The organism is Fuscovulum sp. (assembly GCA_035192965.1).
Taxonomy (GTDB): Bacteria; Pseudomonadota; Alphaproteobacteria; order Rhodobacterales; family Rhodobacteraceae; genus Paragemmobacter.
Genome location: CP136571.1, coordinates 1,101,542 through 1,215,584, shown reverse-complemented (window position 1 = coordinate 1,215,584; position 114,043 = coordinate 1,101,542). Strand labels below are relative to the sequence as shown.

Sequence of the window (114,043 nt, the reverse complement as noted above, 5' to 3'; positions counted from 1 at the left end):
GTGGCGGCAGGCGGATATAATCCCACCCTCATCGCGGGCGAAGAGCCGGAGCTTTGCGTGCGCCTGCGCGCCGCCGGATGGGAGATTTGGCGCATCGATGCTGAAATGACCCTGCATGATGCTGCCATGACCCGGTTCAGCCAATGGTGGAAACGGACGCGCCGCGCAGGCCACGCCTTTGCCGAAGGGGCCGCTTTACACGGTGCCCCCCCTGAACGCCATTTCGTGTCGGAAACCCGCCGCGCGCTGATCTGGGGGGCTTTCTTTCCGCTTGCGGGCCTTCTTGGCGCGGTCGTCACGCCTTGGGCACTGCTGCTCTGGCTTGCCCTGCCGCTTCAGATGCTGCGCCTTGCACCGCGCATGGGCCTGACCCGCGCAACCTTTCTGACACTGGGCAAGATCCCCGAAGCGATGGGAGTAGCGGAATACTGGATTCGCCGCCTGTCAGGCCGCCGCGCCGGGTTGATCGAATACAAATAGACCCTCACCCCCGGCCCTGACGGCGCGCCGCCAGCGCCAGCCCCGGCAGAACCACCGCACAGTCGAAATAGCGCTTCGCCAACCGGCGCGGATTGCTCAGCATCCGCCACAGCCATTCCATCGCGATCCGCCGCACCCACAGTGGCGCCCGCGTCTGGTGCCCGACGATGAAATCCAGCCCCGCCCCGATCGACAGGAAGCCCACCCCCGGATGCCGCGCAACACCGCGCGCTGCCAGAACCTCCTGCTTGGGCGCGCCCAGCGCCAACAGGCAAATGCGCGCGCCCGACGCCGCCACCTGGTCCAACAGCGCATCCGCCGCCGCGCTTTCCGGGTCAAACCCCATCGGCGGCGCGATGCAGGCCGCAACCTTCAACCCCGGATGATCCGCTTCCAGCCGCGCCGCCGCCGCGCGCAGCACCGGTTCAGTCGATCCGAACAGGGCGATGGTCACACCCTTCGCCGCCGCCAACGCCACCACCGGCGTGATCAATTCCGATCCCGGCACCAGTTGGACATCGCCCCGCCCCGCCAGATGCGACAGCCAGACCACCGGATTGCCATCCGCCACCACATGCGTTTGCGCCGCATAGGCGCGGCGGAACAGCGGCTCGCGCCGCAGCTTCACGATGTGATCAAGGTTCAGCGTCGCCACAGCAAAACCCTGCCCGCGATCCAGCCTTTCGCCCATGTCGGCCAGCAAGGCGGCTGCCGTCGGCACGTCCACCAACCTCAGCACACCCGCCCCCGCCAGTTCATCTGCCCGGGGTCGCCCTGACGGCGCATTGCTTGCCATGATGTCCTGCGTGATATTTACACTCGTTACCTAATTGCTTGGCCGACTCCGCGCTGCTTGTCCAGACAGCAGCGCTTGTCGCGCCCGGCCTGATACCTCTGCTGTGCCCCCAGCCTTGATCCGTGGAATGCCGATGACCGAAACCGCTGCCGAACCCGCCCTCAGCGTTGTCATCGCTGCCCGCAACGAAGAGGCCTATATCGACACCTGCCTTCGCGGCCTTCTGGCACAGCAGGACGTGGCCACCGGCCCGGTCGAGGTGATCGTCGCGGCCAATGCCTGCACCGATGCGACTGTCGCCCGCGCCCGGGCCCATGCCACCGCCTTTGCCGCCCGTGGCTGGCGGCTTGAGGTGCTGGATTTGGCGCAGGGAGGCAAACTCGGCGCGCTTGCGGCGGGCGAAGGCGTGGCACGGGGCCGCGCGCTTGCCTATCTGGATGCCGATGTTGTCTGTGACCCGCCGCTGCTCGCCCAACTTGCCGCCGCACTCGACACCCCCGCCCCCCGCTATGCTACCGGAACCCTCTCAGTTGCGCGGGCCGCCTCACCGATCACCCGCGCCTATGCCCGCATCTGGACCCGCCTGCCCTTTGTTAAAAGCGGGGCGGTTGGCGCAGGTCTGTTCGCGATGAACCGCGCCGGGCGCGCCCGCTGGGGAAATTGGCCCGCGATCATCTCGGACGATACCTTCGCCCGCCTGCACTTCACCCCAGCCGAACGGATCGAGGTGCCTGCACACTATCACTGGCCCATGGTCGAAGGGTTCGCCAATCTGGTCCGCGTCCGCCGCCGCCAAGATGCCGGCGTGGCCGAGATTGCGCGCCTCTATCCCGCCCTCCTGAAGAATGAGGCAAAGGCCCCCCTCACCCGGTCCGATCTCCTGCGCCTCGCGCTGACTGATCCGCCGGGCCTTGCGGTTTATCTTGCCGTCCATATCGCCGTGCGCCTGCGCCCTGCGTCGACAAACTGGACTCGCGGGCGTTAACCGCGCGTCACCTTCCGCGCACGAAAGATGGTTTCCCCGGCCCGCCGTTCCGGTGGCCCCACCATCGTCAGACCCGCCTCGCGCAGCAGGCCCACAATGGCCCAGCGGGCCGGATAGATGGGATAGGCGGTGGTCCATTTGCTCGGCCGCACCAGAATCTTGCGCCGCATCGCCATGTAACTCGCCGTGTTCACGACCGTGACGACATAGTTCTTCGCCGCCGACAGCCCGGTCAGCACCTGATGGGCCGACCCCAGCAGATAGCGGCTCCATGTACCGCTGATCAGCACGACTTCACCGCCGGGCCGCAAGACGCGGGCAATTTCGCGAAAGGCGGGTACCATGTCGAAATACTGATGCGCCGATACGCACAGCACCGTGTCAAATTGCTCTGCTTCAAACGGCAGCGCCTCGGCACGCCCATCTCGCGCCACAACATGGCTCAGGCCTTCCACCTCGGCCAGAACGCCGCCAATCTGGCGATAGATGGGAACCGGCTCCAGCCCGGTGACCGATTTGGTGACATGCGCAAGCGACATCAGATTCATCCCGCTGCCGCTGCCGATCTCCAGAACATGCCGCCCGGCCAATGTTTCGTGGATCACTTCGGGAATGGCATCGGCAAAGGGCAACTTTCGCGCCCGTTCACGCCAGAAAAAGTATTCGCGCAACGAATCCGCCGCAAACCAGCCTATCGGAGTCAGCGCCGCGCGATCTGCATAGACCCAGCCCAGACGCTCTGCTTTCTGCCGCGTTTGCGCCGCCACCGAAACATCGGCTTGTCCTTCCTGAAGCGCCTTCAAATACACCGCCATCGTCAGCGGATCACTTTCGTGCAAAAGCGTACGCACCTGCATCAGGTCGGTACGAGCTAACTCCATCTGACCCCCAAAAACACAATCATTAAGGTTGTAAGGTCGCTTGGGGTCTGCACAAAGCAAAATGTTGCACCCAAAAATGCGCGGCAGGGTATTGAACTTCGCGCCCCCAACGCAAACCTTTGTTAACGAAACAAAGGTCGCTTCTTGAGCGTTCGCATCGACACGGCTCGCCACCATTCCATTGGAACGCGCGGGCATGCAGAGGCAGCAAGCGCTGGGCAAAGTTGGATGGGGATTCGAACGTGTTGACGGGTATTCAGGGGCGGATTGGCTGCGGCATCGCAGCGGTTGTAATGGCGGTGTTCACCTCCTCGACATTATTCGCTCAGGAACGGATGCCGCCGCGCGAAGCAAGCCCTGTCACCGTCCGGCAAATCCACAGCGGCCACAGCCTTTCGGATATCTACGGCTCCAACCCTTGGCCCGGTCGTCTTATTCTGGCGACTGAAAAGGTGCGTGGTTCGCGCCCCTATGACACGATCATGCGGTCAAACATTCCCGGATCGCCCTTGCACTGGCGCTGGAACAACCCGACCGAATACCCCGATGCCCGCCAGAACATCGACGATTTCGAACTTCTGGTCATCACCGAAGGTGTCCCCTTCACCAACAACGATGCCTATTTTCAAAAGGACACGCTCGACGTCCTTGATCAATGGGTCGCCAACACTTGGGAAAAAGGCAACGGCGGCAAGGGTGCCGAACTGATGCTCTATTCCACCTGGACCTTCTGGCAGCATTCCGGCACGCCGCCCGAATATGACCCCGAACCCGATGTCCCTTTCCGTGAACGGCTGGAGATTGACGGCGCGCGCTGGGAACGGATGCAGGACCACGCCAACGCGAACCGCCCCGAAGGCATGCCGCCGATCTACATGATCCCCGGCCACCGCATGATGATGCGGATCTATGATGACATACAGGCCGGTGTCGCGCCCGGTTTAGAGTCCATCGGTGATATCTTCGCCGACGACATCCACCCCAACGAAATCGGCCAATATGCCATTACCACGCTGGTCTATGCCGTGATCTACCAGCGCAACCCGCGTGAAATTCCGGATCGTCTGGTCGTTCCCGGCGACACGCTGTCGTCAGAACAGGCCCGCTATTTCAAGCAGATCGCCTGGGAAGTCGCCACCGGCTACGATCGCTCCGGCGTCCCTGCAAACTGATCCGGCACGCCGTTGCGGCGGCCTCTTGCGCGGCGCGGCCTGATCAAAAGGCCGCGCCGCCGCAAGCTAACGCCACCGGAGGCGGTGCGATATCAGACGCCAGCGATCAGCCGCGCCAACCCGTCTTCCAGCCGCATATCGGCCGTCACGCCCAGCACATCCCGCGCCCGCGCCGGATTGCCCAGCGATTCCCGGATATCCCCGACCCGCGGCTCGGCATGTTGCACCACCGCCTGCACGCCATGCAGCCGCGCCAGCGTCTCGATCAACCCCATCAGCGTGGTCGTCCGCCCGGTGCAGATGTTGAACACCTGTCCCGCCGCCCCTCCTGCCGCCTCTGGCGCCCGCGCCATCCCGGCCAGCAGGAACCGCACCACATCGGCGACGAACACGAAATCCCGTGTCTGCATCCCGTCGCCAAACACCGTCACCGGCAGCCCTTGCGCCAACCGGTTGTTGAAGATCGAGATCACACCCGAATAGGCCGATGACGGGTCTTGCCGCGGCCCATAGATGTTGAAAGGTCGCAGCCCCACGGTCGGCACGCCATGCACGCTCATGGCAATCCGGCCATGCAGTTCCGATCCCAGCTTGTCCACGCCATAGGCCGTTTGCGGGCGCGGGGCGCGCGTCTCATCCACCGCCCCCGACCCGGCATCGCCATAGATCGCCGCGGATGAGGTGTACACAACCGGCACCCGCCCCGCCCGCGCCGCCGCCTCGAACACAGTCACCGTTCCGGTCTGGTTGGTCAGATGCCCTTCGCGCCAATGCTCATTGCAATAGGCAACCGACGCGATGCCTGCCAGATGAAACACCCCCGCACAGCCCGCTATTGCCCGCGCTACCGCTTCGCGATCGGAAACGTCCCCCTCGATCACCCGCACCTCGGGCGAAAGATTGGCCCGCTTGCCGGTGGACAGGTTGTCCAGCACCACCACCCCGTCGCCCCGCGCCAGCAGGGCATCCGCCAGATGCGATCCGATGAACCCGCATCCCCCTGTGATCAGAAAATCCGCCATGCCCCTGCGCCCCGCTTTCAAATCCCGATCATCCGCAGGCGCAACCGCGCTGCGTCATCATGCCGTCCTACCGCCACGCGCGGCAGCGCAAACAGATCCGCCCCCTGCCGCCACAACCCACCATCCAGCGCCGTCGCCGTTACAAAACCCAGCGCCGTCGCCTGCGCCCGCAAGGCCGCCGTGTGGTTGCCGTTGGGCCATGCGAAATGCGCCACCGCTTGCCCCGTCCAGTCGCGCAGTAGATCGCGCGACCGCGCCATGCTGGCCGCCGCTTCCGCCACGGCCAACTGATCCAGCAGGTTGTGGCAATGACTGTGCGCCCCGATCGTCACCCAGGGGCTTGCTGCCAGGGCATCCAGTTCCGCCCGCGTCAGCGGCGCCAACGGTGCGCGCCCGGCAGGCAGCGGATGCGCGGCCACAATCCCATCCGTCAGGGCCTCGCGCCGCGCCGGATCGACCGTCTTCATCGCTTCTAGCAACCCGCCCAGCACCGCCCAGCGCGCATTGCCCGGCGCCGCAGGCAGGTCCCATTCCCCAAGCCCCGGCACCGTCACGTGATGCGCGGCAATCCCCAGCGCGCCCATCACCCGGTCAAACCAATAGGGCTGCCCGCTTTCGATCTGCGCCGTGGCCACATAAACCAGCACCGGCACACGCAGCTCATCCAGCATCGGCAACAAATGGCGAAACAGCCCCGCCTCGCCATCGTCAAATGTCAGCACCGCGCGCGGTCGCCCACCGCCAGCCCGCCCCGGCCCATCGGCCAGCGCCTGATCCAGCGAGATGATCTCATACCCTTCGGCCAGCATCGCCAGATGTGCCCGGAAATCCGCCGCCCGCAGCACGGTCCAGGCATCCGGCCCGCCCTGATCCGGCCCCAGCGTGTGATAGCACAGCACCGTCACCGGATCGTCCGACAGGGCCCTTGCCCGAAGCACACCGCGCAGCGGCGGCGATCCCAGCGCCCCCCGCGCCAACCGCTTCAGCACCGCCGTCACGCCTTCTGTCCCTCGGCAAACAACGCGGCCAGCTTCGCAGCCTCGGTGTCGATGTGATGCCGCGCCCGCGCCCGGGCCATGCCCGCCCGTCCCATCTCATCCAGCCGCGCATGCGGCATGGACAGCGCGCTGTCCATCGCGGCGGCCAGACTCTCGATCTCGCCCGCCGGCACCAGCCAGCCGGTCCGCCCCGCCTCGACCAGTTCCGGGATCCCGGCGATATAGGTGGATATCACCGCCCGCCCCTGCGCCATCGCCTCCATCAGCACGACAGGCAGGCCCTCCATCAGGCTGGGCTGCACCACGATCGTGGCCTGCGTGATCAGGCGGCGCACTTCGTCGCTGCCGATCCAGCCGGTGATCTGCACCCGGCCTTCCAGCCGCAGGTCACGGATGCGCGCCTCGATCAACGCGCGAAACTCGCCATCCCCAGCAAAGACCAGCTTCACGCCGGGACGGTCCAGCTTGGCAAAGGCTTCAAGCAGGGTCAGATGCCCCTTTTCCGCACAAAGCCGCCCGATGCACAGCAGCACCGGCTCGGCGGGCAATTCCGCCGGGGTCTCGGCAAAGAACCCTTCATCCAGCCCGCAATGCACCACCTTCAGCTTCGGCCAGTCCACCGCCGGAAGAACCCGCATCAATTGCGCGCGGGTATAGCTGCTGACCGTCACCACGAACCGCGCCGCCGCCGTCTTGCGCGGGAAAGACAGCACGCGCGCATTGTCGGATTCGTCCGCCCCATGCACCGTGAAACTGTAGCTTGGCCCCCCCAACAGGCAGAGCAGATGCGCCACATCCGCCGAATTGGTGCCGAAATGGGCGTGCAGGTGGCTGACATTTTCGCCCTCCAACCACAGCCGCAACCGGCAGGCATGGGCCAGCCAGATCAGGTGATAAGGCCAGGACCGGACCGACCGGCGCGACATCGCCAGCGCCGCCTTCAGAGCCGTCCACACCGCCCCCGGTCGGCGCAGCACATTCGTCACCACCGCCGCCGCCAACGGGCCAAGCCCATCCTTCAGCACATAACGCGTCTGCGCCTTTTCGGCATGATCCAGCGGGTCAACCACTTCGGCATCCCAGCCCCGGATCGAAAACCGCAGGACCGTCACCCCCTGCCGCTCCAGCGCCAATATCTCACGCCGGATAAAGGTATGGCTCACCTTGGGGTACTGGTTGACCAGATAAGCCACGCGAAGCGCGCCATCCGGACCCTTGCTCGGGGCTTGGGGGCGAGGATCAATTGTCAAAATACTCTCCCGTCAATCCCGCCGCAGCATCCGTTGACCCAAAGAAAAACCCCACAAATTGGCCATGTTCAGTCGCCCCGCGCCCGCGTCAGATGCGTGCGGATCAGCTCGGCCCGATGGTGGAACACCGTTTCATCATCAAACTGTTCGCCGTCGCGTGCCGCGCGCCGGACAAGATCGGCCAGATCTCCGCGATTGCCTGCAAGGGCTGCCATCGCTTCTGTCAGGGCAGGCACATCATTTCGTGCAACCAGACGCCCGCCGCCGTTTTCGGCGATCAGATCCTTTGGAAAGGCGCTTTCGTACCCCACGATCGGCGTGCCGCTCATCAATGCCTCGATCAGGCAGCGCGGCGATTCCGGGGTCTTGTGGCAGAACAGCATGACATGCGCGTCACGCAACGCTTCCAGGATCGCCCCGCGATCCCGCACAAATCCGGGCAGGCTCACCCGTCCGGCCAGCGGCCCTTTTTCGATCCGGGCGCGCATCGCCTCAAGCTCGCTGCCTTCGCCCAGCCAAGATGCCTCGAATGCGATGCCTTTGCGTGCCAGACCTTCCAGCACGGCCAGCCAATCCTGCGGCCCCTTCATCGCATCGGCCCGGCCCATATAGCAGATCTTCAGGGGCCCCGCCGTCGCCGCATCCACCTTTGCGTTCAACCGCTCTGGCGAAATATGGTCGGACTTGCGGATATGGATGTCATGCACCACCTGCGGATTGCGGCTCCACGGCGCATAGGTTTCAAACGTCTCGCGCCCGTGAAACAGGCCAAGCTCTGCACGGCGGATCAGATAGCGCTCCAGCCAGACCATCGGCCAGTAATACAGACGCGCCTGCAACCAGCGCTTCCACGGCCCGGACCGCGTGCTTTGCAGCACGACTTGGGATTCAACACGGTCAGTCCAGACGTAAAAGGGCAGCCCCATACGATGCGCCAGATACGCGCTCACCGAACCCCAATCCCCGAACAGCCCGCCAATGGCAAACCCCAGATAATCCGCGCGCTGGATCGCATCGCGCAGCTTGGGCACATTGCCCGGCAAGGCGCGCAGGAAACGGTCAGGCCGATAGGCTTCGGGAACGGTGACGATCTCGATCCGCTCCATCGCCGCGCCCACTTCGGCATAAAGCGGAACCCAGGCTGCCGGTGGCGGGCCATCGGCAACCGGGATCACGACGATCAGCCGCCGGAAATTGTCCGCCCAAAGGCGCAGGCCGTTGCAGGCCTGATTTTCAAGAAAGAACTCGCCGTCAACCTGATGCAGTGGAACCGACACATAGATCAGCAGCGTATCCGACCTTGCGCCATCTCCGACAGCTTGCGCAGCCCGGTGGACGTGCACGGCTTCATCGTGCTGCGCAGGGACGAACGCATCAATACCCGGCATAGCTATAGCCATCCTGATCGCCCATGAACCGGCACTTGTTCAGAACAACGCCCAGCACCGTCGTGTGATCCGCCAATTCCTTGCCGGCGCGGTCAATCTCAGACACCGTGGTCTTCTCGCTCGCCGCCACCATCAGCGCGCAGTCGATCTGGTCCAGAAAGGCCATCGTGTCGTCGATCACCAGCAAGGGCGGCATGTCGAACAGGATCACATCCGGCTTGTAGCGTTCCTCGATCGCATCGACCGCCGCCGCCGCCTGCGTTGATGACAGCAGCTCTGCCGGGTTGGCCACCGGCGCAGAACTCACCCCAAAGGCCAGGTTCGTTCCGAACCGCACCAACCCACGCTCGGGCGGTTCGGTTCCGGCCAGCACCGCAGCCATCCGCGCCCCGCCTTCCAGCCCCAGCGTCTTCATCATTGCAGGGCGGCGCAGGTCCATCTCCAGCACCAGCACCCGCAATTCCGATTGCCGCGCCAGGCTGAAGGCCAGGTTGACGCAGGTCGTCGTCTTGCCACAGGCCCCCCCGGGCGAGGTGACGGCCACCCGCGTCCAGTTCTGTTCGCGCAGATGCCGCATCAGATTGGTCCGCATCAAATCATAGGCCGTGGCCTGATTGCCGGGCTGATGCGCCACGATCCGGACCATCTCGAAATGCCGCTGATCAATTACGGCCGCCGGCAGCGCCGACCATGCCGCGATCACGCCCGTGTCCTGTGTGGCCGGCGGTTGCGACAGTGGCACCGTCAGCGACGTTCCCTGCTGGCGTGCGGCGCGGCCCTTGGCGATTGCAGACTGGATACGCTCCATGATGGATTACCTCAATTCTCGGGCTGCCCGGCCTGCGTCAGGCCCGGGGTTGCAACGGCAGAGGCGACGGGATCCGCGCCGGATGTCAGAAACAGGCTGAACAGATACAGCATCACCGGCAGGCAGATCACCGCGACCACCGTTCCCGCGATCAACCGCATCCGCTGGCTGCGATGCTCGTCTTCCGTCTCGATATAGGGGATCGTCCCGAACGGCGTGATGCCCAGCGCACCGACGAGTTCCGCCGGGCGGCGCACCGTGCGGTTCAGCAGGTCCATCAGGAACAGCATCACTAGCGTCAGCACACCCCCAGCACCAAAGCCCGCCGCCACGATCAGGTTACGGTTTGGCGCGGCCGGTTCCGACGGCTGCACTGCCGGATCCACCACGATGATCCGCTGCCCGCGCGATGTCACCTCGATCCGGTCCCCCATCCGCGCATCGGCAAGGCTCTGGACCGCCTGATCATACTGCACGCGCAGGTTCTCGAAATCGCTCCGCAGTTCGCCCAGTACGATGGCATTCTCCGGCGTCGCTTCGATGGATTGCTGGATCTCGACCAGTTCCTCTTCCAGCAACCGCTTCTGTTCTGCCATAAAAGCGATCTGCCCGTCGATATCGGTCACTTGCAAATCAAAGGTGGTCAGCGCCCCTTCACCGGTGCCGCCGCCCAGTTGCTGACGCACTGCTTCCTCCAGCGCGGCCACCTGCGTCTGCAACGCCCGCACACGCGGGTTCTGCGGCGCATAAAGCACCAGCGCCGAAGCCAGTTCCTGCCGCAACTCCTCCAGCCGGGCCTGTTCCGGCGACATGTCCTCCAGCGACGACCCGACCCGACCGGTTCGGTCATAAAGGTCTTCCAGCCGCTGGCGGCGGTCGCGCAGACCGGCCAATTCACGATCCACCTGCAACAGCCGCTCCTGTTGCGCAGATTGCCGCGTCCGGCGATATTCAAGGCTCTCAGGCAACGAGTCGCGATTGTCCTGTTCGAATTCCAGAATGCGCGCATTCTGAAACGCAATCTCACTGCTCAGCCGCTCGACCTCTTGCTGAAAGAAATCCAGCGTCCCGCCCGAAGCGCCGGTCCGCAGTTCCACGTTCTGCCGCAGGATCTGATCGACAAGCGCATTCGTCACCGCCGCCGATTTCACCGGATCGGGCGCATCGAACGACACCGTGACCACGCCCGTCCGCAATTCCATCGGCGGCATTGCCATGGCGATCCGGTCGCGCATGTCGGCCACCCGTGCGTCATCGGGCATCTCAGGCGCCTCGGCATAGATGTCGAACGTCCGCGACAGTTCCAGAAGGTTGGCGCTGGTCATGATGCGCTGCTGAATGGCGATCAGCACCTCTGTCGGGGTGGATCGCACCGTTGATGCCGCCAGTTCGTCGGGGATCTGCGGGCTTTCCACCAGCAACCGCGCCTCGGCCCGATAAACCGGCGGCAGCGTATAGGCCAGAAACACCCCCACCATCGTTGTCACGACAAAGATCGCCACAACATAGGGCAACCGCCGCACCAACAGCGAAAGGTAGAACCTCAGATCGAACGTCTTCGTCATTGCGCACCCTTGGGGTCGTCTGTGTCGACGGGGAAAAAGGCCCCGTCCTGCAACACGTCATTGATGATGGCCGGGTCCACAGATTTGCGGCCGGCGGTAAAGGCATAGACCAGCGCAAGATCACACAGCCGGTTCACCATGCGGGGAACGCCGCCCGTCTTTTCGTGGATCAGGGTCACCGCATCCGCGGTGAACAACCGGCGCGTCCGTCCCGCCACTTTCAGGCGGTGCTGGATGTAATCGCGCATCGTGGGCAGATCCATCGCCGGCAGATGGAACAGGGCCGCCACCCGCTGGGCGAACTGGCGCATGTCCTTGCGGCCCACGATATCGCGCAACTCTGGCTGCCCCACCAGCACCAGTTGCAACAGAACGTCGCGCCCGGTGTTGATGTTGGTGAACATCCGCAGCTCTTCCAGCGCGGCCCGGTCCAGGTTCTGCGCCTCGTCAAAGATCAGGATGACCCGGTGACCGGCGGCATACTCGCTGATCACGAAAGTCTGGAACCGCGAAAACAGGTCGACATAGGTATCTTCGGGCACCGCTGGCAGATCCAGCGACATCAGCACCCAACGCAGCAATTCCTCGCGCGATCCGATGGGGTTCGATACCAGCCCGACCCGCACTTCCGGCACCAGCGACCGCAGCAGATGCTGCAAAAGCGTGGTCTTTCCCGCACCTACCTCACCCGTGATCAACGTGATGGGCGCATGGGTCATCACCCCGTATTCCAGCATGGCATAGGCCCGCTTGTGCGCAGGCGACCAGAACAGGAAATCGGGGTCAGGTGTCAGGGAAAAGGGCTGCGCGGTCAGCCCGAAATGCTCTGTATAGATGTCCAGCGACGCAAGTACGTTCTTGCCTGTGGCCATCGGCGCAGGTTCCACCCGCGGGGTCGCCGCCTGCCCGCGCGGCTTGCGGCGGGTGCCGACCGTCGGCAGTTGCGGGATTTCTTCCGCTGTGGGCGTGCGGGGCATGGGCGGTTCGGCCCGCGCGGCCTTGCGCTCGTCTTCTTCCACGGCGGCATCGGTCCAGCCACGGCCGACAAAGCGGCTCAGGCCCGGGATCACACTCCACATACGCGCTTTTCTCATGGCCTGCCCCGATCCCGCCGGATCGCGGCATTGTCCCGGCAAGGAGCCGTGCAGAACGCCCCCCGTTCCGACGAACCGTCCACGGGGCAACACAGCACGATGTAAGTCAGCGGCAGCACGATGCGCATTCAATCCAGTTCACCACGCGCAGGGCGTGATCCGTTCAAGTCATGACGGGCCCGCGCGATCAGGCCCCTAAGGACCGAATCGCCAAGACCCAAGCAAATTTAAACACTGGTTAACACTACTTTCGGCTCGTATTCACCCTGTCAGGGCGAACTGGCCGCACTCAAACGGAAGAATGCGGCGTCACATCGTCAATCCCATGTCCGCCTCGCGGCCTTACAAAGACCGGGCCGGGCCTTCTGGGGGGTGGCGAGTTCCCACCGCGCACCGCCCAACAGCATCCCGGCGCGGATCGTCACCGCCGAATTTCCCAGCCTTTGCAGGCCCCTGCACGGCTTTGGCTGAAACCCGCCGGTTAATGCCCACATGACGCCCTATTTTTGCCACGAATCGACGCAAAGGTTACGGTGTTGACATACGGATCACGTGGCGCAGGGGGAAACACTGCATGATGGCCGGACTGCTGATCATCTCGATGGTTTCGGGCGCTGCGGCCTCGGTCGCGGCCTTGGCCATGTCGCAGCCCTTCTGGGTTGCACTTCTGGCCTACCCGGTCACGGGTATGATCACGCTGCTCGCCGTCGCCATCCTGCTGGGCCTTCGTGCATCAAATGGTCAGCGCCACTCAGGCTTCGGTCCGCTCTCCGCCGCTCAGGCACGCGCGCCGCACTGATCAACACATACCCCAGCGACCCGCCACCGGCATGCGCAGATCACTGCCCCGTGCCGCGCAGCACAACCCCAACCGTCGCAAAGATCACCCGCACATCCGTCAGGAACGTCACCTTCTGCTCATAGGCGGCGTCAAATTCCGCGCGCTGGGCAAAGGTGGATTCGTTGCGGTCAGACACTTGCCACAGGCCGGTCAGACCGGGGCGCAGGCTGAAATACGCGCTGCCGGAATAAAGCGACCGCTGCTCGGTCATCATCGGGCGCGGACCAACCAGGCTCATGTCGCCTTTCAGCACGTTCCACAGTTGCGGCAACTCATCCAGCGACGACTTGCGCAGCAGATGCCCGACCACCGTGATCCGCGGATCGCAGGTCAGCTTCTGATAGGCGTCCCATTCCTGACGGGCCTCGGCATTCTCGGCCAGGTACTGCTCCAGATGCGCCTTAGCATCGGGCACCATCGTGCGCAGCTTCCACAGCTTGAACACCTTCCCGCCACGCCCGACCCGCTCCTGCAGGTAGAACGGCGAATGGCCGTCCCGTGCGATCATCAGCGCCAGCATTGCGACCACCGGCAGAACGATGGGCAGGGCCAGCACGACAAGCACAAGATCAAGGATCCGCTTGAAGCCGTTCCTGTAAATCCCACCGCGGCGCGGGGCCGTCCGGGCCACTTGCTTGGCGGTCCCGGGACGTTCGAAATCTGTCAGACCATCGTGAATTCGTGTGCTCATCGTCAGAGCCTCCTGCAGCGGATCTTTTGGCGTAACGCGACCAGCCAGCTCAAAAGCCGTCAGGCAGGTCGCGTTGGAAAACCGGCTTCAGCGCGACCGCGCCGCAAACCGGGTCAGCGTTGACCCTTAACCGGTGTTCGCAATCCGTTGCTGCGCGGGAAGGCGCAGACCACCAGGCAGACCGGGCAGCTCGGTCATCTGGTCTTGAAAAAGAACCTTGTGCAGCATGTCATTCCTACTTGCAGTGTCGGGTCGTTTGGTTCGACCGCGTTCCATTGCCCCCACTTGTTAACCTATCTTAATTTCGACCTTGGTCTAAACGAAAGTTTGGGTTTTGCCGCCTTTGGGTCATAGTTTTGCCTCGATTGCCCCCTGCAATCGCTGATAATTCAAAGGTTTTCGGGCTATTCGTTGCCAAATTGGGAACAGACCCGATTTTTCCCTGCGTCAACTTGGCCGAAATTCTGGCGAAACCAAGGCGCGGCATCCGATGGATTTCTCTCTCTGGTTGATCAATTGCGCAAGATGATAACCAACGGTTATTGGGCCACTGCCGAATGATTCGGTTTTCCGTGCTGCCAGTCGCTGTCGTTTTGCCCCTGCCAACAAGATATGCCCCGGCGGCTTGGCCGTCGGCGGCAGGCCGCCGAAAGTCAGAAAACTGCAAGCCATCGGCGCGGATCACCTTTGGGTTGCATTCCCGCCTGCCCTTTTCACCCGTGAAACGCCCCGCCATCTCCAGCAGGGACTGGCCCGCCGTTCAAATGAATTGGGCCTGCCCGGCCAATATCGGGCCAATGTCCGAAAAGGACAAACAGCGCCAAAAACTCTGAATCGACCCTTCCCGGTGAAATCGGCTACAAGAGATATAGAATTAACTAAAGTTACGAAGGACAGGTCATGTCGCGCGTTCTCCCGCTCCACGCCTCGCTTGCGGTTCTGCTCTGCGCCGGCCTCCTTCCCGCACCCGCCCCCGCACAAGAAGCGACAGGCGTGGCCGATCCGACCGTCTCATGGGGCCTTGCAACCCTGTCGGACTGGGATACCGCGATGCCCTTTCTGGACATCGCCCGCACCATGCGCCCGTTCTTCGCCTATTCCGGCGACACATGGGAAGCACTGGATCACAAGACGCTGGTCGAGGGCGGCTATATTGATGAAGACGGCTATCCGATCCGTATCCCTGACGGGGTCGAAGGGCTCCGCACCACCTGGGCCTGGAATGACAGTCTGGGAACGCAACAACGCAAAGGCCTCTATATCCTGACGTATGAGGGCCGCGGGAACATCACCATCGGCGGCTCGGCCAAGGTCGTCCGGAACGCACCCAACCGGATCATCTTTGAAAATCCCACCGGTTCCGGCTTCTGGCTCAACATCACCGGCATCGATCCGGGCGACCATATCCGCGCCATCTCTGTCCTACGCGCCGATCACGTCGCATTGGCCGAGGCAGGTGCCGTCTTTCATCCTGATTGGCTGGCCCTCGTTCAGGATGCCCGCGAATTGCGCTTCATGGATTGGATGAACACCAACCACGCTACAGCTGTAAGCTGGGCCGACAGGCCCCGCCCGCAAAACGCCACCTGGACGGAAATCGGTGCCCCGGTCGAACTCATGGTCCGTCTTGCCAACGAAACCGGAACCGACCCGTGGTTCACCATGCCACACACCGTCGACGCCGACTATGTCCGCCAATTCGCCACCTATGTGCGCGACAATCTCGACCCGCGCCTGAAAGCCCATGTCGAAAATTCGAACGAAACCTGGAACGCCGCGTTCGAGCAGTTCAACTGGCTGCGCGCGCAGGCCATTGCCGAATGGGGCGACGAGGTTTCCGAAGATTGGGAAACCATCTTCAGCTATCACACCAAACGCGCCACCGAGGTTGCGCTGATCTGGGAAGAGGTTTTCGGAGACGAGGCATCCGCGCGGCTGGTCAACGTTCTAGGCACACAGGCCGGCCATGTCTGGCTGGCCGAACGGCAGCTCATCGCGCCGGGCTGGCAGGAATATGATCCCGAAACCTATGTCGATCCCGCCACCGTCTTCGAAGAACTGGCCGCCACCACCTATTTCGGCGTGTCCTTCGTCGGCAACCCCGATCTGCGCGCCGAACTGGACCAGCGCATGCGCGATACGGGCGACCGGGCCTATTCCTGGATCTTCGAACTGCTCTCGCAAGAAGGGCAGGTCGATGACTCCATCCCCGCCGTGATGCGCGCTCTGACCGAACAGAAGGCGATGGCCAACAGCTATGGCCTGCGCTTCACCGCCTATGAAGGTGGTCAGCACCTTCACCACAGTTTCGCCGTCGGCGATCTGTCCGAAACGCAGGCCGAAGAACTCGGCGTCTTCCTTGCCGATTTCGTCCGCAGCCCGGAAATGGGCGCGCTCTATGCCCAGCTTTGGGATGGCTGGCGCGAAATCGGCGAAGGCCCGTTCATGCAATTCACCGAAACCAGCTCTCCGTCGCGCTGGGGCTCATGGGGCATCCTGTCCCACTCGCGCGACAAGACCCCCCGCTCTGATTTCGTGCGCAAACGTCAGGCCGAGGGCGGGTCATGGTGGGGCGAAGGCGGCGGTCCGCAATACCTGCAAGGCCGCACCGAAAGCGGCAGCGAAAGCCCCGATCAGATGACAGGCACGGATGAAGAAGATTTCTTCGCCGGTATGGGGGGGGATGACACCTTCATCGCCAGCCCAGGGCAGGATGGCATCAACGGCGGCGAAGGCAACGACACCTATACCCTGTCCGAGGCGGCAGATCGCTACACCGTCACGCCCGAAGGGGCCGGCTACCGGGTCACCGGCCCGCAGGGCAGCGCCTATCTTGTTCAGGTCGAAAACATCGCTTTCGGCGACGGCACCATCCGCGCCCTCGACTGACACATCCGCCGCGTCGGCCGCGTGTCGATGCGGCGGGGGACGCCGGTTCTTGCTCCCATGCCGTCAAGGCGGCACGGGTCGGGACAGTCCCGTTACGCCAAACCGGAAACGGCCCCGCGTCCAGCCTTCACAACCCGGCCCAGACCCGCTTTCTGCGCCCCGAAACCCGGCGCGGCAAGGCCGTCACGCAGTCAGAAAGGGTTAACCTTAACCACTGCCACCGTGCGCTGCGTGCATACGCTGTGCTGCACCGCCTGCTGCACCGGGCGCTGCACAGCCATTTTCGGACAAACCCCTGAAATCGCGCCGGATTACCGCGCCGCACGCACGGGCGCAAAGACAAACCCGCAAACCGTTCCGCGCGCTGCCATGTGTGAAAAAGGGGGCCAGCGGCCCCCTTCCCTCAATCTTCCGCCGTGCCAATCTGCGACAGCGTATCCCCACGCCCCCGCGCCCGCAGGATCATCGGCACGATCAACGCCACCGCCGCCAACACCAGCAATCCCGCCGCGATGGGCGATTGCACAAGCGTCGTCCAATCCCCCTGCGCAATTGCCAGCGCCCGCCGCAACTGCTGTTCCGCCATCGGCCCCAGGATCAGACCAACCACAACAGGTGCGATGGGATAGTTGAACACCCGCATCAGATAGCCCATCGTCCCGAACAGCACGAGCATCATCAACTCGACCGGAGACGGGTTCACCCCCAGCGTGCCCAGCGTCGCAAAGACCAGAATGCCGCCATAAAGCCATGGCTGCGGGATCTTCAGCAGCAGGATCCAGAACCGGATCAACGGCAGGTTCAGCACCAGCAACATCACATTGGCCACCAGAAGGCTGGCAATCAGGCCCCACACCAATTGCGGCGCCGTGACAAACAGCAAAGGCCCCGGCTGCAACCCGAATTGCTGAAACCCAGCCAGCATGATCGCGGCCGTCGCCGTCGTCGGCAAGCCCAGCGTCAGCAACGGCACCAGCGTCCCCGCCGCCGCCGCATTGTTCGCGGCCTCCGGTCCGGCCACCCCTTCAATCGCGCCTTTTCCGAATTCTTCCGGGTACTTGGTCATGTTCCGCTCGGTCGCGTAAGACAGGAAAGACGCGATATCCGCCCCGCCTGCTGGCATGGATCCGATCGGAAACCCGATTGCCGTGCCGCGCAGCCAGGCCTTCCATGACCGCGCCCAATCCTGCGCCGTCATCCGCACCCGGCCCTTGATCGCCAGCACCCCGGTCCCGGTATCCGGCCCCTGCGCCGCCACGAACAGCGCCTCACCCAGCGCGAACATCGCCACAGCCAGCGTCGTTACCTCGATCCCGTCCAGCAGTTGCGGCACCCCAAAAGCAAGCCGCGTCTGCCCGGTCAACTGATCGATCCCCACCATCGCCAGCGCCAAGCCGATGAAAAGAGACACCAATCCCTTCAACGCGCTTTCGCCGAACGCGGCCGAAACGGTCACAAAGGCCAGCACCATCAGCGCGAAATACTCGCGCGGGCCAAAGATCAGCGCCAGCTTCACCACATGCGGCGCCAGAAAGGCCAGCATCAGCGTGGCCAGCAACCCCGCCACGAAAGACCCGATCGCCGCCGTCGCCAGCGCAGGCCCGCCGCGCCCGGCACGGGCCATCTTGTTGCCCTCCAACGCGGTGATGACCGATGCGCTTTCGCCCGGCGTGTTCAGCAGAATGGAAGTGGTCGATCCCCCATACATCCCGCCATAATAGATGCCCGCAAACATGATCAGCGACCCTGCCGCGTCCAACCCATAGGTCACCGGCAAAAGCAGTGCCACCGTCAGCGCAGGCCCGATCCCGGGCAGCACCCCCACGGCAGTGCCCAGCGTCACCCCGATCAGCGCGTAAAGCAGCATCATCGGTTCAAAGGCTGTGCTCAGCCCCTGCAAAAGAAAGCCGAATGTATCCATCTCAGCGCCCGAAGATCAGCATTTCAATCGGCCCCGCCGGCAGGTTCAACTGCAGCAGAACATCGAAGACCAGATAGATGAACAGGCCCAGCACCACACCCGACACGATCGCCCGCAGGAACCGCCGTTCCCCAAAGGCCGCGGCGGCAGAGGTGAACAGGATCGTCGCGCCCAGCACGAAACCGATGGTGTGGATCGTGGCGACCATCACCACCATGCCACCCAGCAACCACAACAGCGGAACAGGTTGCTGCTTTGGCCGCGGCGGGCCGGGATTGCGCCAGCCCTGATAGGCCGTTCCGAACCCAAGAAAGACCAGAACGCTCCCGATCAGGCGCGGTACATCCCCCGCCCCCACACCGGAATACCCAGCTTTCGAGGTGATGCGCGATCCGTCCCACAGCATCAGGATGCCGATGGCGATCAGAAAGACCGCGATGGCAAACGCCGCCCCATCGGGGCGGCGTCCGGTTTCACCTTGCGGTGTCATTGCACCAGACCAATGTCCTTGAGGATCGCGGTCGTGGCCTCGATCTCGGTGGCCAGCTGCGCCTGGAAATCGGCCCCGGCAAGGTAGGTGTCAGCCCAGCCCTTGTCGGCCAGCGCCTTCTGCCAGCCTGCCGATTTCGCCAGCTTTTCGATATCTGCCGAAACCTGCGCCTTCTGTTCGTCGCTCAGGCCCGGAGCCGCGGCAACCATGCGCCAGTTCTGCACCACAACATCATAGCCCGCCTCGGTCAGCGTCGGCGCGTCAACGCCTTCCAGCCGCTCACCCGACGATACGGCCAGCAGGCGCATCGTGCCCGCTTCAACCTGCGGCAGGAACTCGCCCAGGCCGGAAATCCCCGCCGTCACCTGATTGCCCAGGATGGCCGCCGTCGCCTCACCACCGCCCGAGAAGGCGACATAGTTGATCTTGGTCGGGTCCACACCCGCCGCCTTGGCCAGCAGGCCCACGGTGATGTGGTCCACGCCGCCCGCCGAACCACCGGCCCAGCTGACTGCACCCGGATCGGCGGCCATCGCATCGACCAGACCCTTGATATCCTGAATGGGCGATGCCGCAGGCACCACGATGGCCACCGCTTCGCCGGTCAGGCGCGCAATCGGCGTCACGTCGGCCAGCGATACGGGCGAAGCGTTGGTCAGGATCGCGCCGACCATAACATAGCCACCGACGATCAGTTGCGACGGATCACCGGAAGCCGAGGCTACGAACTGCGCCAGCCCGACCGTGCCGCCCGCGCCGGGAACGTTGGTCACCTGAACAGAGCCGGAAATGCCTTCGGCCTGCATCACCTCTTGCATCGTGCGGGCGGTCGAATCCCAGCCGCCGCCGGGGCTTGCCGGGGCCATGATCGCATAGTCATTCGCAAAAGACGGTGCTGCCAGCGCAGCGGCGAACATCGCGCCGATAAGGGCGTGTTTCATCTTGGTCTCTCCTCCCAAAGTCCCGGCTTGTGCCGGGCAAACTGTCACGGACGGCACCTCCTCGTGCCTCCCATGCGCTACACAAGCACATCAACCTGTCATCTACCTGACATGTTCCCTAGTCGCCGGGTTGCGTCTCGTCGGCCCAGCGACGCAACAGCCGCTTGCGCTTGGATTGGTCCAGATAAACCAGCAGGCCGGGGCTGACGCCCACCGGCTGCAACTGGGGGCCAAGGATGGCCTGCATCATCCGCGCGCTATTCGCATCAGACACCTCAAGCGAAATCGCCGGCAGGCGCAGCTTGCGCGCCAGAATCTCCTGCCCTTCCCGGCTCATCAGAAAGGCCAGAAAGGCCTCACCCAGATCGGGGTTGCGCGCCGCGCGCGGCACAAGCGCCACCCGCGACACGACCACCGTGTAATCCTTCAGCAAAACCAGCCCGATCTCGGGCCTTTGCCGCGCCTGATCAGCGGCATAAGAGCCAAGGATGTTATAGCCCAGCTTCAACCGGCCATCCGCCACCCTGTCGATGATGTCCTGACTGGTGGGAAAAACCTCCAGCCCTGCCCGGGCCATCGCGCGGATCAAGGCCCAGATATCGCCGAACAATTCCTCATCCCGCGCCAGGAACAGATAACCCAGAGCCGACCGCGTGATATCATAGGTTCCCACCGCGCCTCCGTCACCGGGGGGCTTCGCGCGCAACCAATCCATCAGCGCCAGCCGCGATGTCGGCGGCCCGTCGGGAAAGCTGGGACGGTGATAAACCAGCACGGCAGGCTCATAGGTCAGCGCATAGGCCATGTCCTGCCATTGCGCCCAATCTGGCCAATCCCGCGCCGCAGGCGGTGAAACAGCCCGGGCATAGCCATCATTGGCAAGGCTCATCTGCAAATCCATGCCCGACGAGAACACGAAATCCGCCGTCGCCCCGATGCCATCCGTCTCTTGCCGCACCCGGTCGCGAATCGCGCCAGTCAGCAGATCCTCGTATCGCACGGCAACATCGGGGTTCTGCGCCTGAAACGCCGTGATCATCGGCGCTGCAAGCCCTTTATCCAGCGTGGAATAGATCGTCAGTTCCTGCGCCGCCTGCCCGGCGGGTGCATCGAACAGAAACACCTCGGCCATCGCTGGCCAAGCCGCGCCGATCAAACCCGCAAGAAACAGCCCCCTCACCCTCATGGATCACAGCTTGCCCCATGGCAGCCCCGTTCACAACGCCGCCGTTCCGCCCTAGTCTTCCGGGCGGAGGCCCCATGCGCATCATGCTCGTCGAAGATGACCGACCACTGGCCGAGGCGTTGACCACGCTTCTGGTGCAGTCGGGCTATGCCGTCGATACCGTCCATGACGGCCTGTCGGCCGAAGCCCTCGGCGCATCGGAACGCTTTGATCTGGTCATCCTTGATCTGAACCTGCCGGAAATGGATGGGCTGGCGGTACTGCGCGCCATGCGCGCCCGGTCGGATGATGCCGCCGTGATGATCCTGACGGCCCGTGGCGCACCCGAGGATCGCGTGCGTGGGCTGAACCTTGGGGCGGATGATTATCTGACCAAACCCTTCGACATCGCCGAATTCGAGGCGCGGGTCCGGTCGCTCCTGCGCCGTCAGGCAGGTCTGCGCGCCTCGACCTTGACTGTGGGCGCGGTGACGCTGGATCTGATCTCGCGCCGCCTGTCCACCGCCTCTGGCCCCATTGACCTGCCCGCCCGCGAACTTGCGCTGGTGGAGTTGCTGTTCACCCGCGCGGGCAAGGTCGTCAGTAAGGAAACCATCGTCCAGTCGCTGACATCGCTCGATGACAGCCTGTCCGACAATGCCATCGAACAATATGTCTCGCGCCTGCGCCGCCGACTTGCCGTGCATGGCGTGGCGCTGCGCACCGCGCGCGGTATCGGCTATTACATCGACAAGGCCCCCGGCGCATGACGGCATCCGCTGCCATCGGTCGCTGGTCGCTGCGGCGCAGGTTGCTTGGCTGGTTGTTCCTGTCGACGGCCCTGCTGGGCCTTGCCGCCCTTCTGGATACTTGGGGCGAGGCGCGGCGCACCGCTCAGGGCGTATCAGACCGCGTTTTGGCCGGGTCTGCGCTGGCCATCGCTGAACGGATCAGCGTCGATCTGTCCGGCACGATCGAGGTGGACATCCCCTATTCCGCGCTCGACATGCTGGCCTCGGCGGCCGAGGATCAGGTCTTCTACCGGGTCGATGGCCCTGACGGTTTCCTTACCGGGTATGAAGCGCTGGCCACCGTGCCGCGCGGGCAGGATGACGATACGGCCTTCACCGATGGCCTCTTCGGCGCCACACCCATCCGCATCGCCACCCTTTACGGGCAGGTCTCCACCGGCGAGGATTTTCTGCCCTATTCGGTCACCGTCGCCGAATCCACCCGCGCCCGCGATGCACTGGCGCGCACCATCCTGATCCGCTCTGCTTTGCGCCTGACCGGGCTGGCCATCGGGGCAGCGCTGATCGTGTGGTTCACCGTGACCAGCGCCCTGCGCCCGTTGGACCGGTTGGCACAAACCCTGTCGACGCGCGCACCCGATGACCTTAGCCCGCTGCGCGCGGATATTCCCTCTGAAGTGGCAAGCCCGATCGAGGCAATGAACAGCTTCATGGAACGCCTCGATGCGGCGGTGGCGGCCTTGCGCAACTTTACCGGCAATGCCGGGCATCAGTTGCGCACGCCGCTGGCCACTGTCCGCGCCCAGCTTGCACTGATTGCCCGCACCACACCCGACGCAGGGCAGGACAGCATCGCCAAAGCCGAGGCTGCGCTTGTCCGCGCCGAACGTGTGCTGGCGCAGCTTCTGATGCTGGCGCGGATCGACGCCGCCGCCGCCCGCCGCGCCCTGCCCGCCACCGATCTGGCCGCCATCGCGCGCAGCACCACCGCCGACGCTATCCCCGAGGCCAACCGCTTCGGCCACGACCTTGGGTATGAGGGGGCAGACACCCTGATCGCCCGCGCCGATCCGGTGCTTTGCGCCGAACTGCTGACGAACCTTGTCGACAACGCCATCCGCTATGCCGGCCCGCAGGCTACCATAACCGTCCGCGCCCTCGCCACGCCCGATGGGCCCGTGCTGGAGGTCGAAGATGATGGCCCCGGCCTGCCGCCCGATGCCCTGCCCCGCCTGCTCGCGCGGCAGGATCTGCGCGCCGATGCCGTGCAAGGCACCCATGGCCTTGGTCTTGCTGTCGTGGGCGAAATCGCCCGCCTGTTTGAGGCCCGGTTGGAGTTTGCCGCCGCACAAGGCAAGCCCGGGCACGTCATCCGCTGCCGTTTTCCCGATCCCGGCCCCGTTCCCGGTGCCGTCTGATCAGAACGCGTTGACGATCAGGAAAATCGTGGCCTTGGCCAGCGCCCAGACCACGCCGGATACGATCACCATCGACAACGCGCCGACAATCGCACCGATCACCACCCATAACCCGTCACGTTCCAGCACACCCAGCGCCATCAACGAAATGGCAAGTGCCGGCAGCATGTTGCCCAACGGGATAGGCATGGCCAGCACGATGGCCAGGGCAAGGCAAATGCCGCCAATGATCCGCTCACCTGTAACAGAGGTCACGAACAGAAACCGTGGCTTCAGGAGCCGTTCCAGCCGCGCAATCAACGGCGTCACCCGTCCGACAAACGAGTTGAAATCGCTGCGAGTCATCGAACGATCCGCGATGATGGCGGGCAACCACGGCAGTTTCCCCAGCATCATCTGCGCGGTCAGATAAAGCAGTGGCAGACCCAGAATCGACGATGTCCCCGGCGGCGTCGGCACCACATTCGGAAGGGCAAAAAGCAGGATCAGCGCCGCCACGGCACGCGCATCCATCGCCTGCATCAGATCGGATACAGACACGCGCTCACGCCGCTCATCAGCCCCGATCGCGTCCAGGATCTGCGAAAACCGCTTCTTCCCCTCGGGCTGTGCCCCTTCGATCTTGCCAAAACGCCGTGCGATCTTTCGTCCCCTGCCCATCGGGCCCTTGTCCCCTCATGCCACCCTTACAAACTTCGTCACTTGAAGGGCCAAGCGCAACCCCGTGGGTGCCTTGCTATCACATTAACCCGCTGTCACGGGATCACTTCAAAGCGGTCTACATCCACCATGCCGTGATCCGTGATCTTCAGATGCGGGATCACGGGAAGCGCCAAAAACGCCAGCTGCAGGAACGGCTCCTCCAGCACCACCCCCAACCCCGCCGCCGCAGCGCGCAGGGCCACAAGACGTTCGCGGACAAATTCGAACGGTTCAAGGCTCATCAGCCCGGCCACCGGCAAGGGCAGTTCCGCCAGCACCCGCCCCCCCTCGACCACCACGAAACCTCCTTCGATCTCGCCCAGCCTGTTGGCGGCCAGCGCCATGTCGTCATAGTCCGCCCCGACCACGGCAATGTTGTGATGATCGTGACAGACGGTCGATGCGATCGCCCCCCGTTTCAGCCCGAACCCCTTTACAAATCCCGTGGCACGATTGCCGTTCCTGCCATGGCGTTCAATCACCGCGATGCGGATCAGGTCACGGTCCAGATCAGGCCGCTTGTCGCCATCGGTGGGCGCGATGTCATAGGTCAGGTACTCGGTGATGATCTTGCCGGGCAGGATGCCGATGACTGGGGTCTCTACCCGGTTGCCCCCACAGCGGAAATGATGCGCTTCCACCTTCGGCGCCTTGACCGAATGCCGCGCCACGGGCGGGATAATCTGCCGCGCGGCAAAGGCTTCCTCCGTCACCTCAACGCCGCCTGCGAAAACCCGCGATGCGTGGCAGCCGTTAAGACTGTCGATCACCACGATATCGGCCCGCTTTCCGGGCGCGATCAGACCGCGATCCTTCAATCCAAAGGCCTCAGCCGCCGAAAGGCTGGCCGCGCGATAGACAGCCAAAGGTTCCGCCCCAAGCGCGATGGCCGTGCGGATCATGTGGTCCAGATGCCCATGCTCGGCGATGTCCAAAGGGTTGCGGTCATCGGTGCACAGGCACAGATAAGGGGCATAGCGTTCGATCAGCAGCGAGGCCAGCGAAGCCAAGTCCTTCGAAACCGATCCTTCGCGGATCAGCACCCGCATCCCCTTGCGCAGCTTTTCCAGCGCCTCCTCGGCGGTCGTCGCCTCATGCTCCGTCCGTATCCCCGCGGCGATATATCCGTTCAGGTCATTGCCGCGCAAAAGCGGGGCGTGGCCGTCGATATGCCGGCCCTGCCACGCCTCCAGCTTGGCCATACAGCCCGCGTCTTGCATCAGAACACCGGGGAAATTCATGAACTCCGCCAGCCCGATCCCGCGCGGATGGTCCATCAGCGGGATCAGGTCCGCCGCTTCCAACTGTGCGCCGGCCGTTTCCATATGGGTTGACGGCACGCAGGACGACAACTGAACCCGAATGTCCATCAATGTGCGGCTTGATGCGTCCAGAAAGTAACCGATCCCCTCCAGCCCGCAGACATTCGCAATCTCATGCGGATCGCAGATCGCCGTCGTCACTCCACGCGGCGTCACGCAACGGTCAAACTCGAACGGCGTCACCAGCGAGGATTCGATATGCAGATGCGTGTCGATGAACCCCGGCACCAGCACCTGCCCTGACACGTCGATGACGCGCTTGCCCTCATAGCTGCCAAATACACCGACAATCGTATCGCCACAGATTGCCACATCCGTTTCCACCAGATCCCCGGTGATCAGGTCAAACACACGCCCGCCCCGCAGCACCAGATCGGCAGGCACAGTGCCACGCCCTTGGGCGATGCGGTCGGAAAGAGGGGCCTTGGGGGCGATCTGCGGCATGGACAACACTCCTTTGTTCCAGCAAACCCCAAGCCTTCGTGATGGTCCACCCCCCTTGCACCCGGAGCGGAAGGATGGTCCACCTGAGCCAACGCCAGAGGTGAACATGCGCCCGCTCCGCGGCATTGCCCTGAAACTCGGCTCCGTCCTTGTGTTCATCGTCATGGTTTCGATGATCAAGGCCACCGCCGACCATGTCCCGGCCGGGCAATCGGTGTTCTTCCGGTCCGCTTTCGCGATCCCTGTCATCGTGATCTGGCTTGTGATGCGGCGGGAACTGTCTACCGGCCTGCGCGCCGCAAGCCCGATGGGCCATGTCTGGCGCGGTTTTGCAGGCACCTGCGCGATGGGGCTGGGCTTTGCCGGGCTTGGCTATCTGCCTTTGCCCGAAGTCACGGCCATCGGCTACGCCGCCCCCCTGCTGACCGTGATCTTTGCGGCGATGTTTCTGGGCGAAGATGTCCGACTGTTCCGACTGTCCTGTGTTGCGCTGGGTCTGGTGGGGGTGTTGATCGTCCTGTCACCGCGCCTGACCCTGCTGGAAGGCGGAGCCAGCCATGCCGAGGCCTTCGGTGCCCTGCTGGTTCTGGGCGGCGCAGTCTTTGCCGCTCTGGCGCAGGTCTTCGTGCGCAAGCTGGTGCAGACGGAAAAGACACCGGCCATCGTGTTCTACTTTTCACTGACAGCCACGGTTCTGTCTCTGGCCACTCTTCCCTTTGGCTGGGTCTGGCCAAGCCCAACGGAATTGGCCTTGCTGATCGGTGCAGGGCTTCTGGGCGGTGTCGGTCAGATTCTGCTGACATCCAGTTACCGCGAGGCCGACGCCTCGCTCGTGGCGCCCTTTGACTATGCCTCGATGCTGTTCGCACTGGCTATTGGCTGGTTTGTCTTTGCCGAAATGCCCAGCCGGACCGTGCTTGCCGGCGCGGCCCTGATCATTCTGGCAGGCATTCTGATTATCCTGCGCGAACGCAAGCTGGGAAAGAACCGGGCGCAGCAGCGCAAGGTCACCACGCCGCAGGGATAGATCCGGCCCGGACGTAAAGACAATAAAGCGGGGCGGGTCTTACCCCGCCCCCTTCAGATCAGCGCGAGAACTTCTTGTACTTCACGCGCTTCGGTTCAATCGAATCCGGGCCAAGACGACGCACCTTGTCATCCTCATAGGCCTGGAAGTTGCCCTCGAACCATTCGACATGCGCATCGCCTTCAAACGCAAGGATATGGGTGCAAAGCCGGTCAAGGAAGAACCTGTCGTGGCTGATGATCACCGCACAACCGGCAAACTCTTCGATCGCCGATTCCAGCGCCTGCAGCGTTTCCACGTCCAGATCGTTGGTCGGTTCGTCCAGCAGCAGCACGTTGCCCCCGGACTTCAGCAGTTTTGCCATGTGAACGCGGTTGCGCTCCCCGCCCGACAGGATGCCCACCTTCTTTTGCTGGTCCGATCCCTTGAAGTTGAATGACGAACAATAGGCGCGGCTGTTCACCTCGGCATCGCCCAGAACAACGATATCCAGCGCGTCAGTGATCTCTTCCCAGACGTTCTTGTTGGGATCCAGCGAATCGCGCGACTGGTCGACATAGGAAAGTTGAACCGTATCGCCCAGCGTGATGGTCCCGCTGTCGGGCTGCTCTGTGCCGATGATCATTTTCATCAGCGTGGATTTCCCGGCCCCGTTCGGACCGATCACACCAACAATCCCGCCCGGCGGCAGCGCGAAGGACAGGTTTTCGATCAACTGCTTGTCGCCCAGCGATTTCGAGACATTCTCAAATTCGATGACCTTGGACCCCAACCGCGGACCATGCGGAATGATGATCTGCGCCTTGCCAACCAGATCCTTGACCGACTCATCCGCCATCTTTTCATAGGCCGAGATACGCGCCTTGGATTTGGCCTGCCGGGCCTTGGCACCGGCACGGATCCATTCCAGTTCCTTTTCCAGAACCTTCTGCTTGGCCTTGTCCTCGCGCGCTTCCTGCGCAAGCCGCTTGGCCTTGGCATCCAGCCATGAGGAATAGTTGCCCTCATGCGGCAGCCCCTTGCCGCGTTCCAGTTCCAGAATCCAGGTCGTGATATCGTCAAGGAAATAGCGGTCGTGGGTCACGGTCAGGATCGTGCCCTTGTATTCGATCAGGTGCTTTTGCAGCCAGGCGATCGTTTCGGCATCAAGGTGGTTGGTCGGTTCGTCCAAGAGCAGCATGTCGGGTGCTTCCAACAGCAGCTTGCACAGCGCAACGCGGCGCTTTTCACCACCCGACAGCGTTTCGACATTGGCATCATCCGGCGGGCAGCGCAGGGCCTCCATCGCCACGTCGATCTGGCTGTCCAGATCCCACAGGTTTTCCGCGTCGATCTGATCCTGCAACTGCGACATCTCTTCGGCGGTTTCATCCGAATAGTTCATCGCCAACTCGTTGTAGCGGTCCAGCTTGCCCTGCTTTTCCGCCACGCCCAGCTTGACGTTCTCGCGCACGGTCAGGTTCGGGTCCAGCTGCGGTTCCTGCGGCAGGTAGCCCACCTTGGCCCCCTTGGCGGCCCAGGCTTCGCCCTGAAAATCCTTGTCCCATCCGGCCATGACGCGCAGCAGGGTGGATTTCCCCGCCCCGTTCACACCGACAACGCCGATCTTTACCCCGGGCAGAAAGTTCAGGCGGATGTTTTCAAACACCTTCTTGCCGCCGGGATAGGTCTTTGACACGCCATCCATGTGATAGACGTATTGATACGAGGCCATCTTGCCGCTCCTGCGTGAATCCTTTGGGATGTTGGGGGGACATGTAGCGATAATGCTGGACAGTGGCAACGTGAGGTGTTTGGGGCAGAGTGGATGGGCATCTGCCCAGAATTGCAGCGGAGGGCGGCGTGCGGGCAGGATTCCCCGTTGCGCGAAAGGGAATGGTGATCGGGCTTCTGGGAGGAAGCTTCGATCCGGCACATGGCGGCCATGTCCACATCACGCGCGAAGCGCTCAAGCGCATGGGCCTGGACCGGGTCTGGTGGCTGGTCAGCCCCGGCAATCCGCTGAAACAGCGCGGCCCCGCCCCGCTTGCCGACCGGATGACGCGCGCCCGTGCGGTGATGCGCGATCCCCGTGTCGTGGTCAGCGATATCGAGGCGCGCCTTGGCACCCGTTACACCGCCGAAACGCTCCGGGCGCTGCGGGCGCATTATCCCGGTGTACGTTTCGTCTGGCTGATGGGGGCGGACAATCTGGTGCAGTTTCACCGCTGGGAACGGTGGGAGGATATTTTGCGCATGGTCCCCGTCGGCGTTCTTGCCCGGCCCGGTTGGGGCGTACGCGCGCGCATGTCCAAGGCCGCCCGCATCTACGGCGGCGATCTTGTGGATCGTGGCGAGGTGCTGCGTAACAAACCCGCCCCGGCCTGGTGTTTCGTGAACCTGCCGATGGACGGGTCCTCTTCCACCGCGATCCGGGCGCGGGGGGAATGGCGGCGCTGACGCCGTGACGCGGCATTTCTTCCGCTTGCTGGATGCCATCGGCTTTGGCTAGGCTCTGCGGGTTCGCTCTGGGGGGAAATGATGGTTTCGCGGCGGTTTGTTCTGGGTGGGATGCTGGCCGGTCTTGCGGCCCCTGCCCTGGCCGAAGGGCTGACGGTCAGCCCGCGCCCCTTGGCGCGGCCCTCCGGTCAAACCACCAAGGCCAGATCGGCTGCCGATCCCAGTGCGTTGATCGAAGCGGCAGGTCTCGGCGGTGTGGTGGGCTATGCCGTGGCCGATGCGCGCAGCGGACAACTGCTCGAGGCCATGGGCGAAAGGCAGGCGCTTCCCCCGGCCAGCACAGCCAAAGCAGTAACCGCGCTTTATGCGCTGGAAAAGCTTGGCGGCGGACATCGCTTTGTCACCCGTATCCTTGCAACCGGCCCCATTCAGGGCGGGCGTGTGAATGGCGATCTGATCCTGTCCGGTTCGGGCGATCCGGAACTCGACACGGATCGGATGGGCGATCTTGCCGCGCAGCTTGCTGCAACCGGTATCCGCAGCATCAGCGGGGCCTTCCTGTTCCACGACGAAGCCCTGCCCGCAATCGCAGAAATCTCGAGCGATCAGCCCGATCACGTCGGCTACAACCCCGCCATTTCCGGCCTGAACCTGAACTACAACCGTGTGCATTTCGAATGGAAGCGTGCGCAGGGCGGCTGGGGCGTGGCGATGGATGCGCGCGGTGAACGCTTTGCGCCGCCGGTCCGGATGGCGCGGATGGAAGTTGTCCGCCGCAACGCGCCCCTGTTCACATGGCGCGAACGCGGCGGGTCCGAGGAATGGACCGTCGCCAGCGAAGCACTGGGCAAAGGCGGCAGCCGCTGGTTGCCCGTGCGCAACCCCGGCGCCTATACTGCCGAGGTGTTCCAGACGCTTGCCCGTGCGCAGGGGATTGATCTGCCCGAACCCAAACGCGCCGCGCGCCTGCCGCAAGGCGCGCAGGTGGTGGCCCAATTCACCGGCGACCCCTTGCCCGATGTCCTGCGCCGGATGCTGCGCTGGTCAACCAACCTGACAGCAGAAGTGATGGGCCTGTCTTCTTCCGGTGCGGGCGGGCTCAAAGCCTCTGGCGCGGCCATGTCAGACTGGGTTCAGGCACGGCTGGGGGCAGAGGGGCGCTTTGTCGATCATTCCGGGCTGGGCAGCGACAGCCGGATCAGCCCGGCTGAAATGGTCAAGGCGCTGGTCACTGCACAGGCCACACCGTCGGGCAGCGGATTGAAACCGATCCTGCGCAATCTCGGCATGCGCAACGGCGACGGGGAGGAAATCGACAGCCCGGTCTCGGTCATCGGCAAGACCGGCACGCTGAACTTCGTCTCTTCGCTTGTCGGTTATGTCCAACCACCCTCGGGGCGCGAAATGGCCTTCGCCATCTTTTGCGCCGATGCGGCCCGGCGTGACAGGCTGTCCGTCGCCGAACGCGAAGAACCCGCAGGCGGCAAGGCCTGGACCCGCCGCGCGCGGCGATTGCAGGGGCAACTGATCGCGCGCTGGGCTGGGTTGTATGCGTGAGGGGTGTGGGGGCGGGGTAAATCCCTCCCCACCTCGGAAGTGCTGCGGCCTTATTCCGGTGCCTTGCCTGTCGTCAGGCCGAAGACGTCGCCCCTCGAGAGGTAGTCGGCCATGCCAATGAAGCTTGCTGCGATGATGCAGTTGTCCACGGGTGCCATGCCCGTCATGTCGGAGGGCAGTCCTCCCTTGGCCCAGCATACAAGGTCGGTTCCGAGCGTGGCAGGCAGGACCGTCCAGGTGCCGGTCGTCGTCTTGCGGTCGCGGGTGTCCCAAAAAAGTGCCTGACCAGAGGGGGCGAAGTGGACGTATTGCCGTCCCCAAACCATGCGGACGAGGAAGGAACTGTTGGCGAGTTCGGCGCGGAGCGCCTCGGTCTGGTCCTTCGAAACGGCGCGGATGTCGCGATAGTCGATCAAGGTTGCCGCATCTGGGACATGCGTCATCGGCCTTCCGTCCGTGGTTGGTGCGCAGGCCGAAAGGATAAGGCCGAAGCAGAGGGCGGCGGGCGAAACTGCGCTTCTGGTTGAACTCGTCACGGGAACATCCTTCACTGATTACTTAACTGTTTCACGTGTGATCGTGTCTGTGCTTCGCACGATGCCCGCCGCTTTGCGGAAGGAAGACGCGGTTCTCACGGCTTCAAATGCCGCACCCGCGCACCCCATTCGATGGCCGCCGCATGGAGGCGGTCCACGCGCAACTCCTCGCGCACCTCCTCCAGCATCCGCAACTCCACCTCATTATGGTTGCCATCCGCCGTCACCACATCGCAGGCCAGCGCATAGGCCGTCTCGTTCAACCGCTCGGGCAGGGCTTCGCGGATCAGCCCGAACAGCGCATCCAGCCCATCCTCTTCTTCGAACAGGTCAAACACGATCTGGCTGATGCGGCGAATGCGGTCGGTGTCGTAATCGGCAAATACCGGCATGTGATTGACCATGCGCTGTATGGCCACCAGTTCGGCCGTCCGCATGTTCTGGTCTGATGCCGAACAGGCCACCATCACGGCGATCAGCGCATCCTGGGGTGACATGGCAGATGTGTCGGACATGGCGCTTTTCCTTACCGTACCGGGCCGCTCCGCGACCGTTTCTCGCGGCGACATTATTGACGTGATGCAGGGGCGGCAATAGAGGACGGGGGTTTCCGGGGGCATGGGGCCCCTTGGCGGATGCCAAAGGATGTGAAGCAATGTCTTCCCTGCGCGATGCTGCGATGAAATCGAAAGCCTGGCCCTTTGAAGAGGCCCGCGCCATCCTGAAACGCTATGAGAAGAAAGACCCCGAAAAAGGCCATATCCTGTTTGAAACCGGCTATGGCCCCTCGGGCCTGCCGCATATCGGCACCTTTGGCGAGGTTGCGCGCACCACGATGATCCGCCGCGCGTTTGAGGTGATCTCGGATATCCCCACCCGGCTGATCTGTTTTTCGGATGACGTGGACGGAATGCGCAAGGTGCCCGAAAACGTGCCGCAACAGGACATGCTCCGCCAGCACATGCAAAAGCCGCTGACCAGCGTGCCGGACCCTTACGGAGAATATGAATCCTTCGGGCATCACAACAACGCCATGCTGCGGCGGTTTCTAGACACCTTCGGCTTCGAGTATGAATTCATCAGCGCGACAGAATTCTACAAATCGGGCCGCTTTGACGACACGCTGCTGCTGGCCGCGGAACGCTATGACGCGATCATGGCGATTATGCTGGCGTCGCTTCGGGACGAGCGGCAGAAGACCTATTCGGCGTTCCTGCCGATCCATCCCGAAACCGGACGGGTGCTTTATGTGCCGATGAAAGAGGTGAACGCCAAGGATGGCACCATCACCTTCGACGACGAGGATGGCCGCGAATGGACGCTGCCGGTGACGGGCGGCAATGTGAAACTGCAATGGAAGCCCGATTTCGGCGCCCGCTGGGCGGCGCTGGACGTGGACTTTGAGATGTACGGCAAGGACCACAGCACCAACACGCCGATCTATGACGGGATCTGCGAAGTGCTGGGTGGCCGCAAGCCCAATCACATGACCTATGAGCTGTTCCTCGATGATCAGGGTCAGAAAATTTCGAAGTCCAAAGGCAACGGCCTGACGATCGACGAATGGCTGTCCTACGCGGCCACGGAAAGCCTGTCCTATTTCATGTATCAAAAGCCCAAGACGGCCAAGCGGATGCATTTTGACGTGATCCCGCGCGCGGTGGATGAATACCACCAGCAACTCCGCGCCTATCCCACGCAGGATGTCGACACGCAGGTGAACAACCCGGTCTGGCACATCCACGGCGGCACCCCGCCGGAATCGCACATGATCGTGCCCTTCTCCATGCTGCTCAATCTGGCCAGCGTGGCAGGGGCCAAGGATGCTAAGGGTCTTTGGGGTTATATCCGCGCCTATGCACCCGAAGCCTCGCCCGAAACACATCCCGATCTGGATGCGGCGGCGGGCTTTGCAGTGCGCTACTTCACCGACCGTATCGCCCCCACGCGGGTGTTCCGCGCCCCCGATGCCAAGGAACGCGCCGCGATCGAGGATCTGCGCGCCCGCCTCGCGGCATGGGACGGCGGGCTGGATGCCGATGCCCTGCAAAGCATGGTCTTTGCCGTGGGCAAGGACCATGGGTTCGAACCCCTGCGCGACTGGTTCAAGGCGCTGTACGAAGTGCTTCTCGGTGCCAGCGACGGGCCCCGCTTCGGCGGCTTTGTCGCGCTTTATGGCGTGGCCGAGACCATCGCGCTGATCGACAAAGGATTGTCGGGCGAATTGCTGGCCTGAAAAGGCGATCCTCGCCGCAAATCCAGTCAATTCCGGTCTCCGGGATTGACCCTTTGGCGCATCGGTCTAGCCTTCCTGACGGGGACGTATATCAGGGAGGCCGCGATGCGCCGCATTGCCTTTGGACTTTTGACTGCCCTCTGCCTTGCCTTGCCGGTCTCGGCCCAGGAAGACCCGGTTCAGCAAACCATCCTGAACCAGATCGAGGCCTTCAAGGCCGATGATTACGACACCGCCTTCACCTTCGCCTCGCCCTCCATCAAGTCGATCTTCATGTCGCCCGAAAACTTCGGGATGATGGTCAAGAACGGCTATCCCATGGTCCACCGCCCCGGCGCGATCCAGATGCTGGAACAGCGCGAAATCGCCGGGAGGCTGTGGCAAAAGGTGATGATCACCGATCAGTCCGGGCGCACCCATGTGCTGGATTACCAGATGATCCAGGCTGATGGCGGCTGGCAGATCAATGCCGTTCAGCTTCTGCCCGAACCCGGCGTCGGGGCCTGATCCAGCCCGCCGCCACCGCGCGGCGGGCTGACATCTCGTTAACCCTGCCTTGCTACCCGTTTGCCCGGTGTTAACCGGCGAGGGAAAATATGAACAAGGCAGTTACAGACGGGCTGGTGCTTATGCCTCCGGCCTTTGAGGCAGGGCTGAACCTCTGGTCGCGCGAAGACGGGCTTCCCGGGCAGGGGTCATGGGCGAACCAGCCCAACGCAGCCTTTGTCCCGGCGGATCAGGATTTTGGCGGCTGCCTTGAGGTGCAAAAGACCAATGCCACCCTGAAACTGCGCAGCTTTCAGCAGATCCCCTTTCGCCCCGGCATGTATCTGCGCGTGACAGCCCGCGTGAAATGCCTGTCCGGGGCCTTTCCCGCCGTCCGCATTGCGGCCTTTGCCGCCGCGTCGAACGGATCGAACGTCGCCTCTGCCGTGCAGATCGGGCCGTCCGTGGCGCTGGCCCAGTATGGGCGGGTCGTCACGATCAGTGCGATCATCGGGTCGGGCAACCGGAGTGGGGTCAACATGGTCTGGGGAACCAGCCCCGCCTATGGCCATATCGGGATCGACCTGACGGGTGCGACCGGCGGCATCGTCCGCATCGACGACATCCAGATCGAAGATGCGACCGAAGTCTTTCATCGCGACATGATGACATGGGTCGACGTCCGTGATTATGGCGCACGCGGTGACGGCGTCACCGATGACACCGCCGCGTTCGAGGCTGCCGATGCCGCCGCAGGCCAAAGGTCCGTGCTTGTATCGGCGGGCACCTATCGGCTGGCGGGCAATGTCACCTTTGAAAGCGATGTCCGCTTTGAAGGGACCGTCCTCATGGCCCCCAATGTGCGCCTCGCCTGCACCCGCAACTTTGATCTGAACACCTATTCCGCCGCTTTCGGGAATGAGGAAGCCGGTTTTCGCAAGGCCGTTCAGGCGCTGTTCTTCTTCACCGACCATGCTGAGCTGGACCTGTCGGGTCGTCGCGTCGCCTTGACCGCACCGGTCGATATCGCCGCCTTGACCGGCCTCGACAGCTTCAATCAGCGCCGGGTGATCCGCAATGGACTGCTGGAGGCTGTCGCCAATTCGGCCTGGTCCACGGCGACGGTCACCTCTGTCGCCACCTATGCCGTGTCACAACCCGAAACCCTGACCGGCGTCGCCAACATCGCCAATATCCCCGTCGGGGCGCGGGTCTCCGGCACTGGTGTCGGGCGCGAGGTTTATGTGCGGTCAGTCAATGTCGCGGCCGGAACGCTGACATTGTCGATGCCCCTTTTCGCGGCCGCAGGCACCCGCACCTTCACCTTCCAACGCTACCGCTACCTGATCGACCTGAGCGGTTTTGAAAACCTCAGCCGCTTCGAATTGCGCGAGATCGGCTTCGATTGCGGTGGCCTTGCCAGTGGCTTGATGCTGTCCAAGGTCGGGCTGGCCCTCAGGGTGGACAATTGCGTCTTCAACCGCCCGCGTGACCGGGGGATCACCTCGATCGGCAGCGGGTGCCAGGGCCTGATGGTGGATCTGTGCCAGTTTCTTTCCAATGAACTGGATGTTCCCGCGCAAGACCGCACAACTATCGCCCTGAACGTGAATGCCAATGATGCGAAACTGCGCGAGAACCGGGTGGTGCGCTTTGCCCATTTCGCCGTGTTGGGCGGATCGGGCCATCTGGTGGTGGCCAACCACTTCTTTCAAGGCGATGATCAGGTGGCAGGCCCGCGTCGCGCCGGGATCATCTTCACCTCGACCCATGCCCGCAGCGTGCTGACGGGGAACTACATCGACAATTGCTTTGTCGAATGGTCCAACGAACATGATCCGGAACCGGGTTTCAGCAACGAACTGTCCTTTGGCGGGCTGACGATCACCGGAAACATCTTCATGGCAATCGATGTCAGCGCCGCTTTCCGCTGGCTGGTCGTCACACCGCGGGGACCGGGGCATTTCATCAACGGGCTGGTGGTAACGGATAACGCCTTCCGCGTGGTAAACGGGAGCATTGACCGTGTTGAGATGGTCGATGACAGCTTCGCCACACTGGATTTCGGGCGGATGCGCAACATCACCTTCGATGGCAACGCCTTCCACGCCGTCAGCCAGTTTACAGTAAGCCCGCTGGTCATCGAACACAGCCAGACCACCCCATCTGATACCTGGGTGGTCTCGCCCGGCGCGTTCATGCCCTTCGGGGGGCGGGCACGGGTCGTGTCGAGCCTCGTCCCCGAAGGCCCGGTGCAAAGCGGATCAAACGTCACCCAATTCGTACAGCCCCATGTGCTGGTCGAACAGGGAACCGCGCGCAATCAGGTGCATGTCAAATGGCCAACCGCCGTGCGCGGGCGCGTTGTCGTAACCGTACGGACCGATAACCCGACCTGAGGCGCAAGATGGCCTCCGGCACCCCGAAGATCACAGATCTTCGGGGGTCAACCGAAAGGCACGCGCAAAGCCGCCGTTCAACAGCGCCGATTTCGGCGTAAACCGAACAAAGCTGAAATCGGCGAAATCGACATAGAGCTTTGCCTTGGGATGCCGGGCCAGCCAATCTGCCCGCAATGCACTGCGCTCCCCGGCATCCGGCGCAACAAAGGCGGCACGGGCCTTGATCATCAAACGGGGATGGGTCAGCGGATCCCCCTTTTCCCCCACCTCCCCCACCATCAGCGCGCAATCGGGGTTGCGCAGCAACGCCTCGTGATGCGGGGCCAGCGCCGAGATCAGCGTCAAAAACCCACCCCCCGCTGCCGGACCAAAGGCGATCCGGCTGATCCCCGGCAATCCATCCGCCGGATCGGTCACCGCCAGCGCCGCAAACCGCGCCACGGCAATCAGATCACGCGCCAGCGCGCGCGCCGCATCATCGGCAGAGGCAACAGGATCAGGTCGGTTCGTCATGGCGGCGATGTCCACGTGATTGACAGACGGGGGGCAAGGGGCGTTTGCTGCGCGCACGGCCACTTGGCTAGCACCCGGAACATGAACAGCACAACCCACCCCGCCCCCGAGCCCGAATTCCTGCCCAAGATCCTGACGGTGCTGCGAGAAGGCTACACCCTGCGCGACCTGCGCGCCGATGCCTTGGCTGGGTTGACGGTGGCCATCGTGGCGCTGCCCTTGTCCATGGCCATCGCCATCGCCAGCGGCGTGGGGCCGGAGCGTGGGCTTTACACCACCATCGTGGGTGGTTTCCTCGTCTCTGCCTTGGGTGGTTCGCGCTATCAGATTGGCGGGCCGGCGGGGGCCTTCATCGTGCTGGTCGCCGCCTGCGTCATGGCCATCGGGATTGACGGGCTGATCCTCGCCACCTTCCTGTCGGGTTTTCTTCTGATGGCCGCCGGTGGGCTGCGGCTGGGCACCTATATCCGCTTCATCCCCTATCCCGTGACTGTGGGCTTTACCGCCGGGATTGCGGTGATCATCTTCGCCAGCCAGATCCGCGATCTGTTCGGCCTCTCCCTCAGCGCGCCGGAACCCGGCGAGATCATCGCCAAGGTCGAGGCGCTCTGGGCCGCCCGCGCGACCATCACACCCGCGGCCCTTGCCGTCGCCGCAGCAGTCATCGCCGTGATCCAAGGCATCAAGCTCTGGCGTCCCGCCGCCCCGGGTATGTTGCTGGCCGTCGTCCTCGCCTCGTTGATCGTGGCCGCCCTCGACCTGCCCATCGAAACCATCGGCACCAAATTCGGGGAACTGCCGCGGGTTCCCCCGGCCCCGTCCTTGCCCTCTTTCTCGCTCGACGCGGTTCTCGCGGCCTTGCCTTGGGCCATCAGCTTCACCTTGCTGGGGGCCATCGAATCCCTGCTCTCTGCCGTCGTCGCCGATGGGATGAGCGGCGCGCGCCACCGCAGCAATGCCGAACTGGTGGCGCAGGGAGCCGCCAATATCGGATCGGCACTTGTCGGCGGGTTCTGCGTGACCGGAACGATCGCGCGCACCGCAACCAATGTCCGTGCCGGATCGCGCGGGCCGGTGTCGGGCATGCTGCACGCCTTGTTCGTGCTGGCCTTCATGCTCATCGCCGCACCGCTGGCCGCCTATATCCCGCTTGCCGCACTGGCGGGCGTTCTGGCCGTCGTGGCCTGGAACATGGCCGAGAAAGAGGAGTTCTGGCACCTCCTCCGCTCCTCGCGCGCAGATGCGATGGTGCTCTTGGTCACCTTCCTGCTGGTCGTCTTCCGCGACCTGACCGAAGGCATCGTGGTGGGCTTTGCGCTGGGCGGCCTTGTCTTCATCGCCCGCATGTCCGACGCGGCCGAGGTCGCAGGACAAGACGACACGGCCATTTCAACCGAAAACGGGGACCGCGTGGTGATCCGCCTGCGCGGGCCGTGGTTCTTTGGCGCGGCCGCGCGGCTGGGGTCGGTTCTGGAACGCATCGCCGACCGTCCGCGCGAATTCGTCATCGACCTGACCGATGTGCCGATGATCGATTCCTCGGGTGCCCGGTCCTTCCTGCTGCTTGCGCGCAGGATGGCACGCCGGGATGGCGTGCTAATCGTCGTCGGCGCCCGTGCCCCGGTACGCCAGACGCTGGAACATCATGGGCTGGACAAGCTGCCCGTGCGCTTCCTGCCAGATCTGGCCGCCCTTGACCAAAGCTGATCCAAAGGCGCGCTGACGCGCATTTTGTTTATCTCGCCTGCGCGCATGCGCGCTTCGGCTCGGCTGATGGGGGCCTTGCCCCCAAACCCCAAGGGTATTTGGGCCAAGATGAAAGGGCTGCTTCTGGCTCAGTCCGCAAACGGGTCGGCCGGATAGGAAACGCCCGTCAGATACAAGCCCTGCGACGGGCAGACCGGGCCGCAGGCCGCGCGATCCCGCGCCGCAAGCGCATCACGCACCTCATCGGGCCGCCAACTTCCCGCGCCCACCCGTTCCAGCGTGCCGACAATGGAGCGCACCTGATTGTGCAGGAAACTGCGCGCCCGCAGGGCAAAGCGATATTCCACCCCGCCCGGAAGAAGGCGTTGAGAGATAGTTATCTCATCCAAGGTCTTCACCGGGCTTTTCGACTGGCACATCGTTGACCGGAAGGTGGTGAAATCATGCAGCCCGATCAGATGCGCCGCCCCTTGCTGCATGGCGAGCAGATCCAGCGGGTTCTGCACTTGCCAGACCAGCCCCCGGTCATGCGTCACGGGGGCGCGCCGGGCAACCAGCCGGAACAAATAGCGCCGCTCGGTCGCGCTGAACCGGGCATGGAAATCCTCTCTCACCCGCGCCACCCGCAGGACCGCGACAGGGGCAGGTTTCAGATGATGGTTCAACGCCTCGGACAGGCGGAAGGGATCCCAGTCGCGGGTCAGGTCGCAATGCGCCACCTGCCCCGTCGCATGCACCCCGGTATCGGTGCGCCCCGCCGCTGCAATCGTATGCGGTCCCGGTTCCAGCTTGCCCAGCGCTGCCTCGATCGCGGCCTGCACCGACGGCTGCCCCGCCGCCTGCCTTTGCCACCCGTTGAAGGGTGACCCGTCATAATCAATGAGAAGCGCATAGCGTGGCATGGGGCGGGCCTAGCCCAAGGCGGGCAGGCTTGTCCACCATCGGCTGCGCCAAGGCTACACATCCGCCGCTGCGATCCCTATGTTAAGATGTCAGACAGGGGAAAAGATTGGTCCTTTCATCCATCACCGACGGCATTTCTCGTGGGATCGAAGGGGCAACGGCCAGCTTGTCCGAGGCCCTGTTCGAACCTGTGATCCGCCTTGGCGTGACTGGCCTCAGCCGCGCAGGCAAGACCGTGTTCATCACCGGTCTGGTCGCCAACCTGCTGGACCGGGGGCGGATGCCGCAGCTGTCCGCGCAAGCCTCAGGGCGGATCGAGTCGGTCTGGCTGCAGCCGCAGCCCGATGTGACCCTGCCCCGCTTTGACTATGAAGGGCATCTCGCCGCGTTGACAGGCGACGCCCCGCGCTGGCCCGACAGCACCCGCGCCGTATCTGAACTGCGCCTGTCCTTCCGCGTGCGGCCTGATGGGTGGCTGTCCGGCCTCACTGGCCCGCGAATCGTGCATCTCGACATCGTCGATTACCCCGGTGAATGGCTGATGGACCTTGGCCTCTTGGACAAGAGCTATGCCGACTGGTCGGATGAGGTGCTGACGCGCCTGTCCAAACGCCCCGAAGCGGCGGAGTTCATGGCCACCGCGCGTGCCGAAGACGGCTCCCTTCCCCTGGCAGAGCCGCGCGCGCAAGCGCTTGCCGCGCTGTTCACCACCTATCTGTCCGGAGCGCGGACCGCAGGCTGGGCCGATTGCACGCCCGGCCGCTTCCTGCTGCCCGGTGATCTTGCCGGTTCGCCCGTGCTGACCTTTGCGCCCCTGCCCCGCCCCGCCAGCACCCCGCGCGGCAGCCTTTGGCATGAGATGGAACGCCGGTTTGAGGGCTATAAGGCAAAGGTCGTGCGCCCCTTCTTCCGCGATCATTTCGCCCGCGTCGATCGTCAGATCGTGCTGGCCGATGTGCTGGGCGCCATCCATCAGGGCCCGCAGGCGCTGGAAGACCTGCGCCGTGTCATGGCCGATGTTCTTGCGGCCTTTCGCCCGGGCCGCAACGGCTGGCTCACCGCGCTTTTGGGCGGCAAGCGGGTGGAACGCATCCTGCTGGCCGCGACCAAGGCCGATTACCTGCACCACAGCCAGCACCCTGCGCTGACCAACATCATGCAGGCCATGCTGCGCGAGGCGCGCGACCGCGCCGAGTTTGCAGGCGCCTTGACCGGGGCCATGTCGCTGTCCGGTTTCCGCGCGACGGTTGAGGAGACGGTTACCCGCGATGGCATGGCGCTGGATTGCGTGCGTGGGCGGCTTCAGGATGGCCGCGTCGTCGCCATGTATCCCGGCCGCCTACCCGACGATCCGTCGCGCCTGCTGTCGCCCGCCCGGCAGGGGGCGGATCGCTGGCTGGATGCCGAGTTTGGCCTGATGGCCTTTGAACCGCCCCTGCGCATGGCGCGCAAACCGGGGGACGGGCCGCCGCATATCCGGCTGGACCGCGCCATGGAATTCTTGATCGGAGACAGGCTGTGACCGCCGACAAGCCCTTCATCATCGAAATGGAAGACAGCGCCAATCCCGGGGCTGATCCGTCGCTTGCCCCGCCCGTGCCGGATCTTCTGCCCGACGGGCGGGTGATGCAGGCCGCGATGCGCATCGGGGCCAAACGGCCGCGCTCTGCCCTTGGGCGCTTTGCGATCTGGGCCTTTGGCGCGCTGTTCTCTTTCGTGCTGTCCGTGGCGGCCTGGGATTTCGTGACCGGCCTTCTGACCACCAACACCGCGCTGGGTACCATAGCGCTGATCCTTGTCGGCCTGGCCGTTCTGGCCGCCACCCTGCTTGCTCTGCGCGAGGCCGCCACCTTCGCGCGCTTGGCCCAGCTTGACGGTCTGCGCCTGCGCGCAGCAGGGGCGGCCACTCTCGCCGATGCCAAGCGCGTGACGGGCGAATTGACCGGGCTTTACACCCGCCGCGGCGATATGGCCTGGGCGGTGTCACGGCTCAAGGAACGTCAGGGCGATGTGCTAGATGCCGATGCCCTGCTTCGGCTGGCCGAGGTGGAACTGATGTCCCCCCTCGACACCGCCGCCCGGGCCGAGGTTGAGGCTGCCGCGCGTCAGGTCGCCACTGTCACGGCGCTGGTGCCGCTGGCACTGGCCGATGTGGCAATGGCGCTGTTCGCCAATCTGCGCATGATCCGCCGCATCGCGGAAATCTATGGCGGTCGGGCGGGAACGCTCGGCTCCATGCGCCTGCTGCGTCGGGTGTTCGGGCATCTGATCGCCACTGGGGCGGTTGCCCTGACCGATGATCTGATCGGCTCCGTTGCGGGCGGGGGCGTGCTGTCCAAACTGTCACGCCGCTTTGGCGAAGGCGTGGTCAACGGCGCGCTGACAGCCCGCGTCGGCATCGCCGCGATGGAGATTTGCCGCCCCCTGCCCTTTGCCGCCCTCCCGCGCCCCAGCGTCAGCCAGACGGTCAGCCGCGCCTTGGCAGGGCTGTTTAACCGTGGCGACGACGCGCAGAAGGTCTGACCTTACAACGCATCCGCAATCCGGCGGAACATCGCGATATTGCCCTCGGCCACGCCCGCATCTTCAAACCCGCGATCAGCGGCGTTGACCGCAATCACGATGTTCCGTGCCCGGTCGATCCAGATGTATTGGCCATAAATGCCCTGCGCGTTCACCTCGCCCGGCGCTGCACCATCGGCAATCCACCACTGATAACCGTATCCCGCCCCGCCGGGGGCCGAAGGGACGGTCGATGCCTCAACCCAATCGCGCGGCACGATCTGGCGTCCCTGCCACATCCCGCCCTGCGCGATCATCTGCCCGAACCGCGCATAATCCCGCGTCGTCATGTTCAACCCGCCCAGCACAAAACTGACACCGTACCCATCCGTCAGGTAATAGGGCGCAACCTCCACCCCCAACGGGGCCAGGATATGCCGCTCCAGCAGTTCGGGAATATCCTCCCCCGTCGCACCCCGGATGATCATCCCCAGAACATGCGTGTCGATGGACACATATCGCCAGTCGCTGCCCGGTTCCGCCGCGCGGTCCTTCAGGCTTGCCGCAAAGCCATCCATGGATTGGCCCAACGCCAGCACCCGCCCCATGCGGTTAATGTCCGACCAGAAATCAAGGTAGTCCTCGTTGAACGCCACGCCCGAAGACATGGTCAGGATGTGCCGAACGGTCGCCCCGTCATAGGCTGTGCCCGCCAGTTCCGGCACATATTTCGTCACCGGGTCATCAAGGCTGTCGATATGCCCCTCGGCCAGCACGATCCCGAACAGGGCCGACAGAAAGCTCTTCGCCACGCTCCAGGAAATCCGCAGGTCTTCCGGCCCGGTACCAAGGTAATAGCTTTCATGCACCACTTGCCCGTCCTTCAGCACCACCAGCGCCGTCACATCCCGCGCGGTGATCCACTCCGCCACTTCGGGTGGCAGCACCGCCTCCGGCCCCATTGGCAAGGGGCTGACCGGCCCGTCCCCACGCGACAGCGGGCGTGTCAGGAACAGGCGGTCCATGTGGCTGAAATTCTGCACAATGCGATCTTCGGCAAACAGACTGTTCACCGCCATCAGACGCGCAATCTCTTCCCGTTTCCACAGCGCCAGCGCCGCGACCAGCAGCAACACGATCCCCAGGATCCGGCCAAATTTGCGCATCACACCCTCCCCCACCGCTTCCCAAGCCTTGCCATGCGCCACAAGCCCTGCCAAGCGCGCCGTTCCGTCAACCCTGCGCGCCCTCATCGCCCCAACGCACCCAGCGGCCGTGGAAACAGGCCCGGCCCAGCGTCATTTCGCCCGCCCCCGGCCAAAGCTGCAGCCGCAGCGCCGCCCCATCCGCGCGACCGTCCGCCTCCATCGACAGATGCGCAAGCGGGGCATCCTCACTGGCCCGCGCCCCTGCGGCTTCCAGCGCGGCCCTGCATCGAAGCTGCGTCTCAGGCGGAAAGTACTGCCACGCCACCGTGTGAAACACGACATGCACCTTTCCCGGCATCTGGACCGCCAATCGCCGTTCCAGCCACTCAGCCGCATCACCCCGCACCAGAGACAGGCGCAGACGCGCAGCCTCATCCAGCGCGGCCCGCGTACGGTTCAGGCGGTCAGGCTGGTCCGGCCACAGATAGGCCAGCAGGCGTAATCTGTCCTTGACCGGATCAAGCGGGTTCAGGTCCACCCCAGCCCGCCCCGCAATCACAAATGGGGCTGCCGGGGGCAAGCCCCTCTGCCAATCCGGCTGCAACCGGATCGGCCCTTCACCGCGTGGCCCATCCGGCAAATCCAGACGGCAGCGGTCCCACATCAGGTTCAACCCACCCGAACACCCCAGTTCCGAAAGCACCAGCGGCCGCCCGAACCGCGCCGCGATCACATGCGCGGCAGCCATCAGGGGCGCAGACCGGCGCACCTCATTCGTCTGCGGCGGCTGGTCAAGCCAGCGCAGCAGATGCGCCTCATGCCGCACCAATGCCTCCATCACCGCAGGCACAGGATCATCCGTCGCATAAGCCGCGGCCAACCCGGCATCCTCACCCGTCAGGATCAGCGCATGCAGCCCCCCGGCCAGACGCAGCGCCACCGCATCCCCCGCAGGCCCCGGCTCGCCCTGCCAAGCCAGCACCCGGTCTGCCACTGCCGTCCCCGGCGACAAGGATTCTGCCAAACCGTTCAGCAGCCGCTCCATCAGGGGCGAGCCCAATCGCCCACAGGCCCGTGCCTGCGACCGGAAGGCTGCCCTGACCGCCGCCTCTGTCACCGAAACTTGTCCATCAGTTTCTGCATCGGGCTGCGCGTGTCTTGCGGCGCCTCTGCAGGGGTCTCCGGCGCGTCGGTATGCACATTTGTATGCACGCCCATCTGCACCGGGCGCTGCACCGCGCGCTGCACGTCATTTTTGGCCCCCGCCGGGCCACGCGGCCCCGCCTCAGTCTTGTCCGAAGACCGCGGCGGCGCGGTGCGCAACGCCACTGCATTCATGAACCGCGCCCCATCCCCATCCGCCAAAGCCGCGGCGCCGTCGGAAATCCCGCGCAAAAGATCATCCAGCCAATCCTGATCCGCCTTGGCGAAATCGTTCAGGACATAGGCCGCTACGGCATCCTTGTGCCCCGGATGCCCGATCCCCAGCCGCACCCGTGCATAGGCATCGGTGCCCAGATGCTGATGGATCGACCGCAGCCCGTTATGCCCCGCATGACCACCCCCCGGCTTGACCCGCGCCTTGCCGGGCGCAAGGTCCAGCTCATCGTGGAAAATGGTTATATCTGAAGGGTTTAGCTTGTAGAACACCATCGCCGCGCGCACACTTTCGCCCGACAGGTTCATGAAGGTTTGCGGCTTTACCAGCAGCACCTTCTCATCCCTCAGCCGCCCCTCGGCAACACTGGCCTTGAACGCGGCCTTCCACGGGCCAAACCCGTGATCCGCCGCGATCCGGTCCAGCGCCATGAACCCGATATTGTGCCGGTTGCCCGCATATTTCGCGCCCGGATTGCCAAGCCCCACGAAAATCTTCACGCCACCGCCCCCTCAAAGCCCACACCCGACCATTGCCGCAGCAGGGAGCCCCGCGCAAGCCCGCAGCAGGACTTGACGCGGCCAAGCCCCTGCCCGACCTTGGCCCCCATGTCCAAAGGGGGATGGCGTGCGGTACACGGTGGTCTGTTCGGTAAAGGATGAAGGGCCGTTTCTGGTGGAGTGGATCTGCTGGCAACGGCTGCTCGGTTTCACCGACATCGTCATCGTCACCAACGCCTGCACTGATCATTCGCCCCACCTTCTCGATGCCCTCGCCGCAGCTGGATGGATCACGCATCTGGTGCATGAAGTCCTTGATGGCAAACACATAACAGGCCGAAAACTGGCCGCCGCAAAGGCCCTGCCTCAGGTCAATGATGCCGATTGGGTCATGGTGGCCGATGTCGACGAATTCCTGGTCATCCATCCCGGCGCAGGCCGCCTTCCTGATCTTCTGGCACATCCTGGGCGTCCCTTCCTCGGGATGTCGATCCCCTGGCGCATCTTCGGAACCGCCGGGCGCAAGCTGTGGGAGGATGGTCTTACCCACCGCCAATGCCTGCGCGCGGGCGTCGAAGGTGGGCGCCTTTCGGGTTGGGTAAAATCCATCCACGGCCATCCCGACTGGTTCGCCCGGCTCGGCGAACATTCCCCCAAACGCCTGCGCCCCCGCCGCCTTGCGCGTTGGGGCAGCGACGGGATGATCTGGGTAAACCCGGCGGGGGCCGAGGTTGCGGGCTGGACCCCACAGGATGACAGCCTTCGCATCCTGCCCGATGATCTGCGCGGCTGGGATGTGGCGCAGATCAACCATTACATGCTGCGTTCGGCGGAAAGCTTCTCGCTCAAGCGCGGCACGCTGTCGCCCGTTGCAGGCAAGGACCGCTATACCGACGCCTACTATGACCGGGCCGAGCAGAACGCCGTCGAAGACCGCAGCGCCCTGCGCTTTGCAGCGGAGTTCGACGCCCTACACAACGCCGCCATGTCTCTACCCGATGTTCAACGCCTACATCACCTGTGCTGCGCCGACTATGTCAAAAGGCTTGCCTCAAAAGCCGGGCGCGATGCCGCCAGCGACCCACGCTTTGCGCACCATCTGGCCCTTGCGGCAGCCTAGCAAGGAACGAAAAAGGGCGCGTCAGGTTCCCCCGACGCGCCCGATTTTCCGCAATCCCGAAGGATCACTCTTCCGCAGCAACCAGCCCCGACGGAGCCGCGATGTTCGCAATCACGAAGTTCCGTGCAATCGTCGGCTTCGCGCCTTTCGGCAGAGCCACATCCTCGATGTGGATCACGTCGCCGATCACCTTGCCCGTCAGGTCAACCGTGATGTGATCCGGGATGTCCCCGGCGGTCACTTCCAGTTCAACTTCCGAACGGACCACAGTCAGCGTGCCGCCGCGCTTCAGGCCGGGGCTTGCTTCGTGGTTGATGAATTCCACGTGGATGAACAGGTTGATCCGCGATTCATCGCCAACCCGCATGAAATCCACATGGGTCGGCAGATCCTTCACCACGTCACGCTGGACGCCGCGGCAGATCACATGCACTTCTTCGCCGCCCTCAACCTTCAGGTTGAACAGCGTCTGCAAAAACCGGCCCTGACGCAGGCGCTTGAGCAGATAGTTGTAGTTCAGGTTGACCGGCGAAGGCTCTTTGCCGTCGCCATACACGATACCGGGTACGTAGCCCTCACGACGAGCTTGACGAGCGGCCCCCTTGCCTGTCCCCGTCCGTACCGCGGCCAAAAGATCAGGGATCTCACGAGCCATTGGTTCTCTCCATAGAATGAATCCGCCGCCCTCCAAGGGTGTGCGACGCGACCGGGGGGCTATAGCCGCGATTCGCCATGAAGGGAAGCATGAATCCGGTCGCCACCGATGCCCCGCTTGTCGCGGGCGGGCTTGCCGCAAAAACAGGCGCGGGCTACCTCCGTCAGGCAGGAGATTTCCACATGTCCATTTCCACCACCCTTGTCGCGGCCCGCGCACCCGTCGCCGCCTTTGCTGCCATGGGTGTTCTATGGGGTACATTCGCCGCCGTCCTGCCGGACCTGAAGGTACAGTTGGATGCGACGGAATCCGAGCTTGGCCTCTTGATCCTTCCCACACCGTTGGCGGCGGTGACTGCCATGCTGCTTGCGCCCCTGATCGGCGCGTCCCTCGGCCGGATCGCGCTACCCGTCGCCACTCTGCTGATGGCGGCGGCCTTTGCCCTGCCGGGACAGGCGGCGCAGGTCTGGCTCTTTCCACTGGCAATGATGGCCTGCGGCGGGGCCACGGGTCTGACGGATGTGCTGATGAATGCCCGTGTCGCCGCGCTCGAGAATGACCGAGGCCTGCATCTCATGAACCTCTGCCACGCCGCTTACAGCTTTGGCTATGCGGGCGGGGCCATTGGCACCGGATTGATGCGCGGTGAAGGCTGGCCGCCCGGCTGGGTCATGGGGACCATGGCTCTGACCGCAGGCATCCTTGCCCTGATGACGTGGGAGCGGGACGGTACCATCCATGGTTTGCGCAAGCCAAAGGATGGCACGGCAGGCCATCTTGGCCTGATCCCGGTGATTGGTGGCGGCATCGTCCTGATCGCCTTCCTGACCGAGAACGCCGCCGAAAACTGGTCCGCCCTGCATATCGAAAAGACCCTGGGCGGCAGCCCGGAAGAGGGGGCGATGGGCCCTGCCGCCCTTGCGCTGACCATGGGTTTTGCCCGCCTCGCCGGGCAGGGCATCGTCACCCGCGTCAATCCCTTTCGCCTGCTGATGGGGGGTGCGGTGTTGTCGGCCTTCGGCGCACTTGGCGCGGCGCTCGCCACAACGCCGATGATGGCCTATGCGGGGTTCATCGTCATGGGCATCGGCTCATCCGTGATCGCGCCCACCGCGTTTTCGCTGGTAGGTCGCCTCGCCGATCCTCAGGCCCGCGCGCGTGCCGTGGCCCGGGCAACACTGTTTGGCTATTTCGGCTATTTCTTCGGCCCGCCGTCGCTCGGCTTCATCGCAGGCGCCTTCGGCCTGCGCTTCGCCTTCGTCTTCGCCTCGGTCATGCTGCTTGCGGTGCTGATCCTCGCCCCGTTGATGGCGCGGCAAAACCGGCTTCAGGCTGCCTGAGCCAGCCAATTCTTCTCTGCAAAAATATCCTGGGGGTCCGGGGGCAAAGCCCCCGGCGCGCTCCGCCCAAGAAATGGCTACAGAAAATCTCCCTCGAAATCCTTCGGGATCAGCAAGTTATGCCGCCCCAGCTTGCCCACATCCTTTTCTCCACACAGCGCCATGGTGATATCCAGCTCCTTGCGGATCACCTCCAGCGCCGCCGTCACCCCAGCCTCGCCCATGGCCCCCAGCCCGTGGATATAAGCCCGTCCGATGAACGTCCCCTTCGCGCCCAGCGCTAAGGCCTTCAGCACGTCCTGACCGGACCGGATACCGCTGTCCATGAACACTTCCGTCCGGTCGCCTACCGCCCGCACGATGCGCGGCAGCATCCGGATCGCCGAAAGCGCCCCGTCCAGCTGCCGCCCGCCATGGTTGGATACGATGATCGCATCCGCCCCAAAGTCCGCCGCGCGCAGCGCGTCTTCCTCATCCAGAATTCCCTTCAGGATCAGCTTGCCACCCCATTTGTCGCGGATGCGGGCAATCTTGGCCCAGTCAAGCTGCGGGTCGAACTGCTCATTCGTCCAGCTCATCAGGCTGGACAGATCTCCCACGCCTTTCGCATGGCCCACAATGTTGCGGAACGTTCGCCGCTTGGTCCCCAGCATCTCAAGCGACCATTGCGGCCGGATCGTCATGTCCAGAATGTTGCGCAGCGTCAGGCGCGGCGGGGCTGACAACCCGTTCTTCAGATCCTTGTGCCGCTGCCCCAAAATCTGCAAATCCAGCGTCAGCACCAGCGCCGAACAGCCCGCCTTTCGCGCCCGCTCGATGGCACTATCGACGAATTCCTCGTCCTTCATCACATAAAGCTGAAACCAGAACGGCGCCTTGGTGTGTTCGGCAATATCCTCGATCGAACAGATCGACATGGTCGACAGCGTGAAGGGCACCCCTGCCTTTTCCGCCGCCCGTGCTGCCTTGATCTCTCCATCCGCGCGTTGCATCCCGGTCATTCCGACCGGGGCCAGAGCCACCGGCATGGAAACCTTGGTTCCGATCATCGTGCTGTCAGTGCGCCGCCCCAGCATATCGACCGCCACCTTCTGGCGTAGGCGCAGCTTCTGGAAATCCGTCGTGTTCTCGCGGAATGTCTGCTCGGTGTAGCTGCCACTTTCGCAATAGTCGAAGAACATTTTCGGCGTGCGCCGCTTGTGCAGGCGTTTCAGGTCGTCGATGCAGGTGATCACGGGCATGGCGGCACGTCCTGTTTGGATTGGTTACCTTTGCTTACCAATTCCACCGCTTCGCGGCAAGGTGCACAACCGCCCGCCTGAACTGCGCGGCCAGTCCGGCATGGAACTTGCAACCCTTTGCCGCCACGTCGCAAAGGCCCGTCTCCGCATGTCCGATCCGCTGCTTCCCACATTGTCCCTGTTTGCCGCGCTGTCTGCTGCGCATCACGCCGCGCAGCGGCTGATTGAGGCGCGGCTGCCCAAGGGATTGAACGCCCCACAGTTCACGGTGCTGGAACGGCTGGCCTGGCAAAGCGAAGGGCAGACCCCTGCCAGCATCGCCGAAAGCTTCGGCTGGCCCAAGACCACCATGTCGCACACGGTCACGGTGCTGGAAAAGCGTGCCCTTGTTCGGCTGGAACCCAACCCGCGCGATGGCCGGTCGAAATGCCTTTGGCTCACCCCCAAAGGCCGCAGTCTGGCACTGTCAGGCCGCGCCGCCGTAGAGGCGGACCTTGCCGCCATTGCCGCCTTGACCCGCGGCACTTCGCTTGAGGCGCTGACGACCGACCTGCATTCCATCGCTACCCGCCTGTCAGACCTGCGGCGATTTCCCGACGCCGCCTGACACCGCCCTCAGGCGGAATGCGCCCCCGCCGCAAGCGCGGCAACATTGGCCAGAACCTCGGCCACAGGCTTGCCTGCGCCGATATCCTTCACGATGGCCGACCCCACGACGCAGCCATCCGCCACGCCCGCAATCGCCCGGGCGGTATCCGGCGTGGTGATGCCGAACCCCACAATTATCGGCAGATCGGTCGCCGCCTTGATCCGCGCCACCTCGGGTGCCACATCAACTGCCTGCGCAGCCGCCGCCCCGGTGATCCCGGTGATCGACACATAATAGACAAAGCCCGACGTGTTCTGCAGGACCTTGGGCAACCGCTTGGCATCGGTTGTCGGCGTGGCCAGGCGGATGAAGTTGATCCCTGCCTTTTGCGCCGGGATGCACAATTCATCATCCTCTTCCGGCGGCAGGTCGACCACGATCAACCCGTCAATCCCGGCAGCCACGGCCTCGGTCAGGAACTGGTCCACCCCGCGGGAATAGATCGGGTTGTAATACCCCATTAGAACGATGGGCGTCACCGCATCGCCCTTGCGGAAGGTCCGTACCATGTCCAGCACGGCATCCATCGTCATGCCCGCCTCCAGCGCCCGCTGCCCGGCCAATTGGATCGTTGGGCCATCCGCCATCGGATCAGTGAAGGGCATCCCCAATTCGATGATGTCCACCCCCGCCGCGGGCAGCCCCTGCATCACGGCCATGGACGTGGCGGCATCGGGATCGCCGCCCATGATGTAGCTGACAAAGGCCTTTTTGCCCTCACGCTTCAACCGCGCGAACGTGTCGTCGATTCTGGTCATTGGCTGGCCCTGTCCCCGAAATGCTCCGCCCCGCGTTTTGCCGGACAGGGGGGCAAAGATCAATGGCCCCACAGCACTGGCATACACCGCCTGTATCGCACTTTTTCCCGGCGGAACGCCCCGCTCGCTTGCGAAGCCGCGCCGCGCGCCCTAGAAGCCCTGCGACAGTCAGGAAAGGGTTTGAACCATGGGTTTCAAGATGGGGATCGTGGGTCTGCCGAATGTCGGCAAGTCGACCCTGTTCAACGCGCTCACGCGCACTGCCGCCGCGCAGGCCGCCAACTTCCCCTTCTGCACCATCGAACCGAACGTGGGCGAGGTTGCGGTCCCCGACACGCGGCTTGAAAAACTGGCCGCCATCGCCGGATCGAAACAAATCATCCCCACCCGCATGACCTTTGTCGATATCGCAGGCCTCGTGCGCGGCGCATCAAAGGGCGAAGGTCTGGGTAACCAGTTCCTTGCCAATATCCGCGAATGCGATGCCATCGCCCATGTCCTGCGCTGCTTTGAAGATGGCGACATCACCCATGTCGAAGGCCGGATCGACCCGGTGGCCGATGCCGAAACGATCGAGACCGAGCTGATGCTGGCCGATCTCGAATCCGTCGAACGCCGTCGCGCCAACCTTGCGCGCAAGATCAAGGGCGGCGACAAGGACAGCGCCGATCAGGACCGCCTGCTTGCGCTTGCGCAAAAGGCGCTGGAAGATGGCAAACCTGCCCGCACCCTTCAGATCGCCGCAGACGACCAGCGCGCCTGGCGCTTGCTGCAACTGCTGACCGCCAAGCCAGTTCTTTATGTCTGTAACGTCGAAGAAGCCAAGGCCGCCACGGGTAACAGCCAGTCCGACCGAGTAGCAGCAATGGCCAAGGCGCAGGGGGCCGGCACGGTGGTCATCTCGGCCCGCATCGAAGAGGAACTGGCCCAGCTCCCCGAAGATGAAGCCGCGATGTTCCTCGAAGAAATGGGCCTGCACGAGGCGGGCTTGGATCGCCTGATCCGCGCGGGCTACGAACTCTTGGACCTGCAAACCTATTTCACCGTCGGCCCGAAAGAGGCCCGCGCCTGGACGATTCTGAAAGGCACCCTCGCCCCGCAGGCCGCAGGCGTGATCCATGGCGATTTCGAAAAGGGTTTCATCCGCGCCGAAACCATCGCCTATGACGACTATATCGCCGGAAACGGCGAGTCCGGCGCCAAGGAAGCCGGCAAGTTCCGCATCGAGGGCAAGACCTATGAGGTCAAGGATGGCGACGTCCTGCACTTCCTGTTCAGCGGCTGACCCGAGTTAGGACACTCCACCAATCCCCACCGCTTTCCCCCTTGCCCCCACCAACGACCATCGCTAAACGGATCGGCGGAGCTGTGGCCGAGTGGTCGAAGGCACACCCCTGCTAAGGGTGCAGGCGGGGAACCGTCTCGAGGGTTCGAATCCCTTCGGCTCCGCCACTTGCACATTGCAAACCCGAGATGAGGTCCCTTGTGGGGCCTTTTTTCTTTTTGTTTCAAAGGGGTTTAGAGATGCCATCCGACTTCCGGAGATTGGCATTTCCGCTGAAATCGGTCTCTGAACGCCCCGCGTCTCTTTCCATCCGCCCTTCACCAAGATCGAGACGGATTCAAAAGATCACGAGATTTCAGTATGTTGGCGAAATCGAACTGCGCGGCAGTTGAAGCGGGTTCGTCTGCTCTCGATGCGAACAGAGATACCCGAAGGCGGCGTTTCACAGCGCAAAACCTCGTATAGCTGCGCGAAGCTCTTGGTGACAAACTGTGTCGAGGCACCTAGCCTGGCGCCATGTCGAACGGAGCTTGGACGGATAAAGAAAACGATCTGATCGTCGCGGATTACTTCGCGATGCTGGCCGACGACATCGCAGGGCGTCCTTACAACAAGGCTGAGCACCGTCGCGCGCTGCTGCCGCAGCTGAACGACCGCTCCGAGGGCTCCATTGAGTTCAAGCACCAGAATATCAGCGCGGTTCTGAAGGGTCTCGGCGAGGACTGGATCCCCGGTTACAAGCCCGCGTTCAACTTCCAGATGACGTTGGTGGATGCCGTGGCGCGCTGGCTGGCCCTGAACCCGGCTTGGCTTGGTCGCCGGCTAGGTCTGCAACGCACCACTGACGCGCGGGAGGCGGGGCAGATCTTTGTCGGACCGCCGCCCACGCTTTCGAACCAGCCGCCGCCGCAGGAATTGGAGCAGATGTTGCACATCGCCCGTAAATTCGACGTGGCGGGCCGCGACGAGCGTAACCGAGCCCTCGGTCGCGCGGGCGAGGAGCGGGTCTTGGTGCATGAGCTTACCGTTCTGCGATCCGCAGGCCGAGATGACCTAGCCAGCAAGGTCCGCTGGGTGTCAGAAGAGGACGGAGACGGCGCGGGCTATGACATCGCCAGTTTTGCACCGGACGGTCGCGCGCGCCTGATCGAGGTGAAAACGACGAACGGTTGGGAGCGCACACCTTTCCACATCAGCCGCAACGAACTGGCTGTGGCCGAGGAGCGGCACACGGAATGGCGCCTTTTCCGGCTCTGGAACTTTGGGCGTGAGCCGAAGGCTTTCGAACTGCACCCACCACTGGACGCGCATGTCTCGCTGACCGCGACGTCCTTTCAGGCGAGTTTTCATTAGGACAAGACCTGCCTTGACCGTCTTCCCCATCGTATAATCTGTAGCATCGCCCCAAGCGAAAAGGGCTAGCAACTTCGGTGTCGTTTCATACACTTCCTGTGAAGCCCACATGCCAGAGGTCTGGACGAACTTTGTGCGCCCACCTTTGCTGGGGTGCCGCAACCTACTGAGTGGATAAGGAAGACTATGTCGCGAAAGGGTGCTTACCTTGGAGGGTCGACGGTAGTTCAACTAGGCAGTGTTGGAGGCCCCGAACGGCCAAAACACGTGGAAGAGCCCGCGAGCGCAGCCTTCCCTCGAGATGGTGGGGCCAAAGTTGATCTGCCTAAAACAAAGCCGCCGATTAAGCCGCGTATGGCTCATCCAACATTCAAGAAGTTTCGGCGGCGAGCCAACGACGTGGTTGGTTTGCTGCAATACGTTGAAGATAGGCATAAGCCAACAGCGAGGGCGCTAGCCCGCATTCAAAGGCGTGTGGAGGAAATGGCGGCTTCAGAATATGATGACGACGTGGCTGCAGAGGCTGCGGACCTCGCTAAGAGGTTTTATGACCTGAAGGCCAGATTGGGAGATGCGGCAATCGCGAAGGCGAAATTCGCAGAACGGGAAGCGAAACGTTCAACATCAAAAGACGATTGTATTTGATCTCTGCCTGGTAGTGCAGTTCAAAGCCTCCCAAAGCATTCGACAGAACCTCAGTCAAACATCCGCTTGGTTTGTTCCTCCCAAGCCTCCCCGGCCAGAAAGCATAGATCGTACAGGCTGACCGCTGAGGTCTCGCGCCCGCAGGTCAGCCGCTTCAGCACCTCCGGCGCCAGATAGGCCAATCGCAGCTGCCTGCTGACATGGCGCTCCGCCAGTCCCACGGCCTCGGCCAGTTCCTGAATGGTGGCGAACTCACCGGCATCCATTCGCCGCCGCCAGCCCCATGCGCGGCCGATTGCCCGCAGGATGTGCGGATCCTGCGCCTGATCCTCGCTCGGTCGATAGTCGGCGGGCGGCATGATCTTCGGCCTTCCATTCTTCTTGCGCACCTTCAGCGGGATCAGCACCCGGATTGTGTCGTCTGGCTTGGTCATTCAGCGGCCTCCATCCGGCGGGGTGCGACCATCTCGCGGACAACGCCCGCGACGCCTTCGCGCCGGATGTCCACCTCGAGACCTGCGGCGGTGACCGTGACGCGCCGCACCAGCAATTGGATGATGCGGGCCTGTTCGGCGGGGAAGAGTTGCGACCAGAGCGCGTTGAACTGGTGCAGGGCCGCGATGGCATCCGCCTCAGATGCCCCACCACCGTCGCGTTTCAGGGCAGCCAGCACCTGTGTGACGACCTCCGGTGTTTGCAGGATACGCCGAACTTCGGTCACGACGGCGTCCTCGACCATGCCGGCGGCCAGCCGCATCGGCGCTGTTTCCTCGCCGGTCTCGCGGTTCCGGATCACGTCCATGGACACGTAGTACCGGTAGAGCTTGGCCCCCTTCTTCGTGCTGGTGGGCGTCATTGCCGTGCCGTTTTCGCTGAAGATCAGCCCCTTCAAAAGCGCAGGAGTCTGCGCACGGCTATTATTTGCCCGTTTGCGTGGGCTTTCTTGCAGGATGGCATGCACACGTTCCCAGAGGTCCGCGTCGATGATGGCGTCATGCTCTCCGGGGTAGGACTTCCCCTTGTGCAGGGCCTCGCCACGATACACCCGGTTGTTCAGCAGCCGGTAAAGGTAACCCTTGTCGATCAGCGTGCCCTGCTTGCTGCGGAATCCTTCGCCACGCAGTTCCCGCGCCAGCATCGTGGCGGAGCCCAGATCAATGAATCGCTTGAAGATCCGCCGCACTTTGGCGGCCTCATCCTCGTTCACGACCAGCTTGCGATCCTGCACATCATAGCCCAGCGGCACATAACCCCCCATCCAGATGCCGCGCTTGCGCGATGCTGCCACCTTGTCGCGGATGCGTTCGCCGATCACCTCCCGTTCGAACTGGGCAAATGACAACAGGATGTTCAGTGTCAGCCGCCCCATCGAGGTGGTCGTGTTGAAGGACTGCGTCACAGAGACGAAGGTCACACCATTGCGGTCGAAGACTTCGACCAGCTTGGAAAAATCCATCAGCGAGCGCGACAGGCGGTCGATCTTGTAAACCACCACGACGTCCATCAGCCCATCGTCGATGTCTGTCAGCAACTGCTTAAGGCCGGGGCGGTCTAGATTGCCTCCCGAGAAGCCGCCGTCGTCATAGCGTTCGCGCGTTGCGACCCAGCCCTCTGACTTCTGGCTGGCGATGTAGGCTTCGCAAGCCTCCCGCTGGGCGTCGAGGCTGTTGAATTCCATGTCGAGGCCTTCCTCGCTCGACTTGCGGGTGTAGATGGCGCAGCGCAGGCGGCGGTTTTGTCTGGGATCCATTTGCATCATGCCTCCTCCCGTTTCCGCTCGCGCAGTCCAAAGAACCGGTATCCGTTCCAGCGGGTGCCAGTGATTTCGCGGGCGACGGCGGACAGAGATTTGAATTTGCGGCCCTGCCAGTCGAAGCCGTCCTTCAGGACGGTGACCGTGTGCTCCTTGCCGTCCCATTCGCGCAGCAGCTTCGTGCCCGCCACAGGATTGCGGGGATCGGCGATCTGATGTTTGCGCCGGGCATGACCTTCGACCTCGTCGGCCAGAAGATCCAGCATGCGAAGCGTCTCCCGGTCGGGGCCGCCGTAGGTCAGTTCCTGTAACCGGTGCGCGATCCGCAGCTCAAGAAACGCCCGGCTGTTGTTCGGCGCTGAGGTGCCGATGAGTTTTTCCCATTCGGCTTTCAGTTCCTTGACCGACATCGCCTTCAGCGCGGCCAGGCGCGATAGCACCGTTTGGTCCAGGCCTGGATCATGCCCTGGCTGCGCAGGGGTTATCTTATTGTGATGCTTCATGAATTTCTCCGATGCGGATGCGTTTTCCACGACGACCACCGCTCTTTCGGGGCGAGAAGTCCACGAAACTGTCTCCGCTCTCGGCAGATAAACCACTGGACTGTGCAGCGTTCAGCCGCATGACCCCAGCGGCCAGGATGCGGCCGATCTCTGCGAGGCGCGCATCGGATGACATGCGTTCAGGGCATAGGGGGTTGGGCCCCGAAACCGGGCCTTCTGGAATGGGTGACATGGCGACTTTTCGCGACTGGGATGATGTCCAAAAGCTATCGAGAAATCACGAAAACACAAGTATTTCAATATTTTGAGGACAGTGCCGACCTATTCGAACCGTCGCGCAAATCTGCGCACTCACTCTATCGCCTCCATGGCCACCGCAGCCTCTTCCAGGCGCGAATCAGCGCGCGTCGCCGCCCATGAACTTGTCGAATGTGTCGAGTGTCGGCTCTTCCTCCAGTTCGGCCATCTCCCGCTGCGACGGCGCGCGGTCGGGGTAGAGCAGCAGTGAAATCGACATCTCGTTGCCAGGTGAGAACACGGTCATTTCACGCACCGGCTCGGATCCAGGCCAGACACCTGCCGGGTGGTGATGGCCGTGGCGCCCGGTATCCCAGTCCACTTCCTGCGCGGCCAATGACGCTGGCGGCAACTCGGTCACTTCCTGCCGTGCACGATAGAAGACGCCTGATCTAAACAACGGCTCGCTGGACCAGGCCCAATCGATGAAGCCTTCCTTGCCGACCACGATCATCGCGCGCTTGTCGGTGATGGTCATCCATTTCAGGATCGCGGCGGTCAGTGACACGGCATAGCGATCCGCGAGTTCGGTCATAACGTCGATGTCGACGATCCTGCCTTTGATCTGCGCGCGGAAGTCATCAAGCGGCATCAGCAGGTATGAGGCAAAGGTGTTGGCCTCGCCCTCGATCCTATTTCTGGCTTCATCCCAGTCAGCCATGTTGCGATTGGTGCATTGTAGGCCGCGCGGGTTGGCCTGCCGATGCAGGAGGTAGTGCCCCAGCTCATGCGCCAGAGTGAAATTGCGGCGCCCCTGAGATCGAATGCTCTCGTTATAGACGATGCCCCACTCCCCGGAGCCGCTGGGGTGTGGCATCAACATGCCTTCGACGCCTTTGGAGAGTGGCAGTCCTTTCACGATTGTGATCGGTGCGTCCGGAAAAACCTGACGCGAAAAATCCTGCGCCAACGCCGCCACATCGATGGGGAAACGCGGGAGGTCGTGCGCTGCCTGATGGAAGGACAGGATGTGCGTCAGGCGGATGGCCCAACCCTGCGGCGTCGTCGGCAGGCTCAATCCTTCTTCCCCCACATGTCGATCATCTGGTTGATCTTCTGCTGGTCCTCCGGAGCAAGCTTGCTGAATTTGCGGAAGAAGGCTTCCTTCAGGACCTGGTCGCTGGGCTCCTCGCTGTCGTCCAACAGGTAATCTGTGGTGACCTCGAGGGCTTGGGCGATGCGGGTCAGTTTTTCACCTGACGGCTTGCGGGTGTCGCGGTTTTCTAACTCCCAGATGTAGCTCTTGCTCGAGTCGGTCAGCTCGGCGAGCTTGTCGAGGGAGTATCCCTTTTCCTGGCGGTGGCGCTTTATCTTCGCGCCGAGGGACGTGGTCATCGTTTCATCCTTGGTTTCCTTGGGTTCAGGACGCGCGTTCGATATGCCGAACAAAAATGTGCCGCGCAAGTAGACTGGGCGATTTGTTCGGTCTATATCGAACGCCAGCGTATCGCGCCGCGCTGATTCTTCCCCTTCTCCCGGTCAAGAAAGGTCCCCCATGACTGCCATCGCCGCCTTCCTTCGCAAAACCCCCGTGATCCGTCTGCAAGATTACTTCACTGCTGGCAGGTTCACTTCGCTTGCGCCCATCGACTGGACGAAGCCCGAGCCCGAGGTGGTGGAGCCGCTGGTCAAGGCCGTCGACGCCATGTCCGACGACGAAAAGCAGCAGGTCATCATTAATGCTGGCCAAGTTGCCGCTCTGGCCGACGAACCTGGCCAGAATGCCCTGCAGAACGTTGTGATCAACAGGGCCGTCTTCGACACGTTGGAAGGGGCGAACAACCGGTCGCTTTGGGTTTTCCTGAATGAACCGGACCAGTTTCGTAAAGCAGAGGAGGTCCGTTACAACGACGAACGGCGCCGGGGGCGGTCCTGGAGCGGCTTTGAAGTCGAAAAGGACTGCACGGTTCGCCGTGACCCTGTCTCTGTCGCCGCCTTTACCAAGGCGATCCGTGACCGCTTTGAGACCCCGCATGTCCATGTCGATGTTTTTGACCGGCACCGAGTGATTCTTGATGATCAGGAATGCGATCTCGTGCAGGTCGCCGTCTACCGTGAGGGGCGCCCGGAGGACATGCTGGGATTCGACGCGAACAGCACCTTGTCGCGGCGTATCGTGAAGCCCGTGTTTGAGGCGGCGCTGACCTATGAGGCTGCGACCGGCGTCATCGAGGTCGTGGCGAACACTCTGGAGGACCGGCGGGATCTGACGGCCTATATGGCCCGGGATCTGCTCGGCATCGATTTCGAGGAAAAGCACATCCCCTTCCGCGAATACGACCTCAGCATGTTGCTGAAGCCTTTCGACTTCCCGACTGACGTGGAGGACGGGATCAAGGAGGTGACCGTCAAGGAACTGCGCTTCATGGACGTAGGCGAGCGCAACGAGCGGATCACGCTCGAATCCATGTCGGGGGCTGAACGGTCTATCTGGGAAATGGCGGAAAAGCGTATCGGCCTGGACATCAGCGGCACGGGGCATGTTCTGCCGATCGCATCGGCTGTGCCGGAATGGATCATCACGCGCGCCCGGTTCACGATCAAATTCCACCCCGGCCCGGGCGGCGGGCGGGGTAAATCCCTGACGCTGACCGTGACGATGCCGCATGGATGCAACTTGAAGGACATGACGCCGCACGAGCGTCTGATCGGCGAGAAGTATCTTCGCCGCTGGGGCATCCTGACGGACACCGCCGACCTTGGTGACCTCATTGACTAAGCAGGCGGTAGATTTGCTGCTGCGGGTGATTGAAACCCGCGCCGTGAAGGTGCAGGCAGCGACCTTGCGGCAGGTGGCGCCTCGAGCAACAGATGAGCTGCTCGGGGCCAAGCTTCTGGTGGCGTCCGGGAATATCCCGGTCGTCACCGCCATGGACGCCTTTGAGGACGAGCCTATTCCGGCGGAGTGGTGTTCTGAGCGCAGGCAGTTCGGCTACCATAACAGCGTCGGTCGCTGGATCCCCGTCGATGCAGGCGAACTCGCAGCGTTGGCTGTCGATTACCAGCTGATCTTTGCGAGAATGCTGGTCAATTTCGACCGTACCGCGCCCGAGCGTCCTGTCCCGCTGATTGATGGCATCGCGTGGGACATTGGCACCTTACGGCTCAAGGGGGCGAAATCGCCGGTGCCGGTCTGGTTTGCGCGGCGCCTTATAGATCCAGCGGTCTGGGATAGTGTTGCTGCCCTCCTTGAGCGCAGGCCACCTGACCAGGTGCGTGTGATCCTGACCTCCACCCCTGGCCATTGCATCCCGATCACGATCCCCAAGCCAAATGTGGTCATCAGCATAGCCGATGTCGCCAGCGCCTCCGGCAAGCTGGCGCTGTCGCCGCAGGCCGTTGGTAAGCGCGTGTTCCCAGGACAAGCGCAACGGCGGTTTCCCATAGACCACTCGGAGGACTACGGGGTCGTCTATGTCCACGACGAGGAGTTCAAGTTTCGCGGCCTGCGCCATCGAGACTTCCTGGCGATCCTGTTCGAGGCTTATTGGTCTGGCCGTCCTGCTCGCAGAACCATAACCGCGCTGTCCGATGCCGGCTTCTCGGAAAAGACCAACTGCCTTTCGAAGGCGTTCAGCGGGCGAACCGACTGGCAGACCTTCATCAAATATGACGAGGGCAACTGCTGGATCGAAGCGCCAGCCGGATAAGGCATTGAAAACATTTGCGACGGCCGCTCAATCGAGCGGCCGTTTTGCGTTTCTTCTTCCCCTACCAATTCCCCTACCGTTCCCCTTCAGAAACCCTACCAGCCCCTCCGCCATGTTGATCCCGCAAGTGTTCGCGGAAATCCCAAGGAGGTTCACATGGCGACCAGGCACCTTTCCCAGATCGAGCTGGCGGCTCGCTGGAACATTTCACACCGCACGCTGGAGCGCTGGCGGTGGACGGGTGAAGGCCCGAAATTCATCAAGCTCGGCGGCCGGGTGATCTATCGGCTGGAGGATGTCGAGGCCTTCGAGGCCGAACAGATCCGCGGCGCGGATCATGAACCCCATCGTCCGATGTCGGCGTGAGGGGGGATGACATGACGATCTCCAATCACATCACGCTCGCCGATATCCACCGCATGCCGGTGGGCCAGATCGCTGCGCTGCCCGCCGACCAGCTCGCCCTGCTGAAAGGGATGGCGGACGAGCAGCTGACGCAGGCGAAGTCGATCTCGGATTGGCTCGATGGGGCTATCTCCCTGAAGTATGCCGATCACGCCGGTGAGTTCCGCCACGAGGCTGGCAAGGACACCGGCACGATCCGGTTCGACGACAACGGCGTCACTGTCATCGCCGAATTGCCCAAGCGCATCGATTGGGACCAGGCCAAGCTCGCCCAGATCGCTGCAAACATCGCATCCGCTGGCGAAGACCCGGCCGAATTCATCGACACGAAGCTGTCGGTCTCCGAGCGCAAGTACGGTGCCCTTCCGGAAAGCTGGCGCAAGGGGTTCGAGCCCGCCCGGACCGTCCGGACTGGCAAGCCCAAGTTCCGGCTGGTCTTGAACGAGGGGGCGAACTGATGGCCATTTCTCTCGCATCTTTGCGCACGACGTCCGTGCTGACGCCGCCGCGCATCCTGATCCACGGCGTGGCCGGGGTCGGCAAATCCACCTTCGCGGCCGATGCAGACCGGCCGGTGTTCATCATGACCGAGGACGGGCTCGGCAAACTCCAGGTGCCGCATTTTCCGCTGGCGACGAGCTACACGGAAGTGGCCGGAGCCCTGGATGCGCTCCTGACCGAGGACCACGACTTCGGCACGGTGGTCATCGATAGCGTCGACTGGCTGGAGCCGCTGATTTGGGCGGAGGCTTGCCAGCGCAACGGCTGGGCGTCGATCGAAACCCCCGGCTTCGGAAAGGGCTATGCCGAGGCACTGACCGTCTGGCGGGAGTATCTCGACAAGCTGAATGCACTGCGTGACCAGAAGGGTATGGCGGTCATCCAGATCGCCCATACCGACATCAAGCGCTTCGATAGCCCCGAGCACGAGCCCTACGACCGCTATGTGATCAAGTTGCAGGCCCGCTCCTCAGCGCTGCTGCAAGAGCATTCCGATGTGGTGCTGTTCGCCAACTATCAAATCTCGGTCGCCAAATCCGATGTCGGCTTCAACAAGAAGGTGACCCGGGCACTCGGGTCCGGCGCGCGGGTCATGCACACGGAAGAGCGCCCCGCCTTCCTCGCCAAGAACCGTTACGGCCTGCCGGACACGCTGCCCCTTAGCTGGGCAGAGTTCATGGCGGCCATGCCCCAATCCGAATGATCGCCCTGAAAGGACAAGACCATGGCACGTTTCGACACGTCCTTTGACGCCACCAGCGTCGAGCCCACCACTGCCCACGAGCTTTTGCCCGCTGGAAAATACCGCGCCCAGATCGTCGAAAGCGAGATGCGCGTAACCAAGAACGGGATGGGCCAGTTTCTCTGGCTGATGCTCGACATCCTCGAGGGCGAGCACAAGGGTCGCAAGATCTTCGACCAGCTGAACCTGGTGAACCCGAACCCGACCACGGTGGAAATCGCTCAACGCACGCTGTCGGCCATCTGCCACGCGACGGGCAAGATGCATGTCAGCGATAGCGAGGAACTGCACCTGATCCCGATGATGATCCAGGTGAAGATCAAGCCGCCGAAGAACGGCTACGGCGAAAGCAACGCCATCGCCTATCTGCCGCCCGACCGCGGGGCGGCGTCCCGGGCGGCCAAACCTGCACCCGCTGCACCCGCGACACCGGCGGCCCCGCCCAAGATGGCATCTGCTCCCTGGAACAAGAAGGGCTGAGACCCCGCGCCGCCCTAATCTGGTGACAGCCGGGGCGGTGCCTCCCGCAATCTGAGGACATTCCCATGACTGACATGAACAACGCGGCCCCTGTGGCTGTGATCAGCCCCGGCTTGCCTGATGACCAGCGCCGGTTGATCGAACTCGACGACGCCATCGCCAAGATTCGTACCCAGATCGCAACGGCCGATCTGGCCCGACAGCGGGGCCAAAAACCCATCGACCCGGACTGGTTTCACCGGGCGCGGACGGCCCTGCGGCATCTGAGCCGCGAACGGTCAGAACTTCTGGCCCGGGGAACCGGCCGTCGTCGCCGCGAAAAGCTGAAGGACGCCCTGATAAGCGTGCTGCGCGAACGCCATGATCCGGAGACTTGGAGCGGCATTCTGGCCGAGGCCCAGTCTCGTGCTGAACGGGAGGGGCTGTGATGGCTGAACTTCCCGAAGCCCCCACGCCGACGCTGACGGCGATCTATGCCGACTACGAGGCCCGTCAGGGCGATGGTTTCCGCGACCACCTTGGCGCCTCGATCATCGGTAAGTCCTGTGCCCGGGCGCTCTGGTACGACTTCCGCTGGGTCACGCCCGCGCGCCACGCCGGCCGCTTGCTGCGCCTCTTCGAGACAGGCCAGTTGGAAGAGGAGCGCCTCGTGCGCAATCTGCGCGCCACCGGCGCGACGGTGCTAGAGGTTGATCCCGAAACCGGTCGCCAGTTCCGCGTCGAGGCCCATGGCGGCCATTTCGGCGGGTCGCTGGATGGCGTGGCCATCGGCATCCTCGAGGCCGCGAAAACCTGGCATGTACTCGAGTTCAAGACCCATGGGGTCAAGAGCTTCAATGAGTTGACCGCCAAGGGCGTTGTGCTGGCCAAGCCCCAGCACGCCGCGCAGATGCAGATCTACATGCATCTGACGGGGATCACCCGCGCCCTGTACGTCGCTGTCTGCAAGGACACCGATGCGCTGCACATCGAGCGCGTCGAGGCTGACAGCGCCATGGCAGAGCGCTTGCTGGAAAAAGCCGGGCGGATCATCTTCGCTCAGCATCCGCCCGAGAGGATCAGTGAGGACCCGGCCTGGTTCGAATGCCGGTTCTGCGATCACCATGCTGCCTGTCACGGCGGTGTCGGTGCGGCTGTGACCTGCCGGTCCTGCCTGCACGCGACGCCGGTGGATGGTGGTTGGCACTGCGCTCGCCACGACCGGATGTTGGCACCCGCCGCGCAGCGTGCCGCCTGCGCCCGTCATCTCTTCATCCCCGATCTCGTCCCGGGTGAGGTCATCTATGCGGATGACGATGTCGTCACCTACCGCATGGCCGATGGCTCCATCTGGGCAAACGACGCCCGCTCCATGGAGGCCGCGCCATGCTGACCCTGCGCCCCTATCAACATGCCGCGATCACCTCGATCTACGGCTACTTCCAATCACACAAGGGCAATCCGCTGGTGGTGATCCCGACCGCCGGAGGCAAGTCCCTCGTCATGGCCGCCTTCATCGAGGGCGTGCTGAAGGCTTGGCCTGAACAGCGCATCCTGATCGTGACGCATGTTCGCGAGCTGATCGCCCAGAATCATGCCGAGATGATCGGCCTTTGGCCCGAGGCCCCGGCAGGCATCTATTCGGCGGGCTTGGGCAAACGCGAGGCACAGGCCCGCATTCTGTTCGCGGGCATCCAGTCGATCCACCGCCGCGCACACGAGGTCGGCCACACCGACCTCGTGCTGATCGACGAAGCGCACCTCATTCCCGGCGACACCAGCACCATGTATCGCCGGTTTCTGGACGGGCTGGCCCGGATCAACCCGGCGCTCAAGGTGATCGGGCTGACCGCCACGCCGTTCCGCTTGGACTGCGGCATGCTGCATGAGGGCAAGAACGCGCTCTTTACCGACATTGCCTATGAGGCGCCGGTGCGTGATCTGATTGATGCGGGCTATCTGAGCCCGCTCGTGTCGAAACAGCCTGCCACGCGTCTGGACGTTTCCAAGGTCGGCACACGCGCGGGCGATTTCATCCAGCGCGATCTGGTGGCGGCGGTCGATAAAGAAGCCATCACACAGGCCGCGGTTACCGAGATCATAGAACATGGGCGCGACCGGAAGTCCTGGCTGGCCTTCTGCTCGGGTGTCGAGCACGCGCGCCATGTGGCCGAGGAATTCGGCCGCCAAGGCATCAACTGCCGCACAATCTTCGGGGATACGCCGAAGGACGAGAGGGATGCGATCATTGCTGCCTTCAAGCGCGGCGAAATCCGCGCGCTGGCTTCGATGGGGGTGCTGACCACTGGCTTCAACGCCCCGGGCGTCGATTTGATCGCGCTCCTGCGCCCCACCAAGTCCGCAGGTCTCTATGTGCAGATGGTCGGCCGTGGCACGCGCCTCGCGCCAGGCAAGGAAAACTGCCTCGTGCTCGACTTCGCCGGCAATGTCCGTCGCCATGGGCCGATCGATCTGGTGCGGCCCCGACGGCCCGGCGAGGCCAGTGGCGGCGAGGCCCCGACCAAGGTCTGCCCCGAATGCGACAGCATCATCGCGCTGTCGGCGACGGAATGCACCGACTGCGGCTACGTCTTTCCGGCCCGAGAGGTAAAGATCGCTCCCACAGCGGCCACGCTTCCGGTCCTGTCGCCGAAACTGCAGTGGCTGCCGGTCCATAGCGTGTCCTATAGCCGCCATGACAAGCTGGGCGGGCTGCCCTCGCTGAAGGTGACTTACAACTGCGGCCTCAAGTCCTACAGCGAATGGGTCTGCATTGAGCATCAGGGCTATGCGCGTCAGAAGGCCGCCGAGTGGTGGCGCAAGCGCGCCCCGGGCTGCCCGGTGCCGCTCAGCGTCGATGAGGCAATCGCTCAGTCCAAGCACCTTGCTCGCCCCACAGAAATCTCGGTCCGTCCCTCGGGCCGCTATGTCGAAGTCTCCGGCCACAGGTTCGACCCATGCCCCAAGCCCGCCCCGGCCTCTGCGCCGTCTGCCACCGGCAACCTCGTGGGCTTGGTTGGTTCGACCGGGATTTCCGCGTCTTCGACCCGCGCCGCGATGCAAGCCGCAAGCACCTCTGCAGCCGGGCCTGTCAGGACATCTGCCATAGGAGGAAGGGCATGATCGATCCGACCCCGAACGAGGCCGGGGCGATGACCGTCGGCGGCCAGATGGGCGGCGAGTATCTAGAAAGCATCGGAAAATCCGATCTCGCCACCCTGACAGAGACCGAATGGGACCGTTTCATCGATGCGGTCGTCACCGGATATTGCGACCACCTGCGTGAGCTTGCGGCCAAGGACCGCAAACGCCTCGACGCCATGACCCCCGAGGTGCCCTTCTGATGGCTGACACATCCTTCATGGCGCGCTTCGGCGCGCGGCTCGTCACCAATGGCTATGCCATCCTGCCCATCGGCCCGGGCACGAAGAAGCCCGGCCGTTTCCAGCGCGGGTCATGGGCGGACTACCCAGAGTGGAACCGCCATGCGGAACGCGGTACGACGGAGGTCGAGGTGTCCACATGGTCGTCGTGGCCCAATTGCGGTGTTGGCATTGCCGGTGGCGCGGTTGCAGCCGTCGATATCGACATTACCGAGGACGCGGAACTGGCGTTGCAGATCGAGCGCCTGGCCCGCGCACGACTCGGCGACACGCCCGCCCTGCGCATCGGTCGGGCCCCGAAGCGGATGCTGGTGTACCGGACGTCGGAACCGTTCCGCGGGATCAAGCGCCATCCGCTGGAGATACTCTGCCTCGGGCAGCAGTTTCTGGCCTATGCGATCCACCCTGACACGGGCGCGCCTTATGCCTGGCCCGAGGAGGGGCTGGCAGACATAGATATCACTGACTTGCCGGAAATCTCCGCCGAAGCCGCAGTGGCCTTTCTTGAAGAGGCCTATGCGCGTCTGCCGGAAGCGCTGCGCCAGCGTAGGTTGTCTGCTATGTCGCCACCACCGGAAATCTCACGCAGTCACAGCCAGATCGGTACCTTGCCTGCAATCGAGGCGGCGCTTGAATGGCTCCCGAATGCGGAACTGGACTACGACAGCTGGATGCGGACTGGCATGGCCCTGAAGGGGGCACTCGGCGATGAGGGCGGCGAGGTCTTTGCCACCTGGTCAGCCCAAGCGGCCAAGGATGTTCCAGCCACCACCATGAAGGCTTGGGCCAGCTTCAAGCCCGACCGGATCGGCGCTGGCACGATCTATCATATCGCGATGGAGCGCGGTTGGCAGCCCGACCCTGACCTTCGCCTGGACGGCAGCATCGTCGAGGAAGGGGACCATCCGGCAGCGGGTCTGCTGGCGAGGCTGGATGTCACTGCAGCCGCGGCATCTCCGGCCCCGTCCGCGCCGTCGTTCTCGCTAGCCATCCCCGATGGGCTGGTCGGTGATCTGACGGATTACATGCTGACCACCGCCCGGCGCCCGCAGCCACTCCTGTCGCTCGGGGCCAGCCTCTGTGCCATTGGCGCGCTGATGGGGCGGAACTACCGCACCGAAAGCAACCTGCGCTCGAACCTCTATGTCGTCGGCATCGCAGACAGCGGCTCGGGCAAGAACCACGCCCGCGAAATCATCAATGAGACCTTCTTTGAGGCGGGGCTCGCCCATCACCTCGGGGGCAACAAGATCGCCTCCGGCGCGGGGCTTCTGACGGCGCTGCACCGCCAGCCTGCGATCCTGTTCCAGATCGACGAGTTCGGCATGTTCCTCTCGGCAGCTGCAGACCGCAAGCGCAGCCCACGCCACATCACGGAAATCCTCGACAACATGACCGAGCTTTACACAGCTGCGGGCGGGATCTTCCTCGGCGCGGAATACGCCAACCGCGACGGCACGAACGAGCGGCGCGACATCAACCAGCCCTGCCTCTGCGTCTATGGCACCACGACGCCACTGCATTTCTGGGGCGCGTTGCAGGGGGCAAACGTGGTCGATGGATCACTGGCCCGCTTCCTGATCCTGCCCAGCGATGAGGACTACCCCGAAGAAAATATCGCCGTGGGTATCCGTCAGGCCCCGCCCGCGCTGATCCAGGGTCTGCAGCTGATTGCGGCGGGTGGGGGCGGCACGAAAGGCAACCTGACCGGCAAGACGGCGGGTCAGAACACCGCCGTGAATCCGACGGTCGTGCCAATGACCGAGGAGGCACGGGCCCGGTTTCGCCAGCTCAGCGTCGAGCTGACGGAGGAATTGCGCGCCGCGGCTGGCACGGCCTTCACGGCGATCCTCGCTCGCATCGGGGAAAATGCCCTCAAGCTCGCGCTGATCGTGGCGGTGGGACGCGATCCGGCCCGGCCCGAGATCGAGATTACAGCGGCGGACTGGGCCATCACATTTGTCCGGCACTACGCACAGCGGACCATGGAAGCCGTCGAGCGGCACGTCGCGGACACTGAGACCGAGGCCCACCTGAAGCGGCTGAAGGAGATCATCCGTGCGTCCGGGGCAAAGGGGATCACCAAGTCCGAGATCACCCGAGCCTCCCAGTGGCTGAAATCGCGCGACCGGGACGAGATCCTGCTCACCCTGATCGAAAGCGGGGATATCACAACCGGCATGCGCGGCTCATCGACCAAGCAGGCCATGGTCTACAGGATGGCGAGGTGGGGTGGGTGATCGGAGATCCTTCAAACGCCCTGAACCCGATCTTGAAGCATCAAATGGGTTCAAGCGCATGCGATCAAAGGGAAAAACGAGATCCTTCAAATCTTTCAATCTTTCAAGAGGACCCCTTAGCCCTGTACGCGTGCGCGCAGGGTTTAATATCAGGAGAGAGGTACCCATTGAAAGATTGAATAATTGAAAGATTGTATATTATACATACTGGACAGACACTTAGAGGCGGAAATCTTTCAAGAGACCCCTCTGAAGTCTTTGAAGGATTTGCCGGGCAGCCCGCTCGCCCCACGCCTGACATGACCAGACCACCCTTCGGGGCCTGGCGAGACCGCAGCCCTCACCGGCCAGCCCTCCCGCCACGCTCGCCAAAGCGAAGAGGAGGTCGGCATGGCCGAACCCAAACAAAACCAGCGCTGCATTCTGGCGCTTGATCTCGGCACCACCACCGGCTGGGCTCTGCGCGGTCAGGACGGTCTGATCACGATCGGCACGGCCAGCTTCAAACCCGGTCGCTTCGACGGTGGCGGTATGCGCTACCTGCGCTTCTCCGGCTGGCTGACGGAACTGGACCGGTTGTCTGGTCCGATTGCAGCCATCTGGTTTGAAGAGGTCCGTCGCCACGCGGGCACCGACGCAGCCCATGTCTACGGTGGCCTGATGGCCACGCTGACGGCGTGGGCCGAGTTGCGCGGCGTGCCCTACGAGGGTGTGCCGGTTGGCACGATCAAGCGGCATGCCACCGGCAAGGGCAATGCGGCAAAGGACGTGATGATCGCCGCAGCCAGGGCGCGCGGGTTCAACCCAGCGGATGACAACGAGGCCGACGCCATCGCGCTGCTGCTCTGGGCCATCGAGACGAAAGGGCCTAGCGTATGAGGTGGCACCCGAAAGGCTACGGCGGTCAGCGCAGTGACCCAGAGCAGGTCAAACGCGATGGATGGCATGAACAGGGGTTGCTCGCGGTCAGCGTGGATGACCAGCGTCTGACCTGGCCGGAACGTGAATTGGTCGAGCAGCTGGGGGCAAAACTCTACGGACCACGCAACGCAAGGGAGGTGCGCCATGGCTGACCATGTCTGGACCGCCGAGGATGTCGCCGATCATTTCGAAGAGGCGTTCCGCACCCTGCGCAAGCTGCCGCCTGTGAAGGTGCAGGGCTACTTCAATGCTTGGCCGCAGATCATGCGCTCGGAGAGGGAGATCCTCGCCATGCAACCAGAGCCGATGAGGGTCTGGCCATCAACCGCTGCGATCACCCGGCTCGAGCAGACCTTCGATTGGGTGTTGTGGCTGGGCGACGATGAGCGTCGGCTGATCTGGTGGCGGGCGGCACGCCGTCCATGGAAGGAGATCACCCACGAATTGGGCGTCGACCGCAGCACCGCATGGCGGCAGCACAAGCTGGCGCTGACCAAGATCGCCTCACGGCTTAATGCCTAGAAAGCACGTGCTTTTCAGATCGCTGAGCTGCTAGCTCGCTCAGCGATCTGATCGGTGCGCGGCTGCGGTTAGAAGTGCGTTGAGCCTTATCTGGCTCAAAAAACGTCGATCCCCACTAGCCTAGTGTGCTCTTCGTTGTTACTTCTGGAAGGCGATGAACGCTTGGAGGCAACGATGCCCTCGGTTAAGCCGACAAAATTCTTTAGGGTCCAGACCGTTGGGCGCGATGGTAAGATCGCTGCTTTCGTTACCCGCCACTCTTCTACCGGTGGTGAAGTGGTCACCCTGAAGCGTGACGTTTATCTAGCTGCTAAGAAGGCTGCAGCGAGTGCGATGAAGGCCAGAAAACAACCCGCATGACGCTACGACATGGCCGGTAACCCAGTATTCGATTTGCTTGGAGCGGAGGGAGACGACATTGAAGCCCTCACAGCTTACGCATTGTATAAGCGCCATAAGAGGGCTTGGTCAAAAGACTTCCTTGCTGAGCATGGCAGCGCACCGACTCCTGCTGACGATCTGGCGTTCGCGAAGGTCGCAGCGACGTCTGATCAGCTGGAACGCTATAGAAAAGATGCGCGGGACATCCTCATAGCATTCGCCAATCAAACGGTCGACGACGCGCGACCGGACATTGAGCGAGAAGCGATTACTGCAAGGGTTGAAAAGGCCGCCGCAGACATTGGCAGTCAGACATCCTTTTGGAAGCAGGTTGGCTTTGGAATAGTAGCTACGGCAATTAACACCTTAATTTTGATTATTCTTGCCGTCGGTATTCGGTTGGCCGGTATTGATGTTCTGGATATGGTAAATACCCTTGGACAAATCGATACAGAAGTTCCGGTAAACGGTGACTAGATCTGAGATGCACTGAAGCGTTCTGCACTCTCTTTTCGGTCGCTGCGGCTGCATAAAGTGTTGCAACACTTTTGTTTTCGACAGCTGCAACAGATCCGTGCTATCTGAAAAGCATGATGGGGAGGGTGCGTCGCGTAGACGGCTCTCCCCGTTTTCATTCTCGGAGGCTGCTGGACCCTGGTATCCAGCGAGAGTCCAGCCCCGGCGAGTTTCCGGTTCCTTCCTAGCTGAAATCGTATGCTGGCGGGCGAAGCGCGGCACATCGCTAGCGACAGGGCCGGATTTCTGGGAAGCCACCCGGAAGCCGGATCCATCTGACCCCGCGCAAACCCCAATGAACGCTGGCCTTTGGGCTGGATACCCCGGACGCCGCTGGACCCCGCGTGGAGTCCAGCGCGGAATCCGGTGTCCGGAGTCCGCCTGGCATCCACCAACACATCGGAAACCACCCGACCATGACGCTGAGCTTCGCCCCAGAGCGGATCGAGATGTGGCCGCTGGCCAAGCTCCAGCCCTATGCCCGCAATGCCAAGGCGCATGGCGCGGACCAGGTCGTGAAGATCGCCGCCAGCATGGCGGAGTTCGGCTGGACCGTGCCCTGCCTCGTGGCCGAGGACGGCGAACTGATCGCGGGTCATGGCCGGGTGCTGGCAGCGACGCAGCTTGGACTGACCGAAGCGCCGGTGATCGTGCTCGGGCATCTGACCGAGGCGCAGCGGCGGGCCTACCGGATCGCGGACAACAAGCTCACCGAACTGGGCACTTGGGACGAGGCGCTTCTGTCGGCGGAACTGAACGACCTGCTGGCCGAGGATTTCGACCTGTCCCTAGTCGGCTTCTCCGACGGCGAACTCGACAAGCTGCTGGCCTTCGTGCCGGAGGGGGACGGGGAAGAAGGTGGCGCCGGAGGCTCTGTGCCGCCGGTGACCATCCCCGAGCCGCCGCGCAATCCGGCCTCCAGGACAGGGGATCTCTGGATCCTCGGCGACCATCGCCTCCTGTGCGGTGACAGTACCAGCCACGACGATGTGCGCCGTCTGATGAACGGCGAGCGCGCGATACTGTTCGCGACCGACCCGCCATACCTCGTGGACTACGACGGCTCGAACCACCCGACGCGCAACAAGGACTGGTCGAAATCCTACGGCGTCACTTGGGACGACAGCAGCCAGGGGGCTGAACTCTACGACGGCTTCATCGCCGCCGCGGTGGCGGAAGCCATCACTGAGGACGCCGCCTGGTATTGTTGGCACGCCTCCCGCCGCCAGGCGATGCTGGAGGCCTGCTGGGAGAAGGCGGGCGCCTTCGTCCATCAGCAGATCATATGGGTGAAGGACCGCGGGGTCCTCACCCGGTCGCATTACCTCTGGAAGCACGAGCCCTGTTTCATGGGGTGGCGTCGGCCGAACCGCCCACCCAAAGTGGCGGAAGAAACCCTGCCATCGACATGGGCGCTGCCCAGCTTTGCCAAGGATGACCGGCCCGACCATCCGACGCCGAAGCCGCTGGACGCCTTCGGGATCCCGATGCGCCAGCATGTGGTCCGTGGCGGCCTCTGCTACGAGCCGTTCTCGGGCTCTGGTTCGCAGATCATGGCAGGCGAGGCCAACGGCCGCCGCGTCTACGCGATGGAAATCAGCCCGGCTTACGTCGATGTCGCCGTAGAACGCTGGCAGGCCGAGACCGGCCGCGAAGCGATCCTCGACGGCGATGGCCGGACCTTCGCGCAGGTGAGAACCGAGCGGCTGTAAGAATTCCCGGGCGTACCCGAACCACAACCCGAACCCGCCGCGTGACATGCATGACCTGGCTCTACATCCCTCCGGACGCGCTTCCGGAGCCGGAGACGCATGCCTCTTCGGCCTCTCCCTCTGCTCCGGCGCGGGCGGGCTGGACCTCGGTCTTGCCATCGCCATCCCCGGATATCGTGCTGTGGGCCATGTCGAACGGGAAACCTTCGCCGCAGCCACTCTCGTGGCGCGGATGGAAGACGCGTCCCTGGATCAGGCTGTTGTCTGGGACGATGTTGGAACCTTCGATGGCCGTCCGTGGCGCGGCGCGGTGGACATCGTCACTGCGGGCTATCCGTGCCAGCCGTTCTCGGTCGCAGGCAGGCGCCAGGGCGCGGAGGACCCACGCCACCTCTGGCCCCATGTCGCCCGCATCATCGCCGAGGTCGAACCGCCGTTCGTCTTCCTCGAGAATGTCGCCCATCATCTCCGCCTGGGCTTCCCCGAAGTCGCCGCAGGACTGGTCGGCATGGGCTACCGCCTTGCGGCAGGCCTCTTCACGGCGGCGGAAGTCGGTGCGCCCCACAAGCGCGAGCGGCTCTTCATACTCGCCATTCGCGAGGGAGACGAACTGGCCGACCCCGCGCGCCTGCTCTGGCACCCGGTCGAGTGGCGGGAACCGGACGGAACTGCTGCGGCTCTGGCCGACGCCGAGGGCCAGTGCCAACGAGAATCGACAGACAAAGCCGACGCCCTCGCAGCAGGCTGGGCAGCACGGCATGAACCTCGCGACGACAGCTGCGCTCTGGCCGACGCCGATGGCGAACGACGGGTGCAAGCCGAGCGCGGGGAACCGCCGCTCGGCCGATCTGACCCATTCGGCCGGGCTCTGGATGACGCCGACGGCACGCGATCACAAGGACGGAGCGACGAGCCTTGCCAACACGCCGGTGAACGGCCTGCTTGGCCGCCAGGTCCTGGTGACGCCGATGGCTGGGGGCAATACCTCCGAGCCGCGCCGGACCTTGAACCCGCTGTTCGTCGAGGCGCTGATGGGCTGGCCCATAGGGTGGACCGGCTTCGCCTCTGTGGCAACGGTGTGGTCCCCCTGGTTGCGGCGCATGCGCTGCGAACTCTGGCGGCTGAACTGTTGGCCGATGGATGAGGTGGCGGCATGAAGCAGTCGCGCCTCATGTCGCTGACCGAGTCCGTCGCCAACGTGATCGTCGGCTACGGCATCGCGGTCGTGACGCAGATCCTGATCTTCCCGTTCTTCGGGCTACACACGACGCTGGCGCAGAACCTGAAGATGGGCGCGGTGTTCACCGTGGTCAGCATCGCGCGGTCCTACGTCCTGCGGCGGCTGTTCGAGCGATTGAAAAAGGGACAGCCTTGATCGCACTTATCGATTATCTGGCCAAATTCGCTTGCCTGGTCCAGCACCGCCCGGGAACTGAAACCCCATATGGGTAACGGTATCGATTACCGTGGCCGCGAGTTCGGCAACGTGGCTTTGAACCTGATGGAGGTAAGCAACATCAATCGGTGTGCCGAAGATCTCTTTTCGTTTGTTGACGAATAGCGGTAGCGAGCGCCCTTCGCGGTCCGGCGTCCGCCACGAACCATGACAGATCACGTTCCTGATCTCAGACGCCTCCTTGATCGCGGCGACGAGTTCGTCAACGTTCTCAGTGGTGCTTTTGGCATTGTCGCGAACCGCCTTACCATAGGCTTCAGCAAGCGGCTTCAATGTGTCGGTCAAGGCTCGCTCAAGGGTTGGAAGCCATGAAGCGTAAGCCTCCTGCGCCTCTGCGGACGTTTCAAACTGACGAGTCGCGGTAAATGCGAAGATCGCTTTGCCCAAAACTTCCTCTAGAAAGCCGTATGTTGCGACAGTTCTACCCAACTGTTCCCAGAATTCGGGCGAATGGCGGTGGGTGGGCCACTTTGGAGGCATGTTGCCGCGATCAATAATCGCTCGATTGGCATCTTCGTCTTCGATCATGTTGTGCCGCCATTCACAGTTTCTCCCGCAACATGTCACGGCGTATGATGCCCGTCACGAGCCTCACTGGTCGCATAGGAAAGGCACACGACACTCCACAGGCCGCCGCCGCGATCTGCTGTCGTGGCAATGAGAAACCGCCGCCCGGTCGGGGCGGCGGCATAGCACATTCTGCGCTGGGTCAGGCGGCGGGAAGCCGGTATACCCGCCCGCGCCCCTCGACCTTCTCTGAGGTCACCTCGAGCCCAAGCTTCTTCTTCAGGGCCCCGGCCATCGCTCCGCGCACCGTGTGCGACTGCCAGCCTGTGGCTGCGGTGATCTCCTCGATGGTCGCGCCCTCCGGCGCGCGCACCATGGCGATCAGGGTGGCCTGCTTGGTCCCCTCGCGCGGCGTGCGCGCCTTGGGCGCGCCTTCCGGTTCGGTGGCGGCATCCGGCGCGGGCGCGTCGCTCGGCGCGTCGTTGGCGCCCATGGGCGCGGTGTTCGCGTCGCCCGGCTCGATGCCGATGGCGGCGAGGCCTGCGTCGGTGGCGACCAGCGTGGTGCCGTGGCCGTCACCGGTTTCGCGCCACATCGGTTCGCCCTTGCGCAGGTCGGCGTCGACCTCCTGCAGGAAGCCCTTGGCGATCATCGCGCCGACCACCTTGGCGGCGGCACCGCCACGCAGGCTCTCGGGCAGCGGCAAGGCGATGTGCTCGGGCCGCTGGGCGGCGGCGCTCAGGATCAGGGCTTGGGTGTCGGAAAGCTGGGTCATCGTCGTCTCCCGTATAGGGGCGCGCGAGATGCGGGCCCTTCTACGAGGTCGAGCCCGCCAGTCGGCGGGCCGGACCGTGACCGGGTCGTCTCACTCGGCGTGCTCGCCTTCCCTGAAGTCGCTGTCGCTGATCTCGCGCAGCTTGGCGCGGTAGTGGTTCAGTGTTCCGACATGGCCCCAATTGATCTCATCGGGGCTGGTCTCGAAATGGTCCGCGCTAAGGGCGGCGAGCCGCTCCAGCATCGCGTCGATCTCGGTCTTGGCGGCGATGAAGGCGTCGAGGGCCTTGGAATTGTCAGTGGCGCGGCCGGTCATTCTGGTGGCTCCGTAGTGAGTTGCATCGCTTCGATGGAGTGACGTTCGCTCCGGTGGCGACGCTTATCAACTCGATAAGCACATGATCTTGAATGATAATCGGAGCCGTCGATGCAGGGCATGAGCGAGCGCCAGTACGCCGCCCATGTCGGGCTTTCGCGGGGCGCGATCCAGAAGGCGAAGACGGCGGAACGGCTGGTCCTCTATCCCGACGGCAGCATCAACGCTGCCGCCAGTGATGCGCGGCGTGCTGACACCACCGACCCGTCCAAGACCCGAGAGCCGCCCGAACCGAAGCTGAAACCCGTCCCCGAGGCGGCAGTGGCCGCTGTAGGCGACACGCTGCGCGAACAGGGTCTGGCGGTCCCGGCGGTCGGCGGCGGCACGACCTTCCTGCAGGCGAAGACCGCCAACGAGGTGCTGAAGGCGCAGGAGCGGCGCATCCGGCTCCAGAAGCTGAAGGGGGAGTTGATCGAACGGGCCCGCGCGCTGTCGCTGGTGTTCCGGCTCGCGCGTGAGGTGCGGGATGGCTGGGTCAACTGGCCTGCGCGTGCATCGGCGCTGATGGCGGCCGATCTGGGCGTGGAACCGGCCGCGATGCAGAAGGTTCTTGAGAAACATGTCCGTGCCCACCTCGACGAACTTGCCGAGGTCCGGCCCGATTTCCGGTGACGATGACGGACTGACCGATTTCGACGGCGCGGGCGAGATCCTGCGTGCCTGGGGCAGCGGGCTGCAGCCCGACCCGGACCTGACCGTCTCGGAATGGGCGGACCGGCATCGAATGCTGTCGGGCCGCGCATCTGCCGAACCCGGGCGCTATCGCACCGCACGTACGCCTTACATGCGCGAGATCATGGACCGGCTGTCGCCCGGCGATGTGATGCAGCGCATCGTGTTCATGAAGGCGGCCCAAGTCGGCGCGACCGAGGCCGGAAACAACTGGATCGGCTTTGCCATCCACCAGGCACCGGGGCCGATGCTGGCGGTCCAGCCGACCGTGGAACTGGCGAAACGCAACTCGCGCCAGCGGATCGATCCGCTGATCGACGAGAGCCCCGAGTTGCGGGAGCGGGTCAAACCGGCCCGATCGCGCGACGCCGGCAACACGATGCTGTCGAAGGAGTTCGCGGGCGGCATCCTGATCATGACGGGCGCGAACTCGGCGGTCGGGCTTCGCTCCACCCCGGCGCGTTACATCTTCCTCGACGAGGTCGATGCCTATCCGGCCTCGGCCGACGAGGAAGGTGATCCGGTGACGCTGGCCGAGGCCCGGTCGCTGACCTTCGCCCATCGGCGCAAGGTGCTGCTGGTTTCGACCCCCACCATCCGGGGGCTAAGCCGGATCGAGCGAGAATACGAGGCGAGCGACCAGCGGCGCTACTTCGTGCCATGCCCGCATTGCGGTGCGCTGCAGTGGCTGAAGTTCGACCGGCTGCGCTGGCAGAAGGGCAAGCCGGAAACGGCGGAATATCACTGCGAGGGCTGTGATCAGCCCATCGCGGAACACCACAAGGCAACGATGCTGGAGGCTGGCGAATGGCGGGCGACCGCAACGGCCGCAGATCCGACGACGGTCGGGTATCACCTCTCAGCGCTCTATTCGCCGGTGGGCTGGCTCAGCTGGCAACGCATCGCCCGCGGCTGGGAGGCGGCCCAAGGGTCGGACGAGGCGATCAAGGCGTTCCGCAACACGATCCTGGGCGAGACATGGGTCGAGACCGGCGAAGCGCCAGACTGGCAGCGACTCTACGACCGGCGCGAGGCGTGGAAACCGGGCACGGTACCAGCAGGTGGGCTGTTCCTAACCGCCGGGGCCGACGTGCAGAAGGATCGGATCGAGGTCGATGTTTGGGCCTGGGGTCGTGGGCTCGAAAGCTGGCTTGTCGATCACGTCGTCATCGAAGGCGGGCCTGACCGACATGATGCGTGGTCGGAACTGACGGCGCTGCTGGAGCGGTCCTGGCCGCATGAACGCGGCGCTCATCTGCGCATCGCGCGTCTGGCCATCGACACGGGATACGAGGCCCCCGCGGTCTATTCCTGGTCGCGCGCGCAAGGCTTTGCGCAGGTGTCACCGGTGAAAGGCGTCGAGGGGTTCAACCGCTCGAGCCCGGTGTCAGGCCCGACCTTTGTCGACGCAACCGAGGGTGGCAAACGCCTCCGGCGCGGCGCGCGGCTCTGGACCGTGGCGGTGTCGACCTTCAAGGCCGAGACCTACCGCTTCCTTCGGCTCGACCGACCCACAGCCGAGGAGCGCGCCGAGGGCGCGGCTTTTCCACCCGGGACGATCCACCTGCCGACATGGGTGGAAAGCGAATGGCTGAAGCAGGTCGTGGCCGAGCAACTGGTGACGGTCCGCACCAAGCGCGGCTTCGCGAAGCTCGAATGGCAGAAGCTGCGCGAGCGCAACGAGGCGCTGGACTGCCGGGTCTATGCCCGCGCCGCCGCCTGGATCGCGGGCGCGGACCGCTGGCCCGACGAGAAATGGCGCGATCTCGAGGATCAGATCGGGGCTGGTCCAATGGAAATGGATGGCGCGGGGCGGGTCAACCGGCCGCAATCCGCAATCCAGGGAAAACGGCAGTCAGACTGGCTTGGCCGACGCGGGGGATGGTTCTGACATGACCGACTGGACGGAAACCGAGCTCTCGGCGCTGCGCCGGGCCTATGCCAGCGGCACGACCCGAGTCAGCTATGATGGAAAATCCGTCGACTACGGCTCGGCTGAGGATCTGCTGGCACGCATTCGCACCATCGAGCGCGCCATCACGGGCACCACGCGGCCATTGCCGGTCGCCGGGCTCGCGGGCTTCTCGCGTGGGGATCGCTGATGTCGGCGACCTGGTTCGACTATGCCATCGCCTCGGTCGCCCCGCGCATGGCTGCCCGCCGCGTGATGGCCCGGCAGGCTTTCGAGACCCTGACGCGGGCGTATGACGGCGCAGCGAAGGGGCGCCGCACAGACGGGTGGCGCGCGCCGGGATCCTCGGCAGACACCGAGATCAGTGTCGCCGGAGCGCTGCTCCGGGACCGGATGCGGGATCTCGTGCGCAACAACCCGCATGCCGCCAAGGCCGTGGCGGTGCTGGTCAACAACATCATCGGCGCGGGCATCATGCCCCGCGCCGCGAGCGGTGACGACAAACTGGATCGGAAGATCGATGCGTTGTTCACTCGCTGGACGGCGGAGTGCGACGCCGACGGCCAGCTCGACTTCTACGGGCTGCAAACGCTGATCTGCCGCGAGATGGTCGAGGCTGGCGAAGTGCTGGTGCGCCGCCGATTGCGGCGATCCTCGGACGGTCTGCCGGTGCCGCTGCAGTTGCAGGTGCTGGAGGCCGACTTCCTCGACGGCACCAAGTCCGGCGCACTGAGTGACGGACGTCTGGTACAGGGGATCGAGTTCGATCCGGTTGGCAAGCGCCGTGCCTACTGGCTGCAAGCCGCTCACCCCGGCGATGCCTGGGGCGCGCTGCAGGGTGGGCTCGGATCACGCCCGGTCCCGGCGACCGAGATCGCCCATGTTTACGAGAAGCAGCGCACGCAGGCGCGCGGCGTTCCCTGGGGCGCGCCAGTGATCCGGTCCTTGCGCGATCTCGACGATTACGAGGTGGCGGAACTAGTCCGCAAGAAGACTGAGGCCTGCGTGACTGCCATCGTCTTCGGCGATGACGAGGGGCAGCAGGGCATCGCGCCCTCGGTGGTCGATGCCGACGGCAATCGGGTGGAGCAGTTCGAGCCGGGGCTGATCGCCTACGCCCGTGGCGGCAAGGACATCCGCTTCAACCAGCCTGCCGCCACTGGCGGCTATGGGGAATACAAGCGGGCCAGCCTGCACACGATCTCGGCCGGGTTCCGAGTGCCCTACGAGCTGCTGACCGGCGACCTTTCCCAGGTCAACTATTCCTCGATCCGGGCGGGGCTGGTCGAGTTCCGCCGAATGATCGACGCGGTGCAGTGGCAGCTCTTCATCCCGATGCTCTGCGCACCGGTCTGGCGCTGGTTCACGGAAGCCGCCTGGGTTGCGGGCCAGATCCCGACGCCGGACGTGCCGGTGGAATGGTCGCCACCGAAGTTCGACGCCGTTGATCCCTACAAGGATGCGATGGCCGACCTGCTGGCGATCCGCACAGGCACCATGACGCTGGCGCAGGCCATCGCTCGGCAGGGTCACAACCCGGACGCGGTGCTGGCGGAAATCGCCGCGACCAACGCCAAGCTCGACGGCCTCGGCCTCGTGCTCGACAGCGACCCTCGCCGCGTCACCAAGACCGGCAGCGCGCAGGCGGGCGATCCGGCCAGCGAACCGGCCGCCCCCGCATCCGAACCAGAGAAGGAATAGGGCCATGCCCGACACGATCATGGCGGCCCCGGTCGCCTTGCCGATGCAGCTGCGCCGCGCGCCCATCCTGCCCGCGACCGTCAACACCGAGGCGCGCTCGGTCGACGTGGTCTTCACTACTGGTGCTGCCGTCCGGCGGCGGCGCTGGACCGGCTGGGATACCTCCGTGCCCTTCGACGAGATCCTCGAGGTCAGCGACAGGGCCGTGGACCTGACACGCCTCAACGCCGGAGCCCCGGCGCTCGACAGCCATTCGGTCTGGTCCTCGCATTCGCAAGTTGGCGTCGTCGAACGCGCCTGGATCGAGGGCAAGGAAGGCAAAGCCACCATCCGTTTCCCGCGCGAAGGGCTCGACCAGGCCGCCGACCGCATGTTCGGCCTGATCAGCGACGGCATCATCCGCAACGTCTCGGTCGGCTACTCCATTGAGCGGGTAAAGGTGGTCGAGCCCGCCGCAAAGGGCGAGGTCGAACAGCGCATCGTCGAACGCTGGACCCCGCTCGAGGTCAGCTTCGTGACCGTTCCGGCCGATCCGCGCGCGCAGGTCCGCGCCGCCGACCAGGCCAGCTATCCCGTCGAGATCGTCGACACCCGTATGCAAAAGGAGGCATCCATGCCTGAGAGCACGACCACCGTGGCCGGGGATGTCCCCGCCTCGATCGAGACCCGCAAGCAGCCCATCGCGGCCCCGGCGAACCCCGAACCGACGACCGCGCGCATGCCGGATGCGCCCGCCGCGCCCGACAGCGAGGCCATCGCAAACCGCGCCCGCGAGGCGGAGCGCGACCGCGTCTCGACGATCTACGATCTGACCAACCGTCTGAACCTCGAGCGCAGCTTCGCCGAGGATCTGGTCAAGCGCGGCGTCAGCGTGGACGAGTCCCGCCGCCTCATCCTCGACCAGGTCGCAGCGAAATCCGACGAAACTCGCACCTTCCCGCATGTCTCCATCCCTCTCGGCGGCCGGGACGAACGCATCACCCGCCGCGATGCCGTGGCAAATGCGCTCCTGCACCGCTACAGCCCGACGCTCTTCCCGCTGGAGGATGCCGCCCGCCAGTATCGCGGCATGACGCTCTTGGAACTGGCCCGCGAAAGCCTCGGCAACGCCGGGGTGAATACGCGGGGCCTGTCGCGCGACGAGGTGGCGACGCGCGCGCTGCATTCGACATCCGACTTCCCCGAGATCCTGTCGGCCGTCACCAACAAGACCCTGCGCCAAGCTTATGACGCCTATCCCCGCACCTTTGCGCTCTTCTGCCGTCAGGTGCTGGCCACCGACTTCAAGTCCATGCACCGCGTCCAGCTCGGCGAGGCCCCGCAACTGCTGGAGGTGGGCGAGAGCGGCGAGTTCAAGCGCGGCACGCTCGGCGAGAGCAAGGAAAGCTACCGCGTGAAGACCTATGGCCGCGTGGTCGCGATCACCCGACAGGTGCTGATCAACGACGATCTCGACGCCTTCACCCGCATTCCGGCGATGTACGGCAACTCCATCGCGCAGCTTGAAAGCGACGTTGTCTGGGGCATCATCACCTCGAACCCGGCGATGGCCGACGGCAACGCGCTCTTCCACACCACGCACAAGAACCTCGCCGCGACGGGCGCTGCGCTGGATGTGGCGAGCGTCGGCGCGGCCCGGGCCGCGATGGCCCTGCAGACGGGACTCGACAAGAAGACGGTGCTGAACATCCGCCCGGCCTTCCTGATCGTCCCGGCTGCGCTGGAGCTGAAGGCCGAGCAGCTGGTGGCCCAGAACCTTGTCCCCGCCGACAGCACCAAGGTCGTGCCGCAGTCGATCCGCACGCTCTCGCCGATCAGCGAGCCGCGCCTTGATGCTGCCAGCGCCACGTCCTGGTATCTGGCGGCCTCGCCCAACCAGATCGACACCATCGAGTACGCCTATCTCGAGGGCCAGCAGGGCGCCTATATCGAGACCCGCAATGGTTTCGATGTGGACGGGGTCGAGATCAAGTGCCGCCTCGACTTCGGGGCCAAGGCCATCGACTGGCGCGGCCTCTACAAGAACCCGGGCGCATGAAGTTAAGCATTCTGTCAAATCGTAAACCGTCTACTATCGATGGAGCAGAGTAGCGGAGGGATGCTGCCGATGAGTGAACCGAGTGAGTCGTTAATGGTTGAGACGGCAAAAGTGACGGGCATTTCTGTCACTAAGCTAAACGAGGTCCTCGAAGCATTCTTCAAAGGTTTGCATCGACGCATGTACGAATATGATGGTGGAAACGGAGCTTATGTGACCGAAGAACTCAGCTTCGAGCTTTCGGATCGGGCTTGGATACACCTCTATCAGTTCCTGCTTCTGGATCGACTTCGCAAAGGTTGCCAATACCCGGAAGATGAGATCGCCGATAGCATTGAGCAGCTCAGGTATATGGGTGGCCCATCCCAATGGCGGCCATTCTTTGAAGAAATGGCGTCGTGGCAGATGTCTTCCAGGTTTGGGCTAGATCTCCCGCTGTACAGCTAACTGTCATCGCAAAAAATGAAGAGCAGGGCGGTCCAATCGGGCCGCCCTTTGTCTTTCCACAAGGATCCCCATCATGAAAAACTACGTCCAGCCCGGCAACACCATCACCCTGACCGCGCCCTATGCCGTTGCCTCTGGCGAGGGCCTGCTCATCGGCTCCATCTTCGGCGTCGCCTCCGGCCCCGCCGCCCTCGGCGAAACCGTCGAGACCACGCTCGTCGGCGTGTTTGATCTGACCAAGGTCGGCAGCCAGGCATGGACCGCGGGCGCGAAGGTGTATTGGGACAATACCAACAAGCGCTGCACCACCGTCTCGACCGACAACACCCTCATCGGCGTGGCGACCGAGGCCGTGGCGAACGGCGCGGGCGACACCATCGGCAGGGTGCGGCTGAACGCGGCGTTCTGATGTCGGCCTTCGCCGCCGCCGTTGGTGCGCTCTTCGCCGATCCGAACATCGGCCGGGAGGCGGTCTACATTACCGAAGGCGGCGCGCCCCAGTTGGTGCGCATCGTCGCCCGGCGCGCCGATGCGGTCACCGACTTTGGCGAGGCGCGCCTCTGGTCCGAGACTAGCCGCGTCGACCTGCGCGTGGCTGAGGTGCCCAACCCACGCCCCGGCGACCGGATCGAGATCGACGGCGATGCCTTCCTCATTCAGGGCGAGCCCGACCGTGACCGCGAGCGGCTGATTTGGTCCGTCGATCTGAGGCCAGTGTGATCGCCATGAAGCTGAAGCTCGACATCGATCCCGACATCGTCGCTATGATGGCGGCCGAGGTCGCGGCAGGCGAGCGCGCGGTGTCCGCCGCAATCCGCGAAGCCGGGACCGGGCTGAAGAGTTCCTGGCGGCTGCAGATCACCGGCGCAGGGCTCGGGGCCCGGCTTGCCCGTACCATCCGGTCAGAACAGTTTCCGAAGGCCACGCCCAGCCTCAACGCGGCGGCCATGGTCTGGTCCAACGCCCCCGTCATCGTCGGTGCCCATGACACCGGCCCGTTGATCCGGTCGAAGAACGGCTTCTGGCTGGCGATCCCCACGCCCGCCGCAGGTAAATCCACGCGTGGTGGCCGGATCACCCCGGGCGAATGGGAACGACGCAGCGGGCTGCGCCTGCAGTTCATCTATCGCCGCTGGGGCCCGAGCCTGTTGGTGGCCGAGGGGCGGTTGAACACGAAGGGTCGGGCCGTGGCGTCACGGTCGAAGACCGGCCGGGGCCTGGTCACCGCACCGATCTTCCTGCTGGTGCCGCAGGTCAAGCTGCCGAAGCGGCTGGACCTGGCACGGGATGCGGCTCAGGCGCATGACGCGGTGCCGGGGCTGATCGTGGCGAACTGGGTGGAGGGGCGGCTTTGAAGCGAGGGGAGCGCGGAGGGCCATGTTGGTCCTCCGCGCCATTCTCAGCCGCGCGGCGGGAACGGATCGTTTCCGTAGCTGTTACGCTCACGGATCCGACCGTCACGCCCGTGGATAAGCACTTCGCTTTGCTGGTTACGTGCAATTTCGGTGGCCCGATTGATTGCCTCGGCCTGAGTGCCATACCGCGCCGTATCGCGGCTGTTACCAGCGCCAAGGACAGCCCAGCCGTCCGCGCGTCGAACCACGTGCTGGTTCTTGCCTGCCATGTCCATCACCTCCTTTCGGTGGCATGGTGACGATGTGGTGTGCGGCAATCGAACGTTCAAGTAAGAATTTGACGTTATAGTTCTAACGGCCTATCTTGTACCCATGCAGGGGCCGGGAGAAGCCCGACATGCACACCGAGGAACCCGTCATGAATCGCATCGAATTATCCCGCCGACTAAGGGAGGCACGAGAACTCGCATCAATCAGCCAGGGTGCAGCGGCTGAAGCACTCGGTCTTCCCCGTACCGCTGTCACGCAAATCGAAGGAGGCAACCGCGCGGTGTCCACCATGGAACTTGCGCGAATGGCGGACCTCTATCGTCGGCCGGTCAGATGGTTTCTCGCAGACGTCCCGGACGCTGATGAAGATGTCGTAGTGGCGCTGCATCGGATTGCGCCGGGTATCGATGCGACTCCGGAAATCCGGATCGAGGTAGACCGCTGCGTGCAGATCTGCCGCGAAGGCGTCAGTTTGGAAGAGTTGCTCGGGCGTGAAGAGCGCGATGGGCCGCCTGCGTACCGTGAGCCGGTACCAAGATCGACCGGGGAAGCTGTCGCTCAGGGCGAGCGTGTCGCTGAACAGGAACGGAGGCGCCTCGAACTTGGTAGCGCTCCGATTGCCGACATGGCAGGATTGCTGGGCGATCAGGGGATCTGGGCATCGGTGGTGGATCTTCCTCACACCATGTCAGGATTGTTCCTGCATCATCCGAGCATTGGCATGGCAGTGCTCGTAAATGCGGCGCATGTGCGCGCGCGCCAGCGTTTCTCACTGGCGCATGAGTATGCGCATGCCCTCCTTGATCGCGACCGTGTGGTTGGCGTGAGCAGCGCCGACAACAGTCGCGAGCGGATAGAACAGCGCGCGAACGCTTTCGCCGCAGCCTTCCTGCTTCCCGAGGCCGGGCTCGAGGAAGAGCTGCGACAGCTCGGCAAGGGTCAGCCTTCACGTACCGATCAGATCGTCTTTGATGTGGCGACCGGTGGAAGCATACAGGGCCAGCTGCGTCCGGCACCTCGCTCCCAGACGATCGGCTTTCAAGACGTCGCGTTTATCGCGCACAGGTTCGGGGCAAGCTACCAGGCGGCGGTTTATCGACTGAAGAGCCTGCGCCACATCAATCAGCCCGAAAGCGACCTTCTGTTGTCTCCCGAGCAGGAGGAAGCGGGAAAAGACTACCTGCGGGCCTTGGACCTCTTCGAGGATATTGAGGCGCCAGTCAGCAACAAGAGAGGAACCCGAGAGCTTCGGAGCCGCGTGGCTCACCTCGCCCTTGAGGCTTATCGGCTGGGTGAGATTTCGCGAGGACGCCTTCTCGATGTGGGCATGACCATCGGTGTCGACGGCCGTAAGCTGCTCGAACTTGCCGAGGCAGCGCGAGCTGAGTGACGTCCAACATGCTGGTTCCTCCACCCGTTGTCCTCGTCACAGACACCTCCGTGCTGGTGAACTTCCTTCGGATCGACCGGATGGATCTGATCCGGAACCTTTCGCCGCAGTTCCTGGTGACAGACCATGCCGTTGGGGAAATCACTGAGGTCTATGGGGACCAGTTGGCGCGGTTCGAAGCTGCTATTGCCGCAGGATGCTGTGAAGTTTGCCGCGTGGAGAGCGATGCAGCGTTGGAGATGTTTGGGCAGCTTACTGGCACACAGCGCCTGGGTATCGGCGAAAGCGCGACGATCGCACATGCGGTGTCGATTGGGGCCGGCGTAGCGCTGGACGACAGGCGTGCTGCGAATGAAGCCCGCCGCATGAGCGATGGCTTGGTCGTCCTCGGCACCGTCGACTTGACAAGACAAATGATCGTTGAAGGTTTGCTGAGTGTAGAGGCCGCTGACGCCATGAAGGACGACTGGGCGACGAACCACCGATTCAGATTGAAGATCGGGAGCTTCAGGGACCTTTTCTGACCCTGCACACCGCTCACGTAAACAAGGCGGATACATGCCCACACTCCGCGAAACCATCCTCGCCGCGCTGCATGCGCGGCTTTCGGCCTTGCCCGCGACCGCCCTGCGTGGTGACGTGCTGCCCGAACGGGTGCCTGCCGCAGGCCTCCTGATCCTGCGCGACGGCGAGCCGGGGGAGCCCGAGGTCACGCTCTCGCCGTTGCGCTACCACTACCAGCACCGAGCCGAGATCGAGGCGGTCGTGCAGGGGGCTGCCCGTGACACCGCCTTCGACACGCTGACCGCCAGCATTGGTGCTGCGATCACCGCAGACCGGACGCTGGGTGGCCTTTGCGACTGGATCGAGGCCGAAGCCCCGCGCCCGGTCGATCTGCCGGTCGAAGGCGCCACCAGCCTGAAGGCGGCGGTGATACCCGTCATCTTACACTATTCCACGGCCGATCCGCTGGCTTGATGCCCATGCCGCCGAATGGGACGCGTCGAGCCAAGACCGGACTGTGATCAGCGTAGAATTCGGTCAGGCATTGCGGTCAGAGGCGTCGCCCAGCACCCACAGCAGAAGAACTGCCAGAATAGGTGAAAAGAAAAGGCTCACCAGAACCCAGCCGATGGCACTGCGTCCCCTCGCTTCTGCCATCCTGGCAGGCAGCAGGATGAACAGCCAAAGAGCTATGTAGAGGGCCGCCAGCCCGACAATCAGAAAGAAGAGACCTTCGATCATGCTCCGGCAGTTCCTCGCGATGGTATGATCTCTGCTATGCCCGCTCAGCAGGTTCCGTAGAAACCGCCGGAATAGCGACAGTATTCACCGGCCGCACCGGAGCGGATCATTTCTTCGGCGATGTCACGGCCATCAGGCAGGAAACACTGGGCGACGAGGCGACCGTACCGGTCGATGTCGAGAACGGCGCAGCGCAAGCGCGTGCCGGAGATGAGGCCGCGCAGTGTGGCCGTGGCCGCCGCACCGCCTTGGTGATTCCATTCCGGTGCATCAAGGCCCCAGATCCTGATCCGGCGGGATTCACCGCTGAGCGTAAAGGTGTCTCCGTCTAGAACCTTGCTGACCTTTGCCTCGAGCGTATCGGACGACTGCGCATGCGCCTCGGGCTCGCCGACGAGGGCCGCAGCAATCGCGAGAGCGATCGCCAAAAGCTGTGCGCGGCGGAACGGGAGGGTGACGCGGCGAATGATAAACCTTCCAATCATTGCGGCAGCAGACCCGAGAAGCGGCACTGCTGCAAGTCAACCTTCGACAAATCAAGGAAGAAAAGGATCTTTCCATGGCACGTGCGCAAGGCGCGCGGGCGCAGATTGCGCTTGCGTTCGAGACCACTTACGGCACCCCGCCCTCGGGCGGCTTCACGAAGATGCCGTTCGCCAGCACCACGCTGGGATCGGAACAGCCGCTGCTGAACAGCGAACTGCTTGGTTACGGCCGCGACCCGCTGGCTCCGATCAAGGACGCGGTAACGGCGGACGGCAATGTGGTCGTGCCGATCGACGCGGCGGCCTTCGGCTTCTGGCTGAAGGCGGCGTTCGGAACGCCGGTGACGGCCGGTGCTGCACCGGGGCCATTCACCCACGAGTTTCGCTCCGGCGCCTGGTCCTTGCCGTCGATGTCCATCGAGACCGGCATGCCGGAGGTGCCGCGCTATGCCATGTACTCGGGCTGCGTGCTCGACAGCCTCAGCTGGCAGATGCAGCGGTCCGGGCTGCTCACCGCGACGGCAAGCCTCGTGGCACAAGGCGAAGCCATCGCCACCACGTCGGCCGCAGGCACGCTAACTGACCTCGACCTCCAGCGCTTCGGCCATTTCAACGGGGCGATCACGCGCAACGGCCAGCCGCTCGGAAACATCATCTCGGCCGAGATCACCTATGCCAACAACCTCGACCGTGTGGAGACGATCCGCTCGGATGGCCGGATCGACGGAGCGGACCCGTCCATTGCCGCGCTGACCGGGAAGATCGAGGTGCGCTTCGCCGATCAGATGCTGGTCAACCAGGCCATCGCGGGAGATCCCTGCGCACTGACCTTCGCCTATAGCCTGCCATCAGGCGAGAGCTTCAGCTTCACGGCACATGCCGTCTATCTGCCGCGCCCCCGGATCGAGATTTCCGGGCCGCAGGGCATCCAGGCCACTTTCGACTGGCAGGCCGCACGCGACGCCACGCTGGGCCGTATGTGCACCGCCACGCTCGTCAACGACATCGAGGAGTATTAAGCATGCTGCGCCTGAACCTCGCCCGTGAGGCTGAGTGGCTGGACCTCTCGCTGGGCGTCCGCGTCAAGGTCGAGCCCCTGACCACGGCCATCATGGTCGCCGCCCGCACCGACCAAACCGTGCGCGCCATCGCGCCCGGCACGCCTGATGACAGTATCGCGGTCATTTTCGCCAAGGCCATCGCCACCCGCGCCATTGTCGATTGGGAGGGTGTGGGCGACGCGGACGGTGCCCCGATCCCCGTCAGCCCTGAGGCCATCGACGCGCTTCTTGATCTCTGGCCGATCTTCGAGAAGTTCCAGACGGCCTATGTCGCCAAGGGTCTGGAGCTCGAGGCGGAAAAAAACGTCTCGGCGCCCTCGCAACTTGGGTCTTCGGCGGGGGCGACGGTTACTGCCAGGCCTGCGAAGGGCGCTGCCCGGACTGCCCGCAAATCCTGAATGCGCCCCTGAGCCATGAGGGCTGGCAAGTCTGGGATCTGGCGCAGCGCATGGGCGGCCAGATCCGGGCCATTCCCGGTGCTGTCCTCGGATGGGACATGACGGCCGCACTGGCCATGGCCGCCGCCATGGGCATTTCCCCGCGCGCCGTCGTCGAACTCCTGCCAGTGATCGAAGCCGCCATGGTGCGCAACCTGAACGAAGAGAGAGAAGGTCGCCGCGATGGCTGAGAAGCGCGTTTCCGTCCGCCTCGCGGCTGTGGGCGGTCGCCAGGTCCGCGCCGAGCTGGAAGGGATCGGCGAGGCCGGAACGCGCGGCTTCAGCCGTCTGTCGCGCGAGATGGAGGCCGCGAACACCCGGCTTGCCGCCTTTGCACGCCGGGCCGGGATCGCCATGGCTGCGGCCGCCTCCGCCGCCACCACTGGGCTCGGGATCATCGTGCGCAACGCGGCCCAGAGTGCCGACCAGATCCGGCAATTCGCGCAAGTGGCCAATGCGACGCCCGAGAGCTTCCAGCGCTGGGCGGCCGGGGCGCGCACGGTCGGGGTCGAACAGGAGAAGCTGGCCGACATCCTGAAGGACGTGAACGACCGGGTAGGGGATTTCCTTCAGACCGGTGGCGGTCCGATGAAGGACTTCTTCGAACAGATCGCCCCGCGCGTGGGCGTCACGGCTGACGAGTTCGCCCGCCTCTCGGGGCCGGAAGCCCTGCAGCTCTATGTGACCTCGCTCGAGAAGGCCGGGCTCAGCCAGCAGGAGATGACCTTCTACCTCGAGGCCATGGCCTCGGACGCCACCCGCCTTCTGCCACTCCTGCGCGATGGCGGGGCCGAGATGACCCGCTTCGGCGACCAGGCCCGCTCGGTCGGGGCAATCCTCGACGGCGAGGCGCTGTCCTCGCTCCGCCAGACCCAGATCGCGCTGGGCAGTCTTGGCATGGTCTTCGACGGCATCCGCAACCAGATCGCAGTGGCTGTGGCACCTGCTGTGACGTGGCTGGCTGAGGCCTTCGTGACCCTTGCCTCCGAAGGTGGCGCGCTGCGCACGGCCCTCGATGCGCTGGGCGAGAACCTGGGGCGGATGGCCTCTTATGCCGCGGCTTTCGTGGGCGTCATGGCCGGGCGCTGGGTGGCTGGGCTGGCCGCCGCAGCGCTCTCTGTCCGAGGCCTCGCGACGGCCCTTGTCGTTTTGCGCGGCGCGCTGATCCGCACCGGCATCGGGGCACTGATCGTCGGCGTGGGCGAGTTGATCTTCCAGTTTGGGCGGCTGGTGCAGGGCACGGGCAGCGTTGGGGCCGCGCTGGGCCTTCTGGGCGACGTGGCCCGGGAGGTCTGGGACCGCATGAAGCTCGGCATGGTGGCGCTGGGTCTCTCGATCATGGCGGGCTGGGCCGAGATCAGCGCAGGCATCACCGCCGCCTTGCAGACCGGCCTCGAGGCGGTGGTGGGCTTCGGCAATGCGACGCTGAATACGTTTCAGGGGGCGATGGAGGCGGTGAAGGTGCTCTGGTCGGCGCTGCCTGCCACCATTGGCGAGTTCGCCTATGGCGCGGCCAACGCGCTGATCGGCGGCGTCGAGGCCATGCTGAACGGGGTAGCGGCCCGGATCAACGGCTTTCTCGAAGGCATCAATGCCGGTCTCGATGTGCTGGGCGTCGAGAAGCGGGTGCCGCTGATCGGCACCATCGAACTGGGCGGAATCGAGAACCCGTTCGAGGGGGCTGCGGCCAATGCTGGAGCCGAGGCGCGGGCGGCCTTCGAGGCAGCGTTCAACAGCGATCCCATTTCGCCGCCTGATCTTGGCCTGACGGCAGCAGCTGAAGCGGCACGGGGCGAAGCAGCAAAGCTGCGCGACATGATGGGTGGAGTGGCGACGGCCGCCACCGCGCCCCTGCAGACTGTCGCGGCTCTGCGGAACGCCGTCTCGGCTTCCGGCACCGAGGCAGCGGCAGGGCTCGAGGATGCAGAAACGGCGGCAACCGGCCTCGGGACCGCCCTTCAGGGGGCAGGCGACGCTGCGGAAGCCGCAGGCAGTTCGGGGCGCGGCGCGGGCAACGCGCTGCGTGAGGGGGCCGATGCCGCAAAGAACGCCTGGGAGGCCACGGCCGAGGCGGTGCGCAAGGCGCAGGAGAAGTCCCGCGAGATCGCCCAAGGCCTCGCGCAGGACATCACCGGTCCGATCAAGGAAGCCCTGACTTCGGGCGAGTTCACCTGGGAGACATTCGCCGGGGCGATTTCGCGGATCGCACAGAACCTCGCCACGCGGTTGATCGATCTGGCCTTCAAGCCGATCGAGAACGCGCTGATCAACGCCTTCTCGGGCGGCGGCGGGTTCTTCGGCAGCCTTTTTGGTTTTGCCAAGGGCGGGGTCTTTGCAGGTGGCGCGGAACTGACCGCCTTCGCACGGGGTGGTGTGGTGAACCGGCCAACAGTGTTTCCCTTCGCGAAGGGCGTAGGCCTCATGGGCGAGGCAGGCCCCGAGGCCATTCTGCCCCTACGCCGCGGCAAGGGTGGCCGTCTTGGTGTCGAGATGAATGGCGATGGTGCAACTGCGGCCGCCTCCATGTCGACGCGGATCATCAACGTGCTCGACCCGTCCGTCGTCGGCGACTACCTCGCCACGCCCTCTGGCGAACGGGCGATCCTGAACGTGATCCGCCGCAACCGGGGTGCCATCAATGCCTGAGCCCCTCTGACCCAGACGAGCCCCGTCATCGTCGACCACACCGGGGCCTCGATCGGGCCGGAGCCGGGTGTCGGGTACATCATCGAGGTGCGCTGGGTGGACCCGGACACGGGGGCGGCCATCCTGCCCGCGGGCGTCGTCATCGATGCAGGGACCGCAGCAAGCTGGGCCCTCGCACCCGAGGCCATTCCCGAGCTGGGCGCCCCGGATCGCACGGCCGAGATCGAACTGGCAGTCCGCTCCCGGCGCTTAGTCGAGGGCAGCTGGATCACGGATCGCGAGGCGCGCTGGTTTCGACTGACGGCGCCCTTCGCCGCCGGATGGGATCGCGGCTGGGGTTTCCTCTGGGGCACCTGATCAAGACCCTACGGGCCAGCGCCCGCGCCATCGCACCAACCACGACCGCAACGAACGAGGACGAGCATGCCGGAACGGATCATGCCGGGATTGGGGCTGCGCGCCTTCTACGATCCCGGCCAGCGCAACTGGGGCACCAGCCTCAGCGAAGACCTGCGCCGCCTCTCGGCCCTCGTGCAGGCCCGCGTCACATCCCGCACCACGCCCCTGCCCACCACCGGCAGTACGGGCCAGATGCTGATCGTGCCTTCCGCGGCCGGGGCGAACGCCAATTCGCTGGCCCTTTGGGACCAGTCGCCCGCAGGGGCGGCGGCTTGGGCCTACCTACCCCCGCAGGAGGGCTGGCAGGTCTGGATCACCGATGAGGCCCGGCATGTGCGGTTCACGGCGGGAGCTTGGGTCGAGGTGCCGCGCCCGGGGATCGTGCGCATCCGGACGCTCACTGCGACCAGCCACACGCTGGAAGCCGTCGATCTCGGCAGCATTCTCGAGACCACAGGTTCCTCGGCCGTCATCGTGACCATTCCGCCCGAGGCTACAGTCCCCTTCGAGACCGGCACACTGATCAACGTCACACAGGTCGGTGCCGGGGTCGCGACCGTGGCGGCAGCAGCCGGGGTATCGCTGAATGGCGTCGTGGGTGGTTCCGTTGCCCTCGACGGTCAGTGGTCGGGTGTAGCCCTGGTCAAGCGCGGGGCCGATGCTTGGATCATCCAGGGCGCGCTGGCAGGAGCCGTCGCATGAGCATTCTGATGATGCGCGGCGCGCTCCTCGCGCAAGGCGGTGATGCCGCACCCCCGGTCGATATCGGCGCGGTCTGGCAGCTCGACACCACCCGCCGCCCTCCGGGCTACACACTGTCGGATGGCAATCAGACCGCGGTGAACAGCTCGGGCGGCACCAACTACATGCGCTGGGTGCCGACCGCCAAGGCGATCCTGCCCACAGACGGACAGCGCTATTGGGAAGTCCTTTGCGCGCAGGGGGCCGCCACTTTCGATGGCTATATGGGCGTCGTCGCGGCCGCGCAGCGCGAGGAGTTTAATGTCGGCCTGAACCCGATCACGCTGGGCTCGATCGGCTGGCGCGGCACCGGGGCACTCTGGTCCTCGCCCACCGCCACTGCCGAACAGCGCCTGACGGGCCTTCCTACCTTCGGCGCGGGCGATGTGCTGATGTTCGTCCTCGACCCGGCCCTCGGCCGTCTCTGGATCGGCAAGAACGGCATCTGGCGCGACGATCCGGTCAGCGCCGCCGCGACCTGGACCGCGGGCGGAAGTCCCGCCTTCTATCCGCAGGTCCAGGGGCGCAATCCCGGAGATGGCGGCACGCTGCGCTCGCTGCCCTCCCAGTTCAGCTATCCCGTGCCCCCGGGCGTGACGGCACTCGGCTATCTCGATCCCGATCTGCGCTTCTTCGACGCCGCGGCCTTTCTCGAAATCGGCTGGGGCGGCGGCCTCAGCGTCGCGGGGGCATCCCTCTGGATCAGTCGGGGCGGCGGGACGCATCTCAGCGCCGCCGATGCAGCGCTCTTCCTCGAACACGGTGGGGGTCGCGGCACCACCTGGACCCAAGCCAACCTCTACATCGAAGTGGAACTGCCATGAGCTACATCCTGCATCTCGGCCACCAGCCGACCGACGTCTCGGGCATTTCCGGGCTTCTGAACACCACCGCCATCGGCTTCGACGCCAACCTCGACGTGAACGGCATCCGCTTCATCGCCTCGCGCAGCTATGCCATGCCATTTTCCCTCGGCTTTGCGGCACCCGCAGGCGATCTCTGGCTCGGCTTCCGCTATGTGCCGCCCAACGGGGATGCCGACCTCATCACCGAAGGCAATGCGAACTTCATCGATTTCTTTGACGCGAACCAGGTCCGTGTCGCGCAGATCCAGCCGGTGGCCAGCACGGACCGGTACCACGCCGTCGCGCGGGGCGACACGACCGTGCAGGGCAACTCGAGCTACACCCCGCCGAATGGCCAGCCGCAATGGATCGACGTCCGCGTGGCGGTGGGCGCCAGCATCACCATCGATTTCTACGTCGACGGGGTCCTGCACAGCTCGGCCACGGCCGCCAACACCCAAGCCAAGGGCAAGCCGGTGCAGATTGTCTTCCCGAATGTGGGGCTGCACGGCACCAGTGTCACCCGCACCTGGTACTACGCGCATTTCGCGGTGCTGGATGGCGTGTCGACCATCGGGCGGCGCTTCGTGCGGCGTACCCCCAATGCCATCGCGACCTTCAGCCAGATGGCGGGCAGCATCGATGCGCTGAAGGACGAGGACGTCAGTAGCCGGGTCTCCAGCAACGCGGCAGGGCAGCGGCTGTCCTTCTCGCTGACCGGGCCGACCGGACCTGCAGCGGTCGCGGCCATCGCGGGCGTGCATGTGAAGCAGGTCGCGCAGGCGGGCACAGCGGGGCCGCAGGCCGCTGCGGGTTTCCTGCGCATGGGCGGGGTCAACCATGATGCGGCGCCGGTGACTGTGCCGTCACTTGCACCGAGGTCGGTCTATTCCACATGGGCGCTGAACCCCACCGACAGCAGCGCCTGGACCAGCGTGACCCTGCCCGCCGAAGTCGGGATCCTCTCCGCATGAGCCCGCGCCGCTCCGGAGAGGGCCATGTCCGCATGCCGGATGCCGAGTTCGAGGAACTCCTTGCGCGGGCCGCAGAAGAGGGGGCGAAGCGCGCGCTGGCCGATGTCGGCCTCGACGGCACGGAAGCCGCCCTCGACATTCGCGACTTGCGCGCGCTGCTCGATGCCATCCGCTTCGTCCGACGCACGGCCGTCCAAAGCGCAGTCCACCTGATCACCACCGGCGTCATCCTGGCACTGCTTGCGGGCATCGCGATCAAGCTGAAGATCTTTGGCAGCGCGCCCTGACGGGGAGGCGCTGCCGATTTCACCACCAACACGACCACCCAACCCGCCCCTCGGCGGGTTTTTCCATTTGGAGGATCCACCATGCCGACCCTGTCCTTTCCGACCTGGCGCGACGTTCCTGACAAGGCGTGGCGTTGGCCGAGCTTTTCGCCCGCGGAGATCGCCTGCCGTGGCACAGGCGCAATCAGGATCAACACCGATGCGATGGACAAGCTGCAGGCCCTGCGCGACCGGCTGGGCAAGCCGCTGATCGTGCGGTCCGCCTATCGCAGCCCGGAACACAACCGTGCTGTCGGCGGAGCCCCGGCGTCGAAGCACATGCAGGGCACCGCTTTCGACATCGCTATGGCGAACCATGATCCTGAGGCCTTCGAGGCGGCAGCGCGGGCAGTCGGATTCCTGGGGTTCGGCTATTACCCCCGCTCGGGCTTCATGCATATCGACCTTGGGCCTGCCCGGTCCTGGGGCGATGCCTTCCCGGTGCGCCCTGTCCCTTTTGCACCGGAACTGCCGCCTGCGCGCGAAGTTCTTTCGGAAAGCCGTACGCTGCGCGGTGGTGGGGCGGCCGGTGCCGCGACTGTCGGCGCGGCTGGGGTTGAAGTTCTGGAGGACGTGCTTGCCGAGACCCAGTCCGCGGTCCAGCCGCTGGTGCCCTACCTCGACACCCTGCGCTGGGTGCTGATCGTCATCGCGCTGATCGGCATTGCCATCACGATCCACGCGCGGATCGACGACTGGAATCGGGGGCAGCGGTGATCGGCTGGCTTTTCACCCCTGGCCCGGTGCGCACGGCGCTGGGTCTCATCCTCACCGCTGCGGCGATTCTGCTGTTCCTGTTCAACTTGCGTAGTGCTGGTGAACGCGCCGGGCGCGCTGCCGAACGGCTTGATGTCAAGGAGAGAAACGATGTCATACAGCGAGAGATGCTCGAAGCCGCGGCTCGCCGCCCCCCTGATCGCGATGCACTTGCTGACCGGCTGCACGATGGGCGGTTCTGACACCCAATCGCCCTGTCCGCCCGTGGTCGAGTACACCGGCGCCGAGCAGGCGCGCGCGGCCAACGAAGTCGAGGCGTTGCCAGAAGGCGCCGTCATCGCCCGCATGCTTGGTGACTATGCGGTTTTGCGAGACCAAGCGCGGGTGTGTCAGAACTAATCCTGCAAGCCCGGTGGGTAAACATTGCCGAACACTTTGCATACAGCGCTATGAAACGAGCTCGATGTACCCAATCAACTCAGCCGAATAGCTACCTTCACCCGCAGCGGCACCTTTGTGCTTCAGCTCCCGCTGTAAAGTCGGTTCCACATGTTGAGCAAACAACTCAATCCGCTTTTCTGCCGAAAGCATTGCGCGAGTTGGATTTGATCGGAGTACAATTTCTAATTGACGTTCAGCTGCCGGTAATCTGTTGCCTTCAAGATTCACGGCGATTGCTTGGATTGTGGACCTGTGCTCCCCAGCGCTATTTGACGTTTCGATCATCCAGATAGTAAGGACTGCTGGCCCATAACCGCTGCCTTCAAGGGCGACGCCCAAGGACTCGGGAGCAACGCTGCGCCATCGACCCAGCTCTTCCTGGAGCAATGGGTGATCCAGTCCCATTAGATCGCATTTTTCATTTTCAGTGGCAGTATCTCGGTCGAGTGTGAACCTTTTTCTCAGGCTGCCTTCGGAACTGATTAGATCGACAGTTCGATCATCAATCTTGACCACTCGCGAATTCTGATCGCTTACTGCTGAGGACAGGAACTCAACCAGACGCCCCATACCGGAAGAAACATCCGAGAATGGCTTATAGTCATCCAAGCTGAAACCATCGAGGTCTTGGAAAAGGTCAAACACGACTTCGCGTGCCTCACGGGCATTCGATAGCGCTGCCTCAAGTTCAACCGCTGTCCGCTTCAGTTCTGGATCGCCAAGCGCTTCTTGATACAGACGATCATAGTTTAGGCGCTCCGAAAGCTGTCCAAGAATCTGTGACCGGAGATCTTCGGCGACATTCCCTTGCTCGTCGACTTTGCCAAGGGTGCGGGCAATCTCCGTGAGCTTGTCGTCTAGCAACAGGAAAATCCTGCCTTCAATCGTATCAGAAAGAACAAGATTGTACACTTGTGCCGTGTGGTTTTGACCGTAACGATGGATGCGTCCAATTCTTTGCTCCATATCCATCGGATTCCAGGGCAGGTCGAAATTGAACAGGATGCGCGCAAACTGAAGATTTATCCCTTCTCGGCCGGCTGCTGTGCAAACGAGGACCCTCGGCCCATCCTTTTGCTTGAATCGGCGCTCCGCTGCTACCTTTGCGCCGTGGTCGCCTCCTCGCAACACAGCCACCCCTTGACCTGGATAGACCGCTTCAATTTCCTTTGCGATCAGATCTACAGTGCCAAGATACGTGGCAAAGATCACAATCTTTTCATTCGGGTTTTGTCGCCAGAGCACACCCAAGCCGTCGATTAGCTTTTGAGCCTTGGTTTCACGCTGGGCTGGAAAACTATTGAGCAAGTCCGCAATTCTAAGACGCTCTTCGGGAAGGTGCAGGTCAATCGCTGCGGACGCCAGATCTTCCAGATGCGAAGACACGAATTCGCTGCCGTAAGGATCAGATGCCAACTCCAGCTCGTCCTCGTCAAGCTTTTTGGCTAGGCGATGTTTGAGGTCTGCCATCACCCTGTCGACTTCGCTTCTCGAAATTGGATCTCTGCCCAGACCCCATTCAATATGGATCAACTCTCGGGCTTCATCGTAAAGGCGCTCGCGTCCCTCGATGTCGAGTTCGCGATCTCTCAGCAGCGCTTCATGCAAGGTCAACATGAGCATCCGGCGTTTCAAAGTGCGTCGAACTGCCGCGAAACTGGATGCTGCAATTTTCTGGAAGATTGCCATGAGGAAGCCGAGGGCGCGTCCTTGATTGCCTTTGCGCTTAGCCAGGTCAAAGCCGTCCTCGAGGTATTCACGCAGTTTTTCGTAGAAGCCCCGTTCTTCCTCGCTCATCAGGAATGATTCCGTATGTACCCAACGGCGGGCAAACAGCGGCTCGCCATCAGGCTTGCACGCGTCAGCTTTTGTCCGGCGGAACATCACCGTGTTAAGACGATGCCGGTTCTCTAGCATGTCTTCGGGGCTGCTGAAGAGTGTTGGGTTCAGCAGTTGGATCAGCATCCAGAACGTGAAGTGATTTCCCTGATGCGGGGTTGCTGAAAGCAGAAGCAGGTCGCGTGCATGGCCTTTCAACGCTTCGCCAAGCTTGTAGTTCTCAGTTTTCCGCACCTTGCCGCCGATGCGGTGTGCGGTGACGTGATGCGCTTCGTCGAAGACCACCAGGTCCCAGCGTGGCGCATCCAACAGGCGCTTGATGCGTGCTGGACGCTTGAGGGTGTCGATGCTTGCGATCAGCCGGTCGTGTTTCGCAAAAGCATTGGTCTTCCGGTCAGTAATGTCGCCCTCTGACCCAAAAACCTCGAAATCGAGATTGAATACTTCGTTCAATTCTCGATGCCAGTTGTTCACGAGGCCAGCCGGAACGACCATTAAGGCACGGTTTAGCTCACCTCGATTGACGAGCTCTCGCAAGATCAATGCCGTCTCAATGGTCTTTCCCAGCCCAACCTCATCAGCGATCAGGAACCGGCGGGGCGACGCTGTCGCGATCCTGTGGGTCAGAACAACCTGATGGGGCAGCAAGTCGATCCGCGCAGATGTCAGCGCTGATGCACTCTCCATTATGGGTAGGGCATGGGCTTCGTAAGACAGCCAGACAGTCCTTGCCCTTTCAGCAGACCCCTCAACGGAACTGAGGATGCGCTCGGTCCTTGATCGTTCCTTCTTGATGCTGCCAAGCGGTACTCGGCGCTCGCCGCCGCTGAAGAACGCTCGAAGATAGCCTTCACGCGGCGTCTCAAGCACGACACCTGCGCCGTGGTCACTGTGGGTGATCCGCTCACCCGGGCTGTAGGTGGTCTCGGTCGCCATCATTAAGTGATCCGGAGGTGGAAGAGCCCGGCAGGCTTGCCACCGTGCGCGAGGAGGATCTCCTGCGGATATTGGCGAGCTTCCCCCCATAGCACCCGACCAAACTCGATCTGTTCATCGGAATAAGGTGCGGCACAGCGCCAGCGGACAGCATCCGTGGCAAGGTCAACATGAATACGTCGATGGCCATTAGGTAGCCAAAAAACGAGCGCAGCTTCGCCGGAATATGCGTCCTGGAAAGACAAGATCGTCGATTTCAGCTCGTTGCCCAACCACGCCTCCGCATCGGCTGGCGTCATCAGGTCGAGACAGGCGTCAAGACCTGCAACGACCAAGGTGTTGCTGGCGTTGCTGGGCAAGTCATCCGGCCAGTTACTCGAAGCGCGGATCATCTCTCGCAAGCTGAACACCTCGCCAGCTTTGGCGATAGACGAGAAGGCGTCGTTCTCCCAGATCCAGCTGACGCCACGCCGCTGCCAGACGCTGTCGAGAAGCTGCTTCATGTTCAGTCCTCCTGGAACAGCGACAGCTGGCGCACCTGGTCTTTGTTGCTTGCGGCCCAGTTGTTGTAGATCGTCAGCGCCCGCGATGCCGCATTGCGCATCGTTTGAGTCTGGCCCCGCTTGCTGAGCCATTCGAGCAAGCTTTTCAGCGCAGGGTGCGGCTTGAAGTTCTCGTTCTTCAGCGTGTCTGACGCGTTGATGCCGCTGCCGTCGTAGCAAGCCCCCACCATCACGAGGGCCTGGTCGAGGTCGGCCGTCAGTTTCCGCCGATGCTTGCCTTGCCAATCGCGGGCGAAGGCCAGCGGGTCAACCAGGTGGAAGACCTTCTTGTCCTCGTGGCACCAGCCCCGCGTTTCGAATTCATCCGGGGCGATGCCCGAGCCGCGGAGCAGCTTCTGGATTTGGTCACGGGCCAGTTCGGTCTTGCTGTCGAAGATGCGCAGGAACTGGCGCGAGATCGGCTCGGCGATCACCGGCGGCGGTTCGGCGGTCTTGTTTGCGTCCTCGTCGATCAGCTGGTTGATGCCGACCAGTGCGTCTTTGACCAAAATTGGACGACCCTCGTCGACATAGACCTTGCCATAGTGGCGCGAGAAGTATTCGAGCGCCTTGCCACGGCGAATGACCTGAAGGTCAGCGGCTGGCAGACCTGCGCGGGCATGATTTTCCAACATGCCCTGTAGTTGGCGGACATCAGCCAGCACCTCGCGGCGCATGCGGCCCCAGCTGACTGGCTTAGGTTCGTCTGTGCGCTTTCGACAGACATGGATGATGTCGTACTCGATGGTCTTGGAGCCGAACTCGCCTTCACCCTTGGTTTCGTCCGAGCGTATTGGATAGGTCGCCTCGAGATAGAAACCAGCGTCAAAGAGCGACTCAAGCACCGAGACCCACGGTGCATCTTCGCTGTGATGGAACGTGAACGCCAAAACGCCGCCCGGCTTCAGTACGCGATGGGCTTCACGCCAACAGCCGGTCAGGAGACGCTGGTAGAACCCGTCCGGATCTTCTGGTTCCCGTGCCTTGTTGGACACAGCCTCCATGGATTTGGGGGTGTATTCCGGTCCAAAATACTCTGGGTATTTCGCTTTCAGAGGAAGGCGGAGCCAAACGTAAAAGAAGTCAGCGAGCTCTGAATAGTGAAGAAGGCCACCGAATGGCGGATCGGTGATCACCAAGTCTATGGACTGGTCGCGGAACTGGCTCAGATCCGTCGAAGAGCCTTGGAAAATTTCCGTTTCGCGAACGGGATCTCCGGGAAAGACTTTCTCACTCTTCCCTGAGATTTCGGCTGCTAGGCCGGGGTGTGACACCGAGAGTGTGTCTACGCTAACGGGCTCCCACGGCCTAGCAGACCAATCTTCTCCGGCTTCAATAGTCTCAGCGCAGGAGATCCAGTTTCCACGACCTAAATTGCTGAAAACGCAATTCTCAACGATGTTCGCTTTCGGGTGGTAGTTGTTATTGCTCATGTGTGGAGCGAGGCAATCGCGGCTGATATCCCAGAAGCAAAACATGTTTTGGTTGCGGACGTATTGCTGGAACGCACCAAGAACATACTCCCGCGTTGCCCAGCTGTAGTCGCCGGTTTCCACGATGGACTTGAGGATCTGAGACAGCACGAGAAGCTGCCGCGGATTGAACATGGTCCACCAATGCGTGAACCCATAATTCGTACGAATATCGCTGTTTGCGATGGCCGTCATGAAGCCATAGGGAACCTCGGAGCGGGGCCAATAGTCCGCTAGATCGCCGTCCTTACGCAGCTCCCACTCTTCGATTGCAGTGCTGTACTGGTCGGCCAGCTGCTCGTTGAAAGGCGCAAAGAAACGACCGCGATAGGGCGCGCCAGTGTCTCCGCGCTTTGGCGCGAGCCCTTGGATGCCGTAGCCGGCAACCTGTCCACCTTTCTTGGAGTCGCGGGTCGAGTTCATTACATCCTGTTGTGAACCGCAGGATGCACATGTGAAGGTCGACCGCTTCGGGACAGTGCCACCTTCCTTGCCGGTCGGGAAGGTTACCTTGGTCTCGGGACAGGTGGCAGTGTCCGGGAGCTTGCCGCGTACTTCCAACAGTCGAATGTGGCTTGCCCTCTCGGAATTCCAAGCGCGGGTTGATGCCGCGTCGTCCTGAGGCGCGCCACCGAACTCGGTGCCGTCGGGGGCCGTTTTTGGGCTGCCAGCCAGCCATTCAGGATGGACCAGGAGCGTCAGGTCGACCTTCTTGTTCGTGCCCTTGTCGAGCTTCACCATTTCGGTATGGCCGCAATGGGGGCAGATCACCCTGCCTTTCGGATCGAGGATCGAATAGGGCTTTTCATCGGGTGCCACATAGAGCGGAACCTCTGGGGCCATGCGCGCTTCGGCATCCTCGATGTCAAACTGCCCGCTGCATGACCGACATTCATGCGCCCAATGTTTCACGGTCAGTGTTTTCACGGCCATGACTGGATCAGTCATGATCGGGGTACGGTGACCGCAGCCCGTCACCTGGCAAGGGCCGTGCTTTGCCCAGAAGGTGTAGATGATCTCGGGCCCTTCGTAGCTGTAGTCTTTCCGCTCCTCTGGCTTCAACGAGAGCGGGTCAAAATCCGCGCCCATCACCTTGCCCGAGAGTTTGTGCGTCCAGGTGCCTTTCTCGCCGTTCGGGCCGTCGCAGTAGTAGAACGGCATGATCTGTGGCTTCACCTCAGCCTCGATGTCCGCCAGCAGGCGCTTCACCTCGTCCAGATCAACATCTGCCAGTTCCTGCTTCACCACGAACCAGGCGACCGGGTTCAGGTCATTGCCCGACATCTGCATTCCAAGACGAGAGCCTTCGACCAGCGTCGTACCGCCACCCATGAAGATGTCAGCCACCTTCAGGTGCTTGAAGGCACCTTTCTTCTGGTGGTTGGCGTAGTAGTTGTCCCAAACCAGCTTCGCCGCATGGGACGGATCCTCGGGCGCCTTGGTCGCGGCCGCGATGAGCATCGAGCGGAACACGCTGGACCGCCGCCGCGCCCACCATTTCGACATCTGATAGATCGGCTTGCCCGCGTTGCCCTCGATCACGGCAACCTGGTTCACGGGCAAGATCGGAAAATCCACCTCAAGGCAGGTCTTGGGCCGGTTCGGGTCGCTGAAATCAACGGTCTCCATGGCGACGGCTTTGCCGGCGCCGACCGCACGCGCGACCTCTTGGGCAATCTGTTCTTTCTTGGTCGCCATGGGCGTAATTCCTTACTTCGTCAATTCAACAAACGGGCAGAGCATCTCGAGCAGGGACAGGCCGCCATGCGCGAGGGTGGGATAGCCGCCCTGGCTCTTCCATTTCCAGCGGCCGAGGGCGAGTAGGTGCTTTCCGTGCGGACTGTCGGCCTGCAGCGCGACCGGGGGAACGAACGGGCCCGGGTCGTGATCGCCAGCTGCGAGACGGCCGCTCTTAAGGGCGTTCTTCAGGAAGGTGCCCTGTTCGTCGGCCGCGTCGAAGAACAAGCCGGTCGCGGCGTAGCCATGGTCGGAGGTGATCACCAGGCGGCGACCGGTCGCCAGCCGCTCCACGAACAACCAGAAATCATCGCTGGTCAGCTGCGCCGCGATGTCCCGCGTGAGAACGTCCAGCCCCTGACCCGCGCCAGCGCCATCGTGCAGTTTCGTGTCAGGCCATTGATGCCAGAACAGCCAGTTCGGCGAAGCATCGACAAGCCCGGCACAGTCTTTCCAAGGCATGTCGATGCACTCAGTTCTCGCAGGCGCGAGGCGGTGAAGCAGGCCACCGCCGTTGTTCTGCAGCTGACTGCGGCTGTTCAACCCGAGCGCCTTGGCAAAGGCGTTTGTTTCGCTGGGTATCTCGGCCGCGTAAGCCGTGGTGGTATGCAGCGCGAAGCCGCGCGCCTTCGCTTCCTCGATCAGCCAAGGCAGTTCCCGCAAGCTGAGGCCGTCTAAGACGAGCACCGCTTTGGCGCTGTATGGTTTTCCCCACCATTCGCTGACCTTGTCCGCGTTCCGCGGGACGACATCCCCGAAGGCCCGCCACAAATCCCAAGCCACCGACGAAAGGAAATGGTCCAGCTCACCGATAGCTCGGTCGCGCCTAGTGACCTCTGCAGATGCACTCGCGACATTCAGCGGACTGCCACAGACTTCCAAGGCGCGTTCAATGACGGTCTGCCAAGCCTCTTCGGGTGAAGACTTGGTCAGATCTAGCAACTGTTGTGCATCCAAAGCCATCAGCTGCCCTCCTTGTCCAAGGAAAGCTCGAACGTCATGCCGTCAGGAAGCTTCTTGAGCAGTTCCTTGAGCTGAGCGCCGGTAGCTGCGGTTACCTTGATCGTCACTTCCTTGACGGGCGTTGCTGGCCCAATGCCCCAGCTCTCAACTTTGCCGATAAGATTCAAAGGGGAGGTTGCTGAGCTGGCGAAAGGTGTACGACCGCTTCCTGCCCCCCCTCCAAAGATCCCGCCCGGTGTGGACGTTGGACCTGGGGCGGGTGCGACTGGCGGGTCTCCATTGTTCCCGCCAACCGGAGAGGTCGGTGCCGGAGGGGCGCCGCCGAAGAGACCACCAGTGGGAGGTTCTGTTGTCGGAGGTGTCACGGGTGTCGAGCCGCCAGTCGACGGAACCGCAGACGGGGGCAGAAGGAAAACTTCATCCAGCTGACGACCAGTGAAGGCCAACTTTGGTCTCAGACGTTTCCAAGCCGCATCTTCATCTTCCCCAGCGAGAGCCTGCAGGTACTCCATGCTCCGCAAGTTAATCGCGATCTTTCCACGGGCACACAGACGGACAATTCGTTCCTTCATGGCAGTTTCGCCAAGCCATGGGATGCAGTCTTGGCCAGAGGGTCGCGGTTCCTGAAGCTCCTTCAAGAGCTTGCCAACCGAGCTGTTACTGTTCGCTGCATCAAGGACAAGGTCCTGGAAGTCCTCCGGCACGAACAAATCGTTCGTCAACGCATTCTCGATGGCGTCGGGGATCTTTGAACCTTGCTCTCGCAAGGCTTCAACGTGAAACTCACATTTTGAAGGATCAGAGAAGTTCCAGCGGTACATCACAGCAAAGCGGTCGAAGCGCTTCCGCAAGATGTCCCGCAGTTCGCTTTGATACTTCGTGTGAAGTTTACGATATTCAGCGTTCTGGTTGCCCCACTCCCGTGCTTTCATTTCTGCGCGCGCAAGGATGATCAGGTCACGGTCGTAGAATGCGTTCGTAAAGCCCGAGCGCGGCAGCAAGAAGCGCACGGTGTTCCTGCGCTTTTGCATGTGGTCTTTGACCCAACGCCCAAGACGTTCATTCAAGCGGTCGGGTTCTTCGGGAAGAACCAGGATAGGCAGTCTGTCGTCCCATTGATCTGGGTGTTCACTTTCCTCGAGACCAGTCCAAGGATCGGTTTGCCAGCTGCGCGGCAAAGCGATCACTCGGAAGTTTCGCGCTACCTCTTCGGTTCCGCTGATGACGTAGCGAACCTCCTTCGCGAGCTGGGCGAGATCTGCCCCGTCAGTGAACAGCCTGTCGTTGCGGGCGGATGCCATCACTTTGGCTTGCGGGTTCTCTTCCTCTTTGAAAACCAGCCGAGTTCCGTCCTGGTGTATGTTGAAGCTGTTTTCGATGATCGTTGCCAGCTCAACCTGGAATGCGTTGTCGTCCACCTTCTTGGTTTTCGTGATGTCGGCCTGCAGGATCGCAGGGTCAGCGCCAGCCAAGTTGCCTACGGCGATCGACCGCAGCCACAAAGCACCGACAATTTCCTGAAGGTGGGGCGCTTTTGATGCATGGTCCGGTACGGCTTCGACCACAGAGGTCAAATTTCGCAGCGCTTTGTCCCGAAGGGACCGGTGCTGCTGGTTCGCGACCGAGTCAAGCAATGCACCAATACCGGTGGTATCATCGTCGAGCTTGAAGTCCGCAGAGGTCAGGATCGGTGTCGTATCCCCCCGGCTCTTGAACAGGTTTGCGAGGATGCGGATGAGGTCTCGCGTCTCCTGCGCATCAGTTGCAACCAATACTTGGTCTTCGAGAAGTTGCAGGAGATGCGGCGCGAATGGCCAAGCATCGAGAAAATCGCGCTGCTTCCGCTCCTGCTCAGCGGCAGGAACGTTCGTAAGCCTTATGAACTCCGAGACGTGTGTCGCCACGATGCTCTCGATCGCAGACGCTGTGATCTGAAGCCTGTTCTCAAACAAGCGATGCAGCAGCATTCTGCGGCGGTCGATTTGGATCCTGTCAGGACTGCCACCCGCCCGAAAGTCAACCTGAACCGGGTTTACCCGATGGATCTGCTGGTAAGCATCGCTTGTGCCGTTTCGCACGGACACGACAAGCACAAGAAGCTCTGGATGCTCCTTCGCAATTTCAGAAAGGATCTGGATGAAATTGAACGCCCAGTTCTTCCAAGGGTACTGCTTTGTGTTGGTCAGGCTGTCGTACCAAGTTTGAAACTCGTCCAGCAGCAGCATGGTCGGAGTGTGGCGCAACAGCTCTAGGATAAGCTGATCTGAAGGGATGTCGGTCTTGGCGGACCCCATTCCTTCCCACTTTCCCTTGATGTAGGTGCCATGAGGGTGGCGCTCAAAGAGCAGGTCCCACAGGAATTTGTACCGGTGACGGTGGAGGCTTTCACCGAGCACAAGCATACCGTCGCGGAGTGGTATCGAACTGATCTTCGGATCGCTGAGGGTGACCGACCAGTTATTCAGCCACGCCCTTGTTGAAGCTGGATCGTGCACAGCGTGGTATAGGGTGGCCATCAAGTGTGATTTACCCAGGCCGCGCTCCCCGATCACAACGACGGGGCGTCCCTGCGCCGGGCCCACAGCTTCAATTCCCTTTAGAAGGTCGAGGGTGGGGTAAGTGATCTCCAAGAAGCTCTGGGCTGGTACTTGGGTAGCGCCTGTGTTGCTGTCGTTGGACAGTTCAATCGCAGTGCCCTGCAAGCGGCGGCCAAGAAATTCTCCGCGTAGTTTAAGCCCCAGCATAGAGCACCCCCATCACATTTCAGTTTCAGCGCGGCGCACTTCCGCGCTGGATGCCAGCAATACAATTTGTTGTTCTTCCGGCTTTCGCGAGCCCGGCGGAGAATCGAGGCCGAGACGTCGCAGCGCGTAATACAGGAGCGCCCGCCGTACAGTTATCTTGGCACTGCCGCCACTCATCCCGTAATCCAATTCAACAACCCTGCGTTGCGTATCGGATAGATCCGGATGAGGTCCGATTACCAGATCGACCTGCTCGGCCCAATCCTCGTCCGCGGCGCTGCCGCATGGGGATGGTTGAATGCCGCGAGTGTCGAGGATTCTTGAGAGAAGGAAATCCTTGAAACAGTTGTCCAGCAGGCAGAAAGCACGAGTGTGCCAGCGGAAGCCATCGAACGCGATGGCATGCGGAGCAATCCAGCGCCAGATCGGTTCTGGGCGCGACAGCGATTGATACTGCACTTCGATTGCCTCTGCCCGATGAATAGCACCGACAATCGAGCGAAGCGTCATGGGGTTCACGCCCCGAACTGGGGTTGGAGCCGCATCGAAAGTGGGATGGACAGCGATCCATGAATCCTCTGGATCCAGTAGTCCGTCGGCCAAGGACCGAAGCTGCGCAAGATATCGGCCTGCGTCGGGCTGCATAAACTGCGCCTTGAACCTAGGCCCTCGGACATAGGTCCGCGCACTCTTATCGTAGACCATGTTCTCCGGAGCAAAGCCGATGTAGCGATTCAGGTCGGATGACGCCTGGTTCACCGACAGCCCGAACTGCTCCATCACATCGCTGCGGTTCACATGCCCCTCCCAGAACAGACGGAACTCGATGAACTCGAGCCGCTGCTCGACGCCCCAGCGAAGTTCCGCGCTGCCGCTTTCCAATGCGTCCCCTTACCTGGTTGGATGCGTACGAAAAATATGCGCGCCCATTTTTTGGACCTGTCCTGAGGCTACTTGAGCTAGGGAGCGCAATCAATCGCAAACTCACACTATGATCAGAGCCATGCGCGGTGAATTGCATTACCAAGCAAGTGGATAGGGCGCAGCAGACGCTTCCATCATTTTGTGACCGAAGTTGGGCTCCAAGTGCCGTGCAGAGCGAGCAAAGCTACATCATTGTTCCGCTAAGCGCCCGTCGAGCTTTCAGTTGTGGATCGATGGAGTCTAGCTGATCCGCAATCAACGTGTCAAAATTCTTGTCGCGTTACTTGACGCGACGATGATCGTGACATATTTCATGTCGCGTTAGGGGGAGTGATGACGCTCGCAGAGCTGGCCGAACGCATTGGCACCGCACCACGTCAGATCCGGTTTCTCATCGCGGAGGGCATACTGCCACCCGCCAACAAGACAGGACGTGCGGCCGATGCTTACGGCGAAGAACACCTGATCAAGGCCCAAAGATACCTCGCCCTTCACAGGATGGGGATGAAGCCCGCTTCGATCAAGGTGCTCATGGCTTTCGACGACGCGGTGCCAATTGTGCAATCCGGTGGGGTAGAGCTGCGTGTGTCCCCGGACATCGCGCCCGATGACATCGATGTTGATGCAGTCGTCGCCGAAATCGCTGCAGCCCTAAGGACCTATGTTTCGAAGGGATAATTCATGGCGAACGGTATGGTCTTCGGTCACCTTCTCGAAGAACTGAATGACGGCGTCACTATATTCCGCGATGGAGAGGGCAAGCCTATGCCCCTCGGTAGCACCGCAATTGATGTATCCATCCAAGCCGGGCTCGCAATCGTCGTGACGACCCGCATATTCTCAAATGTCGAAGATGTGCCCATTGAGGCCGTGCTTACGATGCCGGTTGGTTTCAATGCCGTCGTTACGGGCCTTTCGGCCAAGATTGATGGGCGCTCGCTCCGCGCCGTTGCCAAAGGCAAGACGGCAGCTCGGACCAGTTATGAGGGCGCAATTGACCAGGGCAAGATGGCTATCCTTCACGAAGAAGTCTTGCGCGGCATCCATGTCCTATCGGTAGGTCAGTTGGCTCCCGGAAAAGAAGTCTCTGTCGAACTCCGCACAGTCATGCCGTTGGCCGCCACCGAAAATGGTCTTTTGCTGCGCCTGCCCATGACAACAGGTCACCTTTATGGCGTATCGCCGCTGCAGCCGGCCGATGACCTGATCACCTCGGCGTCTGTTCGGCACACGGCATCGGTTCGTGTTCGTTCGGACAGCGGCGTGCCGCATCTCGTCGGTTTCGGTTCGCTGTCTGACGGGGAGGCGGTCGATGTCCTTATGAACAGATCCATCGAGATCGAAATTGAAGGCAGCAGGACGGGCACCCTGCTTGGCGTGTCGGCAAGCGGGCGGCAAGTTCAGCTCGATCTGCGCCGCGAACCGAACGGCGAGAATAGTCTGAAACTTGCCATCCTCATTGATCGGTCCGGTTCGACGGGTAGCCCAGTCGGGACCGATGGACAAACTGTACTTTCCGCCATTCGTGACGGTCTTGCGCAGTCGCTGAAGATTGTGACAGACGAAGACCTGATTGCCGTCTGGCAGTTCGATGACAGTTGCCAACGGCTTGGTACGGGACGCGGCGCTGAAGTTCTTCAGATCCTGGAGAAGTTGAAGCGGCCAGGCGGCGGCACCCGTCTGGGCGAGGCGATCAAGGCCGTCGCCCGCACCGGTGCGCAGGATATCCTGGTGCTGACCGATGGTCAGACCTGGGACCGTCTCTCGCCTCAGGTCGAAGGGAAGAATGTCCGCGTCAGTGCGGTGCTGGTGGGACGGGCAAGCCTTGACGTGAATATCGGGCATTTCTGTGCGGCCACTGGAGGTGATCTCTTCTACACTCCCGACGCAGACGTGGAGAAATCCGTGTCCGTTGCGCTGTCACAGATGCGGTCGTCTCGTATGGACCGTCACCTTGAAATGGACGGCTCCGACCCGGTTCGTTTCGTGCAAACGCTTGGCGGCGTGACTGTCAGCGCCCAATGGAGCGACGCGATGGCAATGGGCGCTGCCGACGACATTGGTCGCTACGCCGCCGCGCTGTGCCTGGGTCAGCTTAATGACGCCGCCGCTGAACGTTTGGCGGTAATGGAGGGTCTTTGTAGCAACGTCACCAGTCTCGTCTTGATCGATGAAGCCGGCGCGCTGAGCGATGGCATCTCCGAAACACGTAAGATCCCGCTGATGAATGCTGACGACGACGGCCAACTTGGGGACTTCATCGAAGATCGAAATGCTATCCTTCCTATGGCGAGGGCAAGCGCAAGCTATTCGGCGTCAGAAGACAGGGCACCACGCATGCGCTTCGGGATCAGCAGTCTTTTGCCGGCTCCCAATGCGTCGACACCAAGTGTTCCGTCGGGCGGCACTCCCAGCCCAGAAGCGCTCTCTCGGCTGCAGGCCGCTGTTTCGAAGACCCCCGTGCCGAGCGAACAGAGAAGGAAGCTGCGCTCGTTCCTCGACGACGGGATCATTGAGCCTGCGAAGCAAGAGGCACTGCGAAAAGCGAAAGAACATCGCCTTGCCGAAGTCGCGGTGGGCATCGACTGGGAGAACCAGGCAAATCGTTTCCTGTCCTTGGCGTTTGACGGTCTATTGGTGAGCGAGCAGACGGCACTTGAGCGGTTGGTTCAGCATGTGCTGGCCCTTGCCTCATCGCGTTCCGAAGATGCCCTCAAGCTGGATCTGCTTGCTTACTTGTCACTGCGGTTCGTAACCCATTCTCGCGCGGCGCGGCGCTTTGCCGTCAAGGTTCTCAATGGGCGCTCGGAAGCAGCGTTTATCGCAGAATACGACGCCTTGATTTTTTCAGACGTGATTGAAGGGAAATAACATGCTGAAATTCCTTACTATTATCTCCGTGCTCGGGTTGCCGACGATTGCTGCGGCACAGGACTGCACGATCTTTGATGACATGGCCATGTGTTCCGACGGGACAAGCGCCATGCGTCTCGGTGACACGACATACTTCGATGACGGCAGCACAGCGACCGAGCTGGGCGACACAACTTTCTTCGATGATGGGTTTACGGTGACCGATATTGGCGGCTCGACATTTTACAGCGATGGGACATCGTCGTCTCAGATCGGTGACACCACGTTCTTCGACGACGGCTCAACTTGCACGCAGATCGGGAACCAGCTTTTCTGCAATTGAATCCATGTCGGCGAGGCGAGTGACTTATGCCCGGCTATAATCACTATCCAAGCTGTCAGTGTGGTTGGTGTGTCGCGCATGGCCGAACCGTCGACAAGGCGGCTTTACGCAACGAGATGGCACGCAGGACGTCAGCTGATTTTCTCAAGAGAAATGGTGCATCACGTCTTGGATCGAGCTGTTTCGTTGCTCCAAACGCCACTTGCCCCGTTTGCAAAGCAAGCGTCTATTTTTACGCGAACTCAAACGGAAGCAGGGTATTCTTTGATGAGCTCGGGCCGCCATGGCCCAAGCACCCTTGTACCGACAGGCCGAATGTTGCGGCACGAGTGGCCGTACATGGTGCTCGGCCAGAGCGGAGGAAGATAGGACTAATCAAGGAGATCGTCGGACATGCGTGGGTGCTAGATCGAAAGCGCACACCCAGTCTCGACCGTACAGAATCTCCCAACCTCGACGGATGGCGCCTTTTGCTGATCACCGAGGTCAAGGCAAGAGGCGGCAAAGTGCAGCTTTCAGCCGAGTTCGTGGAAACAATACATCAGCACCGGATTACCTTGCTGGCCGACCAAGGTTGCCACTTCTATGTTGGCCAGTTCGCCAGTCTACGACGCGATGTTTTGTCGTTCTTCGATGAAATCGCAGGAGAGCGCCGAGACGTCGGGGTGACTTACGAAGGAATGAGGCCCTCTCAACCGGAGCCCCGTGGTCCAGCGCGACCGCCGGCGAACCATCGTCGCCTTGATGCGTTTGGACTTCCGGCCGCGTTGAAAACGGAGGGCATCCCCGGACCGGATGAACGAGCGCATTACATCGGGCGGGATCCATCGTCTCGGTACTTCGAGGACGTGAAAGAGATGATACAGAGTGCAGCGAAGAAGGGAGCCAGCTATTTGGCGGATTTCCAGATCGTTCTCAACGATAGTAATGTGAGAACGCTTCGGTCATCAAAATGGACCAGAGAGCTTGTTTCCGCGGTGATTTACGACATACGCCACGAAGATAAACTACGACCTCAGAAACCAAACCGAGCAACCACCGTTGCGGCAGCCATCCATGAGGTGGATCGTGACAAGATTGCGAAAGAACTGCACGAGACCGAAGCTAGGATAGCAGACTTGGAGGCCAGCTGGGATGCTGCAGCTTCGGGCACGCAGCGCCAAAAGATACATGATCAACTAAGTGCAGCTCGTCGGAGGCGCACTAAACTGTTCGGGATGCTATGGGGTTGAACGACGGTCTGTCAGGCTAGCACCGGGCCACTGTCCCCCGTTGATGCGCAACATTTCGCGGCGGTCCCGTGCCGCAACCATCGGCACGGGAGAGAGTTCGATATTTGTCAAACTCCCTCCGCCAAACCCCATTGAAAATAAACGATTTTTCGGAAAATTTTGAAATATACCCATCATTAAACCCGTCAACTTTAAAATGTTTAAGCTGCTGAAGTCGCGAAGACTCATTGAGGTGAGTGTCAGACTTACGCGAACCCGTCTCCATCAGCCATTTCCGACGTTTACATCAAACAACGAAGCGTCCGCGCCAGTCGGCATAAGCAACGGTGCGGTTCGCCTTGTAGCCGACTTGTTCGCAAAACGCAGCGCATGACCGCATCGCGCCCTATGCGACTGGCAAGGCGCTTTCGGCCCTAAGCGGACGTTCACGGCGCTGGCCGCGCATATTCAGGCCTTCCTGAAAGCGGTCGCTGGTGCGGAAGCGGGACCTCTCCATTTATCCTGTGCGGAGCTTGGCGCAGGACTGGATGTTCCAGTCCTGCACGAGGGTAATCAGGCCTCGGAGAGCGCGGGATAGTTGATATAGCCTTCCGCCCCGCCGCCATAGAGCGTGGCGGGGTCCATCGCTGCCAGGGGGGCGCCAGATCTCAGGCGGGCCACCAGGTCGGGATTGGCAATGAAGGGCCGACCAAAGGCGATCAGGTTGGCCTTGTCCAAGGCAAGGTGCGCCTCCGCCAAGTCCAGATCATAGCCGTTATTGGCGATATAGGTGCCCGCAAACCGCCGACGCAGGCCCACGAAGTCAAACGGTGCCACGTCGCGCGGGCCGCCGGTCGCGCCTTCGACCACGTGCAGATAGACAAGGCCCAGCTTGCTTAGGTGATCGACGATGAAGTCGAACTGCGGCTGCGGATCAGAGCACGACACGCCATTGGCGGGCGACACCGGCGAGATGCGCATGCCGGTGCGAGCGGCCCCGATCTCAGCACAGACAGCCTCGGCCACCTCCAGCATCAGGCGAGCGCGGTTTTCTACCGTGCCGCCATAGGCATCCGTGCGGTGGTTTGCACCGTCCTTTGCGAACTGGTCCAGCAGGTATCCGTTAGCACCGTGGATTTCGACCCCGTCAAACCCCGCCGCGATCGCATTTGCCGCCGCTTGCCGGAAGTCGGCGATGATGCCGGGGATTTCCGCCAGCGTCAGGGCGCGGGGCATCGACGTGTCCGCGAAGGTGTTATTCACGAAAGTCTTGGTCCCGGCCGAGATGGCCGATGGCGCGACGGGGGCCGCGCCGCCCGGTTGCAGCTCGACATGGCTGACGCGGCCCACGTGCCAGATTTGCAGGAAGATGCGCCCGCCTTTGGCGTGGACCGCGTCGGTCACTAGCCGCCAGCCTGCGATCTGTGCGGGCGTATAGATTCCGGGCGTGTCCTGATATCCTTGCGCCTGAGGTGAAATCTGGGTCGCCTCGGCGATGATCAGCCCGGCACTTGCGCGTTGTGCATAGTATTCGGTGGCGAAGGGTCCGGGCACCAGGCCAGCCGCCGCGCGGTTGCGGGTCAAGGGGGCCATGACGATCCGGTTGGCCAAGGTCAGCGAGCCGAGGTCATAAGGCTGGAAAAGTAAGTTCTGGGTCATTTGTCTTCTTTCTGAACCTTGGTTCATCATTCATCCACAAACTGGACGGCGTGTTTCAGGAACTTGTCAGGATACTGGAACTGCGCGCCATGCCCTGCATCAGGATAGACGATCAGTTGTGCGTTCGGGATGTTCTGCACCAAGTGCCAAGAGTTGATCGTGGCGATCATCACATCGTTCACGCCATTCACGATCAGTGTGGCCTGGGTGATTTTTTGCAGATGCGCAAAGGGCGCGTCGGGATCAAGCGGGGTGACAAAGGCGGTGTTAGCCGCGATCTGGCCCATCATCAACTCGGCCGAGCTGGGCGGGTCTAGATCCGGGCGCTGGTGACGGCGGGTCCAGAAGGCGCGGCCTGCTTCTTTGGCGGCCTCGGATGGGTCGAAGAAGAGGAACAGGAAGTCATCGGCGGTCGGAACGGGATTGGGGGCAACCTTGAAGATTCTAGGGTGCGGATCGGGGTTGCCGCCGCGGGGTTGCGTGCCCAAGAGCATCAGCCTGCGCACGAGACCGGGGTGCCGGAGGGTCAGGTCCTGCGCGATCATGCCGCCCAGTGAAAAGCCCAAGACATCAACCTGCGCCAGCCCCAGCGCGCGGATCACCTGTGCCGCGTCATCCGCCATATCCTCGATCAGCGCGCGCGGCGTGCCGGTGGATGAGGCGCAGCCGCGCGGGTCATAGAGGATCACTTCGCGCCCTGCAGCCAGACCGTCGGTCATCAGCGGATCCCAATGATCCATCCCGCCCCGGAAATGCTGCAGCAAGAACAGTGGCGGTTTCCCTGAGGCGGCATTGCCCCAGCGGCGATAGGCAAAACGCGCGCCGTCCCGTTCGACGAACCGGGTTTGCGCCGTGGCATGGCTGACTTGCATGATCTGCTCCTTGCGTTGAATGGGTTATTGATGATATTCATCAGCAATAGAGTCAAGATAACGATGATGATTGACATCATTTAAATCATAGGCTGTGAAAAGGGGGCTCAATTGCGGATCACCAAGGAAAAGAAGCAGGAAAACCACGACAAGATCGTCACTGTCGCCTCGGAGATGTTCCGTGAGCGCGGGTTTGATGGCGTGGGCGTGGCAGATCTGATGGAAAAGGCGGGGATGACCCATGGCGGGTTCTACAACCACTTCGCGTCAAAAGAGGCACTGATCGCCGAGGCCGCCGCCAAAGGGTTCATCGAGACGTCAGAGCACTATGCCGGCTATTCCGTGCGCGATGT

114 protein-coding genes, 1 tRNA gene and 1 pseudogene (2 of these 116 cut by a window edge) are annotated in these 114,043 nt (G+C 63.0%); 70 read left to right on the top strand and 46 right to left on the bottom strand.

Features of this window, described 5'->3' with window-relative positions:
- Nucleotides 1-480, top strand: the 3' portion of a protein-coding gene (locus RSE12_06010; GenBank protein ID WRH63888.1) for a glycosyltransferase. Its footprint begins 477 nt before the window's first position; only the last 480 of its 957 coding nucleotides appear in the window; its start codon lies off the left edge, out of view; it ends in the stop codon at nt 478-480.
- A gap of 4 nt (nt 481-484) precedes the next feature.
- On the opposite strand, the gene RSE12_06005 is transcribed toward RSE12_06010, so the two are convergent.
- Nucleotides 485-1,276 (bottom strand): WecB/TagA/CpsF family glycosyltransferase, encoded by a 792-nt coding sequence (locus tag RSE12_06005; GenBank protein WRH63887.1) that lies wholly within the window; start codon nt 1,274-1,276, stop codon nt 485-487.
- 133 nt (nt 1,277-1,409) lie between these two features.
- Between RSE12_06005 and RSE12_06000 the strand changes: the two genes are divergently transcribed.
- A complete protein-coding gene (locus tag RSE12_06000) occupies nt 1,410-2,261 on the top strand; it encodes a glycosyltransferase family A protein (GenBank protein ID WRH63886.1) in 852 nt (283 codons plus the stop codon).
- On the opposite strand, the gene RSE12_05995 is transcribed toward RSE12_06000, so the two are convergent.
- On the bottom strand, nt 2,258-3,340 hold the full coding sequence (locus tag RSE12_05995) for a class I SAM-dependent methyltransferase (GenBank protein ID WRH63885.1): 1,083 nt from the start codon (nt 3,338-3,340) through the stop codon (nt 2,258-2,260). The two genes, RSE12_06000 and RSE12_05995, sit on opposite strands and share 4 nt — an antisense overlap.
- A gap of 47 nt (nt 3,341-3,387) precedes the next feature.
- Between RSE12_05995 and RSE12_05990 the strand changes: the two genes are divergently transcribed.
- Complete coding sequence (locus tag RSE12_05990) at nt 3,388-4,314, top strand: hypothetical protein (GenBank protein ID WRH63884.1); 927 nt, start codon at nt 3,388-3,390, stop codon at nt 4,312-4,314.
- 92 nt (nt 4,315-4,406) lie between these two features.
- Here the strand turns inward: RSE12_05990 and RSE12_05985 are convergent, their stop codons facing one another.
- The 7 genes from RSE12_05985 to RSE12_05955 form a co-directional block, all read right to left on the bottom strand.
- On the bottom strand, nt 4,407-5,336 hold the full coding sequence (locus RSE12_05985; protein WRH63883.1) for an NAD-dependent epimerase/dehydratase family protein: 930 nt from the start codon (nt 5,334-5,336) through the stop codon (nt 4,407-4,409).
- 17 nt (nt 5,337-5,353) lie between these two features.
- Entirely contained in the window at nt 5,354-6,334 is a 981-nt protein-coding gene (locus tag RSE12_05980; GenBank protein WRH63882.1) for a polysaccharide deacetylase family protein, read from the bottom strand.
- On the bottom strand, nt 6,331-7,527 hold the full coding sequence (locus RSE12_05975; protein WRH63881.1) for a glycosyltransferase family 4 protein: 1,197 nt from the start codon (nt 7,525-7,527) through the stop codon (nt 6,331-6,333). The genes RSE12_05980 and RSE12_05975 overlap by 4 nt, the downstream gene beginning before the upstream one ends.
- Before the next feature lie 125 nt (nt 7,528-7,652).
- A complete protein-coding gene (locus RSE12_05970; protein ID WRH63880.1) occupies nt 7,653-8,984 on the bottom strand; it encodes a glycosyltransferase in 1,332 nt (443 codons plus the stop codon).
- Entirely contained in the window at nt 8,959-9,780 is an 822-nt protein-coding gene (locus RSE12_05965; protein WRH63879.1) for a CpsD/CapB family tyrosine-protein kinase, read from the bottom strand. The genes RSE12_05970 and RSE12_05965 overlap by 26 nt, the downstream gene beginning before the upstream one ends.
- Nucleotides 9,781-9,791: 11 nt before the next feature.
- On the bottom strand, nt 9,792-11,345 hold the full coding sequence (locus RSE12_05960; GenBank protein WRH63878.1) for a Wzz/FepE/Etk N-terminal domain-containing protein: 1,554 nt from the start codon (nt 11,343-11,345) through the stop codon (nt 9,792-9,794).
- Complete coding sequence (locus RSE12_05955) at nt 11,342-12,424, bottom strand: AAA family ATPase (protein WRH63877.1); 1,083 nt, start codon at nt 12,422-12,424, stop codon at nt 11,342-11,344. The genes RSE12_05960 and RSE12_05955 overlap by 4 nt, the downstream gene beginning before the upstream one ends.
- A gap of 589 nt (nt 12,425-13,013) precedes the next feature.
- Between RSE12_05955 and RSE12_05950 the strand changes: the two genes are divergently transcribed.
- Nucleotides 13,014-13,238, top strand: a complete 225-nt coding sequence (locus tag RSE12_05950; protein WRH63876.1) for a hypothetical protein — start codon at nt 13,014-13,016, stop codon at nt 13,236-13,238.
- A gap of 40 nt (nt 13,239-13,278) precedes the next feature.
- On the opposite strand, the gene RSE12_05945 is transcribed toward RSE12_05950, so the two are convergent.
- Entirely contained in the window at nt 13,279-13,971 is a 693-nt protein-coding gene (locus RSE12_05945) for a sugar transferase (protein WRH63875.1), read from the bottom strand.
- A gap of 900 nt (nt 13,972-14,871) precedes the next feature.
- Here RSE12_05945 and RSE12_05940 point away from each other — a divergent pair.
- A complete protein-coding gene (locus RSE12_05940) occupies nt 14,872-16,860 on the top strand; it encodes a hypothetical protein (protein WRH63874.1) in 1,989 nt (662 codons plus the stop codon).
- A 403-nt stretch (nt 16,861-17,263) separates the two neighbouring features.
- Here RSE12_05940 and RSE12_05935 read toward each other — a convergent pair whose 3' ends face one another.
- From RSE12_05935 to RSE12_05920, 4 genes are all read right to left on the bottom strand, one after another.
- Nucleotides 17,264-18,781: a tripartite tricarboxylate transporter permease gene (locus RSE12_05935; protein ID WRH63873.1), complete on the bottom strand. Its 1,518-nt coding sequence runs from the start codon at nt 18,779-18,781 to the stop codon at nt 17,264-17,266.
- Nucleotide 18,782: 1 nt separating this feature from the next.
- Nucleotides 18,783-19,271, bottom strand: coding sequence for a tripartite tricarboxylate transporter TctB family protein (locus tag RSE12_05930; protein WRH63872.1), 489 nt, complete (start codon nt 19,269-19,271; stop codon nt 18,783-18,785).
- Nucleotides 19,268-20,212 carry a tripartite tricarboxylate transporter substrate binding protein gene (locus RSE12_05925; protein ID WRH63871.1) on the bottom strand — a complete coding sequence of 315 codons (945 nt, stop codon included), beginning with the start codon at nt 20,210-20,212 and terminating at the stop codon, nt 19,268-19,270. Before RSE12_05925 ends, RSE12_05930 begins: the two co-directional genes overlap by 4 nt.
- A gap of 118 nt (nt 20,213-20,330) precedes the next feature.
- A complete protein-coding gene (locus tag RSE12_05920; GenBank protein ID WRH63870.1) occupies nt 20,331-21,398 on the bottom strand; it encodes an ABC transporter substrate-binding protein in 1,068 nt (355 codons plus the stop codon).
- A 74-nt stretch (nt 21,399-21,472) separates the two neighbouring features.
- Here RSE12_05920 and RSE12_05915 point away from each other — a divergent pair, with 74 nt between their 5' ends.
- The gene (locus RSE12_05915) at nt 21,473-22,147 is read left to right on the top strand and encodes a response regulator transcription factor (protein WRH63869.1); all 675 of its coding nucleotides are present in this window, start codon (nt 21,473-21,475) and stop codon (nt 22,145-22,147) included.
- Nucleotides 22,144-23,547, top strand: coding sequence for a sensor histidine kinase N-terminal domain-containing protein (locus tag RSE12_05910; protein ID WRH63868.1), 1,404 nt, complete (start codon nt 22,144-22,146; stop codon nt 23,545-23,547). The genes RSE12_05915 and RSE12_05910 overlap by 4 nt, the downstream gene beginning before the upstream one ends.
- On the opposite strand, the gene RSE12_05905 is transcribed toward RSE12_05910, so the two are convergent.
- Both RSE12_05905 and ade read right to left on the bottom strand, forming a co-directional pair.
- Complete coding sequence (locus RSE12_05905) at nt 23,548-24,207, bottom strand: exopolysaccharide biosynthesis protein (GenBank protein ID WRH63867.1); 660 nt, start codon at nt 24,205-24,207, stop codon at nt 23,548-23,550. It lies immediately after the preceding gene.
- Between the two features lie 95 nt (nt 24,208-24,302).
- The gene (ade, locus tag RSE12_05900; protein WRH63866.1) at nt 24,303-26,015 is read right to left on the bottom strand and encodes an adenine deaminase; all 1,713 of its coding nucleotides are present in this window, start codon (nt 26,013-26,015) and stop codon (nt 24,303-24,305) included.
- Nucleotides 26,016-26,121: 106 nt separating this feature from the next.
- Between ade and RSE12_05895 the strand changes: the two genes are divergently transcribed.
- Nucleotides 26,122-27,042 carry a DMT family transporter gene (locus RSE12_05895; protein ID WRH63865.1) on the top strand — a complete coding sequence of 307 codons (921 nt, stop codon included), beginning with the start codon at nt 26,122-26,124 and terminating at the stop codon, nt 27,040-27,042.
- 58 nt (nt 27,043-27,100) lie between these two features.
- Here RSE12_05895 and ettA read toward each other — a convergent pair whose 3' ends face one another.
- Nucleotides 27,101-28,756, bottom strand: a complete 1,656-nt coding sequence (gene ettA / locus RSE12_05890; GenBank protein WRH63864.1) for an energy-dependent translational throttle protein EttA — start codon at nt 28,754-28,756, stop codon at nt 27,101-27,103.
- 128 nt (nt 28,757-28,884) lie between these two features.
- Here ettA and RSE12_05885 point away from each other — a divergent pair, with 128 nt between their 5' ends.
- Complete coding sequence (locus RSE12_05885; GenBank protein ID WRH63863.1) at nt 28,885-29,481, top strand: nicotinate-nucleotide adenylyltransferase; 597 nt, start codon at nt 28,885-28,887, stop codon at nt 29,479-29,481.
- 78 nt (nt 29,482-29,559) lie between these two features.
- Nucleotides 29,560-31,038, top strand: coding sequence for a D-alanyl-D-alanine carboxypeptidase/D-alanyl-D-alanine-endopeptidase (gene dacB, locus RSE12_05880; GenBank protein WRH63862.1), 1,479 nt, complete (start codon nt 29,560-29,562; stop codon nt 31,036-31,038).
- A 50-nt stretch (nt 31,039-31,088) separates the two neighbouring features.
- Here dacB and RSE12_05875 read toward each other — a convergent pair whose 3' ends face one another.
- Nucleotides 31,089-31,481: a hypothetical protein gene (locus RSE12_05875; protein ID WRH63861.1), complete on the bottom strand. Its 393-nt coding sequence runs from the start codon at nt 31,479-31,481 to the stop codon at nt 31,089-31,091.
- Between the two features lie 188 nt (nt 31,482-31,669).
- Nucleotides 31,670-32,089, bottom strand: a complete 420-nt coding sequence (locus tag RSE12_05870) for a tellurite resistance TerB family protein (protein WRH63860.1) — start codon at nt 32,087-32,089, stop codon at nt 31,670-31,672.
- A 140-nt stretch (nt 32,090-32,229) separates the two neighbouring features.
- On the opposite strand from RSE12_05870, the gene RSE12_05865 reads away from it, so the two are divergent.
- The 3 genes from RSE12_05865 (at nt 32,230) to RSE12_05855 (ending at nt 36,695) form a co-directional block, all read left to right on the top strand.
- Nucleotides 32,230-33,810 carry a lysine--tRNA ligase gene (locus RSE12_05865; protein WRH63859.1) on the top strand — a complete coding sequence of 527 codons (1,581 nt, stop codon included), beginning with the start codon at nt 32,230-32,232 and terminating at the stop codon, nt 33,808-33,810.
- Nucleotides 33,811-33,855: 45 nt separating this feature from the next.
- A complete protein-coding gene (locus tag RSE12_05860; GenBank protein WRH63858.1) occupies nt 33,856-34,317 on the top strand; it encodes a DUF4864 domain-containing protein in 462 nt (153 codons plus the stop codon).
- An 89-nt stretch (nt 34,318-34,406) separates the two neighbouring features.
- Entirely contained in the window at nt 34,407-36,695 is a 2,289-nt protein-coding gene (locus RSE12_05855; GenBank protein ID WRH63857.1) for a glycosyl hydrolase family 28-related protein, read from the top strand.
- Nucleotides 36,696-36,725: 30 nt separating this feature from the next.
- Here RSE12_05855 and RSE12_05850 read toward each other — a convergent pair whose 3' ends face one another.
- Nucleotides 36,726-37,211: a pyridoxamine 5'-phosphate oxidase family protein gene (locus RSE12_05850; protein ID WRH63856.1), complete on the bottom strand. Its 486-nt coding sequence runs from the start codon at nt 37,209-37,211 to the stop codon at nt 36,726-36,728.
- Nucleotides 37,212-37,292: 81 nt separating this feature from the next.
- On the opposite strand from RSE12_05850, the gene RSE12_05845 reads away from it, so the two are divergent.
- A complete protein-coding gene (locus RSE12_05845; protein ID WRH63855.1) occupies nt 37,293-38,918 on the top strand; it encodes a SulP family inorganic anion transporter in 1,626 nt (541 codons plus the stop codon).
- A gap of 128 nt (nt 38,919-39,046) precedes the next feature.
- Here RSE12_05845 and truA read toward each other — a convergent pair whose 3' ends face one another.
- Entirely contained in the window at nt 39,047-39,820 is a 774-nt protein-coding gene (gene truA, locus RSE12_05840) for a tRNA pseudouridine(38-40) synthase TruA (protein WRH63854.1), read from the bottom strand.
- A gap of 107 nt (nt 39,821-39,927) precedes the next feature.
- Between truA and RSE12_05835 the strand changes: the two genes are divergently transcribed.
- Both RSE12_05835 and RSE12_05830 read left to right on the top strand, forming a co-directional pair.
- Nucleotides 39,928-41,343, top strand: coding sequence for a YcjX family protein (locus tag RSE12_05835; GenBank protein ID WRH63853.1), 1,416 nt, complete (start codon nt 39,928-39,930; stop codon nt 41,341-41,343).
- Nucleotides 41,344-41,369: 26 nt separating this feature from the next.
- Nucleotides 41,370-42,344, top strand: a complete 975-nt coding sequence (locus tag RSE12_05830) for a TIGR01620 family protein (protein WRH64747.1) — start codon at nt 41,370-41,372, stop codon at nt 42,342-42,344.
- Between the two features lie 2 nt (nt 42,345-42,346).
- Here the strand turns inward: RSE12_05830 and RSE12_05825 are convergent, their stop codons facing one another.
- The 3 genes from RSE12_05825 to pth all read right to left on the bottom strand — a co-directional run bounded on the left by RSE12_05825 (nt 42,347) and on the right by pth (nt 45,349).
- Entirely contained in the window at nt 42,347-43,489 is a 1,143-nt protein-coding gene (locus RSE12_05825; GenBank protein WRH64746.1) for a serine hydrolase, read from the bottom strand.
- 67 nt (nt 43,490-43,556) lie between these two features.
- Nucleotides 43,557-44,588, bottom strand: coding sequence for a DUF2332 family protein (locus tag RSE12_05820; GenBank protein WRH63852.1), 1,032 nt, complete (start codon nt 44,586-44,588; stop codon nt 43,557-43,559).
- Nucleotides 44,585-45,349 (bottom strand): aminoacyl-tRNA hydrolase, encoded by a 765-nt coding sequence (pth, locus tag RSE12_05815; GenBank protein WRH63851.1) that lies wholly within the window; start codon nt 45,347-45,349, stop codon nt 44,585-44,587. The genes RSE12_05820 and pth overlap by 4 nt, the downstream gene beginning before the upstream one ends.
- A gap of 127 nt (nt 45,350-45,476) precedes the next feature.
- Here pth and RSE12_05810 point away from each other — a divergent pair, with 127 nt between their 5' ends.
- A complete protein-coding gene (locus RSE12_05810) occupies nt 45,477-46,469 on the top strand; it encodes a glycosyltransferase family 2 protein (GenBank protein ID WRH63850.1) in 993 nt (330 codons plus the stop codon).
- Nucleotides 46,470-46,533: 64 nt separating this feature from the next.
- On the opposite strand, the gene RSE12_05805 is transcribed toward RSE12_05810, so the two are convergent.
- Nucleotides 46,534-47,124, bottom strand: coding sequence for a 50S ribosomal protein L25/general stress protein Ctc (locus tag RSE12_05805; protein WRH63849.1), 591 nt, complete (start codon nt 47,122-47,124; stop codon nt 46,534-46,536).
- A gap of 77 nt (nt 47,125-47,201) precedes the next feature.
- On the opposite strand from RSE12_05805, the gene RSE12_05800 reads away from it, so the two are divergent.
- Nucleotides 47,202-48,464, top strand: a complete 1,263-nt coding sequence (locus tag RSE12_05800; protein WRH63848.1) for an MFS transporter — start codon at nt 47,202-47,204, stop codon at nt 48,462-48,464.
- A 77-nt stretch (nt 48,465-48,541) separates the two neighbouring features.
- On the opposite strand, the gene RSE12_05795 is transcribed toward RSE12_05800, so the two are convergent.
- Nucleotides 48,542-49,705 carry an alpha-hydroxy acid oxidase gene (locus RSE12_05795; GenBank protein WRH63847.1) on the bottom strand — a complete coding sequence of 388 codons (1,164 nt, stop codon included), beginning with the start codon at nt 49,703-49,705 and terminating at the stop codon, nt 48,542-48,544.
- A 148-nt stretch (nt 49,706-49,853) separates the two neighbouring features.
- On the opposite strand from RSE12_05795, the gene RSE12_05790 reads away from it, so the two are divergent.
- Complete coding sequence (locus RSE12_05790; GenBank protein WRH63846.1) at nt 49,854-50,312, top strand: MarR family transcriptional regulator; 459 nt, start codon at nt 49,854-49,856, stop codon at nt 50,310-50,312.
- Between the two features lie 8 nt (nt 50,313-50,320).
- Here RSE12_05790 and trpA read toward each other — a convergent pair whose 3' ends face one another.
- Nucleotides 50,321-51,112, bottom strand: a complete 792-nt coding sequence (trpA, locus tag RSE12_05785; GenBank protein WRH63845.1) for a tryptophan synthase subunit alpha — start codon at nt 51,110-51,112, stop codon at nt 50,321-50,323.
- A gap of 187 nt (nt 51,113-51,299) precedes the next feature.
- Here trpA and ychF point away from each other — a divergent pair, with 187 nt between their 5' ends.
- The 4 genes from ychF (at nt 51,300) to RSE12_05765 (ending at nt 54,395) form a co-directional block, all read left to right on the top strand.
- The gene (ychF, locus tag RSE12_05780) at nt 51,300-52,397 is read left to right on the top strand and encodes a redox-regulated ATPase YchF (GenBank protein WRH63844.1); all 1,098 of its coding nucleotides are present in this window, start codon (nt 51,300-51,302) and stop codon (nt 52,395-52,397) included.
- A gap of 77 nt (nt 52,398-52,474) precedes the next feature.
- A tRNA-Ser gene (locus RSE12_05775) sits at nt 52,475-52,564 on the top strand.
- Nucleotides 52,565-52,913: 349 nt separating this feature from the next.
- Nucleotides 52,914-53,750: a DUF3883 domain-containing protein gene (locus RSE12_05770; protein WRH63843.1), complete on the top strand. Its 837-nt coding sequence runs from the start codon at nt 52,914-52,916 to the stop codon at nt 53,748-53,750.
- Between the two features lie 267 nt (nt 53,751-54,017).
- A complete protein-coding gene (locus RSE12_05765; protein ID WRH63842.1) occupies nt 54,018-54,395 on the top strand; it encodes a hypothetical protein in 378 nt (125 codons plus the stop codon).
- Nucleotides 54,396-54,445: 50 nt separating this feature from the next.
- Here the strand turns inward: RSE12_05765 and RSE12_05760 are convergent, their stop codons facing one another.
- From RSE12_05760 to RSE12_05740, 5 genes are all read right to left on the bottom strand, one after another.
- Nucleotides 54,446-54,829, bottom strand: coding sequence for a hypothetical protein (locus tag RSE12_05760; protein ID WRH63841.1), 384 nt, complete (start codon nt 54,827-54,829; stop codon nt 54,446-54,448).
- Complete coding sequence (locus tag RSE12_05755) at nt 54,826-56,145, bottom strand: recombinase family protein (protein ID WRH63840.1); 1,320 nt, start codon at nt 56,143-56,145, stop codon at nt 54,826-54,828. The genes RSE12_05760 and RSE12_05755 overlap by 4 nt, the downstream gene beginning before the upstream one ends.
- A 5-nt stretch (nt 56,146-56,150) precedes the next feature.
- Nucleotides 56,151-56,558 carry a DUF2924 domain-containing protein gene (locus RSE12_05750; protein ID WRH64745.1) on the bottom strand — a complete coding sequence of 136 codons (408 nt, stop codon included), beginning with the start codon at nt 56,556-56,558 and terminating at the stop codon, nt 56,151-56,153.
- Between the two features lie 490 nt (nt 56,559-57,048).
- The gene (locus tag RSE12_05745) at nt 57,049-57,966 is read right to left on the bottom strand and encodes an ImmA/IrrE family metallo-endopeptidase (GenBank protein ID WRH63839.1); all 918 of its coding nucleotides are present in this window, start codon (nt 57,964-57,966) and stop codon (nt 57,049-57,051) included.
- Complete coding sequence (locus RSE12_05740; protein ID WRH63838.1) at nt 57,963-58,283, bottom strand: helix-turn-helix transcriptional regulator; 321 nt, start codon at nt 58,281-58,283, stop codon at nt 57,963-57,965. Before RSE12_05740 ends, RSE12_05745 begins: the two co-directional genes overlap by 4 nt.
- Before the next feature lie 160 nt (nt 58,284-58,443).
- On the opposite strand from RSE12_05740, the gene RSE12_05735 reads away from it, so the two are divergent.
- The 18 genes and pseudogenes from RSE12_05735 (at nt 58,444) to RSE12_05650 (ending at nt 73,755) form a co-directional block, all read left to right on the top strand.
- Nucleotides 58,444-59,667, top strand: a complete 1,224-nt coding sequence (locus RSE12_05735; protein ID WRH63837.1) for a hypothetical protein — start codon at nt 58,444-58,446, stop codon at nt 59,665-59,667.
- Nucleotides 59,648-60,598: a hypothetical protein gene (locus RSE12_05730; protein ID WRH63836.1), complete on the top strand. Its 951-nt coding sequence runs from the start codon at nt 59,648-59,650 to the stop codon at nt 60,596-60,598. Before RSE12_05735 ends, RSE12_05730 begins: the two co-directional genes overlap by 20 nt.
- 156 nt (nt 60,599-60,754) lie before the next feature.
- Nucleotides 60,755-60,964, top strand: a complete 210-nt coding sequence (locus tag RSE12_05725) for a helix-turn-helix domain-containing protein (GenBank protein WRH63835.1) — start codon at nt 60,755-60,757, stop codon at nt 60,962-60,964.
- A gap of 11 nt (nt 60,965-60,975) precedes the next feature.
- On the top strand, nt 60,976-61,461 hold the full coding sequence (locus tag RSE12_05720; protein WRH63834.1) for a hypothetical protein: 486 nt from the start codon (nt 60,976-60,978) through the stop codon (nt 61,459-61,461).
- Nucleotides 61,461-62,207 carry an ATP-binding protein gene (locus RSE12_05715; GenBank protein ID WRH63833.1) on the top strand — a complete coding sequence of 249 codons (747 nt, stop codon included), beginning with the start codon at nt 61,461-61,463 and terminating at the stop codon, nt 62,205-62,207. The genes RSE12_05720 and RSE12_05715 overlap by 1 nt, the downstream gene beginning before the upstream one ends.
- 21 nt (nt 62,208-62,228) lie before the next feature.
- Nucleotides 62,229-62,726, top strand: coding sequence for a DUF669 domain-containing protein (locus tag RSE12_05710; protein WRH63832.1), 498 nt, complete (start codon nt 62,229-62,231; stop codon nt 62,724-62,726).
- Nucleotides 62,727-62,791: 65 nt separating this feature from the next.
- Nucleotides 62,792-63,154: a hypothetical protein gene (locus RSE12_05705; protein WRH63831.1), complete on the top strand. Its 363-nt coding sequence runs from the start codon at nt 62,792-62,794 to the stop codon at nt 63,152-63,154.
- Nucleotides 63,154-64,098: a hypothetical protein gene (locus tag RSE12_05700; GenBank protein ID WRH63830.1), complete on the top strand. Its 945-nt coding sequence runs from the start codon at nt 63,154-63,156 to the stop codon at nt 64,096-64,098. The genes RSE12_05705 and RSE12_05700 overlap by 1 nt, the downstream gene beginning before the upstream one ends.
- Nucleotides 64,092-65,828, top strand: coding sequence for a DEAD/DEAH box helicase (locus tag RSE12_05695; GenBank protein WRH63829.1), 1,737 nt, complete (start codon nt 64,092-64,094; stop codon nt 65,826-65,828). Before RSE12_05700 ends, RSE12_05695 begins: the two co-directional genes overlap by 7 nt.
- Nucleotides 65,825-66,049, top strand: a complete 225-nt coding sequence (locus tag RSE12_05690) for a DUF6511 domain-containing protein (protein ID WRH63828.1) — start codon at nt 65,825-65,827, stop codon at nt 66,047-66,049. Before RSE12_05695 ends, RSE12_05690 begins: the two co-directional genes overlap by 4 nt.
- Nucleotides 66,049-68,328 carry a DUF3987 domain-containing protein gene (locus RSE12_05685; protein ID WRH63827.1) on the top strand — a complete coding sequence of 760 codons (2,280 nt, stop codon included), beginning with the start codon at nt 66,049-66,051 and terminating at the stop codon, nt 68,326-68,328. Before RSE12_05690 ends, RSE12_05685 begins: the two co-directional genes overlap by 1 nt.
- Before the next feature lie 390 nt (nt 68,329-68,718).
- Nucleotides 68,719-69,207, top strand: coding sequence for a hypothetical protein (locus RSE12_05680; GenBank protein ID WRH63826.1), 489 nt, complete (start codon nt 68,719-68,721; stop codon nt 69,205-69,207).
- A 186-nt stretch (nt 69,208-69,393) separates the two neighbouring features.
- Nucleotides 69,394-69,771, top strand: coding sequence for a DUF6362 family protein (locus RSE12_05675; GenBank protein WRH63825.1), 378 nt, complete (start codon nt 69,394-69,396; stop codon nt 69,769-69,771).
- 369 nt (nt 69,772-70,140) lie between these two features.
- Entirely contained in the window at nt 70,141-70,629 is a 489-nt protein-coding gene (locus RSE12_05670) for a hypothetical protein (protein ID WRH63824.1), read from the top strand.
- A gap of 455 nt (nt 70,630-71,084) precedes the next feature.
- The gene (locus RSE12_05665) at nt 71,085-72,380 is read left to right on the top strand and encodes a ParB N-terminal domain-containing protein (GenBank protein ID WRH63823.1); all 1,296 of its coding nucleotides are present in this window, start codon (nt 71,085-71,087) and stop codon (nt 72,378-72,380) included.
- A gap of 46 nt (nt 72,381-72,426) precedes the next feature.
- Nucleotides 72,427-72,936 (top strand): annotated as a pseudogene (locus tag RSE12_05660) (DNA cytosine methyltransferase).
- 202 nt (nt 72,937-73,138) lie between these two features.
- A complete protein-coding gene (locus RSE12_05655) occupies nt 73,139-73,537 on the top strand; it encodes a hypothetical protein (protein ID WRH64894.1) in 399 nt (132 codons plus the stop codon).
- On the top strand, nt 73,534-73,755 hold the full coding sequence (locus tag RSE12_05650) for a hypothetical protein (GenBank protein WRH63822.1): 222 nt from the start codon (nt 73,534-73,536) through the stop codon (nt 73,753-73,755). The genes RSE12_05655 and RSE12_05650 overlap by 4 nt, the downstream gene beginning before the upstream one ends.
- Before the next feature lie 6 nt (nt 73,756-73,761).
- On the opposite strand, the gene RSE12_05645 is transcribed toward RSE12_05650, so the two are convergent.
- The 3 genes from RSE12_05645 to RSE12_05635 all read right to left on the bottom strand — a co-directional run bounded on the left by RSE12_05645 (nt 73,762) and on the right by RSE12_05635 (nt 75,433).
- Nucleotides 73,762-74,364: a hypothetical protein gene (locus RSE12_05645; GenBank protein ID WRH63821.1), complete on the bottom strand. Its 603-nt coding sequence runs from the start codon at nt 74,362-74,364 to the stop codon at nt 73,762-73,764.
- A 181-nt stretch (nt 74,365-74,545) separates the two neighbouring features.
- Entirely contained in the window at nt 74,546-75,118 is a 573-nt protein-coding gene (locus RSE12_05640; GenBank protein ID WRH63820.1) for a DUF3489 domain-containing protein, read from the bottom strand.
- Between the two features lie 90 nt (nt 75,119-75,208).
- Nucleotides 75,209-75,433, bottom strand: a complete 225-nt coding sequence (locus tag RSE12_05635; GenBank protein WRH63819.1) for a hypothetical protein — start codon at nt 75,431-75,433, stop codon at nt 75,209-75,211.
- A 111-nt stretch (nt 75,434-75,544) separates the two neighbouring features.
- Here RSE12_05635 and RSE12_05630 point away from each other — a divergent pair, with 111 nt between their 5' ends.
- The 9 genes from RSE12_05630 (at nt 75,545) to RSE12_05590 (ending at nt 83,618) form a co-directional block, all read left to right on the top strand.
- Complete coding sequence (locus RSE12_05630; protein WRH63818.1) at nt 75,545-76,105, top strand: hypothetical protein; 561 nt, start codon at nt 75,545-75,547, stop codon at nt 76,103-76,105.
- A complete protein-coding gene (locus RSE12_05625) occupies nt 76,053-78,056 on the top strand; it encodes a phage terminase large subunit family protein (protein ID WRH64744.1) in 2,004 nt (667 codons plus the stop codon). The genes RSE12_05630 and RSE12_05625 overlap by 53 nt, the downstream gene beginning before the upstream one ends.
- Before the next feature lies 1 nt (nt 78,057).
- Nucleotides 78,058-78,267: a hypothetical protein gene (locus RSE12_05620; GenBank protein ID WRH63817.1), complete on the top strand. Its 210-nt coding sequence runs from the start codon at nt 78,058-78,060 to the stop codon at nt 78,265-78,267.
- Nucleotides 78,267-79,778 carry a phage portal protein gene (locus RSE12_05615; GenBank protein ID WRH63816.1) on the top strand — a complete coding sequence of 504 codons (1,512 nt, stop codon included), beginning with the start codon at nt 78,267-78,269 and terminating at the stop codon, nt 79,776-79,778. Before RSE12_05620 ends, RSE12_05615 begins: the two co-directional genes overlap by 1 nt.
- A gap of 4 nt (nt 79,779-79,782) precedes the next feature.
- Complete coding sequence (locus RSE12_05610) at nt 79,783-81,816, top strand: peptidase U37 (protein WRH63815.1); 2,034 nt, start codon at nt 79,783-79,785, stop codon at nt 81,814-81,816.
- Between the two features lie 69 nt (nt 81,817-81,885).
- On the top strand, nt 81,886-82,263 hold the full coding sequence (locus tag RSE12_05605; GenBank protein WRH63814.1) for a hypothetical protein: 378 nt from the start codon (nt 81,886-81,888) through the stop codon (nt 82,261-82,263).
- Nucleotides 82,264-82,336: 73 nt separating this feature from the next.
- On the top strand, nt 82,337-82,672 hold the full coding sequence (locus RSE12_05600; protein ID WRH63813.1) for a DUF2190 family protein: 336 nt from the start codon (nt 82,337-82,339) through the stop codon (nt 82,670-82,672).
- Entirely contained in the window at nt 82,672-82,983 is a 312-nt protein-coding gene (locus tag RSE12_05595; protein WRH63812.1) for a hypothetical protein, read from the top strand. The genes RSE12_05600 and RSE12_05595 overlap by 1 nt, the downstream gene beginning before the upstream one ends.
- 5 nt (nt 82,984-82,988) lie before the next feature.
- Nucleotides 82,989-83,618, top strand: coding sequence for a DUF6441 family protein (locus RSE12_05590; GenBank protein ID WRH63811.1), 630 nt, complete (start codon nt 82,989-82,991; stop codon nt 83,616-83,618).
- Between the two features lie 44 nt (nt 83,619-83,662).
- Here the strand turns inward: RSE12_05590 and RSE12_05585 are convergent, their stop codons facing one another.
- Complete coding sequence (locus RSE12_05585) at nt 83,663-83,887, bottom strand: DUF2188 domain-containing protein (protein WRH63810.1); 225 nt, start codon at nt 83,885-83,887, stop codon at nt 83,663-83,665.
- Between the two features lie 128 nt (nt 83,888-84,015).
- On the opposite strand from RSE12_05585, the gene RSE12_05580 reads away from it, so the two are divergent.
- From RSE12_05580 to RSE12_05570, 3 genes are read left to right on the top strand one after another with little or no spacing between them, the layout of a single operon-like run.
- Nucleotides 84,016-85,278, top strand: a complete 1,263-nt coding sequence (locus RSE12_05580) for an XRE family transcriptional regulator (protein WRH63809.1) — start codon at nt 84,016-84,018, stop codon at nt 85,276-85,278.
- A complete protein-coding gene (locus tag RSE12_05575; protein WRH63808.1) occupies nt 85,275-85,802 on the top strand; it encodes a hypothetical protein in 528 nt (175 codons plus the stop codon). The genes RSE12_05580 and RSE12_05575 overlap by 4 nt, the downstream gene beginning before the upstream one ends.
- A 34-nt stretch (nt 85,803-85,836) precedes the next feature.
- A complete protein-coding gene (locus RSE12_05570; protein ID WRH63807.1) occupies nt 85,837-86,256 on the top strand; it encodes an acyl-CoA transferase in 420 nt (139 codons plus the stop codon).
- Nucleotides 86,257-86,319: 63 nt separating this feature from the next.
- Here RSE12_05570 and RSE12_05565 read toward each other — a convergent pair whose 3' ends face one another.
- Nucleotides 86,320-86,523 (bottom strand): hypothetical protein, encoded by a 204-nt coding sequence (locus RSE12_05565; protein ID WRH63806.1) that lies wholly within the window; start codon nt 86,521-86,523, stop codon nt 86,320-86,322.
- A gap of 44 nt (nt 86,524-86,567) precedes the next feature.
- Nucleotides 86,568-87,008, bottom strand: coding sequence for a thermonuclease family protein (locus tag RSE12_05560; GenBank protein ID WRH63805.1), 441 nt, complete (start codon nt 87,006-87,008; stop codon nt 86,568-86,570).
- Between the two features lie 74 nt (nt 87,009-87,082).
- Between RSE12_05560 and RSE12_05555 the strand changes: the two genes are divergently transcribed.
- The 12 genes from RSE12_05555 (at nt 87,083) to RSE12_05500 (ending at nt 95,553) form a co-directional block, all read left to right on the top strand.
- Nucleotides 87,083-88,027, top strand: a complete 945-nt coding sequence (locus RSE12_05555; protein ID WRH64743.1) for a phage tail tube protein — start codon at nt 87,083-87,085, stop codon at nt 88,025-88,027.
- A 2-nt stretch (nt 88,028-88,029) separates the two neighbouring features.
- Complete coding sequence (locus RSE12_05550) at nt 88,030-88,467, top strand: hypothetical protein (GenBank protein ID WRH63804.1); 438 nt, start codon at nt 88,030-88,032, stop codon at nt 88,465-88,467.
- Between the two features lie 50 nt (nt 88,468-88,517).
- Entirely contained in the window at nt 88,518-88,697 is a 180-nt protein-coding gene (locus RSE12_05545; GenBank protein WRH63803.1) for a hypothetical protein, read from the top strand.
- On the top strand, nt 88,690-91,152 hold the full coding sequence (locus RSE12_05540) for a phage tail tape measure protein (GenBank protein WRH63802.1): 2,463 nt from the start codon (nt 88,690-88,692) through the stop codon (nt 91,150-91,152). The genes RSE12_05545 and RSE12_05540 overlap by 8 nt, the downstream gene beginning before the upstream one ends.
- Before the next feature lie 96 nt (nt 91,153-91,248).
- Complete coding sequence (locus RSE12_05535; protein WRH63801.1) at nt 91,249-91,509, top strand: hypothetical protein; 261 nt, start codon at nt 91,249-91,251, stop codon at nt 91,507-91,509.
- Between the two features lie 66 nt (nt 91,510-91,575).
- A complete protein-coding gene (locus RSE12_05530) occupies nt 91,576-92,253 on the top strand; it encodes a DUF2793 domain-containing protein (protein WRH63800.1) in 678 nt (225 codons plus the stop codon).
- Nucleotides 92,250-93,116: a hypothetical protein gene (locus RSE12_05525; protein WRH63799.1), complete on the top strand. Its 867-nt coding sequence runs from the start codon at nt 92,250-92,252 to the stop codon at nt 93,114-93,116. The genes RSE12_05530 and RSE12_05525 overlap by 4 nt, the downstream gene beginning before the upstream one ends.
- Complete coding sequence (locus RSE12_05520) at nt 93,113-94,111, top strand: FscB (protein WRH63798.1); 999 nt, start codon at nt 93,113-93,115, stop codon at nt 94,109-94,111. Before RSE12_05525 ends, RSE12_05520 begins: the two co-directional genes overlap by 4 nt.
- On the top strand, nt 94,108-94,398 hold the full coding sequence (locus tag RSE12_05515) for a DUF6127 family protein (protein WRH63797.1): 291 nt from the start codon (nt 94,108-94,110) through the stop codon (nt 94,396-94,398). The genes RSE12_05520 and RSE12_05515 overlap by 4 nt, the downstream gene beginning before the upstream one ends.
- 81 nt (nt 94,399-94,479) lie before the next feature.
- Nucleotides 94,480-95,154, top strand: a complete 675-nt coding sequence (locus RSE12_05510) for a D-Ala-D-Ala carboxypeptidase family metallohydrolase (GenBank protein ID WRH63796.1) — start codon at nt 94,480-94,482, stop codon at nt 95,152-95,154.
- The gene (locus RSE12_05505; GenBank protein WRH63795.1) at nt 95,151-95,396 is read left to right on the top strand and encodes a hypothetical protein; all 246 of its coding nucleotides are present in this window, start codon (nt 95,151-95,153) and stop codon (nt 95,394-95,396) included. The genes RSE12_05510 and RSE12_05505 overlap by 4 nt, the downstream gene beginning before the upstream one ends.
- Nucleotides 95,383-95,553, top strand: a complete 171-nt coding sequence (locus RSE12_05500) for a hypothetical protein (GenBank protein ID WRH63794.1) — start codon at nt 95,383-95,385, stop codon at nt 95,551-95,553. The genes RSE12_05505 and RSE12_05500 overlap by 14 nt, the downstream gene beginning before the upstream one ends.
- Nucleotides 95,554-95,601: 48 nt before the next feature.
- Here the strand turns inward: RSE12_05500 and RSE12_05495 are convergent, their stop codons facing one another.
- From RSE12_05495 to RSE12_05470, 6 genes are read right to left on the bottom strand one after another with little or no spacing between them, the layout of a single operon-like run.
- Nucleotides 95,602-98,373, bottom strand: a complete 2,772-nt coding sequence (locus RSE12_05495; protein WRH63793.1) for an SNF2-related protein — start codon at nt 98,371-98,373, stop codon at nt 95,602-95,604.
- Nucleotides 98,373-98,873, bottom strand: a complete 501-nt coding sequence (locus RSE12_05490) for a hypothetical protein (protein WRH63792.1) — start codon at nt 98,871-98,873, stop codon at nt 98,373-98,375. Before RSE12_05490 ends, RSE12_05495 begins: the two co-directional genes overlap by 1 nt.
- A 2-nt stretch (nt 98,874-98,875) precedes the next feature.
- Nucleotides 98,876-102,082 carry a DUF1156 domain-containing protein gene (locus RSE12_05485; GenBank protein ID WRH63791.1) on the bottom strand — a complete coding sequence of 1,069 codons (3,207 nt, stop codon included), beginning with the start codon at nt 102,080-102,082 and terminating at the stop codon, nt 98,876-98,878.
- A gap of 12 nt (nt 102,083-102,094) precedes the next feature.
- The gene (locus tag RSE12_05480) at nt 102,095-103,084 is read right to left on the bottom strand and encodes a hypothetical protein (protein WRH63790.1); all 990 of its coding nucleotides are present in this window, start codon (nt 103,082-103,084) and stop codon (nt 102,095-102,097) included.
- Nucleotides 103,084-105,828, bottom strand: coding sequence for a DUF499 domain-containing protein (locus tag RSE12_05475; protein ID WRH63789.1), 2,745 nt, complete (start codon nt 105,826-105,828; stop codon nt 103,084-103,086). Before RSE12_05475 ends, RSE12_05480 begins: the two co-directional genes overlap by 1 nt.
- Before the next feature lie 12 nt (nt 105,829-105,840).
- Nucleotides 105,841-106,710 (bottom strand): WYL domain-containing protein, encoded by an 870-nt coding sequence (locus RSE12_05470; protein WRH63788.1) that lies wholly within the window; start codon nt 106,708-106,710, stop codon nt 105,841-105,843.
- A gap of 375 nt (nt 106,711-107,085) precedes the next feature.
- Here RSE12_05470 and RSE12_05465 point away from each other — a divergent pair, with 375 nt between their 5' ends.
- The 4 genes from RSE12_05465 to RSE12_05450 all read left to right on the top strand — a co-directional run bounded on the left by RSE12_05465 (nt 107,086) and on the right by RSE12_05450 (nt 111,180).
- Nucleotides 107,086-107,430 (top strand): MerR family transcriptional regulator, encoded by a 345-nt coding sequence (locus tag RSE12_05465; GenBank protein ID WRH63787.1) that lies wholly within the window; start codon nt 107,086-107,088, stop codon nt 107,428-107,430.
- 3 nt (nt 107,431-107,433) lie between these two features.
- Nucleotides 107,434-109,623, top strand: coding sequence for a VIT domain-containing protein (locus tag RSE12_05460; GenBank protein WRH63786.1), 2,190 nt, complete (start codon nt 107,434-107,436; stop codon nt 109,621-109,623).
- 1 nt (nt 109,624) lies between these two features.
- Nucleotides 109,625-109,948 (top strand): hypothetical protein, encoded by a 324-nt coding sequence (locus RSE12_05455; GenBank protein ID WRH63785.1) that lies wholly within the window; start codon nt 109,625-109,627, stop codon nt 109,946-109,948.
- 470 nt (nt 109,949-110,418) lie between these two features.
- Nucleotides 110,419-111,180: a hypothetical protein gene (locus RSE12_05450; protein ID WRH63784.1), complete on the top strand. Its 762-nt coding sequence runs from the start codon at nt 110,419-110,421 to the stop codon at nt 111,178-111,180.
- 552 nt (nt 111,181-111,732) lie between these two features.
- Here the strand turns inward: RSE12_05450 and RSE12_05445 are convergent.
- The gene (locus RSE12_05445) at nt 111,733-112,818 is read right to left on the bottom strand and encodes an alkene reductase (GenBank protein WRH63783.1); all 1,086 of its coding nucleotides are present in this window, start codon (nt 112,816-112,818) and stop codon (nt 111,733-111,735) included.
- Nucleotides 112,819-112,844: 26 nt separating this feature from the next.
- Complete coding sequence (locus tag RSE12_05440; protein WRH63782.1) at nt 112,845-113,690, bottom strand: alpha/beta hydrolase; 846 nt, start codon at nt 113,688-113,690, stop codon at nt 112,845-112,847.
- A gap of 111 nt (nt 113,691-113,801) precedes the next feature.
- Here RSE12_05440 and RSE12_05435 point away from each other — a divergent pair, with 111 nt between their 5' ends.
- Nucleotides 113,802-114,043, top strand: the beginning of a protein-coding gene (locus tag RSE12_05435; GenBank protein WRH63781.1) for a helix-turn-helix domain-containing protein. Its footprint extends 322 nt past the window's final position; 242 of the gene's 564 nt are visible here — the first part of the coding sequence; it begins with the start codon at nt 113,802-113,804; the stop codon falls past the right edge of the window.

Coding starts and splice junctions, on each gene's coding strand:
- RSE12_06005 (WRH63887.1), bottom strand. CDS start 1,276: ATGGCAAGCAATGCGCCGTCAGGGCGACCCCGGGCAGATGAACTGGCG.
- RSE12_06000 (WRH63886.1), top strand. CDS start 1,410: ATGACCGAAACCGCTGCCGAACCCGCCCTCAGCGTTGTCATCGCTGCC.
- RSE12_05995 (WRH63885.1), bottom strand. CDS start 3,340: ATGCCCGCGCGTTCCAATGGAATGGTGGCGAGCCGTGTCGATGCGAAC.
- RSE12_05985 (WRH63883.1), bottom strand. CDS start 5,336: ATGGCGGATTTTCTGATCACAGGGGGATGCGGGTTCATCGGATCGCAT.
- RSE12_05970 (WRH63880.1), bottom strand. CDS start 8,984: ATGGCTATAGCTATGCCGGGTATTGATGCGTTCGTCCCTGCGCAGCAC.
- RSE12_05965 (WRH63879.1), bottom strand. CDS start 9,780: ATGGAGCGTATCCAGTCTGCAATCGCCAAGGGCCGCGCCGCACGCCAG.
- RSE12_05960 (WRH63878.1), bottom strand. CDS start 11,345: ATGACGAAGACGTTCGATCTGAGGTTCTACCTTTCGCTGTTGGTGCGG.
- RSE12_05955 (WRH63877.1), bottom strand. CDS start 12,424: ATGTGGAGTGTGATCCCGGGCCTGAGCCGCTTTGTCGGCCGTGGCTGG.
- RSE12_05950 (WRH63876.1), top strand. CDS start 13,014: ATGATGGCCGGACTGCTGATCATCTCGATGGTTTCGGGCGCTGCGGCC.
- RSE12_05945 (WRH63875.1), bottom strand. CDS start 13,971: ATGAGCACACGAATTCACGATGGTCTGACAGATTTCGAACGTCCCGGG.
- RSE12_05940 (WRH63874.1), top strand. CDS start 14,872: ATGTCGCGCGTTCTCCCGCTCCACGCCTCGCTTGCGGTTCTGCTCTGC.
- RSE12_05935 (WRH63873.1), bottom strand. CDS start 18,781: ATGGATACATTCGGCTTTCTTTTGCAGGGGCTGAGCACAGCCTTTGAA.
- RSE12_05930 (WRH63872.1), bottom strand. CDS start 19,271: ATGACACCGCAAGGTGAAACCGGACGCCGCCCCGATGGGGCGGCGTTT.
- RSE12_05925 (WRH63871.1), bottom strand. CDS start 20,212: ATGAAACACGCCCTTATCGGCGCGATGTTCGCCGCTGCGCTGGCAGCA.
- RSE12_05920 (WRH63870.1), bottom strand. CDS start 21,398: ATGAGGGTGAGGGGGCTGTTTCTTGCGGGTTTGATCGGCGCGGCTTGG.
- RSE12_05915 (WRH63869.1), top strand. CDS start 21,473: ATGCGCATCATGCTCGTCGAAGATGACCGACCACTGGCCGAGGCGTTG.
- RSE12_05910 (WRH63868.1), top strand. CDS start 22,144: ATGACGGCATCCGCTGCCATCGGTCGCTGGTCGCTGCGGCGCAGGTTG.
- RSE12_05905 (WRH63867.1), bottom strand. CDS start 24,207: ATGGGCAGGGGACGAAAGATCGCACGGCGTTTTGGCAAGATCGAAGGG.
- ade (WRH63866.1), bottom strand. CDS start 26,015: ATGCCGCAGATCGCCCCCAAGGCCCCTCTTTCCGACCGCATCGCCCAA.
- RSE12_05895 (WRH63865.1), top strand. CDS start 26,122: ATGCGCCCGCTCCGCGGCATTGCCCTGAAACTCGGCTCCGTCCTTGTG.
- ettA (WRH63864.1), bottom strand. CDS start 28,756: ATGGCCTCGTATCAATACGTCTATCACATGGATGGCGTGTCAAAGACC.
- dacB (WRH63862.1), top strand. CDS start 29,560: ATGATGGTTTCGCGGCGGTTTGTTCTGGGTGGGATGCTGGCCGGTCTT.
- RSE12_05875 (WRH63861.1), bottom strand. CDS start 31,481: ATGACGCATGTCCCAGATGCGGCAACCTTGATCGACTATCGCGACATC.
- RSE12_05870 (WRH63860.1), bottom strand. CDS start 32,089: ATGTCCGACACATCTGCCATGTCACCCCAGGATGCGCTGATCGCCGTG.
- RSE12_05865 (WRH63859.1), top strand. CDS start 32,230: ATGTCTTCCCTGCGCGATGCTGCGATGAAATCGAAAGCCTGGCCCTTT.
- RSE12_05855 (WRH63857.1), top strand. CDS start 34,407: ATGAACAAGGCAGTTACAGACGGGCTGGTGCTTATGCCTCCGGCCTTT.
- RSE12_05850 (WRH63856.1), bottom strand. CDS start 37,211: ATGACGAACCGACCTGATCCTGTTGCCTCTGCCGATGATGCGGCGCGC.
- RSE12_05845 (WRH63855.1), top strand. CDS start 37,293: ATGAACAGCACAACCCACCCCGCCCCCGAGCCCGAATTCCTGCCCAAG.
- truA (WRH63854.1), bottom strand. CDS start 39,820: ATGCCACGCTATGCGCTTCTCATTGATTATGACGGGTCACCCTTCAAC.
- RSE12_05830 (WRH64747.1), top strand. CDS start 41,370: ATGGAAGACAGCGCCAATCCCGGGGCTGATCCGTCGCTTGCCCCGCCC.
- RSE12_05825 (WRH64746.1), bottom strand. CDS start 43,489: ATGCGCAAATTTGGCCGGATCCTGGGGATCGTGTTGCTGCTGGTCGCG.
- RSE12_05805 (WRH63849.1), bottom strand. CDS start 47,124: ATGGCTCGTGAGATCCCTGATCTTTTGGCCGCGGTACGGACGGGGACA.
- RSE12_05800 (WRH63848.1), top strand. CDS start 47,202: ATGAAGGGAAGCATGAATCCGGTCGCCACCGATGCCCCGCTTGTCGCG.
- RSE12_05795 (WRH63847.1), bottom strand. CDS start 49,705: ATGCCCGTGATCACCTGCATCGACGACCTGAAACGCCTGCACAAGCGG.
- RSE12_05790 (WRH63846.1), top strand. CDS start 49,854: ATGTCCGATCCGCTGCTTCCCACATTGTCCCTGTTTGCCGCGCTGTCT.
- trpA (WRH63845.1), bottom strand. CDS start 51,112: ATGACCAGAATCGACGACACGTTCGCGCGGTTGAAGCGTGAGGGCAAA.
- ychF (WRH63844.1), top strand. CDS start 51,300: ATGGGTTTCAAGATGGGGATCGTGGGTCTGCCGAATGTCGGCAAGTCG.
- RSE12_05770 (WRH63843.1), top strand. CDS start 52,914: ATGTCGAACGGAGCTTGGACGGATAAAGAAAACGATCTGATCGTCGCG.
- RSE12_05760 (WRH63841.1), bottom strand. CDS start 54,829: ATGACCAAGCCAGACGACACAATCCGGGTGCTGATCCCGCTGAAGGTG.
- RSE12_05755 (WRH63840.1), bottom strand. CDS start 56,145: ATGGATCCCAGACAAAACCGCCGCCTGCGCTGCGCCATCTACACCCGC.
- RSE12_05750 (WRH64745.1), bottom strand. CDS start 56,558: ATGTCGGTCAAGGAACTGAAAGCCGAATGGGAAAAACTCATCGGCACC.
- RSE12_05740 (WRH63838.1), bottom strand. CDS start 58,283: ATGACCACGTCCCTCGGCGCGAAGATAAAGCGCCACCGCCAGGAAAAG.
- RSE12_05735 (WRH63837.1), top strand. CDS start 58,444: ATGACTGCCATCGCCGCCTTCCTTCGCAAAACCCCCGTGATCCGTCTG.
- RSE12_05725 (WRH63835.1), top strand. CDS start 60,755: ATGGCGACCAGGCACCTTTCCCAGATCGAGCTGGCGGCTCGCTGGAAC.
- RSE12_05720 (WRH63834.1), top strand. CDS start 60,976: ATGACGATCTCCAATCACATCACGCTCGCCGATATCCACCGCATGCCG.
- RSE12_05715 (WRH63833.1), top strand. CDS start 61,461: ATGGCCATTTCTCTCGCATCTTTGCGCACGACGTCCGTGCTGACGCCG.
- RSE12_05710 (WRH63832.1), top strand. CDS start 62,229: ATGGCACGTTTCGACACGTCCTTTGACGCCACCAGCGTCGAGCCCACC.
- RSE12_05705 (WRH63831.1), top strand. CDS start 62,792: ATGACTGACATGAACAACGCGGCCCCTGTGGCTGTGATCAGCCCCGGC.
- RSE12_05700 (WRH63830.1), top strand. CDS start 63,154: ATGGCTGAACTTCCCGAAGCCCCCACGCCGACGCTGACGGCGATCTAT.
- RSE12_05695 (WRH63829.1), top strand. CDS start 64,092: ATGCTGACCCTGCGCCCCTATCAACATGCCGCGATCACCTCGATCTAC.
- RSE12_05690 (WRH63828.1), top strand. CDS start 65,825: ATGATCGATCCGACCCCGAACGAGGCCGGGGCGATGACCGTCGGCGGC.
- RSE12_05685 (WRH63827.1), top strand. CDS start 66,049: ATGGCTGACACATCCTTCATGGCGCGCTTCGGCGCGCGGCTCGTCACC.
- RSE12_05680 (WRH63826.1), top strand. CDS start 68,719: ATGGCCGAACCCAAACAAAACCAGCGCTGCATTCTGGCGCTTGATCTC.
- RSE12_05675 (WRH63825.1), top strand. CDS start 69,394: ATGGCTGACCATGTCTGGACCGCCGAGGATGTCGCCGATCATTTCGAA.
- RSE12_05670 (WRH63824.1), top strand. CDS start 70,141: ATGGCCGGTAACCCAGTATTCGATTTGCTTGGAGCGGAGGGAGACGAC.
- RSE12_05665 (WRH63823.1), top strand. CDS start 71,085: ATGACGCTGAGCTTCGCCCCAGAGCGGATCGAGATGTGGCCGCTGGCC.
- RSE12_05655 (WRH64894.1), top strand. CDS start 73,139: ATGAACCTCGCGACGACAGCTGCGCTCTGGCCGACGCCGATGGCGAAC.
- RSE12_05650 (WRH63822.1), top strand. CDS start 73,534: ATGAAGCAGTCGCGCCTCATGTCGCTGACCGAGTCCGTCGCCAACGTG.
- RSE12_05645 (WRH63821.1), bottom strand. CDS start 74,364: ATGATCGAAGACGAAGATGCCAATCGAGCGATTATTGATCGCGGCAAC.
- RSE12_05640 (WRH63820.1), bottom strand. CDS start 75,118: ATGACCCAGCTTTCCGACACCCAAGCCCTGATCCTGAGCGCCGCCGCC.
- RSE12_05635 (WRH63819.1), bottom strand. CDS start 75,433: ATGACCGGCCGCGCCACTGACAATTCCAAGGCCCTCGACGCCTTCATC.
- RSE12_05630 (WRH63818.1), top strand. CDS start 75,545: ATGCAGGGCATGAGCGAGCGCCAGTACGCCGCCCATGTCGGGCTTTCG.
- RSE12_05625 (WRH64744.1), top strand. CDS start 76,053: ATGTCCGTGCCCACCTCGACGAACTTGCCGAGGTCCGGCCCGATTTCC.
- RSE12_05620 (WRH63817.1), top strand. CDS start 78,058: ATGACCGACTGGACGGAAACCGAGCTCTCGGCGCTGCGCCGGGCCTAT.
- RSE12_05615 (WRH63816.1), top strand. CDS start 78,267: ATGTCGGCGACCTGGTTCGACTATGCCATCGCCTCGGTCGCCCCGCGC.
- RSE12_05610 (WRH63815.1), top strand. CDS start 79,783: ATGCCCGACACGATCATGGCGGCCCCGGTCGCCTTGCCGATGCAGCTG.
- RSE12_05605 (WRH63814.1), top strand. CDS start 81,886: ATGAGTGAACCGAGTGAGTCGTTAATGGTTGAGACGGCAAAAGTGACG.
- RSE12_05600 (WRH63813.1), top strand. CDS start 82,337: ATGAAAAACTACGTCCAGCCCGGCAACACCATCACCCTGACCGCGCCC.
- RSE12_05595 (WRH63812.1), top strand. CDS start 82,672: ATGTCGGCCTTCGCCGCCGCCGTTGGTGCGCTCTTCGCCGATCCGAAC.
- RSE12_05590 (WRH63811.1), top strand. CDS start 82,989: ATGAAGCTGAAGCTCGACATCGATCCCGACATCGTCGCTATGATGGCG.
- RSE12_05585 (WRH63810.1), bottom strand. CDS start 83,887: ATGGCAGGCAAGAACCAGCACGTGGTTCGACGCGCGGACGGCTGGGCT.
- RSE12_05580 (WRH63809.1), top strand. CDS start 84,016: ATGCACACCGAGGAACCCGTCATGAATCGCATCGAATTATCCCGCCGA.
- RSE12_05570 (WRH63807.1), top strand. CDS start 85,837: ATGCCCACACTCCGCGAAACCATCCTCGCCGCGCTGCATGCGCGGCTT.
- RSE12_05565 (WRH63806.1), bottom strand. CDS start 86,523: ATGATCGAAGGTCTCTTCTTTCTGATTGTCGGGCTGGCGGCCCTCTAC.
- RSE12_05560 (WRH63805.1), bottom strand. CDS start 87,008: ATGATTGGAAGGTTTATCATTCGCCGCGTCACCCTCCCGTTCCGCCGC.
- RSE12_05555 (WRH64743.1), top strand. CDS start 87,083: ATGGCACGTGCGCAAGGCGCGCGGGCGCAGATTGCGCTTGCGTTCGAG.
- RSE12_05550 (WRH63804.1), top strand. CDS start 88,030: ATGCTGCGCCTGAACCTCGCCCGTGAGGCTGAGTGGCTGGACCTCTCG.
- RSE12_05545 (WRH63803.1), top strand. CDS start 88,518: ATGGGCGGCCAGATCCGGGCCATTCCCGGTGCTGTCCTCGGATGGGAC.
- RSE12_05540 (WRH63802.1), top strand. CDS start 88,690: ATGGCTGAGAAGCGCGTTTCCGTCCGCCTCGCGGCTGTGGGCGGTCGC.
- RSE12_05530 (WRH63800.1), top strand. CDS start 91,576: ATGCCGGAACGGATCATGCCGGGATTGGGGCTGCGCGCCTTCTACGAT.
- RSE12_05525 (WRH63799.1), top strand. CDS start 92,250: ATGAGCATTCTGATGATGCGCGGCGCGCTCCTCGCGCAAGGCGGTGAT.
- RSE12_05520 (WRH63798.1), top strand. CDS start 93,113: ATGAGCTACATCCTGCATCTCGGCCACCAGCCGACCGACGTCTCGGGC.
- RSE12_05515 (WRH63797.1), top strand. CDS start 94,108: ATGAGCCCGCGCCGCTCCGGAGAGGGCCATGTCCGCATGCCGGATGCC.
- RSE12_05510 (WRH63796.1), top strand. CDS start 94,480: ATGCCGACCCTGTCCTTTCCGACCTGGCGCGACGTTCCTGACAAGGCG.
- RSE12_05500 (WRH63794.1), top strand. CDS start 95,383: ATGGGCGGTTCTGACACCCAATCGCCCTGTCCGCCCGTGGTCGAGTAC.
- RSE12_05495 (WRH63793.1), bottom strand. CDS start 98,373: ATGATGGCGACCGAGACCACCTACAGCCCGGGTGAGCGGATCACCCAC.
- RSE12_05490 (WRH63792.1), bottom strand. CDS start 98,873: ATGAAGCAGCTTCTCGACAGCGTCTGGCAGCGGCGTGGCGTCAGCTGG.
- RSE12_05485 (WRH63791.1), bottom strand. CDS start 102,082: ATGGCGACCAAGAAAGAACAGATTGCCCAAGAGGTCGCGCGTGCGGTC.
- RSE12_05480 (WRH63790.1), bottom strand. CDS start 103,084: ATGGCTTTGGATGCACAACAGTTGCTAGATCTGACCAAGTCTTCACCC.
- RSE12_05475 (WRH63789.1), bottom strand. CDS start 105,828: ATGCTGGGGCTTAAACTACGCGGAGAATTTCTTGGCCGCCGCTTGCAG.
- RSE12_05465 (WRH63787.1), top strand. CDS start 107,086: ATGACGCTCGCAGAGCTGGCCGAACGCATTGGCACCGCACCACGTCAG.
- RSE12_05460 (WRH63786.1), top strand. CDS start 107,434: ATGGCGAACGGTATGGTCTTCGGTCACCTTCTCGAAGAACTGAATGAC.
- RSE12_05455 (WRH63785.1), top strand. CDS start 109,625: ATGCTGAAATTCCTTACTATTATCTCCGTGCTCGGGTTGCCGACGATT.
- RSE12_05445 (WRH63783.1), bottom strand. CDS start 112,818: ATGACCCAGAACTTACTTTTCCAGCCTTATGACCTCGGCTCGCTGACC.
- RSE12_05440 (WRH63782.1), bottom strand. CDS start 113,690: ATGCAAGTCAGCCATGCCACGGCGCAAACCCGGTTCGTCGAACGGGAC.